Source organism: Rufibacter hautae, assembly GCF_008271695.1.
Classification (GTDB): Bacteria; Bacteroidota; Bacteroidia; order Cytophagales; family Hymenobacteraceae; genus Nibribacter; species Nibribacter hautae.
In genome coordinates this window covers 1,382,941-1,498,283 of sequence record NZ_VKKY01000003.1, presented here as the reverse complement: position 1 = coordinate 1,498,283, position 115,343 = coordinate 1,382,941, and the positions used below count along the sequence as shown (strand labels likewise).

Genomic DNA, 115,343 nt, shown 5'->3' with positions numbered 1-115,343 from the left:
CCGAAAGAATATTATGTTTCTATCTTATTAGATAGAGCCAAAGGCCAAAACGTGATCATGGCGTCTACTGAAGGCGGCATGGACATTGAAGAAGTGGCAGAGCACACGCCAGAGAAAATCTTCAAAGAGTGGATTGACCCAGCAGTTGGTCTTCGTCCATTCCAGGCCAACAAAATTGCGTTTGCCTTCGGTTTGCAAGGCGAGGCGTTCAAAGAATTCACCAAGTTCTTGACCAGCCTGTACAACGCCTATCTGGACACAGACGCTTCTATGTTTGAGATCAACCCGGTGTTGAAGACCTCAGACAACAAGATCCTGGCCGTTGACGGTAAAGTAGACCTGGACGATAACGCTTTGTTCCGTCACAAAGACCTGGCTGACCTGCGCGACTTAGCCGAGGAAGATCCATTGGAAGTAGAAGCAAGCAAGAGCAACCTGAACTATGTGAAGCTGGACGGTAACGTTGGCTGCATGGTGAACGGTGCTGGTCTGGCCATGGCAACGATGGACATCATCAAACTTTCTGGCGGTGAGCCGGCTAACTTCCTGGATGTAGGAGGCGGAGCCAACGCGCAAACCGTAGAAGCTGGTTTCCGTTTGATCTTGCAAGACCCTAACGTAAAAGCCATCCTTATCAACATCTTCGGTGGTATCGTACGTTGCGACCGCGTGGCGAATGGTGTAGTAGAAGCCTACAAAAACATCGGAACCATCAACGTTCCCATTATTGTGCGTCTGCAAGGAACCAACGCCGAGGAAGGCGCTCGTATCATTGACGAGTCTGGCCTGAAAGTGTACTCTGCCGTAGCCTTGAAAGAAGCTGCTCAGAAAGTAAAAGACGTGTTAGCTACTGTGTAAGTTAGCCTTTTAATCATAAACAAGAAAGCCTTTCTGGAAACAGGAAGGCTTTCTTGTTTTAGGGCTATTTAAAGGAAAACAGGTCTGAAACACAATGCGTTGGCCTACAACCCGGCTGGGTAAGTAGGCTAATCCTCCAACTACCGGCACGAAGTATAGAACCTGCACTAGAAATGGAAGAGAAATTTTACTATTTTACTCACGCGTTCCATTAAAATTAAACTTTCGTAAGCAGCGACTTCCAAGAAGATTTTCATGCCCCTCACTGAAGACCAGATTACCCAGTTGGCCCCAGACGCGGCTTCCGTGAAGGCGGGGCAACAGTTGGCTACCAACAGCAAGTGGGTTACCAAAGCCATTCATGAAAAAGCCATGTGGGGCGATTGCCAGGGCAGCGGCAAGAACCCGTATCGTACAGTTGTAGACTTGCAGAACATGGCCTTCAAGTGCTCCTGCCCCAGCCGAAAATTCCCCTGCAAACACGGCTTAGGACTTTTGTACCTGCATGCCCGCACGCCATCGGTGTTCGAAGCAACGCAAGACGTGGCAACAGATGTGCAGGAATGGCTTACCAAACGAGCCGGAAAAGCAGAGGCCAAGGAAGAGAAAGAAACGATGGCAGCTCCTAAAAAGCTTGATACTAAAGCCCAGGAGAGGCGGTCAGAAGAAAGGGAAAAGAAAGTAGCCGCCGGCCTGGAAGAGCTCCGCATGTGGCTCAAGGACTTAGTGCGGAATGGAATCCATCAAGTACCCTCCGTTTCCCAGTCCTTCCATCGTCCCATTACGGCCCGGATGGTGGATGCCCAGGCACCTGCTATCGCAAACTCCTTGAACAGATTATCTCAACTTCCCTTTCACCAGGAAGGCTGGCAGAAACCCTTTCTCCGGAAGTTATCTTCTCTGTACCTGCTCACCGAGGCTTTCAAAAACAGCGAAAACGTCTCTCCCTTGCTTCAAACAGAAATCAGAACTTTGATTGGCTGGAATACGGGTAAGGAACAGGTGCTTCAGCAGGAGGGTTTGCAAGACACTTGGCTGGTATTAAGCCGCGAACTGGAAGAAGAAGACCGGCTTACCACGGAGCGCATCTGGCTGTTTGGTTTGAAAAGTCAACGTTTTGCATTGCTGCTGAACTTCTATCCTTTGGGGCAAATGCCTCAGTTTTCAATAGTAGTAGGTTCTGCCATTTCCGCTGAAGTGGTCTTTTACTCGGCAGTTTTTTCGCTGCGGGCGCTTCTCAAAAACCAGCATGGTATGGGGGTGTCTGAAGTTCCAATAGCAGAACCCAATTTCAAAGTAGTCCTGCAGAAGGTAGCCGAGGCACTGTCCGTCCAACCGTTTATGGAACAAATCCCCTTTTTAGTGGAGCAAGTTCGGGTAGTGCATCAGAAAGGCGTCTGGTATTTGGTAGACAAAGAGAACCTTAGTTTGCGACTGCTCAATCCGGAGGTAGACGGCTGGCGTACTTTGGCCACCACCGGCTCCGCTCCGTTTACCGCTTTCCTGGTGTATGAGCCGCAAGGAGTCACCCTACATGCCTACTGGATTTCCCAACAATTTTACGCCCTGGCCTGATCATGCAAGACCTTTTAAAATCAGCCATGCTGGGAACAAACCAATACGTTCCCGCTGCCCTGCCCCCTTTGGCGCAGGAAATGGCACAGGCCATTGCCGCTACCGCCGAAGACAAAGAAGATGCTTTCCTGAAACTCTCTTTTGGGTACTTTTTGGCCGAAGAAGCCGGAAAACAGCTTCCTGAACTAACTCTTCAACATGACGCCCCACCCGCAGAAACGGTAGAAATGCTCTCCCCGGAGGCAAATGCGCTCTTGCGGCAATTCATTCTTCACAAAGAAGAACTTCTGCTGGACTACTTCCTTTTCAGATGCCAACGGGCACAGCGTATAGTACGTCCCGAGTTGTTGCCGGAAATCCTGTCTATGGCGGTGGAGAAAAAAGCCCGGAGAGAAGTGCTTCTGCAGATGAGCGGAAACCGCGGGCAATGGTTGGCCCAGATGAACCCAGCCTGGCAAATCCTACACACTCCGGAGGAAGAAAACCTTTGGGAAACCGGCACTTGGGAGCAGCGGAAAGCTTTCTTCCGTAAGCTTCGGGCCGATGCTCCGGCGGAAGCCTTGGCGCTCCTGCAAGCCAACCTACACGAAGAAGGCGCCAATGCCCGGGCCGAACTGCTGGCCTTGCTCCTACCCAACCTGTCTTTGGCGGATGAACCGTTCCTGGAAACCCAGCTCTCTGATAAAAGCCAGAAAGTACGACAGGAAGTATACAAGCTTCTGCTTCAATTGCCTGGCTCCAGGGTAAACCAGTTAGTACAAGCCTATCTGAAAGAAGCGGTGCAACTGAAAGAGGAACGAGTAATGCTGTTAGCGAAGAAGAAAGTCTTCGCTATTAATGCAGATGTCACCCCACCTGATGAGCTGTTTGCCGCCGGGTTTGAGAAAACCAGCAGCCAAAAAAACGTGGACGATGCTGATTATTGGGTTGCTCAGGCCTTGGAATTTGTTCCGCCAATCTTCTGGCAGCAAACCTACGGGCTTACTCTTCCAGAGGTCGTTCAACTTTGGGGCAACCACGCCGGCAAGCACCTGTTCCTTCCGGCTTTGGCTCAAAATGCTTTGCGGTTTCAAAACACAGAATTGGCGCATGCCTTATTAACCGGTAAAGAAGTAAGAGGCATAGACTTGCTTACAATCCTCTCTTTGCCCGAACGCTTTTCTTATGCATCCAAACTAGCCGAAGGACAATCTGGCTTTTACCTGCAGACCTTACTGGCAGAGGAGTACACCATCATTCCACCAGAAATAAACCAACAACTGCTCCGACACTTTGTCAAGAACCCTTACACCATCACGCAGCAGGTGTATCACCGGTGGGCCTTGCAGATGAACCCAGACATGTTACCTGTGCTACAGGAGTACATCAACCAAGAATCAGAAGAGTACCAGATGCGTTTTTTCCGGAACGTCTGTACAGAGATGACCCGCATGCTGCACACCAAAGAACAAATAAACGCCTTGCTTTAAACTATATGCAAAACGTCATACGCCAACACGCGGAACATCAGTTCGCGGAAGAACTGGAAGAACTTAAAAAACAAGACCGCCAGCAGGTACCAGCCAATTGGCAACTTTCGCCACAGGCCGTGGTCGCTTACCTGATGGGCGATACTCTTCCCAATGGTTTCCAAGTAACTCCCAAATACATCGGGAAACGCAGGCTGATGGAGATTGCCGTAGCCACCCTCACTACAGACCGGGCTTTGCTTTTGTACGGATTGCCCGGCACCGCCAAGTCGTGGGTTTCGGAACATCTGGCTGCTGCCATCTCGGGGAACTCTACCTTGCTGGTGCAAGGCACGGCCGGCACCGGAGAGGAAGCCATTAGGTACGGCTGGAACTACGCGCGCCTTCTTTCTACCGGTCCAACGCCCGAAGCCTTGGTGGAAACTCCTATGATGCGCGCCATGAAAACCGGGAAGATTGCCCGGGTAGAGGAGTTAACCCGCATTGGCTCAGACGTGCAGGATTCTTTGATCACCATCCTCTCAGAGAAATCATTGCCTGTTCCTGAACTGAACACAGAGGTGCAGGCCATTACCGGTTTTAACGTAATTGCCACCGCCAACAACCGTGACAAAGGGGTGAACGAGCTTTCCAGTGCTTTGAAACGCCGGTTCAATACCGTGATTCTGCCCGTGCCAGACTCCATGGAAGAAGAAGTGGAAATTGTGCAGCAACGCGTGAAATCCTTCAGTCAGCACATGGCGTTGCCCGTGGAGAAACCTATCACCGAGGAAATCCGCCGCATTGTCACCATTTTCAGGGAACTCAGGAGCGGGGTGTCTGTGGATGGAAAAACCAAACTGAAATCCCCTTCCGGAACCCTCAGCACCGCCGAGGCCATCTCGGTGATGAACAGCGGTCTTTCCCTTTCCCACCACTTTGGCGATGGCAGCCTGAAAGCCCACGATTTGGCTTCCGGGGTTTTAGGCGCAGTAGTAAAAGATCCGGTGCAGGATAAGATTGTGTGGCAGGAGTACCTGGAAGCCGTGGTGAAACAGCGCGAAGGCTGGAAAGACCTTTACCGTTCCTGCCGAGACATAATGTAAGCCGGGCTTCTCTGCCAACCAGCTTCTGACCTGTTTTTTTAAAACTGGCCTAAAACCAGCTTCGGCATTTAAGGTACCTTGGCGCCGTAGCAGTTTTATTTCAACTTCTTAACAATTACACTTCACACGCTCTCTTTATGGCGGTTCATGTTTTAGGGATCCGGCATCATGGTCCAGGTTCGGCGCGGCACGTGCGGCATGCGCTGGAACAACTTCGCCCCGACATTATCCTGATTGAAGGTCCTCCGGAAGGAGAAGAATTGGTCAGGTGGGCAACGCACGCGGAGATGGCCCCGCCCGTAGCCATGCTAGTGTACCGCCCCGATTCTCCGCAGCACGCCGTTTTTTATCCTTTCGCGGAGTTTTCCCCGGAATGGCAGGCTATTATGTACGGCTTGGAACACAGATTGCCCATTCGGTTTATTGACTTGCCGCTAACGCACAAATTTGCCCTTCAGCAGGAAGCAGAGGAAAAGGATACAGCAGACATTCAGCAAGAAATCCACCATAACCCGCTGCAGTACCTGGCGAACATAGCCGGGTACGAGGACGCCGAACTGTGGTGGGAGCATCAGGTGGAGCTAAGCCAGAACTCCGTTTCTACCTTTGAGGCCATTGCTGAGGCCATGCAGGTGCTACGCGAAACTCATCCTGATTTTAAGAACCAGCTGGAACCGCTGCGGGAAGCCTTTATGCGAAGAGGCATCAGGACGGCTCAGAAGGAAATGTACGCCCAGATTGCCGTGGTGTGCGGGGCTTGGCACGTACCCGCGTTGCAGCAAATGCCTTCGCAGAAAGCAGATGACGAGTTGCTGCGCAAACTACCCAAAACCAAAGTAGAAACCACCTGGATTCCTTGGACCTACAGCCGCCTTTCCTTTGAGAGTGGTTATGGGGCAGGCATCAACTCCCCGGGTTGGTACGAGCACCTGTGGCATCACCCTGAGGATGACGGAACGTTGTGGCTGATCCATGTGGCCCGGGTATTTCGGGAAAACCAGATAGAGATTTCATCCGCCCACGTGATTGAGACCCTGCGGCTAGCCCATTCCCTAGCAAGCCTTCGGGAACAGCACAAAGCGGGGCTGCTGGAATTCAACGAAGCGGTGCGCACCGTCATGTGCATGGGCGATGACATCCAATTGCAGCTCATCTGGAAAGAACTCATTGTAGGGCACCACATCGGGAACATTCCTGCGGAGTCACCCCAAGTGCCCTTGCAACGAGATCTGGAAACCTGGCAGAAAAGACTTCGGCTGAAGCCTCAGGAATTGCCCAAAGTACAAGCCCTTGATTTGCGGGATGAAACTGGCTTGCTCAGAAGCATCTTGTTACATCGCTTGCTGGTGCTGGAGATTCCGTGGGGCGAGAATCGCGATGTATCAGGCAAGGGCACGTTCAAAGAGGAATGGGAACTACGCTGGAAACCAGAACTTCATATTCAGTTGCTGGAGAAAGCCGCTTGGGGAAATACCGTAGAAGAAGCCGCGAACGCTTACCTGACTCATTTGTCAGCGCAGGCCAGTCAATTACCCCAGGTAACGGAGCTTCTGGAGCACGCTATCCCGGCGGAACTGACTGTGGGAGTAGCCGCCTTGATGAAACAGTTAGATGTACTGGCTGCTAATACTTCAGACGTACAGGAACTCATGCAGGCCTTCCTGCCCCTGGTACAGGTAAAGCGCTACGGCAACGTGCGCAACACAGACGCGGCTACGGTACAGTTGATCATGGATTCCCTCATGGCCCGAATCTGCGCCGGGCTCCCGGCTGCCTGTTCCAACATCAATGAAGACACCGGAACAGCGCTTGCCGGCTGGATACTCCGGCTAGACCAGGCGGTATTGCTGCTGGAAGAAGAAGCCTATCACGCCGAATGGTACGAAGCTTTGGAACAGGTCTTGACCACGCACCAGGTGAATGCACTGATTAGCGGTACCTGTTGCAAGTTGTTGCACAGCGCCGGCGTGTTTGACGCTGATATTACGGCAACGGCTTTCAGCAACGCTTTGTCACGCGGCAACGCTCCTACTTACGCTTCTTCCTGGATTGAAGGCTTCCTGAAAAACAGCGCCACTACCCTGCTGCTGGACGACAGAATCTGGAGCATTATTGACGATTGGCTAACAGACCTTTCCCCCGAGATATTTCAGGAGCTGGTCCCCATTCTCAGGAGAACCTTCGCTGATTATTCCGGGGCAGAAAAACGCAAACTGGCCAGTAAAGCCAAAACTGGAGGCAGCGTAACTATGGTTTCTTCTCAGGATCTTGAAATAGACCAAGAACGTGCCCGCAAAGTATTGCCGGTATTTTACAGCCTTATGGGCCTTACGCATGCATAATGGAACACACTGACGCAGAAAAGCTGAAACGCTGGCGATTGGTTTTAGGCAGCGAAACCAAAGAAGAATTGCCTATGCCGTTGAGCCAGTTAGAAACCGGTATTGACAAAACGCTGGAAGCCTTGTACCAGAACGGACCCAGAAAAGGCGGCTTGGGTGCTTCTTCGCCCAACGTAGCCCGCTGGCTCGGTGACATTCGGGAATATTTTCCGAATACGGTGGTGCAGGTATTACAGCAGGACGCCTTGAAACGGCTTAACCTGACCTCCATGCTGCTGGAGCCCGAGATGCTGGAGACCGTGGTACCAGATGTGCACCTGGTGGCCAACCTCATGAGCCTTAGCCGCGTAATTCCGGCTAAAACCAAAGACACGGCGCGCCAAGTGGTCAGAAAAGTAGTGGACGACCTTCTGAAGAAACTGGCGGCTCCTACGCAACAGGCAATCACGGGAAGCCTTAGTAGGTCTATTAGGAGCCGGCGTCCGCGTCATAATGAGATTGACTGGCCTGCCACTATCCAGAAAAACCTGAAGCATTACCAGCCCCAGTACCAGACCATCATCCCGGAAGTACGCATTGGGTACGGTCGCAAACGGCGGGCTCTAAAAGATGTGGTGCTCTGCATTGACCAAAGCGGCTCCATGGGATCTTCGGTGGTGTATTCTGGTATCTTCGGTGCCGTGATGGCATCTATCCCGGCGGTACAAACCAAGATGGTGGTGTTTGACACTGCCGTGGCTGATCTCACCGATGAATTGCAGGACCCGGTGGAACTGTTGTTTGGCGTGCAGTTAGGCGGCGGCACCGACATCCACGCGGCGCTCACCTATTGTCAGCGGATCATCACGCGGCCTACCGATACCGTTCTGGTACTCATCACAGATTTATATGAGGGTGGAAACCAGGCAGAGATGAAGAAAACCGCCGCCCGGCTGGTAGAAGCCGGCGTGCAGGTCATCACCCTGCTAGCCCTCAACGATGACGGCGCTCCCTCTTATGATCATCGCAACGCTGAGTTCTTTGCTTCCATTGGTATACCGGTATTTGCCTGCACCCCAGACCTGTTCCCAGACCTAATGGCCCACGCGCTGAGCAAACAGGATATTGGCCAGTGGGCAGCCACGCAGTCCATCAAAGTGACTTAAATCTTACCTTTTCAATAGTTTTTGTGCTTACCTCCCAAATAAGGCGAGTTACATTTAATAATTGTTTTGCCAGAAATGGCATATAATCAACGATTTAAATATGAGAAAAAGGCCTTTCTGAAAACAGAAAGGCCTTTTTTTGTGGCTTGGTGCAACCAATGACCTTCTTTGTAGCTCTTCTCCTAAACCTTATTTTACTAAACCGCTACTATGAAAAAACCCTTTAAATCTCCCACGCTATTGGCGTTGGTGGTTTCCCTCTCATTCACAGGTTCCTTCGTGGCTCAGGCCCAAACCCCAGAGGCCAAAATGCTGCAGTTTGCTACCTCACCCCAAGTGAAACCAACCTTTGTAAGAAGTGCCCCGCAAGACGCCTATCTCACCCAAATGCGCACCAGATACGAGTTGGAGAAGGTGGTTGCGGGCAAGAAGAATGATTTTGAGCGCGTAAAAGTTGTCTGCAATTGGGTGCGGCGGCAATGGGACCACAATGGCTCCAATACCCCGCTCAAAAACGATCCCCTATCTATTCTGGAGGAAGCCGCCACAGGCAAGAAATTCCGGTGCGTGGAGTACGGCATGGTCCTGAACGGCGCCCTTAACTCTTTGGGAATCCCGGCCCGCTCCCTGGCCTTGAAAATGGAGAACGCTGATACGGTGGAATTCGGGGCTGGTCATGTGGTGGCTGAGGCGTACCTACGCGACCAGAAAAAGTGGATCATGGTAGATGGGCAGTTTGATGTGATTCCAACCCTGAAAGGAACGCCCCTGAACGCGGTGGAATTGCAGCAGGCATTTGCGGCCGGCGCCCCAGACCTTCAAGTGGTTTCCTTCTCCGGCACTACTGCCGCTGAGTATTTCCCCTGGGTAGCCCCTTACCTATTCTACTTTGACACCCGCCTGGACAACCGCTTCACCGATGACCGTGTACCGGGCAGCCTCATGCTGGTGCCCCAGGGCGCCAAGAACCTCACCGTTTTCCAGCGCATCAAACCCCTCACCGACATGACCTACACCCACTCCATCTCTGACTTCTACCCGAAGGTGAAGTAAGTAACAGATGGAGATGATTGATTCTGAAGGATAGCTGTGAAACGTGCCAAAGCACCTTGCCGAGAGGTAAACTGCAACGGCAAATCACATGGACAGCCTCTGTACAACCCATCAACCTTTTTTAAAACGAAACGGGAGCAACCAAGATGGTAGCTCCCGTTTCTTATGTGATTTGGGTAGAATAAGCCTAAAACAAAGGGGCTTAGTTCAGCACGTTCAGTTTTACCTCAATGTTGCCTTTGGTGCCTACTGAGTACGGGCATACTTCATGCGCCTGGCTCACCAGCTCCTCAGCTTTGGCTTTGTCCACGCCATCTACTTTCACGTCTAGCTGCACCGCCAAACCATAGCGTCCGTCTTCAAACTGGTCTAACCCTACGTGGGCGGTAACGGTAGATTTCTCATCTAACCTGATGTGCTGCTTGCCGGCAACCAACTGCAGGGCGCTCTGGAAACAGGCCGAGTAGCCCGCTGCAAAAAGCTGCTCTGGGTTTGTAGCGCCGCCTTTGCCGCCTAATCCTTCAGGCACGCGCACGGGCATGTCAATGATTCCATCCGTTGACTTTACCTGGCCATTGCGGCCACCGGTGGCGGTAACCTCCGCCGTATACAATCTTTTCATAGGTTTAAGCTTTGGTAATTGAAATGGTCTTCTTGTGTAAACTGTTATAAGCTTAAAATGTTAGAGACCATCTCTGCCACGCTGCCGTTTTTTTAACCCTTTTTCCTGAATCCGGCAAAAAACGCCGGAAGGGCCTTTCTTTCTTGGTGGTCATTTCCTACATTTGCCATCGCAATTCCGGGCCACGTAGTACAACGGATAGTATTGGAGTTTCCGAAGCTCTCGATCCAGGTTCGATTCCTGGCGTGGCCACAGAAAAGCCCCTTAATTTAAAATTAAGGGGCTTTTTATTTTGCTTCGGAAATTATTCGGACACCTTAGCCATTTTTGCTTATCTACTTTCATTTGCTTCTCTTTTACTTACTTTTTGAATAATAGCGGTTAAAGAGCGGCGTTGTGCTAAACATTTATCTACTTTGTAGTTCCCTCGAGTGAAAGTTTTCTCTTGATGCATTCAGCATTTGAGTACTAAATACCATATTCGCTTTTTTCTTTTTTTACCCAAAGAAAGGAAGTATTCACGGTTTTTCTCACCCTTGCTCCTGGCCAGCCCAAAAGCAAATCCATCATGAACAAATAGTTTTCGTTTCCGCCTTTTTCTTCCTGTAGCCTTGGGGTTGCTTTTTGGGTAGGGTTTAAACTTTTATCACTCTCCTGAACTTTCCTTTCTTGTTTGTAAATGAAAGTAGACTTCAGGTTATTTTTCAGGGCTTTAATCTTCTGGATTATCATTGACAACTATCGTTGATAGATGCTGCAGCGAAAATAATGGCTGTTCCTACACAACCTCATTCCTTCCTATCTGGAACATCCCGAATATAGATTAGCATTCCCTGTCCACATGCAAGGGGTAATTTGTCCCTCAGAAGTAAGGATGGCGATAGCAGGTCTAGATAATTACATTTATATTTTGCCGAAGGATCAGGCAATTCAACACCTACCACTGCTTTCCTTACATTGTCCAGATTTGTTAATAGACAATGCCCAGATTGGGCCCTACCTCCTTGCACATGCCCAGCTGTTTCAAACGCACTGACAGGGCATGGCGGCGCCCTACCCAATCCAAGAGTACCTGCCTGGCACCTCCCAGAGGATTCTAGATATCGTTGCATTAAATTTAAAGTAGATTCGATTCCTGTTCTATGCGCCGGCGTAAGGGCATAGATGCATTCGGCGCAACATGCGCCTTCTATTGAAGGGAAACACTGTCCCGTTGGCGCGAGCTTATGATGTAGCTTTTAACAGTTTTTAGGTAATTGGACTGGATGGACTTCCTAGGCAGTGGCACTGTCGCTCTGAAAGACAAACCCGGAGGCGCCCCTTTCCCTTGCCCCTTTCAGGATCTCCTTCACCCGGCGCATCGACTCGACCCATTTCACTGTGATCTGGTACACTGGGTCAGACTGCAGATCACCGCCTTTGTCCATTATTTCTATGAGGTCGCGTTCAGCCATTTCCAGCGAACTGTTTATTCCCTGTTGCCCCATCTCCATCAGGAACGGGAAATCTTCCATTTTCTCGAATCTCTCATACCGTTTGAGCATGGCTGAGGGATTATGGCGCTCAGCCCACTTTTCAGTCTGGTCTGAGGTGATCAATTCGCTCTGTGTGCTCATCGGTACCTGCGTGCCTATTGATTGCTCTCTGACAAGGCGCCCTTTTGCCCCCACATCATATAACACATTCAACAAGCGGATCATCACTTCGGCACATTTCTCATTGAGATGGTAACCGTCAGGGTGCAAGGCCTTACCATTGCCAGCCGACACCAATGCCTCATTGTCATCCCTTACCATTTGAAGCACCATATAAGCCATTCTCCGTCCAGAGCTCACCACAAACTCAAACTCCGGAAGAGTTAAATCCTCCTCATACATTTTGAGCTTTTCCTCGAAAAAACGTTGAAACTCCTTGTCTTCATTTACGCTCTGTTTTTCTTTGCTCGATTTATGTTGGTTCTTTTTATGTTGGTTCTTTTTCATCTTGATTTTAATAAAAATTTACTTAATTGATTTCTCTGTGCCTTGCTTCCAGCCTCGGGGTGAGCACTGGCTATTACAAAATTCTCCCCCATACTTCACAAGGCCTTTCCGAAGCACCCTGATGGATACCTTGGCCGAAAGCTCATTTTCTCAGCACCCATAATGGATCCCTTGGAGGGGAAAGGCACCTTCTTCCCCGTGCGATTGCCTGATGGGGGACCTCTCACTGGGGTTCCGGCACCATAGGCTACGTTGCAGCGATTTGTCGGCATGGGACCAATGCTCTCATTGTTTATTGCTTCCATTTCCTAGTTGATCTCCTCCCTATTGAGGAATGGCACCCTGCCGTATCTCTTCATGAATATCCCCCCAAGCAGTCCCTCCACTATATCCGCTTTGTCTTCCGTAGTGAGGATGCAGTCGTGGATCGTGGCGAGGAAGAAGCCCTCGTCCCCCATCTCGGCCACCTGCCGGCACACCCCGTGTATGACGATCTCGCTCTCCTTCCTCATCAACTGAATCGGCAGGGTGCTCCTATCCCTCCCTTTCATCCCCTTGATGGCAGTATACACGCTTGGGAAGTGCTCTATGAAAGTCCTGCCTGCCAGGTTATCGGGGTGCTCGGCCTTCCAGTCGGAGCAGTAGAAGATCCCCCCGAAGATGGTCTTCTTGAAAGCGTCCCGTTCCCCCTCCGCGATCCCGCAGCGGTCCATGAGGAAGCGGTAGAAACTCCTGCTTTCCGTCAGATCGAGGAAATGGCTTACGTCCCCGGGCAGCCCCTCCGGCCACAGGGACCGGGCCTGCTCCAGGAGGAGCATCCCCAGCAGGAAGGGCTGGCACTCGCCGATGTCGATGCCCACGATCCTCTGCCCAGTGTCCAGCCGCAGGAACGGCCTGAGCTCCTTGTTCAGGTTGGTGAGGTTGGTGAACAGGCGCCCCGTCTTCCCGTCCACCTTGAAGTCCCACGGGACCTCCCCTATGCTGGCTTGGTGCATCCTGTCCAGGCGGAGCAGCCGTGCGGAAGTGTTGAAGTCTAAAAAGTGATAACATAGGGAGGAGGGAGGAGGGAGGAGATAGGGATAGGAATAAGGGGGAGAGAGAAAGGAAAAAGAAGAGGGAGCCTTGGGGGGAAGGCAGGAAAGGAGTTGGTGCTTGGCGGAAAGGACCGAAAATAAGGCGCCTGAATGGAGGGCGGTGCCCTTTGTGCCTGCGCGCGAAATGGACAGCTGGTTGTGCACCGGTGCAACCACGTGTCGCAAGGATGCAGCCATACGTTGAACAAAGGCACCTTTTCCCCTACCTGGTTGCAGCTGTGCAACCACCTTCCCTGCTTGTTGCACGGCTGCAACACCCCCATGCAATCCTGCACACCCCGTGCAGATCTGCAACACCCCCCCATGCAGATCTGCAACACCCCCGTGCAAATCTGCACGGCCCCTTGCTGCGCGCTGGCCCCATTCCGCTTGGCGGGAAGCGGGGCGAATCCTCGGGTAGGTGAAACAGACCTTGGGATTGGCCTTGATCCAGACCAGCATTCTGAGGTATGTCTCCCTCCTAGCGGGCCACAGCACAAAACCGTAGCCCTTCGGCAGGTCAACCCTAATCCTTCCGAGCTGCCGGTAGAGGAAACCCAACACCTCCCCAACAGAAGGCTTAAACTCTTCTATTCCCCTCATTGCCTTCTTCTTAAGGGGCTTGTTGTGGATGGCCACCTGCTTCGGCCCTTGGTTTGCGTACCGCGGGGTGAACCGGTAGCCCAGGCACTTCCCCGGCTCACCCTCTTTTCCTATTCGGAATTTACCGTCAACCTCTATCACCCCTGCACGGACCAGGTCCCCTATGACCGATCTGCACTCCTTCGTAGTCAACATTCTCTGCAGCAACCTGCTGTCCAACTGAACGAAGGGGTCATCCCCCTCCTCTTTCCGTCCCCATATCCTCCTCTCGTAGATGATATGGCAGAGGTAGGCATACAGGCGGAGCTTTCTCCCTCGGCGCCCCGGGAGCAATGTCTCCAGATCCAGGCTGCAGGGCAGTTTGAAGTAGAGCGGCGGCTCCGGTTTGGGCGGATTTTCCCCCTCTTGTGCGGCTTGGGCCGCCCCATGGATTCGTTTTGTCATGGTTCGTTTTGTTTGTCGTTTGGCAAAGCGGTGGCAGGACCCGCCTTGCGGGCCTGCTACCTTTGGTTGGAAATAGTTTGTTAATTCTGCCAGTTCAGGTTGACGGACTTGAGGGAGGCGAGCAGCTCGCTCCGCTTGAAGTACACCCGGCGGCCTTTCCGATGAAAGGGAATAATCCCATTCTTCTTCCATGCATGAATCGTGGTCTCCGTCACGTACAGCAGCGTTGCCGCCTCTTTTACGGTGAGCAGAAAGTCCTCCGGCTCCTTCGTTTCTTTGGCAGGGAAGTGGCTGGAGACGGCTTCTTTGACCATCTCCTCAAAAAAAGGTTTTAGTAGATCCATCAAAAAGCCGATTGAATTCCCTAATTCAACAGCAATTGATTCTGATAACAGAACGGATTTTCCGCCTGCTTCCGAGCTCGGTCTCCAGGCTCTAAGCACCTGTGTACCGTCCCCTGTTGTCACTCTTTCACCCTTTCTACTCACGCGGGTTTAAATAATCTTTCTTCATGTTTAATGGTTTGTAAAACGTTCAATTATGACCACAAAGGAACGACTTTTTTTTAACACCAATACACCCATTACACCCCTTATACAGGCAATCACAGCCTTCTTACAGCATATTTAGAAAACACTATACTGGGTAATCAATGGGAGAATTACAATTCACAAAGTCAATTTATCCGATAGCCTAAAATGATTTATTCGAGTTATAAATAATATATCACATCATAATTATAAATTATAATGTGATATATTATTTTAATCACATGCTAAGGTTAAAAAAATATTTTATGACAACATTTGACACCAGGGACAGTTTCCGTCGACATTAATAACATCATCGAGCCTATGTATATATTAGATTTAACACCCTCATATTGACTCTTATTTTATTGTTAAAAAATATAAAACAGAATTAATGATTTATGTCGAAATATATAATCAATAATTAAGCTTGCTTATCTCTAAGTTCACCTCCACCCCTACACATTAGAATAATTCAATTTTTATGACTTAATAAGCTTATGGTAAAAACAAGGCTTGAGGCTCATTTTTTTTCCATTTGCTAAATGTTTTTTTTCAAAACTCTTTGCCACATGAAAAATAACAAACAAAAGAAGGAAAAATTCAATTTAAATCCGTTCAAAAAACACCGGATTTCTTGTAACCTAAAGTCTGGCTCGAAAAAGTTTGAACAAAACCATTTGTTCAGCCTGAAACCGGTTAACATTGCAGAAAAGCCTATGAGGGGCTTGGTAGCCTTGTGGCGGTAGTTTATCCGAGTGGAGGGTTTTGTCTAAGGCCGTGGAGGTCTGTTTTGTGTTGCTAGGTATTTTCCTTAGTTTAAAATGTGCCTGACACAGACCCATAAACTACCCCATTACTGGTGCAAGGTCTAAAATAAGGGTAAGAAAGGATTGAATGGCCTTACCTTTGACTGGCATTTTTGCACCAATCATTATGCTCAGCCTAGTTCAAAAACTAAGAATAATCAGCTGTCCAGTAGTTCAACTACCCTACGGACTACAGAGTAAAAAATTAAAAGCCAGTAAGACAAGGACTTACTGGCTTTTAATTTTTAAATGCATACATATTTACGTACAAATCCTCAAACTCGATAATTTTAAAATCTAAAGTATGGAATGCCTTTGTGAGGTAAGATGCCCCTTAAATTTGGATTTGAAATGCTGTTGTTCTTAACCTCAAGCTCCTCATTTCAGCCATTCCAGTATTAAAGATAGAGAGCAGTGGTCAATGCCAGGGGATTCAAAATAATCCAATAGCTTAAGTAAACATGTTCTCGGAACCGGAAAGCAGGTTTACCATTTTTTTCTGATTCTGGATTAAGCTTCTACAAACTCGGTTTGATCTTCCAGCTTAAACAGCATCGCAAGTCCGTCTAACAAAGCGTCAGACTCCCCCCGTTGGCACGCTGCTTTCAGTTCTATCACCGGCAATTTCATGATCTTGTTTAGGAAGTTTTTAGTGACGCTTTCCAGCAGTTCCTTTTCCTGGCCACTTACTTTCTTCAGCGCACGAGCCACTTCTTGCTTCCTAATTTCTTCCAGTTTGTTTTTGAATTGCTGAATAACCGGGGAAAGCTCCATTTCCCTTTCCCAAGCATTGAACTCAGCTATAGCCTCAGAAATGATATTTTGGACGGCTGGCACCGAAGCCAGTCTTTTGGCAACGGCTTCAGTTGCGCGGTTCTTGATGGTATCTACATTGTACACCCTAACGCCTGGTAGTGTGGCCAAATCATCTTGAATACTGCGCGGCATTGAAAGATCCAGGAAGAACTTAGGGCTTTGAAGAGCCTGGAACTGGAAACTTTCTTTGCCCAAGGAGAAGCAGTCGCCGGGGACAGAGGAAATCACCACGTCTGCCAGCTGTAACTCTTGGTGGATGTCTTCCCAATAAACAGCCTGCGCATTGGCTCTTCTGGCCAAATCCGCTGCTTTTTGGTGCGTACGGTTCACCACCACTACGTTTTTGAGGCTGGTTTTCTGAAAGTTCAGGCAAACGGTACTGCCCATCTCCCCTACCCCAATCATCAATATCCTTGGGTTCTCAATCCCTTTTGTCACTTCCTCCACCAGTTCAACGGTGGCGTAGGCCACTGAGGCAGCCCCGTCTCTGAAAGCGGTTTCATTGCTGACCCGTTTGTTCGTGGCAAAAATGGTGTGCAGTAATCTATGCAGAAATGGCCCTACGGCCTGATCCTCGGCGGCCCAGGCGTAGGCTCTCTTTACCTGGTTCAGAATCTGGAAATCACCCACCACCTGCGACTCCAACCCAATGGCTACGTTAAACAAATGCCGCACCGCTTCTTGATGGTTCAAAATAGTCAGGAAATAAGGTGCAACAGTACTGGTAGCTAAAAAGCCTTTTTCTATGGCAATGAGTTTGATGATTGCTTTGGACAAGTCTTTTTCAGCGCTGTAGTACACCTCGGTACGGTTACAGGTAGAGAGTACCAACACTTCCTGCGCAGAAGTGAATTCTTTTACCTTGTCCAATAAGTTCTTACACCCAATCTCGTTCAGAGAAACCATCTCGCGGATGGCGATGGGTGCATTCTTATAAGATAAAGAAAGGGCTTTGAATTGTGGCTGCATGGGTTCCAGATTACCCTACAAATTTCGGGATACAGCTGGTGACAGAATATGATCTTTGTCATTCTTTCACAGGACTTTTCTCAAGGACCTGCTTTTTACTTAAAGAACTTTAGGTTTCAGTTTTGGTGCCGTATTTGGAAAACTAGGCCTGAAACATACTTTTCATAAAACCGGGAAGTTTATTAACATGCCAAAATCTGTGCTCGTCTTCCGTCTCGGTTTTAAGGCTTAAGATAATTACTCGTGCAGATCATGGCATTCCCGAAATGTAGGAGCAATCCCTTGTGGTTGCCCTTTCCCTGTAGCATGGGAAAACGGTTTTTGACTCGGCCTTGTCATCCCCCCTACCCCCTTCAAAGAGGGACGGAATATGTAGGGTTTGGCAAGCTTACTTAATTTATTTAGGGCTATACAGGGCCACCTCAATTGCGCATCTTGATAAGCTTTTCCAGGTTGAGGATGGTGATTTTACCGCCTTTGATGCTGATGAGCTTTTCGTCTTTAAAGTCGGAAAGGGTTCTGATCACTGTCTCTTTTGAAGCCCCCACAATGTTGGCGAGGTCCTCACGGGAAATATTCACCTGGGTGTTTTTGCCTTCGTTTTGCTGGTACTGTTTCTCCACTAGCAACAAGGCCTCGGCTACCCGCTTGCGCACGGAGTTGTAAGCCAGCTTCAGGAGCCGTTCTTCTCTGTCTGCCAGGTTGCCGGAGAGGATTTTGATGAATTTGTTGGCGACGTCGCGGTTCTGGTAAAGCAGCGAGTTGAAATCGTCTTTGTTGATGATACATACCTCGGAGTCTTCCAATGCCTCCGCCGATTCACGGTAGGTTTGGTCTTCCACTAGGTCCTGGTAGCCAATGAATTCGCCTTCTTTATACAAATTCGTGATGTATTCGCGGCCTTCCTCGTTGGTTTTGTATGTTTTAATTTTGCCTTTATTCAGGAAGAACAATGAATGCGGGTATTGGCCTTCGGCAAAGAGCTGCTGCTTTTTCTTGAATACCGATATCTTACGCTCATTGGAGATGAGATTGTTGAGTTCCTGCATCCCTTTGGCCTCTTGCAGGAAGTCGTTCAGCCCTTGGGCGTTCTTTTGAAAATCGGCCCGCAGGATCTCGTTTTTTTTCAGGCGCATCTCCACCGCATCCAGCAGTTCTAGGTCGTCAAAGGGCTTGATGAGGTAATCATCAGCGCCCAGGTTCATGCCCTTTCTGAAGTCTTCTTTCTCTGATTTAGCTGTCAGGAAAATGAAAGGAATGCCCGAGGTAGCCGGGTTCTTGCTCAACATATGCAAAACGCCATAGCCATCTAACTGGGGCATCATGATGTCACAGATGATCAAGTCTGGCTTTTCATTTTTTGCAACCTCTACGCCGGATTTGCCATGTTCCGCCTCCAGCACTTCGTAATTGGCTAATGACAATATTTCGGCTATGTTTTCCCGTATCTCGTGGTTGTCTTCTATGAGCAAAATCTTTTTCATACGCAGGGTTTTTTAAAGAATTGAACCGTAAAAGTGGTGCCTACATTTTGCTGGCTGGAGTAGCTGAGCGTTCCGTTCATGATGTCTACGTACCGCTTCACAATGTTGAGCCCTAAGCCTGTTCCCTCGTAATTGGTCGCATTTTGGGCTCTGAAAAAGGGCGTGAACAAGTGGTTCTGGTCTGCTTCCGGTATCCCGATTCCTTGGTCCTGGACCTGAATTTTCACATCCTCCGCTTCTACCACCGTTGTCAGGAGGATTTCTTTCCCCTCGGCGGAATACTTGCTGGCATTGGAGAGCAGATTAAGCACGATGTTTTTGACAAGTTGCTTGTCTAAGGTAACGGTGGCCGGTGTTCCCTGGTGGTGGTACCGGATGACCTGCCCCATTTTGATGTACCCCTGCATCTCATCTAGGATCTCCTCCATGAAGGCTCTGAGGTCAAAATCGGTGGGAACATTATAAATCTTGCCTTCCTCAATCCGGCTCAAAGACAGGAAGTCATTTAAGATACCCGTAAGGTTACTCACCGCCGATTTGATGCGGCTCACATGTTTCTGCCGTTTGTCATCGTCCTCGGTGAGTTTGTATTTCCCAATCAAAGACGCCGATGACAAGACGGTACTTAACGGGGTTCTGAACTCATGCGAGGCAATGGTCACAAACCTGGACTTCAGCTCATTCAAGTCTTTCTCCTTTTGCAGGGCTTTCTTTATTTCCTGCTGGGCCTCAAACAGGCTTTTGTTTGTTTCCTTCAGCTGATTGATTGTCTGAGCCAACTCCTGAGTCCGGACCGCTACCCGTTCTTCCAACTCGGCGTTGAGCGTCTGGATTTCCGCCAGGCTTTTGGCATGCTCCATGCTGTAGCGGATGGAACGCTCCAAATCAAAGGAAGTAAGCCGCCCTTTGATCAGGAAATCCGAAGCGCCCAAACGCATGGCTTTCTCGTCCGTTTCGCGGTCAGATTGCCCAGTCAATAGAATAAAGGGAGCGACGGCACCGTTTTGCAGGGCCTGGGTAATCAGTTCCAGCCCATCATGCGCGCCCAACCGGTAATCTACTAAATAGACGTCATGTTGTTTTAGGGCTATTTTCTTTAAAGCACCCTCAAAAGAAGGCTCCCATTCCAAGGAATACACCCGGGCCGGAATATCATGAATGATATCACTGGTGATAATAAAATCATCCTCGTCATCGTCTACCAGCAACACCTTAATAGGTTCAGTATCTGTCTCTGCCATGTGCATGGGTTAGATTAGAGCTTCGGGTTTTTAGGCAGTTCTACTAAATCAAACCAATAATCGGCTAGGGTTTTGATCATTTCTACCAGGGAGGCAAACGTCACTGGTTTGGTGATAAAGGAACTTACCCCTAAATCATAGGTCTTTAAGATGTCTTCCTCGGCCTTGGAGGTAGTGAGCACCACCACCGGTATATGCTTTAGGTTCACGTCTTCTTTGATTTCCTTTAGCGCCTCGCGCCCATCTTTCTTGGGCATGTTCAGGTCCAGGAGAATGAGGCCGGGTAAAGGGTAGCCTTCCTTGTCTGCATAGTTGCCTCGGTGGCACAGGAAATCCATCAACTCTTCGCCATTTTCTACAAAGAAGAGTTCGTTTGGTAAGTGATTTTCCTCCATGGCCTCCCTTAGGAGCATGCGGTCTTCGGCATCGTCGTCGGCAATGAGAATAGCTATGCTTTTACTTTGGGTCATAGTTCTTGGTCTTGAGGTTGTTTCAACGCCAATGTGATGAGGAAGGTGGTGCCTACCCCGGGCTGACTCTGGGCCGTGATATCGCCGCCGTGCCGCACGGCAATCTTGCGACAGATGGCCAGGCCAATACCAGAGCCTTCGTATTTTTGCCCCTCCAGACGCTGAAAAATATTGAAGATACGGTCCAGGTATTTCTCCTGAAAGCCAATCCCGTTGTCCTGAATGGAAATCTGTACTACTTCATCACCGGGGGTAGCGGTTAAGTGCGCCTTGTGCTGCACAATCTTGGCGGAGATAGAAATCACCGGCTTTTCGCCCTCTTTCCTGAACTTGATGGCGTTGCTGATGAGGTTCTGAAAAAGCTGCCGCATCTGGGTGGGCTCCGCCTCTATTGATGGTAGCGGCGACCGGATGATCTGCGTGCCCGTCTGCTCAATGGTCACCTCTAAATCTGACAACACCCCGCTTAGAATGGCGTCTAGGCTCACTTTCACAAACGGATTGGCTTTGCTGGTTACCCTGGAGAACGAAAGCAGATCATTGATAAGGTTCTGCATACGCGAAGCCGCGTTGAGCATACGGTCTACGTAGTCTTTTCCTTGGTCACTCAGGTTAGCGTACTCTTTGGTCTTGAGTCGGTCCCCGAAGGCCTGAATCTTACGCAACGGTTCCTGCAGGTCATGGGAAGAAACGTAGGCAAAGTCCTGCAACTCCAGGTTACTGCGCTCCAGTTCGGCGGCATAGCGCCTCAGCTTTTCCTCGTTCAGTTTCTGTTGGGTAATGTCATGAATAAAGCCGGTGTACACTTTACGGTCGGCAAGTTCTACCTCACTTATGCTGAGGTAGAAAGGAAAAGTAGATCCGTCTTTCCGCAGCCCGGTGACCTCCCGGCCAATACCGATAATTTTTCTGTGGCCGGTTTCATGGTAGTTGTGCATGTACCTGTCATGCTGGCTATGGTCAGGCTCCGGCATCAGTACGTTGATACTTCGGCCCAACAACTCCCCTGCCTCATACCCGAAAAGCTTCGCCGCCGAGGGGTTCACCATTTCAATGACGCCGCGGGTATCAATGGTGATGATGCCGTCTACCGCCGCCTGAATAATGGAGTTGATTTTATTCTCACTTTCCCGCAGGGCCGCTTCGGCTTTCTTCAGGTTGGTGATGTCATGGATAATACCCGTAAAAATCTTTTTACTTTGCAGATTTACCTCACTGATACTCAGCAGAAATGGAAAAACCGAGCCGTCTTTGCGCCTGCCCAACACCTCGCGGCCTTTGCCAATGATCTGGCCTATGCCGGTGCGGTGGTAATTATCAATGTACTGGTCATGCTGGCTGCGGTCTGGCTCCGGCATGAGCAACTTAATGTTCTGGCCAATGACTTCCTCGGGAAGGTACCCAAAAATACGGGCCGCCGCCGGGTTCACGCTCTCCACAACTCCCCGCTCATCAATGGTGATGATTCCATCAATGGCTGTATCTATAATGGCTTTCAGCCTATTTTTATCATCTATGCTTTGTTGCCATGAGGTGGCAAACCCATCAAGGTCTTCAGTCATGCACGTCTGGTTTTCGCTCCTCCGTTACTCTTTCCCAAACCCAAAGTTAGCCTTTCTGCCGATATGAAAATGATGACCAATGTCATCTTGGTGGCTGTACAAGGTCATTTCTTACCGAGGCGGTCTGGGATAACTTGCCTTATGTATCAATTGAGAACATCCATAAGCCAAGAAAGCCCATGAAAACGATTTTAGTCCCCACTGATTTTTCTGCCGTTGCGTGCAATGCCCTGGAATACGCCTTGGCAGTAGCCACTGTTACCCAATCCAGAATCTTGTTGGTTCATGTAGTAGATGTTGCCTCCACCTTCTCTCAATATCATACTTTTCTGGATTCTGTTACGTCACAGCTGTTGGCAGATGCTGAACATGAACTCAAAACCATAGCAGAAAAAAAGCGCATATCCGTACCAGTAAAATTACAGACCGTTTGTACCCTAGGCAACTTTGTGGCCGAAGTCAATAGCTTGGCTACGCAAAATGCCGTTGATTTTGTGGTCATGGGTACCCACGGCCAGGGCGGGATTCTGGATAAGATCTTTGGCACCAACGCACTGGCTTTTATGAATCAGGCTAAATGCCCGGTATTATTAGTTCCGCAAAATGCAACGTTCAAGGGAATCCATCAAATTGCTTTCGCGTACGACTTAGATAGTGAGGTGACCTCAGTTTTACGGCAACTCTTCCAATGGGCAACTCCTTTCAACGCACAGGTGTCTATCATCAATTGTTTGTCTGAGCGGCAATTGAATCTTGTTCCAGATTTTTCTTTGCTTCAATCTATCATCAAAACTTTTCCAGTAGAAAACTACAGTCTTATTCAACGCAAGGAAGATGACGTGGTAAAAGGGATCTTTGATTTTGTGCAGGAGAATCAAACGGAGGTATTGGCCATTGCTACACATGAGAAGGTTTTTTTGGAAGAATTGCTGCATAGAAGCGTTTCCAAAAGGCTGCTGTTCCAAACGCAAGTTCCCTTGCTGGCCTTTCAGGAAACCATAAGCTATCCAAAAAAGATACAGTTACATGAGCAATTAACCCAGGAATCCTATTCCTGAAAATTGCACCTCAATTTCAACTGCTCACTTTATTTACTACTGAAGCATGCGCATCACGGTTTATAGTGCTCATCCGTTTGAGCAAAATTTTCTGGCCAAGGCAAACAAACAGAAACACCAGCTAAAATTTGTAAACAAGACCTTAACCTTAGAGACAGCACAGAAAGCAGTCGGAAGCCAAGCCATTGCGCTTTTTACTTCTGATAATGCGTCCGCCGAAGTATTAGAGTACCTGCACAACCTGGGAGTGAGATATGTTGCACTGCGGTCGGCGGGGTTTGACTATGTAGATTTACAGAAAGCAAAAGAACTGGGCATGCTGGTTGCCCGGGTGCCTGCTTACTCGCCCTACGCCATTGCAGAACATACGGCAGCTCTCCTTCTGGCTCTTAACCGCCACCTGATCCTGGCCCACCAAAGAATTGAACAGAATAATTTCTGCCTAGACAATCTCATAGGATTTGACCTGAACGGAAAAACCGTTGGCATTATTGGGTTAGGAAAAATTGGGGCCGTGTTCGCCAGGATCATGCACGGGTTTGGCTGCCGGATTTTATTGTATGATGTCGTTGAGCCTGCGCCGCAAGGCTTTCCAATAGAATCTGTCTCCTTTGACACCCTGCTGCGTGAATCAGACATCATCTCCCTGCACGCTCCGCTTAACGCTGCTACCCATTATATGATCAATGCGGAAACCCTGGCTAAAACCAAAGAAGGAGTACTCCTTCTGAATACCAGCCGGGGTGGCTTAGTCAATACCGCTGACCTTATCCAAGCGCTGCAAAACGGACAAGTAAGCGCCGCCGGCCTGGACGTCTACGAAAATGAAAGGCATCTTTTCTTTCAGGATTTATCAGACCAGCCCTTAACAGACGAATTATTTGCCCAACTGAAAGCATTGCCTAACGTTCTGATAACCGGCCATCAGGCATTTTTAACCCAAACCGCACTGACCAATATCGCCGATACTACCCTCCACAATCTTACGTGTTTTGAAACCGGATCAGCATGTGAAAACCTGTTGTTTGCTGGATAGCTTCAAATCAGTCTGAACTATTTATAAACAAAAACCCCCTCTGCGATTTGGGCAAGTTTTAAGGAAAACGTGCCCAAATCGCAGAGGGGGTTTTAACGATCGTACTTTGGCTTACTTTAGATGGCCTTACTGAAAGTAGAGGAAAACTCCTGCTCCGTTTGTTTCACCTTCTGGTCAAATAACATACAGATGTTCCGAAGAAAAGCCTGACCCAATGCAGAAATGCGTATCACGCTTTCCTTCATAGAAAGCAATCCTTCTTTCTCCATCTGCCACAGGTTTGCTATGGTAGGGTCATCCAACATGAACAGGTTTTCTGAAGTAAGTTGCAGCTTTCCTTTACAGGCAAGATCTAAAATAGCTTCCTTCCGGATTAAGTCTTCTTGGGTAAGTAAATGACCTTTCAGAATAGCCAGGTTGCCGCTGGCAATGCCCGCTTTGTATTCTTCTACTTTCTTCAGGTTCTGCAGGTAGCCGTACTTGGCATCGCTGATAGACGAGACACCTAATCCAATGAGCAGATCGGTATGGCAGGTGGTGTAGCCCATGAAGTTACGATGTAAGGTGCCGTTCTGCTGCGCCAAGAATAAGGCATCCTGTGGTAAAGCGAAATGGTCCATGCCAATATCATGGTAGCCCAGGTCTCTGAACATCTGCAGCCCTAGTTCATACAAAGCTCTTTTGGAGGGTCCAGCAGGCAGGTCTTTTTCTGAATACCCTCTCTGGCTTGGTTTCACCCAGGGCACGTGGGCATAACTATAAAACGCGATCCGGTCTGGTCTAAGCAGGGCCACCTGGTTAATGGTGTCCTCCACGCTGGCCGGAGTCTGGTGCGGCAACCCGTAAATCAGGTCAAAGTTCACCGATTCATAGCCGATGCTGCGGGCTTCCTCGGTAGCCCGCTGCACCTTCTCGAAGGGCTGAATGCGGTTGATGGTCAACTGCACCAAGGGGTCAAAGTCCTGAATCCCATAGCTTACCCTTCTGAAGCCCAGGTCATACAGCGTCTGCAAATGCTCAGTCGTAGTGTTGTTGGGATGCCCCTCAAAGCTGAACTCCCGTTCCGGGTGAATTTCCGCTGAGGCATAGATCCCTTCCAGCAAAATCCTCAAGTTCTCAGGGCTAAAGAAGGTAGGAGTTCCCCCACCCAAATGTAGCTCCCGGATGATCGGCTTTTCAGAAAAACGGCTGACATACTGCTTCCACTCCGCCAGCAGGGTTTCTATGTAGCCCAGCTCTACCCCATGGTTTTTGGTGATTCGGGTATTGCAGCCACAGTAGGTACAAAGTGACTCGCAAAACGGGAGGTGCAGGTACAAACTGATGCCTTTGGTGGCGTTAGACTCAGTAAAGGCCTTTTCCACTACCTGGAACCATTGCTCGGTGGTAGGTGCCTGCTGGTCCCAGAACGGAACCGTGGGGTAGCTGGTATACCTGGGCGCGGAGACATTGTATTTCTGGATAAGCTTTTCTAAGGCTTGTTCCTGAAGGGGGTTCTCTAAAACGTTCATCTTGCCTTCTCAACTTTAAAGTACAAGACAAAGATAGGGAGGTGGCCTGCCAAGGGGAATGACAAGGGCAACCCGAAAAAATGAGATTCATCATCTTTTCGGGTTTCCATAAAGGTCTAAGGTACTAATCCGTTTTGGTAGTCTTTTCCTGAAAACAGCCTAAAAATGCTGGCGCTTCTATAGCTGAGGGCTTAAAGAAGCCTCTGATGGGGCATGATAAGCTTGGCAATGGGTGCAAGTTCTGGCGCAAGGGTTATTCTTGGCTTGGTACAGATTAAGCAGCGGAATACTGTTTTGGCAAGCATCCGTTTTACGGTACACCTGGTGTAGATACTGGTGCGTAACATGGGTATCGCGGGTAGAGATCAGGAACAAATCCACCGCGTACTTTTCTGTGTATTCTTCCAGGCCTTCAATGATATCTTCCTCCTCCAGCATATGGCAGGCTCCTTGATTACCCAGTACCCAATTCAATTCAGCCCCTTGCTTCTTGATCTCAGCCAGATTTTTTCTTTCTGCTGGAGAATAGAAGTGCACAGAAGAAACCTCCGCTTCAAAGGTCTGGGCATACCTCTTTACCAAGTCAATTACCTCGGGGTCCTGATCCAAATAATCGGTCACAAACACCAAATGCTTTAATGGCTGGTACAAGGCTTTCTCCGGAATCCAGAGCACAGGACTGCCGGCTATTTCCTGTAAGTTCAGTTGCTGACCTTTCCTCTCTATTACCGCCAACAAACCCGATCCGGCCACAATTAAATCTGGATGGTGCACAGAGGCCATTGTGGGAAGCAAACTAACCCAGGTATCTCCGCTGATCAGGCACTCCGTATTGTGTGGGTTTTGCTGCCGCCGCGAATCACAGGCATAGCGCTTGGCAAAGCTGTGCAACTGCTGGGAATACTGGAGCTGATTCGTGAGCGACAAGGGGGTTCCGTTAGTACTGAAGAGCAAAAGAATCTCGGCTTTGAGCTGGCAGGCCATCTTTACGGCGTAGCCATAGGCATTAATGCTGTTCTGAGAAAAATCAGTGAGGACGAGTATTTTTTTCATTTTGATAAGAGAAAATCTGAGTTAGGGATTTACAGTAGCAGGATGACAGGTAGCCATGGACGAATCGGCCAGGTTTGAATTAGGTGTAGCGGGACTCACGTATGGAATACCCAAGTTCAGGCCGCGCAGGATAAACAGAATAGCCAGGCAGGTGGCGGCGTACGGAATCACTTTGGTAAAAAATCGGCGCAGCCCCAGCTGAATGTATTTTCCTGAGAGGGAAAGCAAGAACATCAGCGGGAACGTCCCTGCCCCAAACAGTAGCATATACAGCATGGAATCTGCCACAGTAGGCATGCTCACGGCTCCTGCAAGAGCAAAATAAACAAATCCACAGGGCAGTAAGCCATTCAACAGGCCCACCGCACCCAAGGCCCAAACGCCTTTCTTCTGGAAGAAAAAGCCCATGGATACCTTCACCTGCTGAAGCATGCTCTCCAGTCCGGTCGCCTTCCTGAATTTGGCAGAAGTGGTGGCAGGTACCACTACCAGCAGCAGAATCAACACTCCGGATACAATAGAAAGCGTTTGTTGCAGACCAGCCAGTTGCAGGCTTTTGCCCAACAACCCCGCCCCTGCCCCTAAAAGGCTATAGGTGACTAACCGGCCAAGGTTGTACAGGAACCGCCCTGCTACAAAGGACCAGCCGCTGCCCTTACCCACCGGCAAAGACAAGGCAATGGCTCCGCACATGCCCACGCAATGGAAACTCCCTAGAATGCCCAGTATGAACCCTGTCCAGATCATGTTATTCTATGGTGAAATCTTTTTGCAGGTAATAGGCTTTGCCCGCCTGTTTCCAGTTCAGTTGTACGCGCCACAACCCCTTGGCCAGGGTTGCGGTCCTGATGTGTTGCTGCCCGTCTTCGTTCAGGTTCAGAGCCAAGGTAATGTCCTGTTTGGCATCTGATGGCCGGAAAAAGAGGATCTGACCGTCCACCTGTGCAGTCTTCACCCCTGCCGGAAACACAATACTGAGTTGTTCCGCAGCCTGCACGTGGGTGAGCAAAACCTGTGAATCCAGGGCCTGCGTGGCTTTTACCTGTTCCATGTGCTGCTGGAAAGCCAGTTCTTTCTGGTAGTAATCCTGGCTTACCAGGTTCACATCAGATTTCATCGCCTGCCGTACCATGTTCCCGATGAATAGGGCAAAGAAGACAAAGGCGGCTATGATCAGCTTAGGCCACCAGGAGGCTTTTTGGGGAAGTGCTTTTGTGTTCATAATGAAAAGTTCTGAGTCTTGAGTTCTGAGTCCTGAGTGGTGGTAGTTTAGAGGCCCGGCCCTAGGAATTTGGTTTTCTCGGTGGCAATGAGTTTGTCTCCGCTGAAGACGCCGATCTCAATTTGAGAAGAAGCCGATTCCAGCCTTTTTTTAGGAATCTCGGCGAAAAACACGCCTTCCACCAAGCCCTGTTTGGGTAGCACCAACTCGTTGCGCACCACTTTGATGGAACCTTCTGAGGAAAGCAATTTCAACGTGATGGGCAGTTCCTCATCGGTTTTGTTGATGAGCGTGATGTTGTAGAGGTTCGTGACGGTACCTTTATCGGTTTGCTGGTAGAGCATGCCCGGCGTGCGGAGAATGGTGGCGTCAATGTTGCTGCGGGTAATAAGCAAGGTGACGAATGCGCCTATCAACAACACCAGAACCGCAGTGTACGCTTTCATGCGGGCCGTGAACGCCCAGGGCTTCTTCTCTGAGATGCTTTCTTCTGAGGCCACCCGGATCAGCCCATGCGGCTTGTTCACCAGATCCATGATGGAGTTACAGATGTCAATGCAGGCCGTGCAGTTAATGCATTCCATCTGCTGAGCCCCGTTCCGGATGTCAATGCCCGTGGGGCATACCTGCACGCATTGGTGGCAGTCAATGCAATCCCCCTCGGTACGGACCTGGTTTTTGCGGAGTTTGCCCCTGGGCTCTCCGCGCTCGTAGTCATAGGCCACGGTCAGGGATTTCTTGTCCAGCATCACGCCTTGTAGCCTTCCGTAAGGGCATACAATGGTGCACACCTGCTCCCGGAACTTGGCAAACACGAAGTAGAACACCCCGGTGAACAGCACCAGCGAGAACAAACCACCCGCGTGGGCAGCCGGACCATCAGTGACAATTTTCTGCAGCTCCTCCACGCCAATAATATAGGCCAGAAAGGTGTGCGCAATGAAGAAAGACACCAGCACGAACAAGGTATGCTTGGTCGTTTTCTTCCAGATTTTCTCCGTGGTCCAGGGGGCTTTGTCTAGCGCCTTCTGCTTGGGTGCATCGCCTTCAATCCAGTACTCAATGCGGCGGAATACCATCTCCATGAAGATGGTCTGCGGGCACACCCAACCACACCACACCCGTCCGTACACCACCGTAAACAGGATGATGAACAGGATAAAGGCCATAAAGCCCACCAGCAGGATAAAGAAATCTTGCGGCCAGAAAATCATCCCGAACAAGATAAACTTGCGGGCCGGAATGTTGAACAGCAGCAAGGGCAATCCATTTACTTTCATAAACGGCCCCGTAAACAAGAGCGTTAAAAGCACATAGCTTACGTACTTGCGGTACTGGTAGAGTTTTCCGCTCGGCTTTTTAGGGTATAACCACACCCTTTTCCCGTCTTTGTCTACCGTGGAGATGGTGTCTCTATAGGTTTCTGGATCTGTTACAAGTGTGCTCATAGTCTCTTACCGGTTGAGCGCCCGGCAGCGAGAAGGGGGTTAACTTTCACAGTGCTCTTATAATGGGTTTTGACCCTTTGAAGCACATTGTAAAATTACCGGCATGGGCAGCCGTTTACCACCTCGTTCATCATTGGCGAAAATGATCTTTGTCATATTTTGCCTGACTAATGGTTTTTTGGAGGTGTTTTGAGGAAAAGAGCTTTGAAATGAGGTTTGCCCAAGGCAGGATATATTTCAGAAGGAGGACAAGCAGATTTTGGGATACGCGTAGTCTATTTATGCTGGCGGAGGACCGTTGTTACCTCAGTTTTTTATGTTTGGTTGTTTCATAGCTCATATACCCATGAAAGCAGCGGCCCTCCGCCAGCAAAAGCAAAAGACATCCAAAAATTTGGCTGTCCGAACACACTACCAGTCTGGCATCAACATACCACCCACACACAACAACCCAAAAAAACAAATCCTTTTTAAACCGCAAAAGCCTCTACCAAAATGGCAGAGGCTCCGCTGAAACTAAGCTAATAAAGGGTGTAATGTACTTTACTTCTTAGGCACGTATTTCTCACCTTGCGGGGCTTTAGCGTTGGCGGGTTTGCTGCCCTGGATGCTGAGGATGTAGCTGGACACTTCCAGGATTTGGTCATCGCTGAGCTTTTTCTGCCAGGCCACCATGCCTTTGCTGGTTACGCCGTATTTGATGGTTTTGTAGATGTCGTTCACGTCTCCGCCGTGGAGCCAGAACTCATCCGTTAGGTTAGGACCAACCACCCCTTGGCCTTCCTGACCGTGACAGGCGGCACAGTTCTGGATGAAGGCGGCTTTCCCGGCTTCCAGTTTAGGAGCTTCGGTGAGCGGTTTGAAGTTGGTGACTTCGTTCACGTTGCCTTCGCTGTTGCCGGCGGGGTTCAGGAGAGAAGCTTGTTGCACCTCGGCCTGGTACTCGGCGATTTGGAGGTTCCCGCTTTGGAACACGTGGTAGTGCAGCAGGTAAGCCACGCCAAACACGATGGTCGCGTAGAACATGTACTTCCACCAAGGCGGCAGGTCGTTGTCAAACTCAAAGATACCGTCATAGGTGTGGTCTTCCATGAGAATGTCTTTGTGTTTGCCCGTGATGGTAGAGGTGTCTCCGCGTAACAAGGCTACAAAGCGGGCCATTGGTGTGTTCCGCAGGGCAGGCTTGTCATACAGGTGGCTCAGCAAGGGCAGCGCCTGAATGAACGTAGCCACCAAGGCTCCAAATACCATAAGTACCAAGGCACCAATGAGTACTACCAACACCTGCGTGGTAGGCGGCAAAGCTTTAAATCGGAAACTGGTCTGGGGCGGGTCGGCGCCTTCTCCCTTGCCCGGGTCAGTGGGACCTACTTCCGGAGTTTTGGCTTCGGTGGGCTTGTCGCTTTCTTCTTTGACATAGGCAATCACGTCTTTGATGTCGCCGTCTGAGAGCGTGCCTTCAAAGCTGGTCATCTGCACTTTCCCGAACTTCTTAAACACTTCCACGGCTTGTTTATCGCCGGTGGCGATGACTTTGGTGGAGTTCTTCACGAAGTCAGCGATCCATTTCTCATCGCGGCGTTTGTGCACGTCTTTGAGGGCGGGGCCCACCACTTGCTCCTGCACGGCGTGGCAGGCAGCGCAGTTGGCGTCAAAAACGGCTTTGCCTTTCACGGCGTCCTGCGCGGCGGCAGGGTTGGCAATTCCGGCCAGTAACAGCGCGGATGCCAGGTAGGGTATCAATCGTTTCATGACCGTAGGTCTAGTGGGTGGTCAAATCCGTTTTCGTTTTGCAGCGGCATGGCTTTCATGCTCTGGATGTGCTCTTTCTTCACAACCACCACGTAGGCAATCAACCCCAGGAAGAAGGCGAAGAAAATGACGAAAGAGATAATGGGATAGATCTCGATGCCGTCTATGGATTGTAAAACGCTTTTATACATGGTCGTATCTTTTGTGCCTTCCTCCGGCCCTTCCCTATACCTGGAAAGGACCAGAAGCAGGACTTATTTTTCTTCTTTCACTTTAATGTCGGTGCCCAGGCGTTGCAGGTAGGCAATGAGGGCTACAATCTCTTTCTCAGGTTTCACCTCAATGTTCTCTTTCCTGAGTTCGGCGGTGATTTCGCGGGCCTGGCGCAGGAGGTCTTCGTTGGCTCTTTCGGCGTAGCCGGGGGCATACGGAGTTCCTAAGCTGGCCAAAGTCTCAATCTTCGCTTTGGTGTCTGAGGTGTCCAGGTCTTTCTCCAGCAACCAGGGGTACGCCGGCATGATAGAACCCGGAGACATGGAGGTGGGGTCCAGCATGTGGTGGTAGTGCCAGCTGTGCGGGTACTTCCCTCCTACCCGGTGCAAATCAGGACCGGTACGTTTAGAGCCCCACAGGAACGGACGGTCATACACAAACTCTCCTGCCTTTGAGTACTCGCCGTAGCGCTCGGTCTCAGAGCGGAACGGTCGCACCATCTGAGAGTGACAGTTCACGCAGCCTTCTTTGATGTAGACATCGCGGCCCTGCAACTCAAGGGAGGTGTATGGTTTCACGCTGGCAATGGTAGGCACGTTAGATTCTATCAGGAATGTTGGAATCATCTCAACCAAACCACCAATCAGGATGGCCACGGTAGCAAACACGGCCATTTGTACCGGACGGCGCTCAATCAATCTGTGCCAGTGCCCACCACTGTGCGGGGTCTCGCCTTTGATCACCACGGCAGGCATCAGGGGAGCGGCCTGGGCTTCTTCGTTGGCTAAAAGGTTTCCGGTTTTCACGGTTTTGATGACGTTGTAGATCATCAGGAACACGCCGCTCAGGTACAGCAATCCGCCAATACCGCGCAGGTAGTACATAGGTACAATTTGCAGCACGGTCTCCAGGAAGTTAGGGTACTGGAGCAAGCCTTCGTTGTTGAACTGTTTCCACATTAAGCCTTGGGTGAACCCGGCCCAGTACATAGGTACGGCGTAGAACAGGATGCCCAGCGTGCCTAACCAGAAGTGCCAGTTGGCCAGTTTATTGGAGTACAGTTTGGTTCTGAAGATGCGCGGCAACAACCAGTACAGGATACCGAAGGTCAGGAAGCCGTTCCAGCCCAGGGCGCCTACGTGTACGTGGGCCACTATCCAGTCTGTGTAGTGGGCAATAGCGTTCACGTTTTTCAGGGACATGAGTGGCCCTTCAAAGGTGGCCATGCCGTAAGCCGTGATCGCGACTACCATGAATTTCAACACTGGCTCTTCGCGCACTTTGTCCCAAGCACCGCGCAGGGTTAAAAGACCATTGATCATCCCGCCCCAGCTAGGTGCCAGCAGCATCACAGAGAACACAACGCCCAAAGACTGCGCCCAATCTGGCAAGGCAGTGTACAGCAAGTGGTGAGGTCCGGCCCAGATGTAGATGAAGATCAAAGACCAGAAGTGAATGATAGACAAGCGATAAGAGTACACGGGGCGGTTCGCAGCCTTGGGCAGGAAGTAGTACATCATGCCCAGGTACGGCGTGGTCAGGAAGAACGCGACTGCGTTGTGGCCATACCACCACTGCACCAGCGCATCCTGCACCCCGGCGTAACCAGAGTAGCTTTTCATAAACGTCACCGGAATCTCATAAGAGTTCACAATGTGCAGCACGGCTACGGTCAAAAATGTGGCGATGTAGAACCAGATACCCACATACATGTGGCGCTCGCGGCGTTTGATGATGGTCCCGAACATGTTCCAGCCGAACACCACCCACACCACCGTAATGGCGATGTCAAAAGGCCACTCCAGCTCGGCGTACTCTTTAGAAGTAGTGTAGCCCAACGGAAGCGTGATGACCGCAGAGACAATGATCAGTTGCCAGGCCCAGAAGTGAATCTTGCTGAGCTTGTCTGAGTACATGCGGGCCTTGCACAAACGCTGCAGAGAGTAGTACACGCCCATGAAAATACCGTTGCCCACAAACGCGAAGATCACGGCATTGGTGTGCAAAGGCCGTACCCGCCCGAAGGTGGTGTACTCGGTGCCCATGTTAAGCTCGGGGCGCGCCAACTGGAACGCGATGATCACCCCGATGAGCATTCCGGCTACGCCCCAGAACAGGGTAGCATAGGCGAAATCGCGGACAATCTTGTTGTCATAATAGAATGTTTCAACGGTCCGGACGCGTTCTTTGAGCGCTTCGCCCGGAGCTTTTAGAACCTCAGCTAACATGTGCGGTGTCCTCCATAGATTTAGTAGAAATAGAAGTAATAGGCTGCTTTTTAGTTAATTCATTGTCAAAGAGAATGCGCACAGAGGGCGTGTAGTCGTCCTCGTACTGACCGGACCGCACCGCCCACAGGAAAGCCCCCAGGAACAGGATGGCCACCAGTAGACTGATGCAGATTAAAAGGAAAATGATGTTCATGGTACTGCCGGTTTTCTCTCCTGAAACAGGCGGCAGCGGTAGAGAAGTGAGTTTGTCCGCTTCGGCGCTTACCTAGCCCTTTCAGTTGTTACAAAGGTCAGGTAAAGGTTGCGCTGAAAAGATGACGTGCGTCAGTTTAGGCGGTGATTGATGTCAGACGGGTGGTTGGATAGGTTAAATTTGAAAAGGCACGAAAGTTACTTCCGTGCCTTTTCAAATATATTTAAATACAAATAAGAGTAAATACAAGAACTAAATTATTATTTAAAACAAAAATTTATTCAACTACATAGTTAATTTCACTAATTTAACTTAAGGTTTCTCAATTTAAAATAATCTTCTTTAGTAGAATATGAGTCATATATTTTAACCTTAAAAACAGCATTATTCATAAAATATTCAAAATAATTTAGATTTACCGAAATAGAGTACCTAAGCAATGCAACTTCTTCATCAGGAAAGATTGGAGCAGTATTATAACCTGAAACTATTGCTTTACTATTTTCAGATATCCTGTAAGAAGTATTTGAGTTTTTATCAAGATGTATAACAATATTGGCATGATCAACATCAAACATCTCTACTTCAACTTTGCAATTCTTTTCAAGCGATTTACCTATATTTTTAACATGAATTGAGAATTCTCTCTTCATCATTGCTATTTGATTCTCATTTTCTATTCCTACATGCTTTATCCTAATAATGCTAAATTCCATTTCAGACAAAGATTCTCTCCTATATAATAGCCGAACTTCGTATTCTTCCATTGGAACAGATTTAAAATTATATCTTCTATAGTATTTATTATCTACACTCATGTGGGGTGCATCTGTACTAATTGGAATCTTAACTAGATACACTGTTTTAGATAAATCTCCATCTTGCCTTATAGGAAAAATCTTTATACCAGAAATCCTCTGGTGAATATTTCCATCTATTACATTTTCAAGCCATTCTTTCGTAATTATTTTTCCGTCTACAAAAGAAAAACTTACTGGTTTATGATTTTCTTCTTCGATACCATATATAATAATTCCTCCATTGGAATTAGCAAAAGCACTTATATCTTTGGCAATCTCGGTCTTCTTTTGATCTGTTTTATCTAAAGACCTAGATGATTTATAATCTAAATTTAAATTTTCTTCTACTTCGTTCTTTATTAATTCTTCCAAATCACTCCAAGAATAGCTTCCTTTATTGTAAAACACATCATCCATACTGATTCATTTAATTTGTATTCAATCTAATTGAAAGACAATTTAAAATATTTTTTAATTAAGTATACTCTATATAGCGAAAGTTACTTCCATGCTAGTGAGTATATTTTGAACACTTAGTTTTTGAGCCATTTTTTCACAAACCAGCATAAAACACTTCTATAAGATTAAGCCTCAACACCGTGTTCAACCCTTCATGCAATTCAGCTTTCCACTGATGTTCTGTTATCCTTTTTGGGGAATAGTTGATTTCGACCTATTTTCCTGAGATTAAGCCCAAAACGCCAACCGCCCATGTGGACCTGCCCCACCTGCACCCAATCTTTCCTAAGAAACAATCAGACCCACTCCTGCTTGGAGAAAACCGAGGCTGATTTCCTGAGCGGCAGATCTGAGAAGACCGTATCCTTGTACCATCATTTTCTGGAACAGTACCGTACCATTGGGGATTTCAGGATTCACCCATCCAAGTCTATGCTCTCATTGGCCAAGAACACCCGCTTCTGCATGATTTACAAACTGGGTAGAAACTTCATAGACATTTACATTCCGCTGAATAAGGTTTATACTGATACGCTGTGCTTCCATAAAATTGGCCATATTGGCGAAAAGCTAACCAACCATTGGTTAAGGCTTTATGAGCCTGAAGACATCAATGAGGAAGTGCTACACTACATGCGGCTGGCGTATGAGTTGGATGCGGAGAAGGGAAAGTAAGCCGCACCACCTTGTTTAAACAAAAAAAACATTTAGGGTCTGTTTTCCCAAAAACAGACCCTAAACGCTTCAAAACAAATCGCTTATTTCTCCCCTTTAGCCTGTAACAAACCCATCCGAAGAGCCACCCACCTCACGCCCAGCACAGAGCAGAGAATTACGCTCAGGGAGCTGATGGGCATGAGAATAGCCGATACCACGGGGGTGAACTGTCCGCTTACTGCCATAGAAAGCCCGATGATGTTGTAAAAGAAAGACACCATGAACGAGCCCAGAATGACGTTGAGGCTGCGGCGGGAGAACCGCAGGTACAGAGCCAGGTTGGTAAAGGAACCCGCATCCAGAATGGCATCGCAGCCGGGCGAGAAACCGTTCACCGAGTTGGTCACCGAGATACCCGCGTCACTCATCTGCAAGGCTCCGGCATCGTTCAGCCCATCGCCCACCATGATCACCTTGTGGCCTTCCTGCTTCAGTTGCTGAATGTAGGCCAGTTTATCGGCGGGCGATTGGTGGAACCGCAGGGTAGTCTCCGTCCCGAAAATGCGCTGCAGGTTTTCCCGCTCCGCATCGTTGTCGCCCGACAGCACAGCCAACTTCTTGCCCTGGCGTTGTAGTTCCTGTACCAGTTGCGGCAATCCCTCGCGGTAGTGATTGGAGAACGTGAAGACGCCGCTCCGCTCCTCCCCTAGCTGCACGTACACCCGGGTGGCCAACCCAACAGATTCGGTGGGTAACTGTTTGCCGCCCGCAAAACTGCGAGAACCTACTTTTACCAGCACTCCGGCCACCACGCCTTGCACGCCTTCGCCGGAAATCTCCTGGTACTGCGTTACGGGTTGCACCGGGGCCGTCAGGAACTGGTACAAGCCCTGGCTCAAAGGGTGCGTGGAATGCTGCAATACCGAGCGTAAAAGGCTTTCTTCCTCGGCGCTCAGGGGATCTCCCGCATAGGCGATATCGGTTTGGGTACTCTCGGTTAAGGTGCCGGTTTTATCAAAGACCAGGGTATCTGCTTTGGCTAGCGTTTCGGCTACATCGCCGTTTTTGAGGTAGAATTTCTGTTTGCCAAAAATGCGAAGGGCATTGGACAAAGTGAACGGCGCGCTCAAAGACAGGGCACACGGGCAGGCAATCACCAGCACCGAGGTAAAGGCTTTGATGGCCATATCGGTATCGCGCGGCACCCAGTACACCAAAGCGCCCAAAGCAATGCACAAGGTCACCGTTATGAAGTAACCACCCACCTTATCGGCGTAGGTGCCTACGCCAAAGTAACTTTTCTCTTTCTTGAACACATCGTTGTTCCAGAGCTGCGTGAGGTAACTCTGAGATACGTCTTTGATCACCTCCAGCTCAATGCTTTCGCCCACCTGGCGGCCACCCGCGTAAATGATCTCACCGGCTACTTTGGGCACCGGCGCCGATTCACCAGACACAAAGCTGTAGTCAATAAACGCCGAGCCGCGGAGCAGAATGGCATCGGCGGGCACCAGCTCCTGGTTCCGGATGCGGATGCGCTTGCCAGGGGTTAGTTCTTTTACCGCCATTACGTTTTCGGCCCCTTTTTCTAAAACTGTTACTGAAATAGGAAAATAGGCTTTGTAGTCGCGGTCGAAGGCCAGGGCGTCATAGGTTGTTTTCTGCACGTATTTACCAATCAGCATGAAAAATACCAGGCCGGTGAAAGAGTCCAAGTAGCCGGGCCCGCTTTGCAGGAAGATGTCGTACAAACTCACGCTAAACAACGAGGCCAATCCCAAACTGATGGGCGTATCCAGGTTGATGTGCCGCTGCTTCAAAGACTGCCATGCCGATTCAAAGAAGCCCCGCGCACTATACAGCAACACCGGCAACGACAGCACAATGCTGACCCACCCAAAGAAAGCCCCAAACTGATGCTTCACCTCCTCGCCAAACGCGAAGTACTCCGGGAAGCTCAACAGCATGGTATTCCCGAAACAGAAGCCCGCCAGCCCCAGCTTCAGATTCACCCCGATGTCTCGCTTCTGCTTCTTCCCAGACAAGCTGGACAGGTTCAGGGTGGGTCCGTAGCCAATCTTATACAGCAGCGTGACCAAGTTGCTGAGCTTAGTTTTCTGCGGATGATAGGAAATAGAGACTTCTTTGCGCGGGAAATTCACCCGTGACTCCACCACGCCCTGGTCCAGCTTGAACAGGTTCTCCAAAAGCCAGATGCAGGAACTGCAGTGCATGTTGGGGATATGGAACAGCACTTTGCTTAAGGTGTCGCTCTGGAAAGTGAGCAGTTGGTTTAAGGTGGCGGGTTCATCCAGGTACACGAACTGGTTTACCTGCACGTCCTCGGTGCTGACCGTTACGCCTGGTTTTTCGCCTTCTTCCAGGTTATAGTAGGTGCACAGGTTGTTGGCGTACAGCAGTTCATACACCGCCTGGCAACCCGAACAGCAGAAAGCCTTTTCATCGGTATAGATGGGTTCATTGGTGCACTCGTCACCGCAGTGGTAACAGTGTTCTTTTTCTTCAACAAGGATGGTGGCAGATTCCCTCATGGCCTTACAGTACTTTTCTCACTTACAAAAGTACTGGGGCGGTTTTGCGGGAAGGATGACGGTGGTCATACCAGAACATGATGCATCTCATTGAAGCTCCCGCCCGCGAAACAGACATTTGCATCATTCCTGCCGCATCTAAAGCGGTTTGTTTCCCTTAAAGATTCAGCTTATGCGATCTTCTTTTTTAACCCAGGTCATTCTTTTTTCTCTACTCTTATGGGCGGGTATGGTGTTGGGCATCTCCTTTCTGGAAGCCCCGGTAAAATTCACTGCCCCGCAGGTCACGCTCGCCATTGGGTTGGGAATTGGCCGGTTGGTCTTCGGGTTTCTGAACAAGTTTGAATTGGTGTTCTGCAGCGTGGTACTGATCGGGCTATTTTACAACCAGGCTTCTTTCAAGATTGTCTTCCCTGCGCTCCTGCTGGCTTTGGTGATGGCCTTGCAAACTTTGTGGCTCTTACCGGCCCTGGATGCCAGAGCGCTGCAGATCATTGCGGGCCAAGTGCCCACTCCCTCTAACCTGCACCATGTCTATGTGGGCCTGGAGGTCTTCAAACTTGGCATGTTACTGGGCACGGCCTCAGCGGTTTTCCGGCAGCGTACCGTTACTGATTCTTATCAAACCACCGCCGTTCACTCCTAAACCTTTAAACCCATGGCACACCCAACCCAAGCTCCTGAAGGAGTACAGTTAGAGAACTTGGCGAATAAACTGGAGTATCAGACTTCCAAATTCGCTCATCAGATTTTGCTAGACCAGGAACATCATAAAACGCATCTGTTCGCCTTCGCCAAAGGTCAGGAACTGAAGACCCACACCACACCAACTGCGGCCCTGCTCATCATGCTGGAGGGTACCTGCTCTTTCCACATCCACGGCACCTCCCAATTGCTCCAGCCTGGCGCTATCATCATGATTCCGGCTACTGTACCGCACTCACTCAACGCCGAAACTGATTTCAAGATGGTTTTGGTAAAGTAGCTTTTTGCTGCCAGAGAGAAGTTAGCCGGTTAGAATCTCATGATGGTCCATGTCTCTTTGGACAAAGGTTTAAAAGATAATCAGCCGTTAAAATCGGGCGTATCCAATCCACTAATATTGACCCTACGATGCTTACGATCTAACAATTTAAGTATTGAACATGAAACGGACTGTATCTATTCTAGTATCGCTTATCGCTGCCTTTTCACTAGTCAAAGCATGGGCTGCCTATCAATTAAAAAGCGAAGTAAAACGGCTGTTTGCTGGCTCAGAAACAACCACTGGAAAATACTTTTCCCATGCGCAGCTAGTGGGCTTACCTGCGCCTGTACAGCGGTATTTTAAACATGTACTAAAAGAAGGTCAGCCTTATATCAATCATGTACGATTACGGCACGTTGGGCAATTCAAAACCGATTTAAAGAAAGGTTGGGTTGACATTAAAGGGGAACAGTATTTTACCGCTCCTACCCCCGGGTTCATCTGGATAGGCACTACCGCTTTCTTCACCGCCCGAGACATGTTTCTGAATGGGCAGGGAAGCCTGAAAGTAAAACTGTTCTCGCTCCTTCAAGTTGCTGAGGGCACCGGTCCTACCTATGATGAGGGGGAATTACTACGGTGGTTAGGTGAAAGCGCCTGGTTTCCTACCAACTTGTTACCTACCAAAAACCTAAGTTGGTCGCATATCGATGAAAACACAGCACGCCTACGCTTTACCTATAACCAACTCACGGTTACCTATAATGTCAGCTTCAATGCTCTTGGTGAAATAACTGTAATGGAAACTAAGCGCTACATGGGAGAAAAATCCCTGGAAACGTGGGTTGGCAGATTCAGCGACTACCAAGAGATATATGGAGTGGTTGTTCCCACTAAAGCCGAAGGCATCTGGCGCCTGCCTTCCGGTGACCATAGCTATGCAAAATTTCAGGTGAAGGTAATGGAGTACAATAAGCCTGAATTATTTAGGTAATGAAAACAGTTACAAGCGAATACTTAGGTAGCTCCCTGATATTGGAGTTGCTACCTTTAACTGGAGGGTTCAAGCAGGGCAGTTTTGATTAAACTGTTAACTTGAGAGCATATGAACAAACGTGTATTCGATACATCCTTCATGCAGATGGCCGTGGAGCTCTCCTTTGCGAGGGGTTCTGTAAAGGAGGTGGCCGATGAGCTGGGGATAGACGCCAGCAGGCTCAGCAAGCGGCGCAACAGGGCCTACTCTCCTGCGCCCCCGACTGCAGAATTGACAGAGGACCAGTGAGAGAGCAAGCGGCTGCAAAAGGAACTAAGGGAGGCGCAGCCTGGAGCGCGATATCCTAACAAAAGGCCACCAGCATCTTCTTCAGGGGAGACTGGCGGTATACGGATTCATAAAGGAGCACCGGAACTGGTTCCCCGTCGAGAGGATGGTTCAGGTATTGAAGGTAAACGTGAGAGGGTTCTATATCTTGCACATCACCACAGGCTCGCAGGTGTTGGTGTACAAGGTTGTGAAAATAAATTAACTATACTGTCCTTGTTTGCTTTACATAAAAACGGTTATAAGCTTAATGTTTAGGTTTAAGCTTAACATAAGGGGCTTTATGTGCCGTAGGCCACATACATAAAGCCCCCAAGCAGAAGGGCCTTGATGGGGGAGGGGCGTAGAGAGGTTTCCCCGTGCTATGCAAGGGCCCTTACCCCGGCCTCCGCCACCGCATGGTCATTCTCCACCGTGCTTCCCGACACCCTGATAGCCCCGATGACCTCACCGTTACCCCCGATGATCGGGAGCCCGTCCATGCGGGCGAAGGACGTCAGGTTGGCCCCGGCGTCCACCACGGCGATGTTCATTCTCATGTTCGGCTCCTCGTTCCAATCCGGGAAACACACCCCCGCCCCTCGAAGACAAGCCCTCGGTTCCTCCCCCTGGATAAATCATTCTCGTTCCGGTGTTCAAACCTGCCCGGGGTACGTATAGGCTAGGGGATGTTCTGATCACTGGACTCTACCCCACCGGAGCGCACGGCGAACCCGTGGACGCCCACCTTCCAACCCCACCGTTGCGAGCGGCGACTTCAAAAGCATTGGCAGGGTGCCATTGTAGTGACTTAACGCTGATGCTGATGGAATCGACCAAGAAAGTGCTGCTCGTGGATGACGACGGGGTTTACCTCTTCCTTCTGAAGAGACTGTTGAAGAAACACGACTCCGTGGGCGAGGTCGTCTCCGCCGGGGACGGCGCGGAGGCGCTGGCGATGCTGCGGACGGACGCTGCCAGGGGCACGCTCCCCCAGGTGATCATCACCGACATCCAGATGCCCCGCATGGACGGGGTGGCCTTCGCCAAGGAGCTGGCCCGGCTCGGGCTGGTGGACTACCGCCGGACCAAGGTCATCCTGAACAGCGGGAAGGTCAGCTACGCAAGCACGGACTGGTCCGTTGAGGTCCCCTCAGTCTCCTTTTTCCCCAAGCCGCTCACCTATGAGGACCTGGCGGGTATCTTGGGTTGATTGCCCATGCGTCACCCGTCAGATTCCCAGTAGGTGTCGCCAACCCGCAGCGGGGTCTCCCGGGTGGAGTGGCTGTGCCGCCGGCCCCTGGCCCCCAGGTCCGGCCCGGGGATACAGTCCGCAAAAGGAAACCGCACACCTTTTGGGGCATGCGGCCATTCTAATTCCCTCAGAGCGCGAGCGGGTAAGGGGTTGACATACAATCATGAAAACGGGAATCTAGTACTTGGCCATACCCCTGGGCGCGCGCCAGGTTTCACGCGTGGCCGATATGCCGTGTTTTCACCTGAGAATTAGGTATTTATCGGGATGGTGCGGTTGTTTTGCCAAGTGTAGTTCCACGTCGTGAAACCCTCCGAGCAGAACCTGCTCAGGGCGTACATGGAGGCCTCGCAGAAAGAGCCGGAGCCTTCCGCCTTGCCATCACCCCACGTAACATAGTAATGGCCTGCCTTTCTTGGGACCTGCTTCTCTGGCCCAATCCCTAGGGCGTTCTAACGGGTATGGGGTGGGTACGGCAAGCATGAGGTATTCTTTGGTCCGAACGTACAGTACTCTGCCGACCAGGCTTCAGCCTGGGCCCGGGATTCCGTAGAACCCGCCCCGTTTTCAGTGCTTCCCTGCCAGCAGGCCAACCGGTCTCTTTCGGTGGGCGTGGGATTGCCCAGAGGAAACCCGACGCGCCGGTGAGGGTATCGGGCATGCCTTACCGGTGCCTGTCTCCCATGCTCTCCAGGAACGAATCCACCCCGGTTTGCGCCGTCTCCAGGGCTTCCCCGGGCCTGAGGTTGGTGGCGAGTATCGCCGCTTCCAGGAGGGTTACCTGGGCGGTGATCAGGCCCTCGTGGCTCCTCATGAAGTTCTCCAACTGGCCCAATTCACCCTGCGCTTCCTTGATAAGGCTTCCGATCTTCAGGCAGAGTTCTCTCCGCGGGTCGGGTAGCGCCTCTCTGAGCGCCAGCAAGGCCAGCCTGCGGCTCACGTCTCCTAGCCGTGCCAGGCGCATCTCGGTGCGGTCTCTTCGGTCCATATCCTTTTTACGGGTGAGGCGGCGGAAACGGAGGCTATGGGAGAAACTAAAGCGGGTAGGTGGAAGACCGGGGAATCTGGGAAGTTCCCTGGGCTGTGATCCCTTTTGCCGGGCAGGCATCCCCATGGTTTTGGCCCCGCCATAGCCAGCCGGAGCCACACGCAAGCTTCCGTGGGTTCCTGGTGTCCCACATTAGCCATGGCAACCCTTGTATTTTACGCTCAGTATTTATAACTTAGGGATAGTATTTGTACTCCCGCCTGCGGATCAACCAGATCCTCTGCCTGCCTGTACCAGCAGCAGCTGTCCCCACTCGGAAGCCTTACTCCACAGTAAAACCAGAAAAGGATGGAAGCAATGGAGCGCGCCGGCAGAAGGTCCGGCCTCCCTTTTGCGTTATTGGCGCTGGCCGCCATCGTAGGCATGGGGACCCTGGCCTGGCTGGCCCGCTCAGGCGCGGGCAGCTCCCGCTACGCGGTTCCCGCATTGGTTCTGCTGCTACTCCTGTACATGGCTATGAGCCTCCTGGAACTACTGCCCAAACCCGGGGGTAAGGGCCCCGAGCCCGCGCTGGCATCGTCTCGAATTGAGTCAGAGGAACGGGATGGGCACCCTGCCCTGGAAAACGCCTCTGGAAGGAGGTACTCCCTTGAACGCATCCAGGGCATGGGGCAAAAAAGAAGCCCTACCCAGGGAAGGGGTACGGCTGTGGGAGGGCTGATCCGTTTCCCCCAGAGCGCAAGCGGATAGGGGCACTCCCTGTGACCCGAAAAACGATGGGTGGCATATATCTCCGGGGACAGGGTACTTACCCCTTACTATTCGGTATAGGTTCCAACGTGAACCAAGGTGCCCGGGAGAGAAGGACCCTGCGGGCCGCCAGCTGACAAGGAAGGTGGCCCACAGGGTTCATGTATCGTGAGATACATACTGAAGCCGACGGTTGACAGACTTTTAAACCATCGGCTCCGCAAAATAAGGGATATATGGCAAAAGCCAGAATCATAGGACGAAAAAAAGAATGCGTCTCCTTGGCGTGACCGTAAATAACAGGGTGAGTGGCGCTTCCCCGGGCGCAGCTTATGACGGCGCAAGCACCGGGTCCTTTTTACGCGCACCGCTGGACTGCCCAATGGCGAAATCCATTTAGGAGGGAACGCTTAGCCGCCTAGGCAAACCAACGCATTCCCATAAGGCTAAACTCCATACCATCCCAATAAAAAAGACACCTAACGGGTGCCCTTTTTACTTAGGAAACCTACCTGCTGTATGGTAGGACATTCCACTTAAACAAAAATCTAATGGTAAATTAAGATAATTATTTCCAAGGAAGGTACAAGCTAAACATCGGATATTTTAGCACAGGTCGGGGAATACCTTGGTTGGATACCCAAGGTATCCCTGATGGAACAATATGTCAGGCACGGTATGGCCTGGGCAGTGGGGCAACCTTGACCATGGGAAGGATGGCTCCCGTACATAAACGGCGGGAGAGGTTTCCCTCAGGCCTCCGAGTTCGCAAAGGCAAGCCTATGGGCGGAGAAAGCAGGCCAAAGCATGATCGGACTCATGGGTTCCATGTGAAGGAAATAACATGTAGTTTATGTGTCAGTTGTGAATCGGAGATAGGGCTGGTTTATTTAACATAAAGTTTAATAGATTATTGTTGCTTTACCTATATTTTTTATTAAATTCATCCTACAATCCTGTACAGGTAAACATGGAGGTCTGTTGCCCACCAATAATCAGGGCGTGATTCGATCCGACCTTGCCGTTTGTCTGCTGCGACCTCCTGCTTCAGGTTCGCTCCTGTCCCGCTTTGCGCCCACCTATGAAGGAACCCACAGTTCTTTCTTTTCCCGCCTTAGGTCTTAACCGATAAGGCATCCTTCTTTTTCTCAGGCCCAAACTCTAGCAGGTGGTTCCCCGAAGGAACCATCCGGTGCATTCCTGTGCCTGAACAAAACGAGTCGCTGCCCTCCGGTTGAGTTAATTGGCTGCTATCACCTCAGTTCTATCCAACATTCATTCCGTTATCATCATGAAAAATCTGTTCTTTTCCGTCCCTTTGGTTTCCGCCGCCGCAGAGGATGGTGGCGCCAAATCGTCAATATCTCCGCTCAGGTTCTGGCGGGTCGCCTTCTTATTCGCGGTCCTCTTGCTCATGGCCGGCACATCCTTTGCCCAAGTGCAACTGCCTTCCGCCAGCAGGTGTACCTCCAAGGATCTGGAGCTGGTGAGGGCCCGGTTGCTGGTGGATGAATGCCAATCCTGCGAGCCGGGTGAGCTGATAACCGCCCCGCTGGAGCTCTCCATCTATAACAAGACGAGTTCCCTCCGCAGGGCCTTCTCCTTTTGGGGGAACCTCGTCATCAAGAACAGCTCCGGCCAGGTGACCTACAACGCCGAGGTGACCGGTTGCGACGGTCCCATTGCTAAAAACGATACTTCGAGCCTGCCTTTTGACGTGGTCCTGGTCAGGGAAATCGTAAATTCCCCCGCCTCCAACTCCGGTTTGACCGGTACGGAGATCACCTATGAGTGCGGCTCCACCATAGAGCTGACCAACCTGTTCCTGGCCTGGACGGATGCCTCTCCGAACAGTACCTGCGCCACCGTCAACTCCGCGCTCATCGCCCCTAAATGCGGTACCCTGCCCGCCATCGCCGTTGCCACCGGCCTGACCGCCAGCTCCGTGGCGACCAACGTGACGTGCTTCGGGGATGCCGACGGGGCGGTCAACGCCACCGTTGCCGGCGGCACGCCCCCTTATACGTTCTCCTGGGAAGCAACCGGCGGGGGCATGATCCCTGCGGGGCAGGGGGATAACGAAGACCTGACCGGCCTTGTCCCCGGGACCTACACCCTGACCGTCACCGACGCGGCCGGCTGCGAGTCCACGACCTCCGAGACGATCACCCAGCCGGACGAAGTCATCCGGCCTGCCGTGACGGTGGTGGAGCCGTCCCTCTGCGGGCCTTCCACCGGCACGGTGACGGTGACCGCCCCGGTAGGCTCCCAATACGAGTACAGCAAGAACGGGGGGGCGACCTGGCAACCCAGCCCCATCTTCCCTGGCCTAGCCGCCGGGGCGGGCTTCAGCATCACGGTAAGGAGGGTTGGCACCACCTGCGTGTCGGAGGCGACGGACTGCGATAACTATGATGAGGCAGTCACCGCTGCCCCAGCCATAAGGTCCGCCGCCGCACCGTCCACCTCCAACCTTGCCCTCACCAAGAAAGCCGTCGCCAGGGAAGCCGTCGCAAGGGATACCAAGTTGGCGGCCTACCCGATCCCCTTCAGCGACAGGGCCACCGTCCAGTTCAAGTCTACGAGGGGCGAGGACTACGCCATCAACCTCTACGACCTGAAGGGGAACCTGGTGCGGCAGCTCAAGGCTGGAAGGGCAAAGGCGAACGAGGTGATCCGGGTCGAGGTGGACGGCAGGGGCATGGCCGAGGGCATGTACCTGGCCCGCAAGGTCAGCAAAGCCGGGGTGAGTTCCGTGAAACTGCTCAAAAGGGAGTGAGCGGACTCAAAGCCAGTGAATACCCCGTAACCTGAGAACAGGGTGCCGTAAGCAAACAATGGGTTTGCCGGCACCCTGTTTCATTGATTAGGGTACGGTAGGGTGCTTAGCCCCCCCGTGCCAAACCGCTGCCCAAGGCGTATCTGGCATTTGGTAGGATTTAAAGGGAAGAGGGCTTACCATCGGGGCAGAGACTCCAACAGGGATACAACCGAACCAGGTGCACCAAACCGCAGTGGATGTTCTTTAAATTATAGATGGCAGGATATCACGGTAGGAAGTAAGGTATTCCATAGAGCAGGGTTGTGTTGACCGCAACGGTGCATCCTGCGTTGACTTATATGTTGGCTTCTGTCTCTGAGGGCTACCTACAATTGTAATCGAGTCTTGCGATATTCCGGGAAACGGCACCTTTAAGAAATGGCAGCCATCTGCCTTCTGAACATAAGAAGACATTATAGGAACAGCAATTAATTTAGTGAGGCAGTCTGTCTCTAAGTGCACCGTACAGATAGGTCCCTACTACGCCGCCGAAGATGGTGATGAAAATAGGCCAGTTCGCATAACCAAGGTTTACGAACAGCGGTCCTGGGCAGGCACCCACTAGAGCCCAGCCCAACCCGAAGATGATGCCCCCCAGCAGATAGCGTGGGATGGACTTCTCTTTGGGCGTGAAGGTGATAAGGTTGCCCTGGTAGTCACGCATTTTGAATTTCTTAATCAGATACACCGCAATGGCACCCAATACCACGGCCGTACCGATGATGCCGTACATGTGGAACGACTGGAACCGGAACATCTCCTGGATGCGGTACCAGGAGATGGCCTCGGACTTGCTCATCACAATCCCGAATAGAATCCCCATCAATATGAATTTCAATCCTTTCACGTTTCTTTGTCTTTAAATACTCGTGTGAATAACCCTATTTAGAAAATGAGCGGGTACAGGAGGAAAGTAATGATTAGGCCCCCTATGAAGAAGCCGATGACCGCCACCAGGGAGGGCCACTGCAGGTCTGACAGCCCGCTGATGGCGTGCCCGGACGTACAGCCTCCGGCGTACCTGGAACCGAATCCGATCAGCAAACCTCCGCCCAACAGAAGCGCAATGGTTTTTAAGCCGGACAGCGCCTCCATCCCGAACAGCTCCTCCGGCTGCATGCCCTGTGGCGCGGAGAAGCCCAATTGCTGTATGTCCCGGATGGTAGCCTGAGAGATCTGGACCGCCTCGCCGTTAGACAGAAAGGTGGAGGCAATCCACCCGCCCAAGATGGCACCTACCAGAAACAGGATGTTCCATATTTGGTTTTTCCAGTTGAAGTCAAAGAACGGGACCCGCTTCCCGGCCCCGCAGGCGGCGCAGATGATCCGGAGATTGGCCGAGAACCCGAACGATTTCCCGAAGAAGAGCATGACCACCATGATAAAGGCGATGACCGCACCGGACACGTGCCAAGGCCATGGTTGACTGAGTGTTTCTAACATATTTTGATTTTTTTAATGGAAGCCCTATCGATTCCCTTGGTTCCGTATATAGTCGATTACCTGGGCCAAGCGCCTATGCCGCCTTGCAGGTTGTATGCCTTCAAGCCTTTTTCGAACAATAGTTGACAAGCCGAACCGCTCCGGTTTCCGCTGCGGCAGAAGACAAAGTACTCTTTGCCCTTGTCCAGCTTGGCTATGGTCGTTTTGAAACTAGGGGATATCATATCCAGGTTCTTAGCCCCTGGTATGGACCCGGAGGCGAACTCGCCCGGGGTTCGCACGTCCAGCAGCTCGGCTTTTCCTGCTCGGGTGAAGGCAGCTTTGAAGTCATTGCCGTCCAGGTCCTGGAAGTAATTGGGGGTTGGATCAAGTTGATTAGACATAGCTCTTATTTTTAAAGTGTATTTGAACTCGCTTTTTGAAGGTGTATTTGAACTCGGATTGGGACTGACTTATTCTCTATCAACAATTCTGTTTTAGCCTGCTTAACAACTTAAAGCAGATCATCACTCTTCCTTCATTTCAGACGCCTTTCGCCTGGTCCCAAATCACTCTGCGAAAGTCGGGACATTGCCGGCCTGGTTCAGTGACTTATGTCACGCAGGTAGTTGATGCAATCCACTACCCGTAAATGATTGCTGTTGACGCTTAATTTGCCCCCTGCCTGAAGAAGGTAGACGGGCACACGAAGGCTGTCCTAGGTACGTCGGTCCCGGAGATGCCTCTGAAACCCTCCAGCACGTTCACCAAGTTGTCATACCCTCTGGCTTTCAGGATGGACGCCGCAATCATGGAGCGGTACCCCCCGGCGCAGTGCAGGAATACTTCCTGGTCCTTCGGTATTTCCGCCAGGTAGTCATTCAAGTTGTCGAGAGGCGCGTTGCTTGCGGTCTCCACGTGCTCCGACAGGTACTCACTTGGTTTGCGCACGTCCACCACTTTCAGGGTGCTGTCTTGCCGGTAGCGCTGCTCGAACTCAGTCGGGGAGATAGAGGTGATGGAGTCGGTCTCTTTGCCTGCGTTCTGCCAGGCGGCAAAACCGCCCTTCAGGTAACCTATGGAGTAGTCATAGCCCACGCGGGCCAGACGGGTCACCACCTCTTCTTCGCGGCCCTCTTCCGTCACCAGCAGGATCTGCTGCTTGATGTCCGGGATCAGCGTGCCCACCCACGGGGCAAAACCTCCGTCGATGCCGATGTTGATGGCGTTGGGGATGAAGCCCTGGGCAAAGTCCTCCGGTTTCCTGGTGTCCAGCACCAAAGCGCTAGTCTTGTTGGCGGCCGCTTCAAACGCCTCCGAGTCCAGGGCCTGCAAGCCTTTTTCCAGCACGTCGGCTATGTTGCCGTAGCCCTGTTTGTTCATCAGCACGTTCAGCGGGAAGTAGCTGGGCGGCGGGGTGAGGCCATGGGTCACTTCTTTGACGAACTCGTCCTTGGTCATGTCGGCGCGCAGGACGTAGTTCGTTTCTTTCTGGTGGCCCAAGGTGTCAACCGTTTCCTTGCTCATGTTCTTTCCGCAGGCCGATCCGGCGCCGTGCGCCGGGTACACCAGAACGTCATCCCCCAGCGGCATGATTTTATCCCGGAGCGATTCATACAGGTGACTGGCCAGTTGCTCCTGGGTCAGCTCCGACTTGGCGGCCAGGTCCGGGCGTCCCACGTCCCCGATGAAGAGCGTGTCCCCGGAGAAGAGGGCGTAGTCTTTTCCGTTCTCGTCTTGTAAGAGATAAGTGGTAGACTCCATGGTATGGCCGGGGGTGTGCAGTACCTTAATGGTCACCCCGCCCACCCTCAACTCCTCGCCGTCTTGGGCGATGTAGGCGTCATAGGTAGTCTCCGCGTTAGGGCCGAACACGATCCGGGCGCCAGATGCCTTTGCCAGGTCCACATGTCCGGACACAAAGTCGGCGTGGAAGTGCGTCTCCAGCACGTATTTGATCTTGGTGCCGCGGCTTTCTGCCTTGGCTAGGTAAGGCTGGATCTCGCGGAGCGGGTCAATGATGACCGCCTCGCCCTTGCTCTCCACGTAATAGGCGCCTTGGGCCAGGCAACCGGTATATATCTGTTCTACTAACATGGTGTTTATCTTTGGTTTATTAAGTTCTGCGATACAAAAATAGCGGGCGAAGAAAGCCCGGTCAGTGACTTAGGTCACACAAGGGCAGCACCCTGAGATCAAAGGAAAAGCTCTTTGGCGATGATGTACACGCCCATCACCAGCACAAACCAGCCAAAGGAAGTCTTCAGTTTGTCAGCGTGTATCTTGGCCGAGAAATAGGACCCGAGGAAGATGCCCATAATGGAAAGGGAGGAGAAGACGCCCAGGAAAGCCCAGTCGATCCCATAGTTAGCCACATCGCCCATGAACCCGAAGAGGGATTTGGCCGCGATGATGAGCAGGGAGGTACCCACCGCCATCTTCATGTCCAGTTTGGAGAAGAGCACCAGCGCCGGAATGATCAAAAAGCCGCCGCCTGCCCCCACCAAGCCTGTCAGGGTTCCCACCACTGCGCCCTCTGCCAGGATGCCGGCGTAGTTGAATTTCGGCTCCGGGTGGGTTTCCGGAGTGCCGTTTTCTTCCAGTATGCCATGGTCCAGGTTCTCGTCCGCCAATGCATCTGGTTTCCTGTTCTGCCTGATCATGCTGATGGAGGCGAACACCATCAACCCGGCAAACAGGAGCATGAGTAGGATGCCTTTGGTGACCTCGAACCCACCGATGGTAAAGATACTCAACGGGACAGCGGGCACGATGTAGCGCCTAGTGGCATACACCGCTACAATGGAAGGAAGCCCGAAGACTACAGCTGTCTTCAGACTCACCAACCCCTGCCTGTAAAAGCGGTAACTGCCCACCAGGCTGGTGAGGCCCACGATAAAGAGCGAGTAGGCGGTGGAGATTACCGGGTTCAGACCCAGCAGGTAAACCAGCGCCGGTACGGTCAGGATGGAGCCGCCTCCTCCGATCAACCCCAATGACACGCCGATGACCAACGCCGCGATGTAGCCTAGTATTTCCATCTTTTGTAGTGTTTCTATGAATGAACACTACAAAGGTAGGGTGGGGGTTAGAGGGCTACAGTGACTATTGTCACAGACCTAGAACAGGTCCAGGTTTTTGATTTCTATGTAGCTGCGCTGCAGGTTAACCGCCCCCGTCTGCTCCAGTTTCTTCAGGAGGCGGGAGATCACCTCCCGGGAGCTGTTGAGTTCCTCCGCAATCTGTTGGTGGGAGAGACGTACTTCCCGGCCCATCACTTTCTGATGGCGTTTCAGGTAGAACACCAGGCGCTCGTCTAGGCTTTTGAATACGATGCTGTCCAGGGTCTGGAGCAGTTCATCGAAGCGGGCACGGTAGGAGGCGATGATGAAGTTATGCCAACTGTGGTATTTGGCCAGCCATTGCTCGGAGACGTGTGCCGGGATCATGAGCACCTCGGAGGGGCTCACAGCCTTGGCCATCACCTGGCTCTGCTCGTTGCGGGCAGCGCACATCATGGACAGCGCGCAGGCGTTCCCGCCCTCCAGGTAATACATCAGGAACTCATCGCCCTCCTCGTCCTCGCGGTAGACTTTCACCAGGCCGTCCAGCACCAGCACATTGGATTTCAGGAACTGCCCGGTTCTCAGGGCCTCATCCTCGGGCTTCAGGTGTTTGACGGTGCCTGCTTGTGCGATTTCTTGCAACAGGGCGGGCTCCAGCTGCGGGAACCTCTCCTGGATGAGGCTTACTTTATCTTGGTCCATAGTTTTATGCTGTGGTAGGCTCACCTTTACAGTTTAGTGCCTTTGAGCTGTATTACGCAGAAGGGCCCCAAGTGGTACTTACCCTCCTGCGAGCTAATCTATTTTTTGTGTAACTCTTCCCTCTCTTTCATTGTTCTTCCGGCTTTCCTGTAGGGGCCTTTGTCACTGGAAGCCCCAATCGCCTTAAAAAGGGGGCACCACCTTGCAACGGCTAAAGTGCGCCTTTTTCGTAGAGAAACACGGTGATAGCCGCATGGGCAGCGTCCTCCGTGTAGTGCCCCAGGGCTTTCTCCCTGGCCTCCCTCAACCCCTTTTCGGCCCTGAGAAAGAGCGGGTGGTGGTGCCTGCCCGCCTCAGCCGCGGATATCTCCTCCAGGGCTCTGGAGATAAGCTCCTGCACCGTCGAGAGGGAGACCTGTCCCTGGTCGCGCACTTGCTCCAGGGTTCGCTGGACGCCCTGGAGCTGCTCAAGGTTTTTTCCCATGGGATACGATATGCCTAAGGGTTTGATACTTAATGATCTGGGCTTTGGGGAAGCGGTCAGCCAAGAGCCGCAAGGCAGGGGCAATGGCTGCCCCGTAAAGCGCTCTGCCCTCTCTACTCCCAAAGGGCTTCCCCGGTTCCACCCGTTTGTTGGGTTAAACTTGGTCTTGTACTTGACCTGCCTTTATGACTTCTATTCCGTCCCGAATAGCCATCTCAGAAATCAAAATGGTTTATTATTTTTTGAGACAGATTATGAGATAGGTTCATGAAGATAGGATACGCAAGGGGCTCCACCCAAGACCAAAGGCTGGAGCTGCAGACGGATGCGCTCGCCCGGCATGGGTGCGAACGCATCTTCCAAATCCTGGGCAAAGCATGGTCAGCGGCCGTTCTATTCCTTTGCCTGTAGCATCTCCAGCTTCTTTCTGGTTTCGGCCACTTCCTCCAGAGACAGCGCTTTTCTGAAGGCTTCCATGGCTTTCTCCTTATCCCCCCGCTCCAGATAGTAGTCGCCCATAGAGTCAAAGGCATTGGCGCTGGTGGGGTAGTTGTCAATGTTCATATTAAAGAACTCATAAGCCTTGCCGTACTGTTTATTGCCTAGTGCGGTATAGCCCAGAATGTTGACAGTACCTTCGGAAGGCGCAACAGGGTACTGCAGCATGGCGGATACCGCACGGTAATGGTCTCTGATGTACTCCACCGTGATGGTGGAATCACCCAATTCCTTACCCATCTCATACTTCTTGAAGAGCTGACGCAGCGCGTCATACTGGGAGGGCAGCGGCACCGAGGAGTGGTTGTCCTCCGGGTAGTATTTCCAAGCCCATGCCAGGTTCTTGCTTTTCCGGAGAACCTCCCTGAAATGGAAGTGGTTGCGTACGTTGCCGTTGGCATACGCTGTGTCTTTGATGACCCGGATCGTATCCATTCCCCTCTCCATGGTGTTGGAGACTGCATAGAAGAGGCTTTTCCCGGCGTAGTCTTTCTGGGTCAGGGTTTTCTGGGCCTGTTTGGCAATGAGATGATTGTCCCACCAAACGCTGGGATCTATGGCCACATAGGAGTTGAACAGGGATGGGTGGTTCACCAGCGCATGGAGGACCGCCAGGGCCCCGAGGGAGTGGCCCACCAGCATGCGGTAGGGCTCCGTATTGTAGCGGGACTCGATATAGGGCATCAGCTCCCCCTGGACAAAGGAGAGGAATTTCTCCCCCCGGCCCGAGTTCCTGAAATCAGGGTCTACCATCCCGTCCCGGCTGAACATGGAGCGGGTGGGGGTGAAGTCGCCTCCCCGGTCATTGTTGATGATGCCTACCACGATCATTTTGGGCATCCTTCCGACCGAGCCCAGTTCAGCTACTATCCCCGACATGGAATGGAAAAAGTCCCTCCCATCCAGGAGGTACATCACCGGGTAGCGCGTTTTGCCCCCGGCCCCCTTAGGCACATACACCCAAACCTCCCGGTCCTCTTCCAGGATGGTGGAATGAATGGTTTCGATCGTCCCGATGGAAACCTGGTTATTGGATGGCCTGGCCGATTGGCCAAGGCAAAGAGAGGGAAGAAGCAACAGAGCGAGAATAAGGGACCTCATGGGTACTGGCAGGGTCAACAAGGCCGCAAACTACAGGCTTTCAAATTTACAATATTCTAAGCGTTGAATATATATTTTCCAAAATGTTTCACTTCAAAATAACACATACTTCAAACGCTTTATTTTTTGCTTGCCTAGGCAGTTTAGTGCGTTTAGTTTTGCTTCAGTTCTAGCAAATGGCAGGATCAGAGCAGGGTGACCGCACAAAAAAATAGACCGCTCACCTCATAAGATGCGCGGTCTATTTTTTGGAGCAAGTCCAAAATGGGTTCAAACACTGTCTTCAGAGCGCATGCGGATAAAGACAGAAAGTACTCCAGGCATTGTTTCTTCAGAGCGCAAGCGGGTAAAGACGGACTGCCGGAAGCATTGATTATGGGTTTTATACGTCCTACTGCTTAGGTTGTTATAGGAACATCCGAGGTTTCTGATTGCACTGCCTACTCTCAACCAGCTATGGGCCCAATGGGCAGAAGCTGCGCACGAAAAGGCTCCAAGGTATTTCACTGATCCAGATGGCTTCCTTCCCCATAGTTTCGGTCCTGCACGTTCATGCGGGCGATGAACTCCTCGGGCCTGATTTCCAGCACAACGCTGACCTTGAAGAGGGTCACAATGGTGGGCACCCTGAGGCTCCGCTCCAGCAGGGAGATGTAGGTGCGGTCCAGACCGCAGCGGAAGGCCAGCTCCTCCTGGCTCAACCCCTTCCCCTTCCTGAGCTCCTGCATGACCGACCCGAACGCCCTCTCCTCCATCTGTGACTATAGTATGCACAAAGGAGCCTAAATAAGGGTCTCCGCTCCACGGACTATAGTCTGCATTTAGTATCTTTGGTGGGCTGCCTCCTGGGGCATGGTGCTTCCAGAGCGGCGGCGAGAACCCTTTCACCAAACCATAACGACATGCTGATCTACCTTCAGGATTTAGACAAAGAAGAGGAGCTGGCGGTGGACCTCACCGTGGAGTCCACCGTTCCCTGCCAGGACTTGTTCGTCCTTTTCTACACCCGCCACCAGGCGAGCGGGCTGGTCCCCACCCCCCACCAAGAGTACCAATGGCAGAAGGTGAGCCACCTGACGGTCGGCAGCCTCTCCCACGGTGGACAGCGGTATACCCTCACGCTGGGCTTCTACCTCCGTGACGGCCGGCTCGTCCCCTTCGTGCTGGACCAGGCCTGCGCCGACCAGGGCCGCTACGGGAACCGGTTCGGCACGGCCCAGGAATACTATGACCACTGCCATGGCGGGCAGGTCCTGTTCCACTACCCGGAAGTCCCTTCCCTGCTGCATGCCGGGGAGAAGCCGCTGTCCTTCGCGCAGGTGGTGGCCGAAGCCCTGCAGCGCGAGAGTGAGGGAAACAAGGCGTATGCCCTCGGCAGCACCAAGGGTTTCGCGGCAGAGAACTTGATCAGCGAGCAGGAGTTCCAAGCATTCATGAATAGTCAGGTTGGCGTACCTAAGGAATAGGACAGGCGCAAATCGCCCAGCAACCCGCTCATATATCAGCTGCGGACCAAGTGCAATTGCACCCGGTCCGCAGCGCGGGACGTGGGGTTGGGTGTGGTTTCACACCCGTTAAAATGCCTATTTTTACTGTTTTTATTGATTTACAGGTGCTTACCTGAAAATTATTGGTAAAACAGGTACTCAAAGTGGTGCAGTTCTGTACCACTTTCCCTTTTTGGTTGGATGATTGTCCCCCGAAACAGGTGCAATCCGAGCGGATTGCACCTGTTTCGGGTACAGTTTCGTACCATTTGGCCTTTTAGGAAAGGACCCCAAGTACAAAGAAGAGCTGGTGAGGCAACTTACTGGAATGAGCCCGAACTACAAACTTCCAAATGGTGCTTTGAAACACTTACCACTATCCGCTTTCGCCAGCTACGTCCCAAAGCAACCACAGGCCGCGGTACCCATCAGCTTTGTGGTTTCTTGGCAAATGATAGGCAAAATTCAATAAAGAGGAATATCCTGTCAGATGCGTTGTTTCACTGCCTCGTGAGCCGCTCTAAGACAAAGAAGACCACGATAAGAGAGAACACCAGGGCTACCATCATCACCGCATTGGCGGCATAATTCTCCCTGTGCATGTACACAACCCCCAGGGAAGCGGCACCCAAAACAATCACTAGTGTAAGGGTGTTGCGTCTGGTTCCTTTCCCCAATCGCGGCATAGGCTCTGTTGTTCTTGTCATATTCTATCAATAGACTGTATGTGGATAAAGGATATGGGTCTACCCAAACCATCTGACCCTCCCCTTTCACCGCCCCTCTGTGTATGGTCCCCTTAGGTATAAACCGCACTGCTTAACATATAAATACCCTATTTAACATATAAATACCTAATTATCAAGTTTAAACACCTGTATTTAGGCATCCCTGAAACTTGGTGAACACCCAGGGGTATGACTAAGTACTAGATTCCCGTTTTCATGATTGTCTGTCAACCCCTTACCCGCTCGCGCTCTGAGGGGAATTAAAGTCGATTACAGCCGCGCATCCCAAGAGGTGCGCGGCTGCTTTTTTTTGTACCTTTACTCTCCCCCCACTATTAGCGCCAACCGTATGGTTCGGCAACCCAGCGCACCCAAGCCCAGGCGGAAATGAAAAGATTCAAGAAGGTGTTGTTAGTGGACAGCGACCCCATCAGCGCGTATCTCAGCACCATACTCATGCAGCAGGCAGGGTTCACCGAGGAAATCAACGCCGCCGACAGCGGGGAGCAGGCCCACGAGATGCTGCTCAGGTGCTGCGCCACCCCAGAGGAAGCAGCCGCCTGCCCTGACCTCATCCTCCTCGACCCGTACTTGGTCGATATGGACGGATTCGAGTTCCTGGAAGCCTGCCGCCAACTACCGCTCACCCCGAAGATAGTCCTGCTCTCCAATGCCAAACCCCGCCAATACGCCGAACAGGCCAAAGGACTCGGACCATTCGATTACCTCCTCAAGCCCCTTACCGCAGAGGCCCTGGATCTAATCAGAAAGCTAGCGAAGAGCAAAGTATAACCCTGCAATAGGCTGACCGTAACCGCCTTAAGACAAACAACAGAAAAGACCACGATGACCCAAGCCACCCACCCCAAGAAGAACCTAGGCCCCTATGTCCCAAAGCCCTACTATGTCAAGAGAGGGGGCACCGTCTACACGGGATTCTCCAGCTTCCACGCAGCCTACAGCTACGCCCTGAACAGGTTCTGCTCGGAGGATTTCTTGGTATGGAGCGAGGGATGGTGAGCAACCCCCTGGCAATTAGCCCGTATCAGAGTCTACCATGATGCTTTGAGGCATTTACCGTCTATCCGCATGCGCTCTGGAAAGGTATCGTTTCAAGGCAACCATACAAGCCGCACATCCCCTAAAGGTGTGCGGCTTCTTTTTTGCCCCGTGGCCAGAGGCGTTTCGGGGAGTATCCCCGCTCAGGGGCGGCCTTCCGAGCAGGGTGCCCGGCCCTGTTCCCAGCGCCCAGCCGGTAGGATACCTGCATTCGGGTTGGGGCTTCCCCGCTCCCCACGGCCGGTGGGCCTGGGCATGCCGCGGGCGCAGGGTTCCCGCCCCCTGCCTTGGGGGCCGGGCCCAGGAGACCCAAGGCCAGGTACAGGAGCAGCAGGAGAACCAGTGCGGGGGCCGCGTAGCGGGAGCCGTCCCCGCCCGAGCAGGCCAGCCAGGCCAGGGTCCCCATGCCGCCGATGGCGGTAAGGGCCAAGGCCGCGAAAAGAAGGTCGGTTTTCCTGCCCCAGCGCTCCATATGTGTAGCTTCTGCCATGTGCCGGAAAAATCCATCCCTCAACAGCCCACCGGGTACCCGGAGGCTCCGGAGACAAGGGAAGGCGGCAGCCACCGAGAATGGCCGGTCAGGGATGGTCACCGCTGTGGGTAGGCGCTTTCTGCCTTTTTCGCTGCGGCCGGGCTTTCCCGGAGACCGTCGGCGGAGGGCTTCCGGGCCACGCACATCAGGGTGAGGGCGCTGGTTTTCGCGTCGGGGTTGCGGTAGGAGAGCAGGTTGCCCAGGCGGTACTTGAACTCGGCCGGGCCCGCCTGCCCCTGCAGTACCTCGGCCCCCAGACCGTGGTTGTGGGGGTAGACCCGCACCTCGAAGCCCAGCGGTTGGAGGATGCCCTGGAAGAACCCTTCCGTGACGCCGTGGCCCGGTCGGTGGTGCAGCTCGGAGGCCAGGGCCCGGGCCTGCTGGTCACCCGATTTGTGGAAGCTGTGCTTGGCGAGCTTGTAGATCACCAGGCGCGCGTCCCACAGCAGCTTGGCCAGCCCCCGGTAGTCCCAGGCGCTGCGCTGCGGGTCGTGGTCGGTGACCAGCAGCCCGCCGGGTTTCACCAGCCGGGCCGCCTCCCTTAGGATCGCCCCCATGTCCTGGCAGTGGTGGAGCGTGGCGTTGAGGGTGACCACGTCGGCGAAGCCCGAGGCGAAGGGCAGGTCCGAGGCGTCCGCCAGCACCGTGGCGTAGCCCAGCCCCTTGGCCAGGCGCAGGGAGGCCGGGGCCACGTCCACCCCGATCAGCAGGGCGGGCCCGCCCCCCAGCGAGGCGTAGACGTTGCCCGGGCCGCAGCCGATGTCCACCACCACCTTCCCCGCCCAGTCCCCGATGGCGGCTTTCCAGCGGCCGGTGAAGGCCTCGCTGCGGTGGCAGTAGGTCAGGTACTCCTCGGCCCACCCGGGGTGCCCGAAGTAGAAGGCGTTGGCCAGCAGGCCCTCGCCCGGGTCATTCAGCGGGAACTCCAGGTAATCGCCCGAGAGGGCGGGCGCCTTGCCGGGCTGAAGGTAGGGAGCCACCCGTCGGCTCATCTCCGTTGTTTCCATCCTTATATGGGTTTTGGTGGGGAAAGGCTATCGGGGGACAGCGGCGGCGGCGCACAGGCCGGCCGAGGTTCTGGCTGTATTCAGGTGGTAGTGCAAATGATTATTCTAATATGTATATATTATTTATTTAATACAAGCTTTTGCGCGAATAATATAAAAGTACATTGCTTTGTGGGAATGCCATAGGTGGGCAAGCGTCCGGGGCGGAGCGGAAGTCCGGTGGCATGCCTGAGGGCAGAAGGAGGGAGTCGGAATAGAGGGTTCTTTCGGGCTACCCCTCCACAGCCACAGTACAGGCGGGGAATCTCTCCCAGGGGTTCCGTTCTTACCCTGCCCTGCGTTGCATTTCTCCCGTCACGCACGCTTCCCGCATTCCAACGTAAAGGTAGATATGGACCCAAGAAACCCCACCGAGACACACCTGGCGCAGTTGGCGAATCTGTCCTGCGCCGGCTTGTCCCCGGGACCTGGGAACCTGAGACCCGGGAGGAACCCGTTTCCCCTACCCTTCGGCCAGCGCCTTCTTCACCTTGGAGATGGTGTAGGGCGCGGCCCCGGTAAGCTTGGTGATCTCCTGGTAGGACCGGCCCAGCCTCAGGTACCTGATCACCTCTTTGTGCTTGGCCAGGAACTTCTCCCGGCTTTCCTGGGAGCCGACCTTCCTACCTGTATGGAGCCCGTCGGCCTTGCGGCTGCGGATGCCGGACCTGATCCTGAGGCTCAGCTGCTCGCTCTCCATCCGGGCAAGGTCCGCCATGATGGTGATCACGAGCTTGGTGAAGACGTGGTTGGAGTCGTTCTCCGCCGAGAGGGTGAGGCCCAGGTTGTGGATGTAGACCGAGACACCCTTCCCCTCCAGCTCCTTCAAGAGGTTCAGCACCTCGGTGGTGTTGCGGCCCAGGCGGGAGATCTCGTGGATGAGCAGGCACTTGACCCCCTCCTTTTCCAGGTAGGCCAGGGCCTTCTGCAGCTCCTGCCGCTCCCCTATCGACTTGCTGAACCCGGACACCTTCTCGGAGAACACCTCCGCGACCTCGTAGCCGGTCTCCCGCAGGTCCCTCGCCTGCCGGTCGGTGGTCTGCCCTCCGGTGGACACGCGGGTGTAGATGATGGCCTTGGCAGGCGTCTCTTTTATCTCCATATCACTTCAATTTAGACATTTGCTAGAACTGAAGCGAAAGTAGGCAACAGAACATAGCCAAACAAGCAGCCAACTGAGTATTTGAGGCAGGGATTATTTTGAAGCGAAATACTCAGCTGATTTGACTAAGTGGTGCTAACTCTACTAGGCGAGTAGTCGGTTATCTTTTAAAGTAAGGCATCTCACAAATACCTTCTCATAAACATCATGCAGATTTGATTTGTGGGATGTCCATCTGGGACACTTCTATAATCAACACAGGCAGGCGTTAGAATAAACACCAATGTCCTAGTAAACGGCCGTTTTTCGGGATTTGGGAAGACCTGGGTTCCGTGTCTATTTGCTTGGTAACCTATAATTAATTCCTTTGAATTTCTGTAGATAAGCCTAGTTCATTTCACCGCCATTTTCCCCAGAGCAATAGGGTATTCGAAGAAGTAAATGCAAAAAAGCCGCATACCCGTTAAGGAAATGCGGCTGATGTTTGTTTTAATGAAATTGACACCTCTAGGTGTTCCTAGGATTACCAATCCAATGGTGCGGCATTAGTTCATTCTATTTAAGGATTTGGGGCATAAGCTCCCTTTACTATCCAAGTAGTCCAAGCCTTTTTAAACTCAGCATGGCTCATAGGCGGCAACGTGCGTCCTTCCCCGGGGTGCCAGCCTGCCAACACCAGCGTATCATCGGCGTGCTCCAGCAACTTCTCCAAAGATTTATCTCCGTTCTGCTTGCGGTTCACGAGCTGTTTGGCTAATTGGTGGGGTGTCCTGCCCTGGAAGATCATCTTCATGCGGGCCGGCGGCAGGTGCCACTCCGGGTTGCCGGGCGGGGTGTTCAGGCCAGGGGTGTTCTCAGGTTGGTGGCAGTTCCCGCATTTCATGGAATAAACGCCCTTGCCGTCCACGCCGCGCTGGGGCAGCATGGTGTGCAGGTGGCTGTCATCCCCCTGCAGCGGGACATCGCCAGCCGGGTGGCAGTTCATGCAGCGGGGGCTCATCAGCACCTTGTAGACTTTGCTAAAGGCCTGCACCGACGCCACGCTGTCCCGTTCCGCCTTTAAAGGTACGGGTACGCTGTCAGTTAACCTGGTTTCCGTACTCTTGGAAATTACATAATCGCCGCTGTACACCGTGGTAACCGCTGTAACAAGAAAGATAAAGACCGACAATGTGGTTATGATTTTCATCAATGCCGAAGTACGGGTTCCGTATTCAGGATGCTGTTTCATAGAAAGATTCTGTTTCGAAGCTGATGTGTGTTGACCTACTGCTAGGCCTATTTCCGCCTATGATGCTTGGCATAGGTTTCTGAAGGCTCTTGTATTGAGTCTTTATGGGCAGCCTATCCCGCCGGTGTTAGCCATTGCTGCCCTTGCGCTGCATCTCCGCCGCCAGATGGATGGCCTCGCGGATCCGCAGGTAGGTTCCGCACCGGCAGATGTTGCCTGCCATTGCCGCGTCGATGTCGGCGTCCGTCGGGTTCTTGTTCTCTTTCAGGAGCACCGCGGCTGCCATGATCTGCCCCGATTGGCAGTAACCGCACTGGGCCACGTCCAGCTCCAGCCAGGCCTTCTGCACGGGATGGTCGGCCTTTGCCGCAAGCCCCTCGATGGTGACCACCTTCTGCCCGGCAGCCCGGCTCACCTTCGTGACGCAGGAACGCACCGCCTCCCCGTTGAGGTGCACCACGCACGCCCCGCACTGGGCGACGCCGCAGCCGTATTTGGTCCCGACTAGGCCAAGCGCATCCCTGAGCACCCACAGCAACGGGGTATCCGGGTCTACTTCCACTTGATAAGGTTTCTTATTGATGGTAAGTTTGATCATGGCGAAGGTATAAACGGTGGAAATTCAATGGATCAAAGGATACTGGAATTATTCAGCTGCGGGCTGAAGGGCTGTTGGTAGAAGCGTTTGCCGACCGATTTGTACAGGGCGTTCGCCACGGCCCCGAAAACGGGCGGGAAGGGCGGCTCGCCCAAACCGGTGGGGTCAATGTCGTTCTGTACGAAATGGACCTCGACCTTCTTAGGGGCCTCGTGCATCCGGATGATCCGGTAATTATGGAAGTTGGTCTGTTCCGCGGCCCCGTTCTTATGCGTGAGCCCCCCGTAGAAAGCGTTCCCAATCCCATCCACCACGGCTCCCTGCACCATGTTCGTGGCCGCGTCGGGGTTGATCACGATCCCGCAGTCAATGGCGCTGAACACCCGCTCCACGTAGGGCTGACCGTCTTTCATGACCATATCCACCACATGGGCCGCATAGGAATTATGGCAGAAATAAGCGGCCACGCCCCGGCTGTATTTCTTGTTTTCGGCCTTGTTCCACCCCGATTTTTCCTGCACCAGTTTCAGAATCCCGGCGTAGCGGTCGGCGTCGTACTCGTTGTTCTTCCCCACGGGGTTCTCTTTGGCCCGTTTCAGCAGCTCCAGCCGAAGGTCGATCGGGTCCTTGCCCATCGCCTCGGCCAACTCATCCAAAAACGATTGCTCGGCGGCCGCGTTGAAGTTTGACCGAGGTGCCCGGAAAGCCCCAATCGTGATATTGGAGGGGATCTGCCATCCCTCGGCCAGGTAATTGTCGACCGCCCCGGCCGGGAACCGGTTGGCGTGGATGGGATGCTCGGGGATGCCGCCGCCTTTCACGTGGAAGGCAACCAGTTTTTTGTCTTTGTCCAGGGCGGCCCGGTAGGTGGCCGTGTACATGGGCCGGTAGATGCCGTAGGTCATATCGTCCTCGCGGGTGTAGACCAGCTTGACCGGCGCTTTCACCTTCCTGGAGATCAGGGCCGCCTCTGTCAGGTAATGTCCGTAGGCCCGGCGGCCGAAGCCCCCACCCATGCGGGTCATCCGGATCTCGATCTTGTCAGGGGGCAGGTTCAGGATCTTGGCAAGGGTGGGCTCTGTCCAACCCGGGGCCTGCAGCGGACCCACTAGCAAAGCTTTCTCTTCCGTGACATGGGCGAAGAAGTTCATCGGCTCCATGCAGTTGTGGGCCAGGAAAGGGGCGTTGTAGGTGCGCTCAATGACCTGGGCCGCATTCTTGAAGGCCGTCTCGGGGTCGCCGTCCTTCCTCAGCTGTTGGGCGGGTTTGGCGGCGTATTCCTGCATTTTCCGGAGCTGGGCGTCCGTGCTTTCCAGCTCCCCGGGAACGATGACTTCCCTTTTTTGGCCCCTTCCGCCCATGGTGTCCTTGGTGTCGCCGGCGGGTTCCCACAGGGCTTTCAGTTTCTTGCGGGCCTGCATCACCTCCCAAGTGGTCTTGCCCACCACCACCAGCAGGTCGTTGAAGGTCCGGGTGTCGAAACCGCCCTGCTCGAAGCCGTTCTCATACAGTTTTTGGGTGAAGACATCGGTGATGCCTGGCATTCTCAGGGCCTCGGATGCATCGAAGGATTTCAGCTTCATCCCGAAGGCGGGCGGATGCTCGATCATGGCGATCAGCATGCCCGGCTGCTGGTAGTCCAACCCGAAAAGGGGCCCGCCGGTGACGATTTTCCGACCCTCCACGTTTTTCTTTGAGCTTCCCACCACCTTGAAGTCCTTCGCCTCTTTCAGCTTCACTTCTTTGGGGAGGGGAATGCCGGAGGCCTTAGACGCAAAGCTGCCGTAGGCACCTGATTTGCCGCTTTTCACATGGTAAAGCACGCCGGACGTGGTAGTCACTTCCTCTAAAGGCACCCCCCAGGTCTGGGCTGCGGCCTCCCGCAGCATCTGGCGCGCCGCCGCCCCGGCCTCGCGCAGGGGTTTCCAGTACATCCGCACCGAGTTGCTTCCGCCGGTGAACTGCGGCCCCAGTTTCACGCTGTCGTGCGGTCCCATCTCCACCACTACCCTTTGCCAGTCCGCGTCCAGCTCCTCGGCTATGATCATGGGTAGGGAGGTCATCACGTTCTGCCCGAACTCCGGGTTGGGGTTCAGGATCTTGATGGTGCCGTCGGGGGTGATTTTGATGTACCCGTTGATCTCCACCCAGTTTCCCGGAAGGGCAGGATCGCTTTTCGCCTCGGCGGGGCTGAAGGCCGACAGCCAGGTGAAACTTATCATCAGTCCGCCTCCGGCGAGGGCCGAGGTTTTCAGGAATGTTCGCCTGCTCATGGAGGTTTTTTGATGTGTCATTTCTGAAGTTTATTTTTGGTAACCTATTGATTGTTTGCTGCCAAGCTGATGATGAAATCATGAAGGCACATGTTGGTCAATGTAAACTTTTATGATCAATTCCTCACTAAAGTTGAGGGTATATAACTGGACTCCATTAAAACAGTGATTTCAGACCTAGGGCAGCTTTCCAGTGCTAAAGACCTTATTTGAAGCTGTTGAATTGCTCATCGGAGACCCTTTCCAACCATACCGCCCCCCCTTTCTCTGCATTGGTGGAGATGGCAATATGGGTAAGCCCAGTATCAGGCGAGGCACCGTGCCAATGGTCTACCCCAGGGGGGCATTTCACCACATCACCCTTTTGTATCACCCTCGGCGGCTTACCCCTTTCCTGGTAGCGGCCCTTGCCTTCGGTAACCAGCAGCACCTGCCCACCTGGATGCCTGTGCCAATTCGTCCTCGCCCCAGCCTCAAACGTGACGCTCCCAATCCCGCTGTCCAGCTTGTCCTGGGAGGTCACCAGCATGTTCACCCAGACGGTACCGGTGAAGTTGGCGGCTGGGGCCCGTACACCCTTGGCGTAAAGGGCACCCGGGGCTTGGGTCGCTTCCTTTGCGTTTTGCGCTTCGGCCTCTAGGGCGTGCATGCCGAACACCGCGAACAGGATAGCCAGTCTTTTGACAGTATTTTTCATATCGGATAGATTTTGGTTTGTTGGGGATAAAAGAACTGTTGGGGAGTAACTCTCCTATCTTTCCCTTATTTCTTCCTTGAAGCCAGTAAGGCGGCAAGCACCTGCCTGCCGGACTCGGCCTCCTTTTTCCCGACGTTCGACTCCACGAGGGAAAGCAGGTGCCTCAGCTGGGATTCAGTGATGTCTAGGTTCAGCGCTATGGCCATATGGGACCGCATCATCGGCTCCACTCCCCCTAGGTTGATCAGGGCGGAGATGGTGGCGATCTCCCGGTCCTGGTAACTCAGGATGCCCCGGCCGAAAAGGTCAGCGAACAGATGCTCTTTCAGAAACACCTCTATCTCCGGGCTGAAGGCCGCGTACCCGGTTTTAGGCTCCTTCTCCGGTTGCCCGGTGAGCGCCTCCAGTACCTTTTTCCCTTTCTCGTATCTATTTTCCCCAATGACCGCTAGCGTGGCTTCCCTTCCCACCTTGTCTATTGTCCCTTCCGCCTTTCTCTTCTCCAGCACCGCCATGAGCGTGTTTATCCCCTGAAGGCTCCTGGGGAAGCCGCAGTAGGCATACAGGTGAATCAGTACCTCCTTGGTCTCGTTGATGGTCAGCCCGGCGTCCAGCCCGGCATTTAACGCTGTACCCAGGCGTGCCAAATCCCCTTTCGCCGTGAAGGAGGATATGGTAACGATATGCCGCTGCCTGGCATCCAAAGTCTCAGTTCCCTGGGGTCTGCTCTGCGCATACAGGCTAACTGGAAGGCAAAATACAAGGGCTGCGTAAAAAGGCAGGAAATAAAATCGCAGTTTCTTCATAGGGGTGCCATTCTAGGAAATATGGGTCATTCTCACTGATTGGGTACAGTTTCCAGATTAGTCCAGGCCCTTCTCTTCAAGGTACTTTGACAGGTGGTCAGCGATCTGAACGTTGTTCAGGTCCGACATGGGGAAGTGGGTGTTGCCTTTGATCCCTATCTCAGGCAGGTGCACCAGGGTCACGTCCCCGCCGTGGCGGTTCACCGCATCCCGGAACTGCTTTGCCATGGCAAGGAACGCCCGCCATTGCTCCTTGCCCGGGTTTTCGGAAGGCTGCTCCGGAATGTTGTCACCGTAGTAGATGATGATAGGGATTTTGGTGAGCTTCATGAAGTCCGCCATTGGGATGGCCGGCGGGGTGACTGTACGCCCGGCGAGCTTTATGCCTTCCGGGGTTTCGCCCTCGGGGAACGGAAAATCACCGCCCGGCTCGAAAGCGACGACTGCCTTTACCTTGTCGTTTTTCATGGCCGTGCGCCACCCCGGGCCGCCGCTCTGTGAGTGGGTGACCAAAATACCCGGTCCTACTTTGTCAAGCAGGGAAGAGACGGCATCAATGTTCACCTGGGCATCGTAGGGTCCTGCATTGGGCACCCCCTGGCGGAAGAATTGGTCCAGGGCCTCCGGGGCTTTGGGAAACTGCACCCCCGGGTAGAAGTCCGGGTAGGTGCCGAGGCGGAAGATACCGAACCAGAGCTGCTCATCGGCGGCAGCCGTGATGTTGACGGGCTTTGTGCTCCGCGCCGCCCTACCCCGTCGGGGCTGGTCCATCAGGTAAACCGGAAAGCGGCGGCGCAGGAAGATGTTCTGGTATCCCTCGCGCCCATCAGGGGTGGTCTCCCAGGTCTTCGCCGACTGCCCGTGGCCATGCCAGAACACCAGGGGTAGCCTGCGGGCCTTTACCGGTACCTGGTAAAAGACATAGGCATGGTCTCCGTGCAGCGTCTGCCCCTCGGAGGGTTGGTTTACCGGGTTGTAGGAACCGTGTTTGATAGGATCGAAAGTGCCGGGATTCGTGACCACGGTGCCACCGACCGCGAAACTGCCTTGTTCCTGGATCACTATCGCTCTGGGGCTTGTACCTTTAATTATGGCACAAGCCGAAAAAAGAGACGATGCTATAAACAAGAAGAAAACAGCCTTAAGATTTTCGGGTATTATGTTAAATCGATGCATTGCTTTTAGGGAAATGTATTATTTGCCAAATATCCGGGTATAGACCCTCCTATTTAGCCAGATTGATTTTCCTCAGCCACTTCGTTATTTCCTCCTGGGCCTGCTTTTCCTTTTCCCCCTCCATCACAAACAGAACACCGTCTCTTTCCACACCGCCTTTGGTCGTGAAGCCTTCCAGTATCTTGCTGTTGGGCGCCAAGGCTTTCACGGTCTCGAAAGTACTCCCTACCCCATAGCCCGCATTGGTGTTGAAAGGCACGATGGTTTTCCCGCTCAGGTCATATTGCCTCAGAAAACTTTTCATGGGCGGGGGCAGTTGCATGCCCCAGGTAGGGAAGCCGATAAACACCACGTCATAGTTTTGGATACCGGTGATCCTTGTTTTCAGGGGCGGCAGGAAACCCGTGGCATTTTCATTGGCCACCTGTTCCACAATCTGTCTATAGTCTTTGGGATAAGGGTTCTCCAACTCCAACGCGACCAAAGTCCCCCCGACCTTTTTGTGAATTATCTCCGCTATGGCCTTGGTGTTGTTTGTCCGGGACAGATACACAATCAATACTTTTTCTGGATTTAAGCCAGGGGCTGGTTTGACATCAGTATCCTCCGTTTGGGGGGAAGAGCAAGAGGAGAATAAGAAAAAGAACACTAAAAGTAGCTGTACCATAGAGGTAGTCGGTTTAATTGCTTTAGTTGGGGCCGAGATTCCCATTATACCGGCTGAATACCCTGTAGGATAGGGTTTCAATTACCCATCAGCCTGGTGAAAGAAAGAGAGCCTAAGGCCCATTTATTCCCTTCTTTCACATACACCTCCGTTACTATAAAAGGATTGGTGACCTCGTTGCCGCCTACCACGGCCAATAGCCGGATCTTACTCAGAAGGATGGCCGTGTTACCGATGAACTTCACCGACGTTTCCTGGATTTCGGCATGTTTGTAATGAATCCCGCCGCTTCTGATGATATTAACCTCCTGTTGCTTTCCCCAGCTTCCCCCCATATGGACGAACATGGCGTTTTCATGGAAGAGGGCGGCCAGGGTATCGGCTTTCTTGTCTGCCATCCATTCCCATTTCTGTTTGGAGAGGTTTATGATTTCCTGCTCCGAATGCGGGGCATCCGCAGCGGGGGAACCTGCTTTTTTCTGGGTGGTGCAGGACACAAACACCGTCAATCCTAATAGGCAAAGCCCGAGAATGGATACTTTCATGGAGGTATATCTTTTGAGTGAAGGGTCAGGAGTGGCGTTACCTTTCTAGGTGTCTAACAAGCTTCTAGTTCGTTTTGGAATATTCCGCATCCGATACCCGTTGCAACCAGATGGTTTTCCCGTCTAGCGCTGGACTGGTGGCCAGGTAGGTAACACCGGTGGTAGGGGTTGCGCCATGCCAATGCTCCACGCCCGGTTGGCATTTAACGACCTCGCCTTTCCGGACGGTTTGCTTCGGTTTGCCTCTTTCCTGATAATAGCCCGTTCCTTCGGTAATCAGCAGGATTTGGCCACCCGGATGCTTATGCCAATCCAACCTCGCGCCGCGCTCCATCGTGGCCACGGAAATGCCGAAAGCAAAGGTGCTATCGGCCGGGCTTATCTCGTTCAGCCAGACATTCCCCACATGATGCACATTGGCCGCCTTTTCGCCTTTCGGGAAAATAGGCGCATTTTGGGCCTCCGCTTGCGTGGTTAAACCGACAATCAATAATATTGCAGACCATACTAGTCTCATGGTTTTTCTTCTTTAGATTTCCTGATGTAACATCCTGTCAATAACGGCGGTAGTTTTGCCTCTTGCTACTTTCAGCAGTAACCCCTACCTGCCTGGCAACCTTTCGGTTTCTGGCCGGTCAGGTCAGGCAAAGCCCCCACCTTATTTCTTCGGCGCTGCCTCGACCCCGGAAAACTGGAGTACCATCTGCGGCAGGCGCTCTCCCTTGATTTCAACCTGGGCTAATTCGGCAGTGAATTGACGTACTTCCTCCGCGGAAAACCGCACGTGATCGGCTCCGTTGTTTTCCAGCATGTGCGCCATCTGGGTGGTCCCAGGAATAGGCACGATCCAGGGTTTCTGCGCCATCAGCCAAGCCAGTGATATTTGGGCAGGGGTGGCTTCTTTCTGGGCAGCCCACTTCTTCACCAAATCCACCAGCTTCAGGTTGTTCGGTAGATTCTCCGGAGAGAACCGGGACTCTACGGCTCGGATGTCGCCCGGGGCGAAACGGGTGTTGGCGTCAATCCAGCCGGTCAGGAACTGCACACCCAATGGGCTCCACGGCACGAAACCGATGCCCAGCTCCTCGCAGAGGGGAATGACCTCTTTTTCCGGCCCGCGCCAGATGAGCGAGTATTCGTTCTGGATAGCCGTGACGGGATGGACGGCGTGGGCCCGCCTCACGGTCTGTAGGCCCGGTTCGGAAAGACCGTAGTGCAGCACCTTTCCCTCTGTGATAAGGTCTTTCATCAAACCGGCAACATCCTCGATCGGAACCGCCGGGTCTACCCTGTGCTGGTACAGCAGGTCGATACGGTCGGTGCGAAGGCGTTTCAGCATCCCTTCCACCACTTTCCTGACATGGTCCGGACGGCTGTTCAAGCCGGGTCGCCGTGCTCCCGTCTCCTGGTCGATGTTCCAGCCGAACTTCGAGGTGATGACCACTTTATCCCGGAAGGGGGCGACGCCCTCGCCCAGGATCCGTTCCACCTCATGCGGCCCATAGGCCTCGGCGGCATCGTAAAAGGTGACCCCCTGGTCGAAAGCAGTCCGGATGATGTGGTGCATCTCGGTCCGGGAAGGAACCTCCGTGGTATACTTGCGGCTCATATTCTGCACCCCCAGTCCTACGCTGGACACTTCCAGTTTGCCCAGTTTCCGGCGGCCCTTGACAGTGGAGGCTTTCTGGTTGGAGGGCAATGCGTTGCCGCTGGTTGAACTTGCCGCCAGCGTGGTGCAAGCGCTGGGCAGCATAGCCGCTCCGGCCAGCAGCAAACCGGTCTTAAGTAGGTCGCGGCGTTTCATTCCGCTTTTCGAGTTGTTGCTTGTCGTATTCTCCATGGTTGAATTTGAGTGGTGAGAGAAGTTGGTTTTGCCCTGCTTCTTTCAGGGGTGGGTTATATTAAGGAGGTTAGCTTTCCTATCTAAGAACCCGGGTGAACGGTAAGTAGAACGATTTCCTCTTTACCAGCTCTTTTATACATTATTGCACTTGCTACGGCCTAACGATTCACCATCTTCTGGGACTGTTCTGAATACCTGCCACCCTGCACGTCAATCTTTGAGACAGCCAGATTGATTTCTATGAGATCGTCAGTACTAAGGGTGATCTCCGCTGATCCTATATTTTCCTCCAAACGGTGAAATTTGGTGGTGCCCGGAATAGGGACAATCCACCTCTTTTGTGCCAGTAGCCAGGCAAGGGCTATCTGGGCGGCGGTTGCATTTTTTTCTTGTGCCATCGTGCCCAGCAAACCAACTAAAGCCTGGTTAGCCTTGCGGTTTTCCTCCGAGAAACGCGGAACCGTGGTGCGGAAGTCGCCTTTGTCGAACGTGGTGTTCTCGTCGATTTTCCCGGTAAGGAAACCTTTCCCGAGCGGGCTGAAGGGTACAAAGCCTATTCCCAGTTCTTCCAGGGTCGGCAGGATCTCTTTTTCCGGCTCCCGCCACCAAAGCGAGTATTCGCTTTGCAGCGCCGTTACCGGTTGGACGGCGTGCGCTCTTCGAATTGTGCTGACTCCTGCCTCCGAAAGGCCGAAGTGCTTTACTTTCCCCTCTTGGATCAGGTCTCTGACCGTTCCTGCGACATCCTCGATGGGTACGTTGGGATCCACCCGGTGCTGATAAAGCAAGTCAATCGCATCGGTCCTCAGGCGTTTCAGCGCCGCCTCTGCCACTGCCCTTATATTCTCGGGGCGGCTATCCAGCCCTAAGGTAGTTTTACCCTCCTTGAAACCGAATTTGGTGGCGATTACCACCTGGCTGCGGAACGGCTCCAATGCTTCCCCGAGTAGTTCTTCGTTCTCAAATGGGCCATACGCCTCGGCCGTGTCAAAGAAAGTGACACCGCGCTCAAATGCTGACCGAATGAGTTGTATTGCCTCCTGCTTATCTGTTGCCGGGCCATAACCAAAACTTAAACCCATACAGCCAAGACCCAGGGTAGATACTTCCAAGCCGCTTTCACCTAATATTCTCTTTTGCATGTTTTCGTCTCTGGAGGGTTTTAGATGTCGAGTTTTCTTTCCCCGAGCCATTTAACCATAGCCGGATCGCGGTGGTCGAAGAAGCTGCTTGTTTTGGTGTCCAACGCTTTAATGGCTTCCAGATCCTCTGCACTTAGGGTAAAATCGAGGCTATTGAAGTTCTCCTCCATCCGTTCCCTGCGTACTGATTTTGGGATGGCGACCACGCCCCTCTGGGTAAGCCAGCGTAGGATCACCTGGGCGATCGTTTTATCATACTTACCGGCTATGGAAGCCAAAAGCCCGTTTGAGAAGATGTCGTGTTTTCCCTCGGCAAACGGCCCCCACGATTGTATCTGCACCTTGTTCTCCTCCAGGAACTGCTGCGACTCTATCTGCTGATGGAAGGGGTGCGTCTCAATCTGGTTGACCGCCGGAGTAATCTCGTTATGGACAATCAAGTCAATCAGCCTGTCCGGTTGGAAGTTACTTACGCCGATGGCCCTTACTTTCCCCTCTTTGTACAGGTCCTGCATGGCCCTCCATTCACCATATACATCACCATAGGGCTGATGGATGAGATACAGGTCCAGGTAATCCAACTGTAGTTTCCTGAGGGAATCCTCAAAGGCCTTTTTCGTCCCTTCATACCCGTTGGACTGGATCCATAGCTTGGTGGTGACAAACAGGTCTTCCCTTGCCACCCCGCCTCTTTTTATCGCTTTCCCGACGGCTTCCTCATTCATATAGGAAGCTGCAGTGTCAATCAGGCGGTAGCCGGTCTGGATAGCTTCGTACACACTTCTCTCGCACTCCTCTGCGTCAGGGATCTGGAACACCCCGAACCCCAACATGGGCATTTCCACCCCGTTATTCAATTTGACGGTTTCCATAGTCTTCAATCTATTTGTACTTTGACATTATTACTACGGCAAAGGTATGGGGCCGTATATACCTTGGTGTTATACAGATTACGGGTATCCATACCATTATTACTGATCGGGGCAGGGCCTTCAGGTTAGAGGCGGGTAAAACGTTATTTTTGAATGGCTTAAACCAAATGAGATTATGGATAACCTGAGAAGATTCGAGACGGTAGGCGATTACAACGCCTTTAACAACCACGGGACACTGCACCCGCTGGTGAGTGTGGTGGATTTATCCAAGGCAAGCCCCAGGGCAGCCTCCAACATGTTCTTCGGTTTCTACACCATCTTCCTGAAAGAGGTGGTATGCGGGGATTTGCGGTATGGCCGGGCTACCTACGACTACCAGGAAGGGACGCTGGTGTTCATAGGTCCTGGACAGGTGGTCACGGTTGACAGCAGCGGGGAGGTCTACCAGCCGAAAGGGTATGCCCTTGTTTTTCACCCTGACCTGATACACGGTACCGACCTGGGACGCCACATACAGGATTACTCCTTCTTCGGCTACCAGTCCAATGAGGCGCTTCACCTCTCGGAGCGGGAGCGGAAAATCGTTTTGGACTGTTTTTCGAAAATCGAGTATGAATTGGAGCATGCCGTTGACAAGCACAGCAAACGGCTCATCGCCTCCAACATCGAGCTCCTGCTGAACTACTGCGTCCGCTTCTACGACCGCCAGTTCATCACCCGCGACAATGTCCACAAGGGAGCTCTGGAGAGGTTCGAGAACCTTCTGAACGAATATTTTCAGACAGACAAACCACAGACGATCGGCCTGCCATCCGTAGCCTACTGTGCGGGTGAGTTGAACCTATCGGCCAACTATTTCGGGGACTTGATTAAAAAAGAAACTGGGAAAACCGCGCAGGACTACATCCAAGCTAAGGTGATTGACGTGGCCAAGGAAAGGGTATTTGACCAAAGCAAGTCCGTTGCCCAGATTGCCTATGAGCTGGGCTTCAAGTACCCCCAACATTTCACCCGCTTGTTCAAGCAGCGAGTGGGGTATTCACCGAATGACTACCGGATGCTCAATTAATAGGTAGTTCACCTATCCGATAACCCTTTTTATTTTAAACCGAGGATTATTCGCCTACCCTATAATGCCTCATATGTTAAATGAGGACCAAATAACCATAAACCGAAATGAGAGGATTAGATGTCTGTGGCTTGTACTTCAAGGGTGGGCATATGCTCGCTTGATTGAAACCCTTTGGGTATGACCGGGTAGGTCAGATTTTGGAAGGTCTGTTTGTTTTCTTGCGGAGAGAGGGCGCTTCTTTGATGAAAAGGCGCTTGACAGTAAACCAATTCCTCATCAAACCAGGTTCTCAGCCACAAATAAGGTTATAATTGCTTTGGTTATAGTCGAGAGGGAAGGGACCTTCATGGATATGAAGGCCCCATTTCCATACCAACCTTAATTAAGGAGAATCCTCCTGTGTATCGTCCCCTTATCGGTTTGAAGCTGAAGGATAAGCACTCCTTTTCCTAGGTGCCTTACATCCATGTCAATCCTTTTTCCCCCCTTCCCCTCCAGCACCAAGAGTACTTTCCCCTGCAAGGAGAAAAGCGTGAGCTTTCTCAGTTCCGCCCTTCCTTCCGTGTCCACCCGAAGTCTCCCTGTGGTGGGGTTGGGGTAGACCCGAATGGCGTTTGCGAGTTCCTCCTCGATACCGGTCACGTTGAAGGTGACGCCGGCAGACATCTCGCTCAACCCGCAGCTGCCATTGACCTGAACGGAATACACCCCAGACTTTGTAGCGGTATAGGACTGATTGGTTGCCCCATTGATTATCTTTCCATCCAGGTACCACTGGTTTTCCGTGGCACTGCTGGAGGTTAGCAGGGAACCCGAGGCTGAGATGCTGGGTTTGGGGGTGAAGCAGTTCTGCTGGGTGAAGATGGAGGCACCGTGCTGGAAAACGATGGTCCTCGGGAAAGCGTCCACCCCTTCGAAAGAAACGATAAGCGACGGGTTGATGGAAAGGTCATCCCCTGCGGAAACCTGTAGCGTGATTGTCCGTTCCTCCCCCGGTCCCAACGCGGGTACATCAATCCCGGTTCTGCTGGCCGATAGATCATCGGACGGCTTGAGGGATACCCTGAACGCTTCGCTCGGGGAGCCTCCATGGTTTTTGTAGCTTATGGCCAAGGGAAACGTCGAGTTTAGCAGGATGGAATCAGGGTGCAGCACCTGGTTCACCATAACGAAAGCCTCCGATTCAACCGAGGAGGTTTTCTCCACCATTTCCCTTAGGGCCTCAACCAAGAGCCCGTTGTTCAGCACCAAGGAGTCTATCTCACCGGAAAGTGCCTCTCGGTATTCCTCCGAACCGGGCTCGATCAGGTAACTGGTCAGGTGGTTACTTACCAGAAGCTTGCTCATATCATGGTCACCGAAGGCCTGGAGAGTCCGGTTATAGACATCTTCGAAGCCAACTGAGGCCTTGATGGCATTAGGGGTCACGGCATACACGTATCCCCTTGCGTCGGTCAGATCTTTGCCAAGCTGGTCTACCAGCCTGCCCAATCCCTCCATATGGCCTGCAACTGCCTCGCTTCTGTTGGCATCCAAGTCAACTTTAAGCACCTGCAGCGAGTCATTCACCTGTTTAAGGGTTTTCTCCAAAGCCTCGCTACCGTATCTGGCCTTTCCGACATGCCCCCTTCCTTTCCTTTCCAGGCTTTTGTCGATCCCCACCTTCAGTTCGTCCGGCACCTGGGTGTACCTGTACAGATAGGTGCCGAATGCAGCTCCCGTGCTAAGGATGGAGATCGCCTTCATGGCTTTCGATGTCGCATATAGGCCTGAGGCGAATGGGGTTAAGAGACCTCCACTGGCTAAAACCAACAAAGGGGAAATTGTCTCGCCGAGGTCTGCTGCGGTGGAGGAGACGTTCGAGGTCAACTCTAGCAGATCGCCCCTGGAAATAGTGGAGCCAATGGTTTCCTTTGTCTTCTCAAGCTGCGTATTGGCGGCGGCGGCGGCAAGGAAGGTTTTGCCGCTTTCTTTTTGCAACTCGGCGTGCTCCACTATGTCCTGCACATAAGGCTTGGTCTGTGGGATATAGTACCTCTCGTTCAGTTGCCTCGCCCCATGATACACGATGATGTCTTTGACTTTGGCCTCTATGAAGTTCCAGGCAGAGTCTGAGGGATCCAAAGGGTTGTAGTTGTCGATTACCTGATATAAAAGGGAGAAAACCTCGTTCAATACATTTTTGGCGGTTTTTGAGTCACCGAATTTCTGCAGAGCCATATTGGTGATATCCTCCTTGTGAATGTCGATGGTTGCTTTAAGGGCAATCCTTCCGCTAATGATTGCTCCCTTGTATAAGGCAAGTTGTTTAACGGCTTTTTCCTTCTCGATAAAGCTTGGGAATTCATTGTTTTCGATCTTTTTCTGTAATTCCTCCGCACTTTCCTTTAGCTCAACATTCGTCTTCTTTGAGAAAGAGGCGAGGTCCAGCAGAGATTTGGAGAACTCGAGGGCGAAGGACAGAAGCTTGCCGGTTAACTCATTGCTTTGGTCGAAGTATTCCTTGGTTATATATTGCCCCAGCAGAACCCTTTCCATCCCTTCCAAGGACTGGTCCCTTTCCAAGCCCTTTTCCTTCAGATTTCTCCAATCCTTATCGATAAGGGAGGAAATGTTGTTTGCCTCATCCACATAGCCTTCTACCTTGATGGGAACCGAGAGGGGATCGGTGAATGCCCCAGGCTTGATTTCGAATTCTGATATGGATTCCTCGTTTTCCCTGACCTGTTCCCGTACCCTCTGGGGGAACCTGATCTGGCCTATCTTCCCGACATCGACATTGTCTATACTCATTACCATTTTATCTGCACCAGTTCCAGTGGATACCTCCAACCGGTAGGCTTTCTTGGGATCGGTGCTTTTGGAGAAGGAGAACTCCCCCTCTTTCCCGGTGGCGGTTTTGTCAATCAAGGTGGTACCGTCGAACAGGCTTACCTCTGCCTTTTCTATTGGGCTGAGTATTCTCCTTCCCTCAGGAAGGTCCGCTGATACATTCACGACGCTCATCTCGGACCTAAGGACCGCCTTTGCAATCCCGGCCGAGGTCGCCAACCAGACACTCTCATCCTTGTCGACTGCGACCCCATTGATAAAATTGGCAGGCAATCCGTCTTCGGTGGTGTACAAAGTCCAGTTTCTGGGACTGGCGTAACCATCCCCATTGAACCGCAGCAGCCCGTTTGAGGTCCCTATCCAGATATTCCCCTTGCTATCCGCTTTGATCGAGCCGAAACTGACGGCCGTGTTTTCCGGCAGCTTTGTGACCTCGCTCCCCAATACGGCCCAAGAGCCTTTTGCATGGTCATATACCGCCACACCCGTCCCTGAGCTTAACCCCACCCAGGTGAGGTTCCTTGGGGCGTCATGGAATATCACCCTCGGCAGCCCGGCATCATTCAAAGATGAGAGCCCCCCGGAAACGACACGCTGCTTTGTCCCCCCTAATTCTGAATAGTCCTCGAACTCTACTATGACAGGTGCTGAGCAGGCGCCGGGGGTCTGGCAAGACCTGTCTACCCCCACCCACATATTTTTGCCGACCCTTGCCACCGAAAGCACCCTGACATCCTTCCCCGGCAGGGTCGACCCCTGGAGCTTCCTCCAGGATGTGCCGTTGAACACGCCTACCCCGCCCTCTTTGGTGATCCCGCCGGCAACCGTCTGGCCATGGGCGGCCCAGAGCGTCCCGTTCGGTCCCTCGGCCAATCCGTTGACATACCGGGAAACGATCTCTGCCTCGGAGTTCCAGGTGCTGGCCGGGGTCATGCTTCCCTGTGTGAACCTGCGTATCCCACCGCCCGTCGCCTGTATCCCCCCGGCCCCGGACCCCACGAGGATATCACCCTTCCCGTCCCGCTCGATGGCCCTGACCTGGTGGGTGGGAAAGGCGATGAAAGTGATGCTGTCCGCCGCCTTGGTTATCGGGTTGAGTTTCACCAACCCCAGCCCGTTCGTGCCGGCCCACACATGCCCCTTGCCGTCAACCCCTATCCGCTGGAAAACGTTTGTCGGCAACCCTGGGGTGTTCGCCCTATCATAGACCTGGACCTGGACCTGGAGCTTGCCTTGGCCCGAGGCCCGCGGGCCCAAAAGGGATAGGAAAGCAAGTAGGGAAAGCAGGTAGGGTGGGTAGAGGTTTCGTTCCATATCTTTTATAAATGAAAGATTCAACAATGGCATGGGGATAATAAGGACTCTGTAGGCAAGTAGAACTTCTGGGTTTTTAGAAGCGGCTAGTTCCCTGGGAACTATAATCAATAATAAATTAACTGTTATGGGACTCGCCTGAGAAGCTTAATATTTGTAAAATGCAATACTTTATCAAATTTGATATATTTTATCCGCTTTACAATTACCTACTTCTAGGTATAATCGTCCATGGGGATGGCCTATTCAATATCAGGAATAGTATTAAATGAGAAGGTGTTGAATATATCAAGGGTAGCTCCCGCGGCTATTGGTAGCCGGGAAGCCTGACAAGCGCAAAGAAAGCCCTGCTACTTTGGAGGTGACAAAATTTGGATTCTCTGATCCTACAACGAGTAACTGCCTCGGGTGAAGAAGGCCTTGATCGTGGGCCACCAGCTTTGCAGGGAAAGACAGTTAAGCCTATAGCCTTCTACTATGGCTTACCAGCGGGGGATATGGCATGACTATTAAAGCAGATGGCTCAGGCTGGCAAAATTGAATAGAAGTATATGATTCTTGGTGACTTGTATTCATTGGGTGGGGGTGTGTTCGCGGGATTGAAACGCTTTGGGCCTGACCGGGTGGGTCTGGTTATGCCATGCTGAATCTTTTTCCGATTATGGCAAGACAGCCCCTGTTGAAGGTCGTTGCCTGGAAACGTAAACCCAACCTTTACTTAGATCTCTCCAGTTTTCGTTGATAATGGCGGGGATGGTTAGGCAGAAATCGCCTGCGGGAGGGTTGCACTTTCTGCACTAAGTGCCCGCTTGGCCTTCACCACGGTGTTTGGCGAGACGCCGCACAGAGTGGCGATCTCCCGGACGGAGCAGCGGCCTTCCCTCAGGTACTCCACGACTCTCTTGTTCTCCTCCAGGAACCGCTCCGTGCTCTTCACAGACCCCTTCGGCCGGGCGATGTGCTTGCCCTGCCGCTTGGCCTCCTGCTGGCCTGAGACGATCCGCTCCACGGTGGTTTCCCGCTCCATCTCGGCCAGATCCGCCAGGATGCCCAGCACCATCATCGTGACGTGGTCCTTCCTCCTCCTTTTGTCCAACGAGCGCAGGCTCCGGTTCACCACGTGGGTGCAGACCCCGTGCTCCGCCAGCTCCAGGATGAGGCTCCGCACGTCCATGGCGTCCCTGCCCAGCCTCGACAGCTCTAGGCAGATGACTTCCGTGATCTCGCCCTTACTGGCCATCTCCAGCACCCTCTCCATGCCGGGGCGCTGATACCTGTGCCTCGTGCCGGAGACCGTCTCACAGGCCGTGTAGGCCACCTCAAAGCCATGCTTACTAGCGTAGTCCTGGAGTTCGCTCAGCTGGCGGTCGGTGTTCTGCTTGGAGGTGGAGACACGGAGGTAGAGGGCTGCTTTCATGAGGCTTTAGGGTATGGCTAGAGAACCACAATATAGACATTTGTATCAAAAAAAGCATTAGCTTATCCTGATACAGGTCAAGTTTAAATATGGCTGCCCCTCCAATGCGGGAGAGGCATCTGTTTCGGCAGTACTTTTTTTGATACAGCAGGTGCCGCTGACAGCCTATGGGAGATGAGCAGCGGAATTGGAACAGAAAAGGCAAAGGAGGAAATGGCTGGTCCTTATTTATTGCCTGCGACCAATTTCGCCTGCTTCGCGTCGGCCCGCTGGTAGGTCACGCCCCACTCATAGACCTTCCCGTCCACCGCGGTGGTGGTGGTGCCCTTCAGCACGAGCTTGTCCCCCTCCACCTTGGCTGTGATGTCATACCGGTCCTTCTCGTTCATCATTGCGGGGGTAAGGATAAACTTGGGTTTGAATTTGCCGCCGGAGAGGGTGTAGGAGCCCAGGGCTACGGTCCTCTGCTTCTCCCCGCCCCTTTCCACCGACATGAAGTGCGTGGGGGTGATGAGCTGGAACTCCTTCTTGGCCGTGTCGGTCACCTTCTTCCCGTCGGCCATGATGTATGACGATAGGAAGTTCCAGGCCCCTACCAGTGACTTGTCGGGGTTGGGGGTTCCGCTCACCTTCAGGTACACCTCGTGGAGTTCCACCTTCCTGCCGTCGGCCATTAGGATGTGGCCGTCCTGGTAGAGTCTGTCCCCCTCCACTTTCATGGTGAAGGCGGTAGTGGCGGAATCGCTCAGTTTCTCGACGTACTTATTACCCTGCAGGGTGTAGGTCCCGTGGTCCCCCTCCATCCTGAGGGTGTCCCGCACCACCCCCTTCACGATGTACATCCAGTGCGTGGGCGTGAAGACCTTGTACTGTTTGACGGCGCTCACGTCCCGGGTTATCGGCGCGCCGGTTCCGTCTTTTCCGGTCATGGAGACCATCTCCCAGGTGCCCACGATGGGAGGGGATGTTTGGGCCTGCAGGTGTGATACGATGCCACACAGCAGCGCCACTGCGAAAATGGTTGCTTTTCTCATGGTATGGTTTTTAAAATGAAAACAAATCCTAATCTTTATTCTATAATTTACATAATAGTTTGACAATTTTAAAGAGAATCTCAAGGTGTTTTGACTGGCATCCAATAAGTTATACAAACCTGCGGTCTGCGCGGGGATAGGGTTTCAATGTGATTAAACGAGGCGCGGCACTGGAGGTCACTGTGCTTGGACGGTGGGGAAAGCCCTTGGTGTTTAAACATGACAAGGGAGGCCACATTCCTCTGGGAAACCAGATGCCAGTCCTTGGTTTGGGCAATGTTTTCAGTGGGAACTCCCTTGCGCAGAGTGGCTATCCCCCGGAAATGTGGCCTTTATTTCGTAAATTCAGGTATGGTCTGCACAGTTTGGGCTCGAGGGTTTGTAAATCCTAAGAGCCATACATATGTCCGCTCCAGCCACCCTCTGATCCCACCCTTTTACATCCCCTGTAACGCATGAACATCCCGCTATCCGATATCTCCGGCATTCTGGCCGTGCAGCACCGGGTCCTCAAGGACCTCAAGAAAAAGACCGGTCTGCGGCAGCGGGACTGGGAGGTGCTCTGCGCCTGCCAGCGGCTCTCCCTGGCCAAGTACCCCTTCACAACTGCTAAGGTTGACGCCTATCTCTCTGGGGCTTATTTCTTGCACTGCTTGTATGACTCTGTCAATGCACTCCTGGAGAAAGGCTACATCAAGGTAGTGGTACCCGGCAAGCCGTTCCGGCCGGAGTCGTATCAGATGACCTACAAGGGAAGCTCCCTGGTGAGCAGATGCTCTGGTGAGATGTGGCGCCTTTGGGAGGAACAGGACGGGGAACTGACGGGTATACCACGCCATAAGGTGTGGTAAGCTCTCCACTTAACTCTTCCAATTCCGGATGAGAACGGATATCCATTTATAATCCAAACTGCAAAGGGATCGACATCTGGACCGGTTCTTTGATCTTGTCCTTTTTTATGATGTTCTCCCTCCACCAAAGGGGCTGCAGGTTCATGAAATGGAAGCAAACCTTTTGCTGCTCAGGGTCGGTGAGGTCAAAGGAGGCGCAGGGAATGATGTGGTCAATGTGCCACTCCCCCCTGTTCTCCCAGGACATCCCCGGTTTGAAAAGCTTTTCCAGGTGGCTCCTGAACTCCCCGATGGAGCAGCCTAGGAGCTCCATCGTTTTGGCTGCCTTCCTGGCCCCTGTTGTTTTTAGTGCGCTGATTATACGGGACCTGAGCCGGCACTCTACCGCGAAACTGGGGTCAGTCTTCATTTTATTCCGCATGTACTCCCTGCTGTATTTCCTGTATTTCTCCGGGTTCTTATGGAAACACCTCTTGCCTATCTCCTTTACCTTCTCCCGGTTGTTCCTGGCGTATTTGTTCGATATCCTCTTCTTCAGTTCAGGGCGCTGGAGGATGTACTCTTTCCGCTGCTGCCTGCTTTTCTCGGTTTTGGCGTATTCCCTTTTCTTCTCCTTTAAAGTTTCCTTGTTCTTCTCCCGGTACTCTCTCCCTTTATAGAAAAGATGTGTTTTGTTGTCCTCCACCCATTTCCTGTAGCAGGCCTTGCACCAGGCAGTTAATCCCCCGATGCCCGACTTGGCTTTGTTGAACTCACTCTTTGGCTTCTCCTCTAGGCAGCCGGTGCATCTCTTGACTGGGCTGGCAAGGGCCTCTAGCCGTACCCTTTCTTTGGCTTCCCGCTTGGCCTGAAGCTTAGGGGCTCTTTTCATTCTTAAGTATTCCGCTTCGCAGATCTTGCAGACGCTCCTCTTGAGGTTGTTTTTTGAGGAGCGGTTGGTGAACTCGGTCTCCTCTACTTTGGCGATGCCGCATTTGGTGCAGGTCCTGTACATACCATTCATTAGATTTGTGGAATTGATCACTTTCCTCCTTGCTTAGTAACCTTGAAGTTAGAATTGGCTTACTGGATTGGTATCAATTTTGTTACCAACAGGAAAGATGAGCCATGCCACCTTTGGGGGTGAAATACCCAAAAAAGATAGAGTTGTTCGGAGATCACCTCAGGAGGCTGAGGGAAAGGAAGGGGTTCTCGCAGCAGGCCTTGGCCGATACGGCTGATATCACCAAGATAACCGTTTTGCGGATTGAGAACGGAAGGAACGCGCCAACCTTGGATATTCTCCTGTCTCTGAGCGAGGCGTTAGAGATACCCTTGAGTGAGTTGATGAAATTTGACGAGGACGGCCATTAAAATGCTCTGCTCCCAGTTAATCTTCTCTGCTCCCAGTTAATCTTCACTGAGGTTCATGATGGCAATTGGCTATGGCAGTAGGTTGTGCCTACAGGTTTTATAGGCAACTAGGACAACTACCTGGCCATGCACCCTCAAGCACTCTCCTTTAGCCACGAGGGGAGCACGCACAACCGGATGAGCTGGCACATATGTCCGGGCTGCCATCCTATTTATAATAGATTCAGCCCAGTGGTGAGGCCTCCAGGATGTGGATTTCTTTAAAGCCTATTTCGCAGTAGACTCCCTTGGTTTTCTAAAGAATAGCTATATCAAGAATGCCTTGATAGCAATCAATATCAACTTACCACCTTCATTTGGGCTGGCAGCCGCCAGATGTCGTTCATCTCGTTCTCGGTCACTTTCTCGCTGATCTTGATGTACTTCTTGAAAGTGGCGTAGTTGGTGTGGCCCGAGATCCGCATCGCCACCTCCGGCCGCATGCCTTTCTCCAGTGACAGGGTGATGAAGGTACGCCGGGCCGTGTGGGTACTGAGGAAGGTGTACTTCGGCTGTGTCTCCGCTACCCTCGCATTACCTAGTTTCCGGGTGATGGTAACTGGGTCATCGATCCCCAGCAACACGCCCAGTTCCTTCAGATAATCGTTTGTCTTCTGGTTGCTCATCACCGGCAGGGGCCGCTCCTCCCCATCGTACTTGCTGAGAATGGCCAAAGCGAACCCGTTGAGAGGCACGTTATGGGTGGTATCCGTCTTGACCGACCTAAGCACCCATCGGTCGCCCCTGATATCACTGCGCCTAAGATTCGCTATATCGGAATAGCGCTGGCCGGTGAAGCAGCCGAAGCAGAACACGTCCCGCACCCTGTCCAGCTTGCCGCCCACCGGGAGCTCAGCGTGGTAGAGCTTCATCAGCTCAGGCTCGGTGAGGTAAATCATCTCCGCCTCGCGCTGCAGGGTCTTGAACTTCTTGAAGGCGAGGTTCTGGTGCAGCCCCCGCTCCTGGGCCCACCCCATGAATGTCTTGAGGGTGGCGAAGTCCTTCCAGAGGGTATTGTCGGTGTGTCTCTTCTCCTGGATCAGGTAGGTGCGGAAAAGGTCGAAGAAGCGCATATCGATGGCCTCGAAGGAGAGCCTGTACCGCTGGTGCCTGCTGAACCCGTCCAGGTGGTTGTAGAGGATTCTGTATTTCGCCAGCGTGGCCTTACCCAGCTCGGTGGACCTTACCGCTATGAAGTCCATCAGATGCTCTAGGAAGCCCACCACCCGCTCCGGTTCCTTCTCCCCATGATGGGAAAGCAAGGCCTCTTTCAATTCCTCGAAGGATATGTTCCCGGAGGCGGTAAGCCGGTTGTAGAGCTTGAGCATCTCGCTTCGGCGGTTGTCCAGCCAAGCGTTGAACTCCACACAGCCGGTAAAGTTCCGCTTCACGTGATTTCCGCTCTTGTCGGGTTTGGTGTTCCAGTACCTGGGGTTGATGTACTGGCCGGTCTTTATCTTGATGGTCTGTTTGCCGATCCTCAGGAAAAGGTAGATGGCGGTATCCCCTTCCGCCTTGGGTTTGTCCAGGTAATAGTTCAGTGTCATAGCGAGTGCTATTGGTATAACCCAAAGGTATATACGTTTCCGAATTTCGGAAACATTTCGGACACCAATTCTTATTCTACTTTAACTTCACTTAATCTCTTTTATGTATCAAACCCTACTGAACGCCTAAAAACATAGGTTTTTAATTTGATATAGCAAACTTATAGTAAGCAAAAGCAACAAGTTCGATTCCTGGCGTGGCCACCAAACAAAAAAGCCCTCCCAGTTCTTAGCTGGGAGGGCTTTTTTGTTTGCAGGTTTTACGTACCATAGAGGCCATTCAACACCGTTTCTACTAATCCTCTTGCATATTTTTGTTACAATTAACAGGCTACCCTTTACACCCAGTAGAAATTCTTGTATTTTGGAGAGGAATAAATCTTGTAGGGCTATCAAGGGGGTTAACTTATCCTATATTTATAAAGGATAGTAAGTAAATAACAACCAACTTAGCCGGCACAAGGGTTCTATTCTTTTTAATCACAGCCTACTATCAACAAACCCCTACTTAGTAAATGAACAAATACGGCCTCCACGGAAAGTTAACTGCAACCCAAGGGAACAGTGACAAACTCGCCTCCATCCTTCTGGAAGCAGCACAACTGGTTTCCACCGCGAAGGGCTGCCGATTGTACCTGGTCAGCAAAGACAGAACCCAGGAAGACGCTGTTTTGGTGACTGAGGTTTGGGATAGCCAGGAAGACCATGACCAATCGCTGCATGTGCCTGGCGTTAGGGAATTGATTTCTCAGGCGATGCCCTTGCTGGCGGGCAAACCAGAAAAAGGACAAGTGCTGGAGATTTTGGGAGGTGCCGGGATATAGTCAAAGGCCTGCCAAATTCCTTTCCCGCAGCCTTCCCTTTACAGGTTGTTTCGTAGAAAAGAAGCCCTAAACTCGCCGCTCATTGCCAATTCAGCGAATCAATTATTACCCCCTCCATGGATAAGCTTACCCTCTCCACCCAGTTAAGTGAGCAGGACTTCATAAAAGCCAATTTCTACCTCTATTTCAAGAAATGGAATAGCAGGTTTATTTTCGGGATTGGCATCCTTGCGCTGTTAAGCGTGCTATTCCTGTACGTAACCGGTGCGCTTAACGAGATTCCCTGGATAGGCTTGGCCTTCGGCTTGTATTTTACGGTAGGAATTCCTGGTCATATTTACTATGCCGCCAAGAAGGGCTACAAAACAAATAAGCGGGTGAGCGAGCCTTTGCTGTACCAATTTGATCAGGATAACTTCCAGATAACGGGAGAATCTTTTGAATCGAGACTCAGTTGGGACAAGGTTTACAGCGTCACCGAAACCAAGAGTTGGGTTCTGATATGGTTGACCCCACAGGTCGCCAACATAGTCCCCAAAAGGGATTTTTCTCCAGAGCAGTTGCGCTTGTTCAAAGCCCTGGTGAAAGAACAGAAAGGCCCGAAAAACAAACTAAAACCCGTGTAATCTAGAAAGACCAAAAGTATCAAAGCGTTTAATCACAAATCATATCCACTATCCCACATGAAAAAAGTAGTACTATCCATGGGCATGGTGCTTGCCCTCTCCTTTGCAAGCCATGCGCAACAAGCACCAGACAATTCCTCTAATCCACAAGATTCTACCCGCATCTATACCGTGGAGGAAGTAGACCAGGCCCCACTTTTCAGCGCTCCTAAATATGCAAAGTATGGAGAGGGAGCCATTCACAGGTTCTTGGCCAATAGTTTCAGGATTCCGCCGGTGGCTCAGAGACATGGGGTGAATGGCGAAGGTGTCTATAGTTTTGTGATTGACGCCCAAGGTAACTTATCTGATTTTAAAATCATTAAATCACTTGACCCTTCGGTTGATGCGGAGGCGCTCCGAGTGCTTAAGCTCACAAAGGGCCATTGGAAACCAGCCATGAAAGGCGGATCCGCTGTACCTGTTGCCTATACATACCCTTACAGAATAAGAACGATGTAGTTTTCAAAGGGCTTACTGGTTTTCAAGTAGCGACCTTATAGTAACTTCGCTTCTTGCCCTTACCTAAAAGTACACCTCCCCTAAGGTTAGCCCTGAGAACCTCTCCCTTAAACCAAGAGAGCCAGAGCTGAGTAGAATCAACTCGGGCTCTCTTGGTTTTTGTTGTAATTGAAGGAGATGCTGGACCATTATTCTAAAAATACATAGTTGCCTCTCAACTTCTCCACTAGTATCTTAGGAGTAGGTAGTATAAACCTTTGAGCTACGAAAAAGAGTTAAAGCCTCGCTCCTTTGTGGGAGTTCCTTCCAAAGCCAAGTTGCTAATATATTCAGCCAGTCTATATACAAAAAGACCAATGTTGACAACAATGTTAGCAATTGCTACTTATCCACGTTCCAAAACTTCCTCCTAGGACACCTCGCCACTAATCAACTTAGCACTTGCTTATTTTACATTGGATGATTTCCATTCTCCTCCAACCCTAAGACTCCAGTCTATGGCAGAAGGATCACCTATCCATTTTAGGCTTGTTTTCAGAAAAGAGCTCTAAAACCTGCCTTCGTAAGATTCGATTCACTTAGCCCAAGTATCAACCTTCACAAGCAACTACCATGAGCAACGTGTTACAGGAATATTTCCAGGCATAATCAGTAGGATGACATTCAACTCCTTGTCGCAGAGATCGTAAATACCTTATTTATTTAATTATTTCTACTTATTACTTTTAATAGTGCCTAATATTAATTTAATTGTACAAAAAGAAAAAGACGCGCTTGTTTTCATAGGGTAAGCAGCTTACAAAAGCTTACTTGAAGGAAGAAAGAGGCGTTTTTACGATAGATTACTTAAATAAGGCTAAAAAGAAGGATATACATATTATGGAAATAAGGGAAGAGATTGCTCAGCAGCTGCAAGACATTTTAGAGGACCTGGAAACCTATACGAGCGAATCAGAGGAGGCTATTCCTAGCATCCTGGAATCACTGCGGGAAACAGGTCGCATCATTGAGGATCTGTCTAAAACTACCGCAGAAGGCCAGCAGTCGCACCAACGGATAGAATTTCTTTCCCGGATGCTGGAAAATGCGAAGGAAGAAATCCAGGCGGGCGGCGTGCAGGACGGGCTTTGGTTTGGCAAGTCGGTCATCACCTTCCTGTTGAATGGCACCTCAGCCGGGGCAGTCCCCGTGGAGACTGAAGACTATGATTAAGCCAAAAACAGGTTAGTAGAAATCAGGTATCCAGGAAGTCTCCATAAAGGCAGATGGGACCCTTTAGTCCCAAAAGTAATCGGACCTTATCTACAACTAAATTATTAAATCTTGGCTGATCTGCCCTGATGGCCAGTTGACGCGATCCTTTGCGGGTTTGTATCAACTGGCCTTTTCTATGGGCGTCTACGAAAGCATGGGAACCTCCGCCGGGAACGGGAAGTTATCTGTACCTTTGGCTTCGCTTTCTGTTCTGGGCCTCAAGAATGAGCTAGATAAAAGCGTTGCGTCAAATGACTACCTCATGAAAATAAAGCTGCTTGCCTTCGTCTCGGTTCTGTTCCTGCTTGGTTGCTCCGGAGGCATAGATTCTTCCATCCAAATGACATCGTTCAAAGTTGTAAACCAGAAATCATTTGAGATGTGTTTCACCCGCGAAGTAGAGGGCATTTATTCCATGGTTATCAAAACCAAACAAGGGAAGGAAATAAAGAAGGCAGGCCGATTGGTTGGCGGTGGCCGCAAGTGCTTTACAGAACTGAAGATGCAACACGCCGCGTCGGCCTACAACACCGCACAAACCAGCTTCTACACAGACACTCTGGTGACGGAGAACATTGCTTCTATCAAATGGAACATCTCTAGACGGTACTATGAAGAGCCATTCGCGGAGGGGGAATTTCTGAACAAATAAGCTCCACCTAGAAGCCAGGAATTTCCCTTTATCTCTTTCTTGCCTGAGCCAATGTTTGCTACAAATTAGCATCATACAAGGCAGAAAGCACAAAACTCAATTTAGGTCTGTTTGAAGAAATAGGGGCCAGAAACGGCAAATACCATCCCACCAAAGTCAACCAGAGACAAAAGCGTTTTTCTCTTGAAAGCTGCGCACGTTGGCTGTAATAAAATCATGGCAAAGTAGACTAATGCAGGTGTCAGTAATTCCTTCCTTCTGGGAAAGGCATTACAAAAAATCTCTACCTGTACTTAAAATCCGATAACCATGAACGTGCTCACCCTTAACCTGTCCGACGCGGTAAGAATAGAAGTAGACAACTCCTATACCGGCAAGGAGACCATCAAATACAACGGCGAAATTGTCTCAGAGAAGAAGTCGCTGTTGGGCGAGAACCACCGGTTTGAACGGGAAGAACAGGGGGAAATGGCCCAGTACGAGGTCCGGATCAGCATCAAGCACCTCACCCGCGTGGGTATAGATATCTACCGCAACGATAAAGTGATTCTGCTGAGTTAATCGCTCCCACTAGCTTTTAGGCTGTGGTGGATTTTTCTTCCACAACTAACCACTATTTCAAGCCACTTTTTAGGAAATCGGGCTTAAAACTGGGGCGTGTTCATCAGGCTTTGGGGACTTCCACGAAGAACGTAGACCCTTGTCCTTCGTGGCTTTCAAACCAGATGTTGCCCTTGTGCAGTTCTACAATGTTCTTGATGATGGACATGCCCAGGCCTACACTTTTCTCGCCGTGCAAGCCCTCACGGCGCGCTTTGGTGAACTTATCAAACAAGACCGGCTGCAGGTGCTCGGGAATGCCAATGCCGTCGTCGGAGATTTTGATGATCACGGAATTGTCCAGGTTCTCCAGAGAAGTGGTGATGGTGCCGGTGTCGTTCGTGAATTTAATGGCGTTGGATACCAAGTTGTTCAGGGCCTGCATGAACTTCATCACATCCAGGTAAACGTACACGGGTTCAGAGGGCAATTGGGCTACAAAGTTTTTCTCCAGCAAGGCGCCGCCCAGGTGCTGGTAGTTGTCCATCATGATGGTGAGCTTTTGGATAATATTCACCCGCTCTTTGTGCAGCACCACTTGCGACGACTCCAAAAACTCATTGTCCACGAAATCACGGATCATGTCTGATCCTTTCTTCGCGTTTTCCTTTATGTAGTCCATGAGTTCCACCGTGGCTGGGCTAGCAGACTCAATCTCGGTCTCCAGCATGCCCATCATTCCCTGGATGTTCTGGAAAGGAGCTGCCAGGTCATGCGACAGAATCTCTAAGGTGGAGTTCTTTTTTGAGTTAAATTTAAGGATATTGTTTTGGTACTCTTTCCGGAGGGTTACATCCTCGGCGAAGCCGCACAGGTAGCGCTCCCCGGCTTCTTCCAGCACCGTGACCGACAGGCAAACCCATTTAAGATTCTGGCCGGGCAACACCAGCCTTACCTCTATTCCCTTCTGGGTGCCTTTGCCCTGTAGTTTTTGGTACTGCTCCATCAAAAAAGAATGGTCGTCTGGATGCACCTGCTGCAACAAACGGGAGGCATCTGCCAGGGCTTCTTCCCTGGAAAGGCCAACTACCTCCCTAAAAGCCTGGTTGAGGTACTGCATCTGGTGTTTTCCGCAGTGGTAAATAAAATAAGCCTGGTGAAAGGTCTCGGCGGTCCGCTCAAGCAGGGCTGCATGCGAGACAGGTAATGTATTTTCCATTTCAGGTGAGCTGACTAGTCAAAGATTTCTCAAGCACAAAAATGCACTTTAATTGTATTAATGAAGCTATATATAGTTATGTTACAGAAATATGTTCTGGACAAAGCCGGAAATAAATAGTACCTTTAATAAATACCCACCTAAAAGCTTTCCCCCATAGCTATGTCAGAGGCCCAACAACTTTTCACTGCTTACCAAGACACCGGGGAAATCCTGGTGATTGACGATGACACGTCCAGCCTTTTCCTCATCAAGGATCTGCTCACGTCCATGGGCATGGGCACCAAGGTCACCACGGCTTCCACGGCGCAAGACGCGCTGGATATTTTGGCGAGCCGCCGCGGCACCAACCGTTTCCCAGAACTGCTGCTGCTGGACATCAAGATGCCCGACATGGACGGTTTCGGGTTTCTGGAGAGGCTGCACCAACTAAACCTTCCGCGCCACACAGAACCCAAAATAGTGGTGCTGAGCTACTACGGCAACAGAATGTACCAGGAACGCGCCCAGGAACTCGGCGTTTCGGCTTATTTACGGAAACCACTCACCCGGGAAAAAGTTTTAGACATTATCGGCTTGCGCAGCTACAGCAACTGATATTCCTGCTACACCGCCCAGTGCTTGCATCTCTTTTCCAACAGCCGCGGTAGCTTGGCCTGTTTTTACCCCGATTTTCCAAAAGAAGGCCAGAAAAGCCTATCAACCCTAACACCCTTTAAGCAAACCTCAGGGGACCAAGCTTCCGTATTTACCTACCATAAGGAGGCAGACCGCGTTCTTGTTCAGAGACACAAGGTGTAATGCATTGTATTTCTGCATAATTCTTTATCTTTAATCACGTACTCCACACTTAAACTGTACCACTATGGCCAAAGGAAAGTCACCCTCCAAAGAGAAAGGCAAAAAAGAACCTACCAAAAGCCTGAAAGAAAAAAGGGCGGAGAAGCAGCAGAAGCGAGACTCTAAACGCGATTAGGTTCTCGCTTCCAGAGGATGTAGCCTCTGGTATGGCACCTTACGGAAAACCCTTTCCCAGGCGGCCATACCAGAGGCCTTTTGCTACCTTTTTCTAGTAAACCTTTGCTTCAATGGAAAATCAGGTTTTATCGGTTAGGGAATTGGAGGAGCAGGACCTTGATGCCCTCATGCACTACTGGTTTGGCGCAGACAAAGCCTTTTTAGAAGGCATGGGCGTTGACCTGACCAAGATGCCAGACCAGGCCGAATGGCGCGAAACGCTTCGCCGGCACGTGCAGACCCCGCTGGAGGAAAAACCCTCTTACTGCCTTATCTGGCAAGCCGATGGCCAGGCCGTAGGTCACTCCAACGTAAACAAAATAGTACCCGGCCAGGAAGCCTCCATGCACCTGCACCTCTGGAATTCGGGCCTCCGGCAAAAAGGCCTGGGCACCGCCTTCGTGAAAATGACCCTCCCCTATTTCTTCCACAACCTTAAGCTGAAGAGCGTTTACGCAGAGCCGTATGCCCTCAACCCGGCGCCCCACCAAACCTTGGAGAAAGCGGGCTTCCAACTTGTGAAGGAATACACCACCACCCCAGGCTGGATCAATTTTGAGCAACCCGTGAAGCGGTGGGAAATGACGCAGGAACGTTTCAACTCGCTTGTTTAAGCCTATTTTCTGATTTTCGGCCTTAAAACACCCGCATGAACACAAGAGAAGCCTACAACACCTGGGCCGCCCAGTATGACACCAACCAGAACCGCACCCGCGACCTGGAGGGCCTGGCCCTGCGCACTACCCTGCACCCGCTTTCCTTTCAGCGGTGCCTGGAGGTTGGCTGCGGCACCGGCAAGAACACGCTCTTCCTGGCCCAGAAAGCCCGTGAGGTAACCGCCATCGACCTATCGGAGGAGATGCTCCAGAAGGCCCGGGAAAAAGTGCAGGCAGAACACGTGCATTTCACCCAAGCCAATATCCTGGGCGATTGGAACTTCCGAAGCGGCCACTATGACCTAGTCACTTTCAGCCTGGTGCTGGAGCACATCCAGTACCTGGACCACGCCTTTGAGCAGGCGGCCCACAGCCTTCTGCGGGGCGGGTACGTGTATGTGGGCGAGTTGCACCCTTTCAAGCAGTACATGGGCACCAAAGCCCGCTTTGACACGCCAGACGGTAGGCAGGAAGTGGAGTGCTTTGTGCACCCGGTCTCTGAGTTCACCCAAACCGCCAAGCGGCACGGCCTGGCCCTGGCCGATCTTAATGAGTACTTTGACAACAACGACACCTCCAACATCCCCAGAATCCTAACCATGCTTTTCCAGAAAAGATAAGATATACCCGTGTTTCTGGAGAAAAGCGCACCGTTTAGGACCCTTTTTTCAGAAAAGCAGCCTCTTTTTGCCGCTCTACTGCCGCTAAAACCCCTCTTGTCCTGATTTCTGCAAATTTTTCATCCTAAGAATCAGAGAGAACGAATGAAGAAGTCCTAAAACATAGTCATTCCTGAATGTATTACGTATGGACAAAAGTGAGTGCACTTCAATCAAAGCCATAACATGAACTTTACATCGACAAGAATTGAGGATATCCTGTTTGACGCGGCCCGCAAAGGAGATGTGGTGACCATTCAGGAGTTGATTGCCGAAGGGGTAGACATTAATATACAGAACGGAAGAGGCTTCACGCCCTTGATTCTGGCTTCTTATGAGGGAAACTATGAGGCCACCAAAGCATTGCTAGATGCGGGGGCAGACGTAAACATGCAGGACATGAGCGGCAACACCGCCTTGATGGGTCTTTGCTTCAAAGGCTACGCCGATATCGCCGAACTGCTGATTGCCCGGGGCGCCGACCTGAACATCCAAAACTACAGCGGCGGCACCGCCCTGATGTTTGCCGTGATGTTCGGTCGCCACGAACTCATGCGCATGGTCACGGAATACGGAGCCGACCAGACCATCAGAGACAGCCGCGGCCTTACCGCCTTGGAAATGGCCGAAAAAATCGGTAACGACGAGGCATTGAAAGCGCTTCACCACGGCGTTTAATCCTCACCAGAAAAGCCTAGACCGAAGCTTCTGGCCTATTCTTCCCACTTAAATTATACAAGAGCCCTCTTTAGGTAAGAAACCTGAGAGGGCTCTTTTTTGTGTGATGATTGCCTCCCTCTTCTTTAGCTTGCTTTACCCGCTTCCAAAATTAGAAAGCCTGTTTTAGAGCCGTTTCTTTCAAAACGGCTCTAAAACAGGCTTTCTGTACTAATTCAATCTTCTATAATTTTTGAGTTACCAGTAATCACATATGTCAAGTCTCACTTCGCAGGTCTCAAGGCCGATTTTCCTTCTCCACCAAAGGTAGTTTTACCTGTTGCCTCTGGAAGGCAGGTAGATCTGGAATCCTAGCCCTAAAGAAAGTCCGGTGGTACCAGAGCCCACATCAATGTTGGCATTGCTCCGCACTAGGTTAAGGGTCCCTTCTAAAGAAACGTTGGTAGCCACAAAATGCGCGTAGCCGGCCCGTACGCCGTACACGGTTGAAAAGAAAGCATCTCCTTCATTGTCTTTGAGGTTGCTCCCGGCAAAACCCACCAGGGCCTCGCCAAACCAGCGGTGCGTAGGCGCGGCTCCTTCCGGGAAGTAGTACCGCACAAAAGGCGTTAAGCCATAGCTGAAGGTTTCTCCCCCGTCGTATAGTTGCAGGCCCAACTGCACCTGCGCCCCAATGGCGGCGTTGTCGCTGATGAAAAATCCGGCCCGAGGTTCCACATCCAGGGTAAAGGTCTCAGATTTGAAATTATGCCCGATGGAGGCCAGGTCTGCTCCAATCATCCAGTTCCCTTGCCTTATAGCCGTGGCTTGCACGGGAGCAGTGGTTTGCGGCGCGGTAACGGTCTGGGCCATAGTACTACCTACTACAGCCATCACCAGAAAAAGAGTGAGTACATAGTTTTTCATAATATAAAGGATAATTTGTATTCTATTTGCAACGAGTTCATTTTCATTAAGTTGACGATTTGGACCAATACTTCTCAATGATCATGAATTTTGTCAGTTTAAAGCTATTTACAGAGAATACCCGCCAAGGTAGTTGCACAGATTTTAGTATAAGCTCGGAAGAACTGATCCTTAAAAGTTGATTAAAGAAAGAATCAGGCTACTAGAAGGGAGGATATCAGGGCTTGGGGAGTTAGTGCCTTTTGAAAGTGGAGGGCGACAAGGCGCCATCTGGATGGGGAATTTTTAGCGCAGCATAGAGACTTTAATTATGCGCCACACAGAAGGGCAACCACAAGGGATTGCCCCTACTTTGATCCTCTGGAAAGATTCGGTTACCTCTTCTATGGCGTGCAAGTTAAAAACTTGAACCAGATCTTTTGGGGAATGAGTTAGCCCTTGCTTCATCCATAATAGGCGGATTGCCGATAAGGCTGGTTATGAATTAGTTGCTTCGTCAAGCGTTAGGTGTCCGTTTGCCACACACCATTAAGTCAACTACTTTTCTTAAATAACTGCTTTGTGGGAGATGGTCTCGGTGATAGGAATGTTTTCTTGTTTTTTGCCCACAATAAGCCGGTTGCCGGAGTTGTAGGTGAAGTAGTTCCAGCACCAGTTGGTCATGACCGCTAAACGGTTCCGGAAACCGATGATGGACACCAGGTGGATGAACATCCAGATGAGCCAAGCGAAAAAGCCCTGCGATTTGAGTTCCTTCTTGAACAGCTTGAGATCAGCCACAGCCTTGTTCCGCCCGATGGTGGCCATGGAGCCTTGGTCTTTGTACACGAACGGCTGCAAGGTCTCGCCTTTGAAGAGTCGTACCAGGTTCTTGCCCAGTAACTCGCCCTGCTGCATGGCCGGCTGAGCCAGCATGGGGTGGCCTTGCTGATTCTCGGGAGTCACCATGGCCGCGATATCGCCGATGGCGAAGACGTTTTCATAGCCCACCACCCGGTTATAAGCATCTACCTGCAGGCGGTTTCCTTTCAGGAGGGATTCTGGCTTTAAACCCTGCACCGGGTTGCCCGTCACACCGGCCGCCCAGATAAGGGTACGCGAAATGAGCGTTTCGCCATTGTCCAGGGTTACGGTATAGCCATCGTAGGACTTCACGCGCCGGTTAAGCCAGATCTGCACGCCCATCTCCTCCAGAAACTGCTGCGATTTAAGGGATGCTTCCTTAGACATGCCTTTGAGCAATTCGCCGCCGCTCTGGATCAGGTGAATGTCCATGGATTTGAAGTCCAGCTCGGGGTAATCTTTGGGGAACACGTGCTTGCGCAGTTCGCTTAAAGCTCCCGCCAACTCTACACCGGTAGGGCCTCCGCCCACTATCACATAGTCCATGAGGCTGTTGAGTTGCTCATGGTCATCTAGCTGCAAAGAGTTCTCAAAGTTGCCCAGGATGGTGTTGCGTAAGCAATTGGCATCTTCCACGCTCTTCATGGACAGGGCATTCTGTTCCATTTGCTTATCCCCGAAGTAATTGGTGGTAGCACCCGTGGCGATCACCAGGTAATCGTACCGGATAAGGCCAATGTTGGTTTCTACCAGCTGCTCTTGGGTGTTCACGCACTCAACCTCGGCTAACCGGAAAAAGAAGTTCTGCTGGTCCTCAAATACTTTCCGGAACGGATGCATGATGGACTCGGCGTCAATGGCGGCGGTGGCCACCTGGTACATGAGCGGCTGAAACGTGTGGTAGTTCTGCTTGTCAATGAGGATGACTTGCACATCGGCGTGTCCCAGGGATTTTACCAGTTCCAATCCGGCAAAACCGCCGCCTATGATGACCACCTTCGGTTTACCGGTATTCTTGATTCGTGCGTATCTTGCCATGGTCCTCTGTCAAGGGATAAACTCCCTACTAATTGAGAATGGGAGCCGTTCTCTGCCAAAGTACGACAGATTTCTGTTTCTTCTCCGGGTTCGGGTAAAGTTTACGTGTTGCCCGCGCCGCAGTTCAGATTTATAGCCCCAGCAGATAGCCTGAGCAAAAAAAGCCCTGCCGCCTCCTTTACCCAAAGAAACAGCAGGGATTGTCTTTATCAGAAAAGATGCTTGGGACTTGGTAAACCTAGAACAGCATAGCAGCTTTTGACCAACAGCTGCCTCCTGTTCTTTACCAAGGGAGACCTTAGCTAGCTCTTCTTTTGGCTTCGGTTTGCATGACCTTCAATTCATCCTGGGCGGCCTTGAGGCGGCTCTTAGCGGCTTTTTCCCTTTGTTTGGCGTCATTGGTATCCTGCTCGGCCCGGTCTAACTCGGCTTTGAGGCTCTCAATCTGGCGCTGCTGCTCTGCCACAATAGGGTCGTTAGAGTAACCGCCACCCGGCAGAATAGCGCAACCAGACACCAAAGGGAAAACCAGGATCAGAATGGCTGATGCCAGCTTAGTATAAGTACATGATTTCATAGGCTTTAATATTAGTATTTATCCGCTTACGGTACTAGCAATGGGTTGTTTAGCGATTTGTTACGAGCTTTGCATTCTCATCCCCATTCACCTTAAAGTTTTTTACATGCTCAGCCACCAGTGAACGGGTTGTAAGTTTCTTTCCAAACACAAGTGATGGGGAAACAAAACAATATGAAAAGCTCCTGTTTAAGCCCCGGTTTCAGAAAACAGGCCCTAAACAGGAGCGGAAGTCAGGTTCTACGTAATGCCAGTTCTACAAATCTGGATGAGAGCCGGCTCTTCTTTTAAGGGTTCTAACCCGGGCAGGGTCCATTTCCTCTGGTCTGGAGAGCGTGCCTACTACCAGGCCCACCAAGCCCATGGTTAGAAAGGTATTGCGCGCTTTCACGTTTTCAGAGAATCCGAAGATCCAGGGAGCGGCCAGGGAAAACACACTGGTGGCAAAGTCAATGGCCAGGTGTGCTTTGTAAGGCATTACCTGTACGGCGCCCCACTCTGCTTTGGTTACCAACGCAGACACCAGGGTTGCGCCCCCAATGGCACGACAAAGCGTGGTTGCTGCTTGTTCTTCGGTAAAGCCCACAGATTCTGGGGCCGAGGCCACTGCGGGGATATAGGCCACTTCAGCGATGCCGTGCATGGGCCGGGTGATGGGTTGCCACATAATATTAAAGATTTTATAGATGAAACATGGAAGCTGCTAAACAACAGCCTTTTTTCGTTCCAATTTTGTACGAGACCAAGTTCGGTTTGTTTTTGCCGACTCTCCTTTTCCCTGTTTATAGTTTATGTTGCCTTTTCAGAAAACGGGCTCTAAACCCCAAAACCGGAATCAAACCACCCTTAAGAAGGCTATCGAAAAGTGGCAACCAGCGGCATTCTCAAACCATAGTACTCCAACCACCATTTTCTGAGCTTCGGCGGTAGTTACGGTCTTTCTATTCCACAGGACATGGAAATTATCTAAAAGGCAAGGTGAACTTCACGAAATTTTTGGGAGAATAACCGTGAGTTCGAGGTGGGTTTATATGCAAACCCGGACACGTAGAGGGTGATTTGCTCTTTTGGTTGCGAACGACAGCAACTAACGGCTCATTATTTTATCCCCACAAACAAATTCTAAAGACTTCTACCGCTTCTACGCTCATGCCGGCGAAGCCTGTTTAGCCGAATACAGCAACATGCGCCTGAAAATCGGCTTTACACCCGTGAATATGAATTCTCTAAATTCACCAGTCATTATGCCGACCTCAACTTCAGAACCACCTAGGTGAACAGAATTGTAGGGCATAAGAACCTAGACACGTTGAATCTAAGCGATGGTTCTTACAACCGCAGCAATAGCTTGGTTTCCACCGCTGTTCTCTAGCCGCTTCTCTTATATAGTACAAGTACGCAGCATATTCACGGCCCTACCTATGGCGGTTAGGCAGAAGGTCACCTTATACATTCCTTCCCTCTCGCCTTGGTGCAGATTCTAAAAAACGGCTTTAAAACGTCACAAAGCCCTAAACTTAATAGCCGTGGCTGGTAGATCTTAGCTCCAACCGGATCAGCAGGGTGATGCGCTCGCTTAAAGTATCACTGATGACTTTCAGTTCGTCTTGCGAGTACAGGTAAAAATCTAAACTATTGATGAATTCTACAGCGTCTGAGCAGGCCACTAAATCAGCTTTGCTTATGATGTGAAGCACCGTCTCCAAGGGTATCTTTTTCTCCATACAGTTTGCTCTTTTTGCTTACACGTTCAAACCAATTTAGGAGATTTTAATTCCAAATCAAAAGGAAAAATGCTACTAATCAACCATTTACAGTATTAACCACATGGCAAATAGGGCAAACCGTAGGTAAATTTTATACTATTTTAAAACCAAAATATTATTTATTTTATACAATTACCTATGATCAACCAAAGCAATATTGGTTTAAACAATTTAGCGCATGTTTTCTTAATACACCCGTAAAACTTATTTTAGTTTAATTATAATAATTTTAATAAGAAGCTAATTGCCAAATAAGCATGTTTTTGTATTATTTTTTCACTTTCTCCCGATTCAATTAAAGCCATTTTCTTCAAAGCAAGACCTAAAGTGATGCATACATACTCCAACATCTAATTCACCGGCACGTAAACTTCACTGTCCACTGCTGAATCCGTAGTTTGAAAACCTAAACCGCAACAGCACTTTACTTAACAAGTGCGGCAAGCAGGAGGAATCTTGATTTCTGGTCAGAAAGGATGAACAGAATTCTCAACCGTAAAATTTAATTGCCCAAAAATTATGGAAAGAAGAGACTCATCTGCCGCAAGCTATCACCTGAAAGAGTTAGGCGACAGCCGGTTTACGGTAGCCAAAGGCGATTCAGATATCAGGGGCTGGAAGGTAAGCGATTCTTCAGGCAACAACTTGGGCAAGGTAAAGGACCTACTCTGCGATCCCGAGGCACTTAAAGTACGGTACCTTATTGTGGATTTGGGAGGAAATGTGCTGGACCTGGAGCCTCGTGATATCCTCATTCCTATTGGCTTGGCAGAACTGCACGAGGCCGAGGATGTAGTCATGGTTCCGTCTATTACCACGGTCCAGTTGCAGGCCTTGCCCGTATATGACAAGCACCACCTCACCCCAGACATAGAACGGGCTGTACAGCGTATTTTCGTAGGCGAACATGTGCACGGCACGGCTCCTGCCCGGCAACCGGAAAACGCGGACTATTACAACAACGAGCATTTCAACCAGAACAACCTTTACCGCAACCGAAAACCAAAAAATATCATCGGGCTCTTCTCTGATGCCGGTCGCGCAGAACGGGCAAGGCAAGAATTGCTGCACAGCGGCTTCCCGGAAGACGCCATTGAGGTGACTTACCGGCAAGAAGCAGCGCAGGGAAGTAATGCATCTTCGCAATTTGAGCAATTCTTCTACTCTCTTTTCACCAATCCTGAAGAAGCGAGCACCTATGAGGCCAAGATGCAGAACAGCAATGCCTTGATAGTAGTGCATGCATATTCCCAGGACGAGGCCAATCGGGCCGCCCACCTGCTTGACAATCGCCGCCCTCCTGAACTGGACATTCAGGTAGAAAAAGCCGATTCGGATGCCTCAGTGACCGAGCACACTACACCGCATACATATAATTCAAATACTACTTCTATTCCGGTGATAGAGGAAAGGACTTTGGGCGGCAACCAGGAAATAGACACCATTCAAACACATGCGCAAAGGCAGACTGTAGATAACTACCTGAAGGAGGACACCCAACCCCGTGAGGAGCAACCACTGTTGGAGCGCATTCCCGTGGACCATCCGACCAATGAAGCAGATTTCAAAAGTTTCCAGGAGGGCTACCTTGAATTGAAAGAGTACGCCGAGGTGCCCATCATCACAAAAGAAGCCTTCGTGGTGGAAGAGATTACCATTGGCAAAGACGTAGAGGTGCGGGAGGAACTTATCCAGGAGACCGCCAGGAAAACGGAAATCCAGATAGAGGAACTAAGAAGTGACAGCGCGCACGAAAGACCGCATCCGAACTCAAATCTATAAATCAAATTTCTTCAACTCAGCCCTAAGGTAAACCTGTGCCAGATAAGCCAGCGCTGCCTTGGGGCTGAACTCCTTTATTATATAAGAGAGATTAAAGTTTAGCTTCATTTGGCTTTGCTTTTTCACCAGTTCACTGTTGATAGAGTTCTGCCAACAGTGGTGATTGCATGCCTGCAAATTAGTTTAGGGCGAAAGCAAACAATTGATGTACCATCTTCGGACTTTCCTGGCCAGTCTTCTAAATAGAGTAGAACTACTTAAGATAGAAACAAGAATAGACATTTCCTGAAAGTCACAGAAGCAACGGCAGTTAGAAAAGGCTTCTTGCAGTTCCTTGGGCTAAGTATAAAAACATCCTATAGTCTGCGTTTAAGGGCATTTTTAAGAATAAACACCTAAAACCACCCAAAAGAGGCCGTTTTCGCCAACAAACCCAATCTTACTATATTATAATTATTACATATCACTATATTCCCACACAATGCTCCTTTCCATTTTAAACTATTTTGATTTTCAGGAATTTACTTAACATTTTTGATGATTTTCTGTTTAACAGCCGTCACTTACATCTGAAGACTTAACACAAAGAATACAATTTTTTAATTCATTTTCAGAAACTTCGCTCCTCCATGCCCGTTTACTATAGTCCCAACTGCGGTTACTTAACCAAACAGAAAACCCATGGATCAGACGAGAGACTTAAATACCGGTTCATACGACCCCAGTAACCCTTCGCCACAAGGCACTGCCCAACGCCAGAGAGGAGAATCCATGACCATTCCGGTCATAGAGGAACGCGTGCACTTAGACAAACAAGTGGTAGAAAAAGGCAGCGTGCGCATCATCAAGGTGGTAAATGAGCAGGAAGTCCCCGTGAACATCCCCCTGATCCAGGAGGAACATGACATTCAGCGGGTACCCGTAAACCAGTATGTAGACACCCCGCCGCCGCCCATCCGGTACGAAGGCGACACCATGATCATCCCCATTGTACAGGAGGTGATGGTGGTGGAGAAACGGCTGATGGTGGTGGAGGAACTGCACATCACCAAAAACCGGGTACAGACGAATGACGTGCAGCACGTAAGCCTCCGCCGTGAGGAAATACGCGTGGAGCGCCTTTCAGCTGACCAACCAGACCAACAGGGCAACGCCCAAGTCTGACACTCAACAAGCTTATCCATTATCTATAACCTATAACATTCAATCATTCACTAAAACACACGTAAAACTATGGCACAAACAGTAATTGGAATATTCGACAACAGAACAGAAGCTGACCGCGCGGTATCAGAGTTGAAATCATTAGGCATCAGCGATGACCGGATAGATATTTCCAAAGGCAACAGCAGCAGCAGCACAACCGGCTCTTCATACGGAAGCGGTACCACCACTTCTGATTCTACATACAGCAGTGACACCACCTCCAGAGACCGTGACGACAACGACGGCATTGGCGGTTTCTTCCGGTCTTTGTTCTCAGACGATGATGACAATGCCAGCACCTACTCCAATGTGGCCCGCCACAGTGATTGCATTGTGACCGTGCACGCCCAATCAACCGAGGAAGCCCAACGTGCAGCCCGAATTCTGGACCAATACGGTTCTGTAGACGTAGACCAGCGCGCCACTGAGTACGGCTATCGCTCCGGTGGTACTTTTGGCGGCGGTGCCGATACTACGTATTCAGGCTCCACTACCAACACGGCGCTGTCAGATACCGGCACCGGGTATTCAGGTTCCAACAATGCAATGTCAGACACCACCGGGTATGCCGGCACCAGCGGTACTACTTCTGGATACTCCGATAGCACTACCGGGTATACAGATACCACCCGCAATGACTTCACTGACAATACCCGCGATGACCTCAACTCAGGCACCTCTATTCCAATTATTGAGGAAAACCTGGAGGTAGGCAAACGCGAAATAGAAACCGGCGGCGCCCGTTTGCGCAGCAGAATTGTGGAACGCCCCGTAGAAGAAAGCCTGCGTTTGCGTTCTGAGCACGTGCGCGTAGAACGCCGCCCGGTAGACAGACCCGCCTCAGACTCAGATTTCAGCAGCTTCAGAGAAGGAGAAATTGAACTGACGGAACATGCCGAAGTGCCTGTAGTAAACAAGGAAGCCCGTGTGGTGGAAGAAGTTTCTTTAGGCAAGGAGGTAGAGGAACGCGATGAAGTGATCAGAGAAACCCTACGCTCTACCGAAGTAGACGTGGATGACCTGCACACGGACCGCAACCGTACCGGCGGCACCACTACGGATTCCACCACAGGAACAACCAACACGGGAAGCCAGAGCCAAAGCCAAGGCTATGGCACCACTGGAAGCGGTTTCACTAATACTGACCGTGACAGTGACAGCTTAACCAAAGACCCAACCCTTATCTAAGGGAAAGGTTCATAAAACACAAAAAGGCGGCTACCCCTGGGTAGCCGCCTTTTTGTGTTTTATGGGCAGGTCATGTTTACCCCCAAGAGAATAGAAGGTCAACACCGCAAAAGTTCATAAATTGGAGCGGCCAGTTGAAAGTTCTAGAAAGTGTCTTCCAAAAAGCACCACTTTCTTTTCCGTTTTAGGCCTTATTTTCTAAAAACACGACCAAAACCTATGAGAGTAGCCCTGCTCCTGCTTGCCTTCCTTTTCACCGGAATGGTTTCCTCCGCCAACGCCCAGAAATTCACCACCCTCACCTATTACCAAGATGATACCCTGAAACTGGAACTGGACCTTTTCCTGCCTAAAAAGGCTGGCAAGCAGAAACTCCCTTTGGTTCTTTTTGAGCACGGCGGCGGCTTCTCGGGTGGCGAACGCAGCAACGGGCATAGTTTCAGTGCTTTCCTGGCAGAAAGAGGCTATGCCGCGGCCACCCTCACCTACACGCTGTACATGAAAAACAAAAATTATGGTTGTGACGGCAAACTACCCGATAAAATCAAAGCTTTCCAGTACGCGGCCAATCACTTCTGGCTCGCCACTGCTTTCTTCCTCCAGAACGCCGACAAATACAACGTAGACGTCTCCAAAATCTTCCTGGCCGGAAGCAGCGCCGGCGCTGAGGCAGCCCTCCACGCCGCCTTTTGGGATTATAAAACCATGAACCTGTACCCCAAGACCACTTTGCCCGCTAACTTCAAATACAAAGGCCTCATCTCGGGATCTGGGGCGCTCATGGACCTGAACCTAATCACGCCCAAGAACATTCTGCCGGTACTTTTCTTCCACGGCAACGCCGATCCCGTGGTACCTTACGGCACCGCTGCCCACCATTACTGCCCCACCAATGCCTCTAACTGGTTCCTGCTGCATGGGTCCTATTCTATTTACCAGCATCTGGTGAAACTGAACGGCAACACGCGCCTGGTTACCTATTGTGGCGGCGGCCATGAGTTTAGCGGCGAGTTGTTCCATAAAAACCAGCAGGTATTGGTGGATTTCCTGGAAAGCGTCCTGGCCGGCCAGAAAACCCAGGAACACTTGATTATAGCCACCGGCAAAACCGATGAACGCGCCAAAGCCTATCCGTTCTGTGATTAGCTAGATACTGTCTTCCCCAAACTGCTTCTCTAACAAAGCAAAAACAATAAACCCGTTTCAGGGCCAATTTCTGCAAAATGGCCCTGAAACGGGTTTACTTGATTAGACTAACCTTGGCTAAAAGACGCCCAGGAATTTTCTTCGCTTGTAGATGTTCTTCAGGTCTTTCTCAAACAAGGTGTAAGGATCCTGGTAGAACTTGAGGAAATTCTGCTCGCTCGCCTGTCCGGGGAACGGAGCGTAGTAGTGGGTGGGGCTGCGGGTATCGTTGCGCCAGACCAGCACATAGGATAACCGCATGGGGTACTTCTTCATGGTGGCCAGCAAGGTATTCGTCCACCAAGTTTTGTTGGGGATGGACTCCAATCCGGTCTCGGTGAAAGCGGCCAGTTTATTTGCTTTGCGGGCGTAGTCAGACAGGATCTTGAGTTTGTAGGCAGCGGTATCTATAGCGTAGCGGTCACGGCCCATGTCTCCGTAGTTGTCCATGCCCACCATGTCCACGTATTTGTCGCCAGGGTACCGCTCCAGGAACTCGGCCTCAGAGTGGAACCTGTTATCAGGGGAGAAGGCATAGATGAAGTTGTGCACGCCCAGGCTGTCGCGGAGGTAAGACACGGTGAACTGCCACACCGAGATGAATTCCTCGCGGCTGGTGTGCGGCTTGCCCCACCAGAACCATCCGCCGTCAAACTCATGGAACGGCCGGAATATAATAGGCACCAGTTTGCCATCGGCGCCTTTGATGCTGTTTGCCCAGTCGCCTATGCCGCGCAGAATCTCCTTGTACTGCTCATGCGCCTCGCCCCCGGGAATGATGTACTTCACGGCCGGTAAAGACAGCGAGTCAACCCAATAGAATCCGCCTTTAGACACAGGGTTGGAGAAATGCCAGGCCGCCGTGGTCACGCCGCCCCGGTTATAGGTATCTATCACGTTCTGCCGCACCTCTTCCTTCGCGGCCTGGATGGCCTCAGGCGAACGCCCCGAGAAACCGCTGAAGTCCACCCCAATGACCGCCGGATGCGATCCTGTCACCGACTTCACATCGGAGCGGTCTTTTCCGTTGAACCAGCCGTGGCCGTACTCCGTGGCGTGCTGGTGCCCGAACAAGGTATGTTTCTTGGCCAATTTGCCCAAATTTTGATAAAGGGCCCGCGTTTCGGGGGTGGCTTGCCGGTCAATGGGCCGGCCGCCCACGCAACCCACCAGGAACAAAACCCCGGCCACTAAAATATTGGTGATTCTATGCATAGGTAAGAATTTGGAATACAATAACCTGCAAGATAGCATGCGGCCACAGCTTATTCAATCTGCCAGTGGATTTTAGCGGCACCCAGTCTTATTGCAATGCAAACCCGCCTTGTGAATATAAAAAGCCCCATTTAGACAAAAATAATAGGTAAGGGTTTTCCTGAGCATAATTGCGCCACAAGCATGCTATAATTCTTATTTTTACATAACTTGCCTCAACAGACGGCGACAATGTCATTTTGGCTTTCATTTATTCACTCCCAAAAAGAGGCATAAGTTACCATGCATATTGACCTACAACCAGAGCTTGTTTACCAGGACGATTACCTGAAGGTGGAAGTGGACGAGCGTGCCAAGTACATCTATGTAGAATGGCTGCAGTCGCCGGGCAACGAGGAGTTCAGAAATTCCTTTAGGGTGGCGGGCATGATTTCCCTGGAGAAAAAGTGCGAGTACTGGCTTAGTGACGCCCGCCCTATCCCGTTCCTGGACTTCGGGGACCAGAACTGGATTCTGAGGGAAATGAAACCCCTGCTGCGCACCTCCAGTCTGAAGAAATACGCCCGTTTGTCTTCCATGGAAAGCATCAACCTACTGGATGTGGACCGTATCTACAGCTCTCTCACCGAAGATGCCAAAGGCGACCTGAAAACCCAGTTTGAGTCTTTCACGAACAAACAGGCTGCGCTTAGCTGGCTCTTCGCGGATTTTGACCAATAGCATTTCCCAAGTGCGCTTTAGTTGAACAATATCCTGAAGTCATTTAGGCAAGCTATTCTTTCTATTCTCTAGCCCACAGGATTATTTTATTGCCTTCATCACCTATGGAGCGGCTGCTCATGTTGTCGGTACCATAATGGAAAACCGCAGGAACGTTACCTGGTGAACCCCACCAAGTCATACTATTCCCTTCAAGTTCAGCCGAGTTGTTATAAAGCCAATTTTGTGAAAACAGGGCTGAAACAACTCCGTTGAGTCTTCGCTACTTCGCCAAACCTGCCTTAGCCATACTGCTGCTTTTAGGTCCTGGGTTAGCCTTCTGCTTTGATGGTTTTTTCCGAAAATCAAATCAAAAACCTTCCCTAAAAAGCCCGCTTTTCACCTCTTGAAACTTCGCCTTCAGAGCATAAAATATTTTACTTTTTCTATGTATTCGGTATTAAACTATTTGTAAGTTTAGAGAAGAAAGACACGTCATTTCTTCTTCCTTATGCAACCCCCAAAAACCGCTTCTGCCTGGTTTAAACCAACCTTTTTCCTAATGTTGGTCCTTCTGTTTCAACTCTTTGGCTGCGGCGTGAAAAGCGATGAGCTGCGGCTGGAGAAAAAGAACTTTGAGGCGGAGATTGCCCAGGAACAGAACCTGGTGTTCACCTTTGACAAGAAGCTGGTCTCAGACTCTCTCCTGAACCAATGGGATACCATCCCCTATCTCACCTTCACGCCCAAGGTGGAAGGCAAATTCAAGTGGACGGCGCCCGATGAACTGGTTTTCTCGCCCGCCAAAGCCTTCGCGCCCAGCACTGATTACGCCGCTGAGCTCAACCCGCAGCTCCTGAAGCACTCCCCCACCAAGTTCAAAATCCCGGCAGGCCAGGAAGTGAAATTCCATACGCCTTACCTCAAGCTGAACACCACCAAAGCGTACTGGACCCAGAACGAAAACAACCCCTCGCAACTGGAGGCCAACCTGCTGTTCGATTTCAACTACCCTATTCCATTCCAGCGCCTTCGGGAGAAACTCAAAGTTTTCCGGGGCTCTACCGAGTTGCCCATTGAACTGGTGAGCAGCAGTCCGGAGAATGTCTCGGTGAAGGTGAAAGGCCTGGACCAAACCGGCGAAAGCCAAATCCCGGTGCGGGTGCAGGTAGACAAAGGCCTTTCCACGCCCGGCAGTTCTTATGCTACGCCGGCACCGGTGCAGCAAACGGTGGTGGTGCCGGGCCGCGGCCAGATGCAGATCATGGAGGTAGTGACGGTGCAGGAAGAAGGCGTAGACAAGATCTTCGTGCTCACCTCCCAGCCCATCGTGAACCCAGACGTGAACACCCTGGTGTCTTTGACGCCCAGAAGAGACTACACAGTGGAGCGGCTGGAGAACGGCTTTGTGCTGAGCGGTAATCTGGCCTCGGAGCAAACGTATAGGCTAGCGGTGTCTGGGGAACTGGCCGGGGTCATGGGCAAACCGCTGGGCAAATCCTATGAACACCCCGTCTCCTTCGCCTCTAACCAGCCTACTGTTTCCTTTGTGAACAGGAAAAGCATTTACCTCAGCAGCCAGGGCGCCCGCAACATCGCCGTGAACCTCACGCAGGTGCCGCGCGTGAAAGTGACCATCAGCAAGGTGTTTGAGAACAACATCCTGCGCTACCTGCAGGATGGCCAAACCTATGACGGCCATTACGACGAGGAAACCGAGGAATACATTGAGAGTTCTTACTATGACGTAAACGAGACGAATGGCAAAACCATTTTTGAGCGCGAGTACGAGACCAGCAGCCTGCGCAAGCAAGGCAAAAACCACCTGCTCAACCTGGGCTTGGAGGACTTGGATTTCGACAGCCATTTCAAGGGCCTCTACGTCATCACCGTGTCTAGCACCGAGAAGAATTGGCTCAAGGATTCCAAGATCATCTCAATATCCGATATCGGGCTCATTGCCAAACAGGGACTGAACGAGGTGCTGGTTTTCACTAATTCCATCCGCTCCGCCGAGGTCCTGCCTGAGGTGGAGGTCCGCTTCATCAGCACCAACAACCAGGTGGTGCACCAGGCCAAGACCGACAAAGACGGCGTGGCCCGGTTCCCAGATATGGGGAAAGCGGCCTCGGGCTTCAAACTGGGCCTGATCACGGCCCGGCAGGGCGATGACTTCAATTACCTGCCGTACAGCCAGACCCAGGTGAACACCTCCCGCTTCGATGTGGGCGGAAAACGCATGGCTGAGCTCAACTACGATGCCTTCATTTACGGCGACCGCGACCTGTACCGCCCCGGTGATACCGTGCACGTGAATACCGTGGTGCGCACGCCTACCTGGAAAACCGTAAGTGGCCTGCCGCTTAAAGTAAAACTGCTGCTGCCCAACGGCAAAGAGTACCGCAGCCAGAAAGGCACCCTGAACCCCGAAGGCGCTTTTGAAACAGCTTTTGTGCTCAGCACCTCGGTGGTGACGGGCACCTACACGCTGGAGGTTTACTCAGGGAACGATGTGCTGCTGAACTCCCGCAAAATCGGGGTAGAGGAATTCATGCCCGACCGCCTGAAGCTCACCACCATCCTGAACAAAACCGATTTCAACGCGGGCGAGAACGTGAGCGTAAACCTCACGGCGCAGAACCTCTTCGGGCCACCAGCAACCGGGCGGAACTATGAAGTGCAGCTCAGCCTCAAGAAGAAAACCTTTGACGCTCCCCGGTACCCGGACTATACTTTTGAGCTGAACAACGCCCGGGACAACAACCTGCAGAACAGCGTGCGCCAGGGCGCGACCGATGCGCAGGGCAAGGGCCAGGAGACGTTTGAACTGAACCATTTTCAGGATGTGGGGCTGCTGGAAGGCTCTTTGTTCACCACCGTTTTTGACGAGACTGGCCGGCCCGTGAACCGCCTGAACAAATTCACGGTGAGCACCCAATACGCCTTCTTCGGGCTCAGAAAATTCGATTCCTACGTGAGTACCCGCCAGCAGATGCAGGTGCCTATCATCGCACTGAATGCGCAGGGCCAACCCATCTCCACCAAAGTGCAGGTGCAACTGGTGCGCTACACCTACGAGACCGTGATGGAGCGTTCCACAGAGAACTACAACTACAAATCGCAGCGCCGCGAAAGCGTGTTGCTGAACACCGTCATGGCCGTGGACAAAGGCGGCACGGCAGTCAGGTTCACCCCTGCCACCTCCGGCGAGTATGAACTGCGCATCATGCGGCCCGGTGCCTACAATTACGTGGCCCAGGAATTCTACGCCTACGGGTGGGGCGACACCCAAAGCACCTCCTTTGAAGTGAACACTGAAGGCGAAGTAGACATCGCGCTGGACAAGGAAAGCTACGAAGTGGGCGATGACGCCAAGATCCTGTTCAAGTCTCCGTTCCCGGGCAAGATCCTGGTGACATTAGAACAGAACAAAGTCCTGAGCTACCATTACCTCAAAACCGATAAAAAGGCGGCTTCCCTGAAACTGCCTATCAAAGATGAACATCTGCCCACGGCCTACATCTCGGCGGTGGCGTTGCGCGAGGTGAAAGACAACCAGATGCCGCTCACTATCGCCCGAGGCTTTAAACCCCTGTCCGTCACCAAAAAACAGACGAAACTAGACGTGGTGGTCACCGCCCCGGAGACTTCCCGCTCGAACCGTTTACAGCCTGTTTCTATCAAAACGGCCCCGAACGCCGAGGTCACGCTGGCGGTGGTAGACGAAGGCATTCTGCAACTCAAAGACTACCAGACCCCAGATCCGCACGCGTTCTTCTACCAGAAACGGGCGCTGGAAGTACAAGCCTTTGACCTGTACCCCTTCCTGTTCCCTGAGCTCAGTGGCTCTCGCTCCAGCGTGGGCGGCGACGGCTATGACTTGGAAAAACGCATCAATCCGCTGACCTCTAAACGCGTAAAATTGGTGTCTCTCTGGAGCGGCCGCCTGAAAACCAACGGCAATGGGGAGGCCACGGTAAAGGTGAAAATCCCGGAGTTCTCCGGGGCGGTGCGCGTGATGGCGGTGGCCTACAAAGAAAACGCTTTCGGCTCTGCCGAGAAAATCATGCGCGTAGCCGATCCTATTGTGATCAGCACGGCCCTGCCTAGGTTCTTAAGCCCGAAGGATACGTTGCTGGTTCCGGTCACTATAAGCAATACCACCGCTAAAACAGCTCCGTTCAGTTCAGCCATTTCCGTGACCGGACCCTTGAAAGTAGTAGGCACCGCCACGGCCTCTTCTACTTCAGGAGCCAACGCCGAGAAGCAGATGCTCTACAAACTGGTGGCCACCCCGGCCATCGGGAACGCTACCGTGAAAGTGACCGTGAAAGCGCTGGGCGAGCAGTTCAGCAACACCACCGAACTCTCCGTCAGGCCAACTGCTACCCTCACGCAGATCACCAGCGCCGGTGCCCTCCGGAACGCCGCTACCGCCCAGATCAAGCCAATTGGTGATTTCATTCCTTCCTCGGCAACCTCTAAACTGGTGGTGAGTTCGTCACCGCTGGCTCAGTTCACCGATGACATCACCTATCTGCTGCAGTATCCGCATGGCTGCCTGGAACAGATCACGTCCACCGCTTTTCCGCTGTTGTATTACGCAGACTTGGCCCGGTCTCTGAACCAAGGGAAGAAAGGCCGCAGCCACAATCCCAATTACCTGGTGCAGGAAGCCATCACCAAGATTGAAGGCATGCAGCAGTATGACGGTGGTTTCACGTACTGGCCCGGCGCCCAGGACACCGACTGGTGGAGCAGCGCCTACGCCCTGCACTTTCTGCTGGAAGCCCGCAAGGCTGGATACCCCGTGAACCAACAAGTGCTGAACCGCGCCCAGACGTACCTTCAGCGCATGGTGAAAGCCAAAGGCACCGAGGAATACCGGTTTTACGATGTTTCAAGAAAACTAAGGCAAAAAGTCATTGCGGCCCATGAAACGGCTTACTCGCTCTACGTGCTCTCACTGGCGGGCAAACCCGATTGGCCTACCATGAACTTCTACAAAGCCAAATCCGAGTTGCTGTCCATAGACGCCCGTTACGTCTTGGCCAGCACCTACGCCATCAACGGGGGTCAGCAGAGTTTCCGGCAGCTTCTGCCCCGCGCCTTCGCGGGAGAAACCTCGGTGCGGGCGCTGGACGGCTCTTTCTATTCCCCGCTCCGCGATATGGCGCTTTCCCTGAACAGCCTGTTGGAAGCCAATCCAGACCATCCGCAGGTGCCCATCTTGGTGCGGCATCTGTCGCAAGAGCTTCGGTCCAGCCGCTGGTACAACACCCAGGAGCGTGCCTTTGCGTTGCTGGCCTTGGGCAAGCAAGCCAAGAGAAGCGGTGGAAACGTATCGGCGCAGGTGTTGCAAAACGGCAAGGTGCTGGGCAGCTATAACGGCAAAGACCTCACGCTTACGAACAAGCTAAGCGCCGCTCCTATCACGCTGCAAAGCAAAGGCCAGGGCACCTTGTACTACTTCTGGGAAGCGGAAGGCATTTCCCAAAGCGGAACAGTTAAACTGGAAGACAATTTCCTGCAGGTGCGCAAAACCTTCTTTGACCGCGAGGGCAAGGAAATCACGGGCCGTACCTTCAAGCAGAATGACCTGGTGGTGGTGCGCCTCATGCTGCAGTCTTTGGACGGCCGAACCATTCCCAATGTAGCCATCACCGATCTGCTGCCCGCTGGTTTCGAGATCGAGAACCCGCGCTTGCTGGCTTCCCGGGAGTTCAACTGGCTTCAGGCCCAACAGCCCGCCACCCCAGATTACCAGGACATCCGCGATGATCGCATTAACCTCTACGCCACCGCCCGACCCAAACCGCAGTACTTCTTCTACCAGGTAAGGGCCGTCTCAAAAGGTGATTTCCAACTCGGCCCCGTTGGCGCCGATGCCATGTACAACGCAGAATACCACTCCTACCACGGCGCCGGTGTTGTGAGGGTGCGGTAGTTTAGAGGCTGATTTTTAAAAATGAGGCTTAAATCGAAGATGATGATTTCAAGCATTCCGTCCCCTTTGAAGGGGCCGGGGGATGACAATGCAGGTTGAAGAACCTAGTACCTTATCCTGAAGCAATAGCGTTTCTCACTTAAGGGAAACCACAAGGGATTGCCCCTACCTTTAGAAATGTAGTAATCAGCACGAGTATTTCATCCCCCTACCCCCTTCAAAGGGGGACGGAGAAGTTGTAAATTAGATCAGCCTATCAAAACCGAAAGATTTAAGGCTCTACATACCATGACGCTTACCAGCAAAGTCCGCAGCTTCCAATTCACCAGCCCTCCTGAAAAAGCAAGGCGTTGGCTACGCTTTGCAAGTGGGGGATTGGTTCTTTTGGTGGGCTTGTTTGTGCTGTTGAATTTAGCATTTCCTTTAAAGGTGCAGGTCTCCTATTCGCCGGTTATCACAGCCTCCGATGGAAGTATCCTGCACTCGTTCCTGAGCAAGGACGATAAGTGGCGGATGCAGCTGGAGCCGGATGAAATAAGCGAAGTGCTCAAGATAGCGGTGCTCCTCAAGGAAGACAAATACTTCAACTTTCATCCCGGCGTAAATCCGGTGGCCATGGGGCGGGCTTTAGTCGGGAATTTGGTGGCGGGGAGAAAGACTTCAGGAGCATCCACGATTACTATGCAGGTGGCGCGGCTGCTGTACCCCAACGAGCGGACCTACTGGCACAAACTCACCGAGGTGTTCCGGGCGTTGCAGTTGGAGGTCCGGTATAGCAAAGACGAGATCCTGCAGTTGTACCTGAACCTGGTGCCGTATGGTGGCAATATTGAAGGGGTGAAAGCGGCCTCGGTGTTGTACTTCCACCAATCGCCTAAGCAGTTGAGTTTGGCGCAGGCCGTGGCCTTGACGGTGATCCCCAACAAACCCTCCTCCCTACGGATCGGCGTGCAGAACGGGAAAATCGTGGGCTTCCGGAATAAGTGGCTGCGGTACTTTGCTAGGGAAAAAGCCTTTCCCCAGAATACCATTGAAGACGCGCTGCTGGAGCCCCTGAATGCCCAACGCCTGGAGGCGCCGCGGCTGGCTCCGCACTTTGCTTACCGCATGTTCCGGCAGCACCAGAACCAGGCCCTCATCAAAACTACCCTGAATCCCGGTGTGCAGGAAAAAGTGGAGCAGTTGGCGTACAATTACCTGCAACAGTTAAAGTACCGCAACATCCACAACGCGGCGGTGCTGGTCATCAACAACAAAACCAACGCCGTGGAAGCCTACCTCGGCTCCGCCGATTTCTCCGATGCCCTGCACGGTGGACAGGTAGACGGTGTGCGGGCCATCCGGTCGCCGGGCAGCACCCTGAAGCCCTTCCTGTACGCCACCGCCTTTGAACGCGGCCTAATCACGCCCAAATCCATGATCTCCGATGTGCCCATTGACTATGCCGGGTACCGCCCCGAGAACTACTTCGGAACGTACAGCGGTAACATCAGCGTGGAGCAAGCCTTGGCAACGTCCTTGAACATCCCGGCGGTGAAACTGCTGGACCAGGTGGGCGTGGGTTCCTTCGTGCAGAAGCTGAAACAGGCCGAGTTCTCGCAGATAAAAAAAGCGGGTGACCATTTAGGCTTGTCGCTCATTCTGGGGGGCTGCGGCGTGAACTTAGAAGAACTTACCGCCTTGTACGCCTCCTTCGCCCGTCAAGGCACCTATGCTCCGGCCCACTGGCTGCAGGCAGATACCACCACGGCAAAGAAACAACTTTTATCACCGGGCGCCGCGTTCATGGTGAACCAGATCCTGACCCAACTTCAGCGCCCTGATCTGCCGCACAATGCTCTGAATAGCGCCCATTTACCTAAAATCGCCTGGAAAACGGGAACCTCTTACGGGCGCAAAGACGCCTGGAGCATCGGCTACAACCAGAAATATACGGTGGGCGTCTGGGTGGGCAATTTCTCCGGGGAAGGCGTGCCGGAACTTAACGGAACCGATACGGCCACCCCGCTCCTGTTTTCCATCTTCAACACCATTGACTACAACAGCAAAGACCAGTGGTTCCTCGGGCCCAAAAGCATAGGCACCCGTAGTGTATGCGTGGAGAGCGGTTTGCCCGGCAACACCTTCTGCCAGGACCTGGTAGTAGACACCTATTTGCCGGGCATTTCAACTGCCCAGAAATGCGCGCACCTGAAACAAGTACCGGTCTCTGTGGACGGCAAATTTGCGTACTGCACCAGTTGCCTGCCCCCCGGTGAGTATACGCAGAAATGGTATCCCAACCACGCGCCGGAGATCCTCACGTATTTTGTGACCCAGCACCTGCCGTACGTGGCCTTGCCGCCGCACAACCCGGCCTGCAGCCGCATCTTCCAGGAATTCGCGCCCATTATCTCCTCGCCTACTGCCGGCATGGAGTACCTGCTGGAGCAGTCCGATCACCAGAAACTCATGCTCCAGTGTAACACGTACAACGAGGTTAAAAAGGTCTATTGGTACATCAACGACAAATTCCTGCAAGCTGCCGCCAGTGACGAGCGCGTATTTTTTGAGCCAGACCAAGCCGGCAAACTCAAAATTTCCTGCTTGGATGACCAGGGAAGGAATACCAACAGCTACGTGACCGTGAAGTTTCTGGAGTAATGAAGTTCTTGGAGTACAACAGACTGCCTGTTTTGGGCTTGTTATCTGGAAAAGGTCCTCAAAACGAAATGGACAATTGGCGTTTGGGTTTCATTGCTTGGCCCTTCTGCCGTCGTAAGTTTTCTGGCCGTTGTTGTTTTCACCAACAAGCTTTATTAGGATGGCCAGCGCAAGGGCAACCACAAGGGATTGCCCCTACTTTTCGCTGCATGGTAATTTAAATTGAAAGCCTCCGGTTACTAATTCCATTTCTATATTGGATGCACATTTCAAGTAGATCAGACAATCTGTTTAGAAGCTATTTTCCGGAAAAAGAGCCCAAAAGGAAAAACAGCTTTTACAATTCGCCACCAGGGCACGACCAGTTGGTTAGCCGGGGTTGGTAACTCCCGTGCAAACTTCTATCTTCCGGTTTCCAACAATCTACCCCGTATGTTTCAAAAGAAGTATTTCGCGTTGGCAGCGTTAGCGGTGTCCTTTTCTCTCCAGAGTTTTGGGCAGGGCAACCCGGCGTGGCCCGCGGTTTTCCAGAAAATCAACACCGAGGTGCAAACCAATTCCAAGGCCTATAGTTCTTTGAAGACCGCTTCGGAAACCATCGGGCACCGCATGACGGGCTCCCCTAACGGCAAGAAAGCCGAGGAATTCGCCTATAACCTGTTCAAGTCCTACGGTTTCACCGATGTGCGCTACCAGCCGTTTGAGGTGGAAAGCTGGAGCCGCGGCTCTTTGACCTTGCAGGTGGGTGCCAATGCAAACCAGTTACAGAACATCAAAGCGGTCTCCTTGGCGCACTCGCCGGTGAAAGCCAACTTCACCGGTCCAGTGGTGGACATGGGCAACGGCCTGGAGGCCGATTACCAGTCCCGGCCTGAGGCGGTGAAAGGCAAGATTGCGCTGGTGTATTTGGGCGTGCTATCCGGCTCACCGGAAGGTACCCGCAGTCTGCACCGCTCCGAGAAAACGGCCTTAGCCACCAAATACGGAGCCACGGGTGTCATCATCATCAACACCGTGGCGGGCGGCACTTTGCTGACCGGAACGGCCTCGGTGACGGGTAAACTGATTCCAATCCCAGCGGTGTGCATCGGTCTGGAAGACGGCCAGAACCTGAAAGCCCAACTGCAGAAAGCCCCTTTGACCGCGAAGATTGACATGACCAACAACTCCGGAAAGATCAAGGCGCGTAACGTCATCGCTACGCTCAAAGGTACTTCGCTGCCCAACGAGAAAGTGGTGGTGGGCGGACACCTGGACAGCTGGGACCTGGCCTCCGGCGCCATCGACAACGGCATCGGTTCCTTCTCGGTCATCGACATGGCCCGCACTTTCCAAAAACTGAAGCTGAAACCCAAGCGCACCATTGAGTTCGTCATGTTCATGGGCGAGGAGGAAGGTTTGCTGGGTTCTGAGGCGTATTTAGAGGAAGCCTTCAAAAACAAGAGCCTCCAACAGCTGGCCTTCATGCTCAACTATGACATGACCAACGACCCCAAAGGCTACAACGCGAGTCAGGAGTCTTGCCGAGAGCTGTTCCAGAGCATCGGGGCCATGGCCGCCAAGATTGACACCACCTTCAAGAATAGCTTCAGTTCCCGGGCCGGGTTGCACTCAGACCACCAGCCGTTCATGCTGCATGGCATTCCAACCGGGGGTTCCTCGGGCGGCAAACTGCCCAAAGGTGCCGGAGACTGCTACCACGCCGATTGCGACTCTTTCCAATTGGTAGATGAGCAAGGGCTGAAAAACACCGTGCGGTTCAGCAGCATGCTCCTCTACGGCATCGCCGATGCCAACACCATTCCGGCCCGGCGCCTGAATGACGAGGAAACCAAAGCCTTCCTACTGCAGAACAACCTCAAGGAGCCCCTCAAGATTGCCGGCGAGTGGCGCTGGAACGACTAGCTTTTACAGAAGAACTTAACTAGTTAGGAATCCCGCTTCGGGCCTGTTTTTCAGAAAACAGACCCGAAGCGGGATTCTTGTTTCAAAGGTTTTCTTGTTTCCATCCTACTTTCCCTTTCCCCACTGTTGGGGCATGATGCCGAATGAAAAGGAATCCCGGGAGTGCCTCTTTGAATAGTATGGTATCTAATCCCTTGGCTTTCTTGCCTTTCTAAAATATACGTTTTTTGGTTAGAAGGCCTTTTCAAGAAGCAACTGCTTGTTATTAAGCGCCTCTTTGCCCTCTTTAAACCGCCTCATACCTCGTTTGAGCGAATAAACAATCTCACTAAGTAGCATTTAATCAACTTTCAATATGATTTACATCATCTAAAAGGAACCATTTTATACAGAAATTTATTTAACATTAAACAACAAGAAAATATGGGAAGATTTATATGCGCAACGGATTTTTCAGGAGCTTCTGAAAATGCAATTCAATATGCAGGTGAGATTGGGCAGCGCATAAACTCTGATATTGTTCTGTTCCATAATATTGATGAAACCAAAGAGCCTGCCCTGGTAGCGGCTTCAGGAGAAAGCATCTGCCCAATTACAAGGGAGAAGGAGCAGAAAAAAGAGGCAAGAACCCAAATGAAGCGGCTGCAGACGTACCTGGAAAACGGGGACGAGGACCTGTCTCTGGGTTATAAATCAAAGATCAGCTCTGGCGACACCTCCCAAACACTTGCTACTCTGGCCCAGGAAGAACATGCCGACTTGGTGGTGCTGGCCTCAGACCCATCGCACGGGTTGCAGGAAATGGTAGACCAATCCTTAACAGCCCGTATCATACAACAGGTGCCTTGCCCGGTGTTGGTGGTTCCAGGCAATGTGAC

103 protein-coding genes and 1 tRNA gene (2 of these 104 only partly in view) are annotated in these 115,343 nt (G+C 51.8%); 44 read left to right on the top strand and 60 right to left on the bottom strand.

Annotation, left to right across the window (positions count from 1 at the left end):
* From sucC to FOA19_RS22540, 7 genes are all read left to right on the top strand, one after another.
* Positions 1–858 carry the 3' portion of an ADP-forming succinate--CoA ligase subunit beta gene (gene sucC / locus FOA19_RS22570; protein WP_149093091.1) on the top strand. The gene continues 339 nt to the left of window position 1, outside the view, so only the last 858 of its 1,197 coding nucleotides appear in the window; its start codon lies beyond the left edge, outside the window; its stop codon occupies positions 856–858.
* 255 nt (positions 859–1,113) lie between these two features.
* Positions 1,114–2,433, top strand: coding sequence for an SWIM zinc finger family protein (locus tag FOA19_RS22565; RefSeq protein ID WP_149093090.1), 1,320 nt, complete (start codon positions 1,114–1,116; stop codon positions 2,431–2,433).
* Positions 2,434–2,435: 2 nt separating this feature from the next.
* Complete coding sequence (locus tag FOA19_RS22560) at positions 2,436–3,902, top strand: DUF5691 domain-containing protein (RefSeq protein WP_149093089.1); 1,467 nt, start codon at positions 2,436–2,438, stop codon at positions 3,900–3,902.
* A gap of 5 nt (positions 3,903–3,907) precedes the next feature.
* Positions 3,908–4,987 (top strand): ATP-binding protein, encoded by a 1,080-nt coding sequence (locus FOA19_RS22555; RefSeq protein WP_149093088.1) that lies wholly within the window; start codon positions 3,908–3,910, stop codon positions 4,985–4,987.
* Between the two features lie 137 nt (positions 4,988–5,124).
* On the top strand, positions 5,125–7,329 hold the full coding sequence (locus FOA19_RS22550; RefSeq protein ID WP_149093087.1) for a DUF5682 family protein: 2,205 nt from the start codon (positions 5,125–5,127) through the stop codon (positions 7,327–7,329).
* Complete coding sequence (locus FOA19_RS22545; RefSeq protein WP_149093086.1) at positions 7,329–8,474, top strand: VWA domain-containing protein; 1,146 nt, start codon at positions 7,329–7,331, stop codon at positions 8,472–8,474. Before FOA19_RS22550 ends, FOA19_RS22545 begins: the two co-directional genes overlap by 1 nt.
* 210 nt (positions 8,475–8,684) lie before the next feature.
* Positions 8,685–9,527 carry a transglutaminase-like domain-containing protein gene (locus FOA19_RS22540; protein WP_149093085.1) on the top strand — a complete coding sequence of 281 codons (843 nt, stop codon included), beginning with the start codon at positions 8,685–8,687 and terminating at the stop codon, positions 9,525–9,527.
* Between the two features lie 202 nt (positions 9,528–9,729).
* On the opposite strand, the gene FOA19_RS22535 is transcribed toward FOA19_RS22540, so the two are convergent.
* Positions 9,730–10,149 carry an organic hydroperoxide resistance protein gene (locus tag FOA19_RS22535; protein WP_149093084.1) on the bottom strand — a complete coding sequence of 140 codons (420 nt, stop codon included), beginning with the start codon at positions 10,147–10,149 and terminating at the stop codon, positions 9,730–9,732.
* A 180-nt stretch (positions 10,150–10,329) separates the two neighbouring features.
* On the opposite strand from FOA19_RS22535, the gene FOA19_RS22530 reads away from it, so the two are divergent.
* A tRNA-Arg gene (locus FOA19_RS22530) sits at positions 10,330–10,401 on the top strand.
* A gap of 216 nt (positions 10,402–10,617) precedes the next feature.
* Here FOA19_RS22530 and FOA19_RS22525 read toward each other — a convergent pair.
* The 9 genes from FOA19_RS22525 to FOA19_RS22485 form a co-directional block, all read right to left on the bottom strand.
* A complete protein-coding gene (locus FOA19_RS22525) occupies positions 10,618–10,881 on the bottom strand; it encodes a hypothetical protein (protein WP_149093083.1) in 264 nt (87 codons plus the stop codon).
* Between the two features lie 542 nt (positions 10,882–11,423).
* Positions 11,424–12,131: a hypothetical protein gene (locus FOA19_RS22520; RefSeq protein WP_149093082.1), complete on the bottom strand. Its 708-nt coding sequence runs from the start codon at positions 12,129–12,131 to the stop codon at positions 11,424–11,426.
* A 308-nt stretch (positions 12,132–12,439) separates the two neighbouring features.
* The gene (locus FOA19_RS22515) at positions 12,440–14,251 is read right to left on the bottom strand and encodes a hypothetical protein (protein ID WP_149093081.1); all 1,812 of its coding nucleotides are present in this window, start codon (positions 14,249–14,251) and stop codon (positions 12,440–12,442) included.
* Between the two features lie 80 nt (positions 14,252–14,331).
* Positions 14,332–14,595, bottom strand: a complete 264-nt coding sequence (locus FOA19_RS22510; protein ID WP_149093080.1) for a helix-turn-helix domain-containing protein — start codon at positions 14,593–14,595, stop codon at positions 14,332–14,334.
* 1,505 nt (positions 14,596–16,100) lie between these two features.
* Positions 16,101–17,375: a glutamyl-tRNA reductase gene (gene hemA / locus FOA19_RS22505; RefSeq protein ID WP_149093079.1), complete on the bottom strand. Its 1,275-nt coding sequence runs from the start codon at positions 17,373–17,375 to the stop codon at positions 16,101–16,103.
* 422 nt (positions 17,376–17,797) lie between these two features.
* The gene (locus tag FOA19_RS22500; RefSeq protein WP_149093078.1) at positions 17,798–18,859 is read right to left on the bottom strand and encodes a response regulator; all 1,062 of its coding nucleotides are present in this window, start codon (positions 18,857–18,859) and stop codon (positions 17,798–17,800) included.
* Positions 18,856–20,100, bottom strand: a complete 1,245-nt coding sequence (locus FOA19_RS22495; protein ID WP_149093077.1) for a hybrid sensor histidine kinase/response regulator — start codon at positions 20,098–20,100, stop codon at positions 18,856–18,858. Before FOA19_RS22495 ends, FOA19_RS22500 begins: the two co-directional genes overlap by 4 nt.
* Before the next feature lie 14 nt (positions 20,101–20,114).
* A complete protein-coding gene (locus FOA19_RS22490; RefSeq protein ID WP_149093076.1) occupies positions 20,115–20,570 on the bottom strand; it encodes a response regulator in 456 nt (151 codons plus the stop codon).
* The gene (locus FOA19_RS22485; protein ID WP_149093075.1) at positions 20,567–22,132 is read right to left on the bottom strand and encodes a sensor histidine kinase; all 1,566 of its coding nucleotides are present in this window, start codon (positions 22,130–22,132) and stop codon (positions 20,567–20,569) included. The genes FOA19_RS22490 and FOA19_RS22485 overlap by 4 nt, the downstream gene beginning before the upstream one ends.
* A 179-nt stretch (positions 22,133–22,311) precedes the next feature.
* Between FOA19_RS22485 and FOA19_RS22480 the strand changes: the two genes are divergently transcribed.
* Entirely contained in the window at positions 22,312–23,190 is an 879-nt protein-coding gene (locus tag FOA19_RS22480) for a universal stress protein (protein ID WP_149093074.1), read from the top strand.
* Between the two features lie 46 nt (positions 23,191–23,236).
* Positions 23,237–24,226 (top strand): 2-hydroxyacid dehydrogenase, encoded by a 990-nt coding sequence (locus FOA19_RS22475; RefSeq protein WP_149093073.1) that lies wholly within the window; start codon positions 23,237–23,239, stop codon positions 24,224–24,226.
* A gap of 116 nt (positions 24,227–24,342) precedes the next feature.
* Here the strand turns inward: FOA19_RS22475 and hemN are convergent, their stop codons facing one another.
* From hemN to FOA19_RS22425, 10 genes are all read right to left on the bottom strand, one after another.
* Positions 24,343–25,737 carry an oxygen-independent coproporphyrinogen III oxidase gene (gene hemN / locus FOA19_RS22470; protein WP_149093072.1) on the bottom strand — a complete coding sequence of 465 codons (1,395 nt, stop codon included), beginning with the start codon at positions 25,735–25,737 and terminating at the stop codon, positions 24,343–24,345.
* 177 nt (positions 25,738–25,914) lie between these two features.
* Positions 25,915–26,790, bottom strand: coding sequence for a universal stress protein (locus FOA19_RS22465; protein WP_149093071.1), 876 nt, complete (start codon positions 26,788–26,790; stop codon positions 25,915–25,917).
* A 21-nt stretch (positions 26,791–26,811) separates the two neighbouring features.
* On the bottom strand, positions 26,812–27,537 hold the full coding sequence (locus FOA19_RS22460) for a sulfite exporter TauE/SafE family protein (protein ID WP_149093070.1): 726 nt from the start codon (positions 27,535–27,537) through the stop codon (positions 26,812–26,814).
* 1 nt (position 27,538) lies between these two features.
* Positions 27,539–28,012, bottom strand: coding sequence for a FixH family protein (locus FOA19_RS22455; RefSeq protein WP_149093069.1), 474 nt, complete (start codon positions 28,010–28,012; stop codon positions 27,539–27,541).
* Between the two features lie 47 nt (positions 28,013–28,059).
* Positions 28,060–29,460, bottom strand: a complete 1,401-nt coding sequence (gene ccoG, locus FOA19_RS22450; protein WP_149093068.1) for a cytochrome c oxidase accessory protein CcoG — start codon at positions 29,458–29,460, stop codon at positions 28,060–28,062.
* Between the two features lie 543 nt (positions 29,461–30,003).
* Positions 30,004–31,212: a c-type cytochrome gene (locus tag FOA19_RS22445; protein ID WP_149093067.1), complete on the bottom strand. Its 1,209-nt coding sequence runs from the start codon at positions 31,210–31,212 to the stop codon at positions 30,004–30,006.
* Positions 31,209–31,403 (bottom strand): hypothetical protein, encoded by a 195-nt coding sequence (locus FOA19_RS22440; RefSeq protein ID WP_149093066.1) that lies wholly within the window; start codon positions 31,401–31,403, stop codon positions 31,209–31,211. Before FOA19_RS22440 ends, FOA19_RS22445 begins: the two co-directional genes overlap by 4 nt.
* Before the next feature lie 63 nt (positions 31,404–31,466).
* The gene (ccoN, locus tag FOA19_RS22435; RefSeq protein WP_149093065.1) at positions 31,467–33,653 is read right to left on the bottom strand and encodes a cytochrome-c oxidase, cbb3-type subunit I; all 2,187 of its coding nucleotides are present in this window, start codon (positions 33,651–33,653) and stop codon (positions 31,467–31,469) included.
* Entirely contained in the window at positions 33,643–33,849 is a 207-nt protein-coding gene (ccoS, locus tag FOA19_RS22430) for a cbb3-type cytochrome oxidase assembly protein CcoS (protein ID WP_149093064.1), read from the bottom strand. The genes ccoN and ccoS overlap by 11 nt, the downstream gene beginning before the upstream one ends.
* Before the next feature lie 302 nt (positions 33,850–34,151).
* Positions 34,152–35,066, bottom strand: a complete 915-nt coding sequence (locus FOA19_RS22425; protein ID WP_149093063.1) for an AlbA family DNA-binding domain-containing protein — start codon at positions 35,064–35,066, stop codon at positions 34,152–34,154.
* Between the two features lie 294 nt (positions 35,067–35,360).
* Here FOA19_RS22425 and FOA19_RS22420 point away from each other — a divergent pair, with 294 nt between their 5' ends.
* The gene (locus FOA19_RS22420; RefSeq protein WP_149093062.1) at positions 35,361–35,783 is read left to right on the top strand and encodes a DUF5655 domain-containing protein; all 423 of its coding nucleotides are present in this window, start codon (positions 35,361–35,363) and stop codon (positions 35,781–35,783) included.
* An 83-nt stretch (positions 35,784–35,866) separates the two neighbouring features.
* Here FOA19_RS22420 and FOA19_RS22415 read toward each other — a convergent pair whose 3' ends face one another.
* Positions 35,867–38,317 carry a heavy metal translocating P-type ATPase gene (locus tag FOA19_RS22415; protein ID WP_149093061.1) on the bottom strand — a complete coding sequence of 817 codons (2,451 nt, stop codon included), beginning with the start codon at positions 38,315–38,317 and terminating at the stop codon, positions 35,867–35,869.
* A gap of 172 nt (positions 38,318–38,489) precedes the next feature.
* Here FOA19_RS22415 and FOA19_RS22410 point away from each other — a divergent pair, with 172 nt between their 5' ends.
* The 4 genes from FOA19_RS22410 (at position 38,490) to FOA19_RS22395 (ending at position 40,569) form a co-directional block, all read left to right on the top strand.
* Complete coding sequence (locus tag FOA19_RS22410; RefSeq protein ID WP_190300518.1) at positions 38,490–38,963, top strand: hypothetical protein; 474 nt, start codon at positions 38,490–38,492, stop codon at positions 38,961–38,963.
* Between the two features lie 12 nt (positions 38,964–38,975).
* Positions 38,976–39,302, top strand: coding sequence for a cupin domain-containing protein (locus tag FOA19_RS22405; protein ID WP_149093060.1), 327 nt, complete (start codon positions 38,976–38,978; stop codon positions 39,300–39,302).
* 160 nt (positions 39,303–39,462) lie between these two features.
* A complete protein-coding gene (locus FOA19_RS22400) occupies positions 39,463–40,278 on the top strand; it encodes a DUF6544 family protein (RefSeq protein ID WP_149093059.1) in 816 nt (271 codons plus the stop codon).
* Positions 40,279–40,389: 111 nt separating this feature from the next.
* On the top strand, positions 40,390–40,569 hold the full coding sequence (locus FOA19_RS22395) for a hypothetical protein (protein WP_149093058.1): 180 nt from the start codon (positions 40,390–40,392) through the stop codon (positions 40,567–40,569).
* Between the two features lie 401 nt (positions 40,570–40,970).
* Here FOA19_RS22395 and FOA19_RS22390 read toward each other — a convergent pair whose 3' ends face one another.
* The gene (locus FOA19_RS22390) at positions 40,971–41,180 is read right to left on the bottom strand and encodes a heme-binding protein (protein WP_223809021.1); all 210 of its coding nucleotides are present in this window, start codon (positions 41,178–41,180) and stop codon (positions 40,971–40,973) included.
* Positions 41,181–41,413: 233 nt separating this feature from the next.
* Here FOA19_RS22390 and FOA19_RS22385 point away from each other — a divergent pair, with 233 nt between their 5' ends.
* Positions 41,414–41,800 (top strand): response regulator, encoded by a 387-nt coding sequence (locus FOA19_RS22385; RefSeq protein WP_190300517.1) that lies wholly within the window; start codon positions 41,414–41,416, stop codon positions 41,798–41,800.
* 706 nt (positions 41,801–42,506) lie between these two features.
* Here FOA19_RS22385 and FOA19_RS22380 read toward each other — a convergent pair.
* On the bottom strand, positions 42,507–42,830 hold the full coding sequence (locus FOA19_RS22380; protein WP_149093055.1) for a hypothetical protein: 324 nt from the start codon (positions 42,828–42,830) through the stop codon (positions 42,507–42,509).
* Between the two features lie 348 nt (positions 42,831–43,178).
* Here FOA19_RS22380 and FOA19_RS22375 point away from each other — a divergent pair, with 348 nt between their 5' ends.
* Positions 43,179–43,580, top strand: coding sequence for a hypothetical protein (locus FOA19_RS22375; protein ID WP_149093054.1), 402 nt, complete (start codon positions 43,179–43,181; stop codon positions 43,578–43,580).
* 1,291 nt (positions 43,581–44,871) lie between these two features.
* Positions 44,872–46,359: a T9SS type A sorting domain-containing protein gene (locus tag FOA19_RS22370; RefSeq protein WP_149093053.1), complete on the top strand. Its 1,488-nt coding sequence runs from the start codon at positions 44,872–44,874 to the stop codon at positions 46,357–46,359.
* A 475-nt stretch (positions 46,360–46,834) separates the two neighbouring features.
* Here FOA19_RS22370 and FOA19_RS22365 read toward each other — a convergent pair whose 3' ends face one another.
* The 7 genes from FOA19_RS22365 to FOA19_RS22335 all read right to left on the bottom strand — a co-directional run bounded on the left by FOA19_RS22365 (position 46,835) and on the right by FOA19_RS22335 (position 52,074).
* A complete protein-coding gene (locus FOA19_RS22365; RefSeq protein ID WP_149093052.1) occupies positions 46,835–47,248 on the bottom strand; it encodes a YeeE/YedE family protein in 414 nt (137 codons plus the stop codon).
* 38 nt (positions 47,249–47,286) lie between these two features.
* Positions 47,287–47,844: a YeeE/YedE family protein gene (locus FOA19_RS22360; RefSeq protein WP_223809020.1), complete on the bottom strand. Its 558-nt coding sequence runs from the start codon at positions 47,842–47,844 to the stop codon at positions 47,287–47,289.
* A gap of 56 nt (positions 47,845–47,900) precedes the next feature.
* A complete protein-coding gene (locus FOA19_RS22355) occupies positions 47,901–48,227 on the bottom strand; it encodes a rhodanese-like domain-containing protein (RefSeq protein ID WP_149093051.1) in 327 nt (108 codons plus the stop codon).
* 265 nt (positions 48,228–48,492) lie between these two features.
* Positions 48,493–49,920, bottom strand: a complete 1,428-nt coding sequence (locus tag FOA19_RS22350; protein ID WP_149093050.1) for an MBL fold metallo-hydrolase — start codon at positions 49,918–49,920, stop codon at positions 48,493–48,495.
* A gap of 98 nt (positions 49,921–50,018) precedes the next feature.
* Positions 50,019–50,864, bottom strand: coding sequence for a sulfite exporter TauE/SafE family protein (locus FOA19_RS22345; protein WP_149093049.1), 846 nt, complete (start codon positions 50,862–50,864; stop codon positions 50,019–50,021).
* 78 nt (positions 50,865–50,942) lie between these two features.
* Entirely contained in the window at positions 50,943–51,590 is a 648-nt protein-coding gene (locus FOA19_RS22340; RefSeq protein ID WP_149093048.1) for a Crp/Fnr family transcriptional regulator, read from the bottom strand.
* A gap of 211 nt (positions 51,591–51,801) precedes the next feature.
* Positions 51,802–52,074 (bottom strand): hypothetical protein, encoded by a 273-nt coding sequence (locus FOA19_RS22335; RefSeq protein ID WP_149093047.1) that lies wholly within the window; start codon positions 52,072–52,074, stop codon positions 51,802–51,804.
* 267 nt (positions 52,075–52,341) lie between these two features.
* Here FOA19_RS22335 and FOA19_RS23770 point away from each other — a divergent pair, with 267 nt between their 5' ends.
* Complete coding sequence (locus FOA19_RS23770) at positions 52,342–52,485, top strand: recombinase family protein (RefSeq protein ID WP_149093046.1); 144 nt, start codon at positions 52,342–52,344, stop codon at positions 52,483–52,485.
* On the opposite strand, the gene FOA19_RS22325 is transcribed toward FOA19_RS23770, so the two are convergent.
* Positions 52,468–53,673: an alpha/beta hydrolase-fold protein gene (locus tag FOA19_RS22325; RefSeq protein WP_149093045.1), complete on the bottom strand. Its 1,206-nt coding sequence runs from the start codon at positions 53,671–53,673 to the stop codon at positions 52,468–52,470. The genes FOA19_RS23770 and FOA19_RS22325 overlap by 18 nt on opposite strands.
* Positions 53,674–54,176: 503 nt before the next feature.
* Positions 54,177–54,428: a helix-turn-helix domain-containing protein gene (locus tag FOA19_RS22320; RefSeq protein ID WP_149093044.1), complete on the bottom strand. Its 252-nt coding sequence runs from the start codon at positions 54,426–54,428 to the stop codon at positions 54,177–54,179.
* 147 nt (positions 54,429–54,575) lie between these two features.
* Between FOA19_RS22320 and FOA19_RS22315 the strand changes: the two genes are divergently transcribed.
* On the top strand, positions 54,576–55,139 hold the full coding sequence (locus FOA19_RS22315; RefSeq protein WP_149093043.1) for a hypothetical protein: 564 nt from the start codon (positions 54,576–54,578) through the stop codon (positions 55,137–55,139).
* Between the two features lie 521 nt (positions 55,140–55,660).
* On the opposite strand, the gene FOA19_RS22310 is transcribed toward FOA19_RS22315, so the two are convergent.
* A complete protein-coding gene (locus FOA19_RS22310) occupies positions 55,661–55,867 on the bottom strand; it encodes a hypothetical protein (protein ID WP_149093042.1) in 207 nt (68 codons plus the stop codon).
* A 408-nt stretch (positions 55,868–56,275) separates the two neighbouring features.
* Between FOA19_RS22310 and FOA19_RS22305 the strand changes: the two genes are divergently transcribed.
* Entirely contained in the window at positions 56,276–56,680 is a 405-nt protein-coding gene (locus FOA19_RS22305) for a response regulator (RefSeq protein ID WP_149093041.1), read from the top strand.
* A 349-nt stretch (positions 56,681–57,029) separates the two neighbouring features.
* On the opposite strand, the gene FOA19_RS23485 is transcribed toward FOA19_RS22305, so the two are convergent.
* The 13 genes from FOA19_RS23485 to FOA19_RS22240 all read right to left on the bottom strand — a co-directional run bounded on the left by FOA19_RS23485 (position 57,030) and on the right by FOA19_RS22240 (position 69,229).
* Complete coding sequence (locus FOA19_RS23485) at positions 57,030–57,437, bottom strand: hypothetical protein (protein ID WP_190300516.1); 408 nt, start codon at positions 57,435–57,437, stop codon at positions 57,030–57,032.
* A 98-nt stretch (positions 57,438–57,535) separates the two neighbouring features.
* Entirely contained in the window at positions 57,536–58,486 is a 951-nt protein-coding gene (locus tag FOA19_RS22295) for a class I SAM-dependent methyltransferase (RefSeq protein ID WP_223809019.1), read from the bottom strand.
* Positions 58,487–58,988: 502 nt separating this feature from the next.
* Positions 58,989–59,627 (bottom strand): recombinase family protein, encoded by a 639-nt coding sequence (locus FOA19_RS22290; protein WP_149093040.1) that lies wholly within the window; start codon positions 59,625–59,627, stop codon positions 58,989–58,991.
* 559 nt (positions 59,628–60,186) lie between these two features.
* Entirely contained in the window at positions 60,187–60,858 is a 672-nt protein-coding gene (locus FOA19_RS22285) for a hypothetical protein (RefSeq protein ID WP_223809018.1), read from the bottom strand.
* 127 nt (positions 60,859–60,985) lie between these two features.
* Complete coding sequence (locus FOA19_RS22280; protein WP_123128132.1) at positions 60,986–61,456, bottom strand: (2Fe-2S)-binding protein; 471 nt, start codon at positions 61,454–61,456, stop codon at positions 60,986–60,988.
* A gap of 32 nt (positions 61,457–61,488) precedes the next feature.
* Positions 61,489–63,729 carry a xanthine dehydrogenase family protein molybdopterin-binding subunit gene (locus FOA19_RS22275; RefSeq protein ID WP_394344110.1) on the bottom strand — a complete coding sequence of 747 codons (2,241 nt, stop codon included), beginning with the start codon at positions 63,727–63,729 and terminating at the stop codon, positions 61,489–61,491.
* Between the two features lie 205 nt (positions 63,730–63,934).
* Entirely contained in the window at positions 63,935–64,426 is a 492-nt protein-coding gene (locus FOA19_RS22270; protein ID WP_149093038.1) for a (R)-mandelonitrile lyase, read from the bottom strand.
* A 65-nt stretch (positions 64,427–64,491) separates the two neighbouring features.
* The gene (locus FOA19_RS22265) at positions 64,492–65,232 is read right to left on the bottom strand and encodes a carboxymuconolactone decarboxylase family protein (protein WP_149093037.1); all 741 of its coding nucleotides are present in this window, start codon (positions 65,230–65,232) and stop codon (positions 64,492–64,494) included.
* Positions 65,233–65,289: 57 nt separating this feature from the next.
* Positions 65,290–66,294: an alpha/beta hydrolase gene (locus FOA19_RS22260; protein WP_190300515.1), complete on the bottom strand. Its 1,005-nt coding sequence runs from the start codon at positions 66,292–66,294 to the stop codon at positions 65,290–65,292.
* A 163-nt stretch (positions 66,295–66,457) separates the two neighbouring features.
* Positions 66,458–67,075 carry a flavodoxin gene (locus FOA19_RS22255; RefSeq protein WP_149093036.1) on the bottom strand — a complete coding sequence of 206 codons (618 nt, stop codon included), beginning with the start codon at positions 67,073–67,075 and terminating at the stop codon, positions 66,458–66,460.
* A 77-nt stretch (positions 67,076–67,152) separates the two neighbouring features.
* Positions 67,153–67,620 carry a nuclear transport factor 2 family protein gene (locus FOA19_RS22250; protein ID WP_149093035.1) on the bottom strand — a complete coding sequence of 156 codons (468 nt, stop codon included), beginning with the start codon at positions 67,618–67,620 and terminating at the stop codon, positions 67,153–67,155.
* Between the two features lie 64 nt (positions 67,621–67,684).
* Positions 67,685–68,137 carry a cupin domain-containing protein gene (locus FOA19_RS22245; protein WP_149093034.1) on the bottom strand — a complete coding sequence of 151 codons (453 nt, stop codon included), beginning with the start codon at positions 68,135–68,137 and terminating at the stop codon, positions 67,685–67,687.
* 141 nt (positions 68,138–68,278) lie between these two features.
* On the bottom strand, positions 68,279–69,229 hold the full coding sequence (locus FOA19_RS22240; RefSeq protein ID WP_239025670.1) for an aldo/keto reductase: 951 nt from the start codon (positions 69,227–69,229) through the stop codon (positions 68,279–68,281).
* On the opposite strand from FOA19_RS22240, the gene FOA19_RS23615 reads away from it, so the two are divergent.
* Complete coding sequence (locus FOA19_RS23615) at positions 69,147–69,479, top strand: hypothetical protein (protein ID WP_223809027.1); 333 nt, start codon at positions 69,147–69,149, stop codon at positions 69,477–69,479. The two genes, FOA19_RS22240 and FOA19_RS23615, sit on opposite strands and share 83 nt — an antisense overlap.
* A 142-nt stretch (positions 69,480–69,621) precedes the next feature.
* Here FOA19_RS23615 and FOA19_RS22235 read toward each other — a convergent pair whose 3' ends face one another.
* Positions 69,622–70,605, bottom strand: a complete 984-nt coding sequence (locus FOA19_RS22235; RefSeq protein WP_149093033.1) for an aldo/keto reductase — start codon at positions 70,603–70,605, stop codon at positions 69,622–69,624.
* Between the two features lie 20 nt (positions 70,606–70,625).
* Positions 70,626–71,477 carry an aldo/keto reductase gene (locus FOA19_RS22230; RefSeq protein ID WP_149093032.1) on the bottom strand — a complete coding sequence of 284 codons (852 nt, stop codon included), beginning with the start codon at positions 71,475–71,477 and terminating at the stop codon, positions 70,626–70,628.
* A 175-nt stretch (positions 71,478–71,652) separates the two neighbouring features.
* On the opposite strand from FOA19_RS22230, the gene FOA19_RS22225 reads away from it, so the two are divergent.
* Positions 71,653–72,549 (top strand): helix-turn-helix domain-containing protein, encoded by an 897-nt coding sequence (locus FOA19_RS22225; RefSeq protein WP_149093031.1) that lies wholly within the window; start codon positions 71,653–71,655, stop codon positions 72,547–72,549.
* Positions 72,550–72,930: 381 nt separating this feature from the next.
* Here the strand turns inward: FOA19_RS22225 and FOA19_RS22220 are convergent, their stop codons facing one another.
* The 3 genes from FOA19_RS22220 to FOA19_RS22210 all read right to left on the bottom strand — a co-directional run bounded on the left by FOA19_RS22220 (position 72,931) and on the right by FOA19_RS22210 (position 79,233).
* On the bottom strand, positions 72,931–76,698 hold the full coding sequence (locus tag FOA19_RS22220; protein ID WP_190300514.1) for a two-component regulator propeller domain-containing protein: 3,768 nt from the start codon (positions 76,696–76,698) through the stop codon (positions 72,931–72,933).
* Positions 76,699–77,455: 757 nt separating this feature from the next.
* On the bottom strand, positions 77,456–78,115 hold the full coding sequence (locus FOA19_RS22215; protein ID WP_149093029.1) for a recombinase family protein: 660 nt from the start codon (positions 78,113–78,115) through the stop codon (positions 77,456–77,458).
* 224 nt (positions 78,116–78,339) lie between these two features.
* A complete protein-coding gene (locus FOA19_RS22210) occupies positions 78,340–79,233 on the bottom strand; it encodes a hypothetical protein (protein ID WP_149093028.1) in 894 nt (297 codons plus the stop codon).
* 371 nt (positions 79,234–79,604) lie between these two features.
* Between FOA19_RS22210 and FOA19_RS22205 the strand changes: the two genes are divergently transcribed.
* A complete protein-coding gene (locus FOA19_RS22205) occupies positions 79,605–80,000 on the top strand; it encodes a hypothetical protein (RefSeq protein WP_149093027.1) in 396 nt (131 codons plus the stop codon).
* A gap of 46 nt (positions 80,001–80,046) precedes the next feature.
* Here FOA19_RS22205 and FOA19_RS22200 read toward each other — a convergent pair whose 3' ends face one another.
* Complete coding sequence (locus FOA19_RS22200) at positions 80,047–81,003, bottom strand: hypothetical protein (protein WP_149093026.1); 957 nt, start codon at positions 81,001–81,003, stop codon at positions 80,047–80,049.
* Between the two features lie 104 nt (positions 81,004–81,107).
* Here FOA19_RS22200 and FOA19_RS22195 point away from each other — a divergent pair, with 104 nt between their 5' ends.
* Complete coding sequence (locus FOA19_RS22195; protein ID WP_149093025.1) at positions 81,108–81,353, top strand: helix-turn-helix domain-containing protein; 246 nt, start codon at positions 81,108–81,110, stop codon at positions 81,351–81,353.
* 338 nt (positions 81,354–81,691) lie between these two features.
* Here the strand turns inward: FOA19_RS22195 and FOA19_RS22190 are convergent, their stop codons facing one another.
* Positions 81,692–82,939: a site-specific integrase gene (locus FOA19_RS22190; RefSeq protein ID WP_149093024.1), complete on the bottom strand. Its 1,248-nt coding sequence runs from the start codon at positions 82,937–82,939 to the stop codon at positions 81,692–81,694.
* Between the two features lie 515 nt (positions 82,940–83,454).
* Here FOA19_RS22190 and FOA19_RS22185 point away from each other — a divergent pair.
* The 6 genes from FOA19_RS22185 to FOA19_RS22160 all read left to right on the top strand — a co-directional run bounded on the left by FOA19_RS22185 (position 83,455) and on the right by FOA19_RS22160 (position 87,357).
* The gene (locus FOA19_RS22185) at positions 83,455–83,763 is read left to right on the top strand and encodes a putative quinol monooxygenase (protein ID WP_149093023.1); all 309 of its coding nucleotides are present in this window, start codon (positions 83,455–83,457) and stop codon (positions 83,761–83,763) included.
* 116 nt (positions 83,764–83,879) lie between these two features.
* Positions 83,880–84,389 (top strand): YcxB family protein, encoded by a 510-nt coding sequence (locus FOA19_RS22180; protein WP_149093022.1) that lies wholly within the window; start codon positions 83,880–83,882, stop codon positions 84,387–84,389.
* 57 nt (positions 84,390–84,446) lie between these two features.
* Positions 84,447–84,890 carry an energy transducer TonB gene (locus FOA19_RS22175; protein ID WP_149093021.1) on the top strand — a complete coding sequence of 148 codons (444 nt, stop codon included), beginning with the start codon at positions 84,447–84,449 and terminating at the stop codon, positions 84,888–84,890.
* A gap of 879 nt (positions 84,891–85,769) precedes the next feature.
* Positions 85,770–86,102, top strand: coding sequence for a hypothetical protein (locus FOA19_RS22170; protein WP_149093020.1), 333 nt, complete (start codon positions 85,770–85,772; stop codon positions 86,100–86,102).
* Between the two features lie 196 nt (positions 86,103–86,298).
* Entirely contained in the window at positions 86,299–86,796 is a 498-nt protein-coding gene (locus FOA19_RS22165) for a hypothetical protein (RefSeq protein WP_190300513.1), read from the top strand.
* 309 nt (positions 86,797–87,105) lie between these two features.
* Positions 87,106–87,357: a hypothetical protein gene (locus FOA19_RS22160; RefSeq protein WP_149093018.1), complete on the top strand. Its 252-nt coding sequence runs from the start codon at positions 87,106–87,108 to the stop codon at positions 87,355–87,357.
* 103 nt (positions 87,358–87,460) lie between these two features.
* Here FOA19_RS22160 and FOA19_RS22155 read toward each other — a convergent pair whose 3' ends face one another.
* A complete protein-coding gene (locus tag FOA19_RS22155; protein WP_149093017.1) occupies positions 87,461–88,555 on the bottom strand; it encodes a sensor histidine kinase in 1,095 nt (364 codons plus the stop codon).
* A 162-nt stretch (positions 88,556–88,717) separates the two neighbouring features.
* Here FOA19_RS22155 and FOA19_RS22150 point away from each other — a divergent pair, with 162 nt between their 5' ends.
* From FOA19_RS22150 to FOA19_RS22135, 4 genes are all read left to right on the top strand, one after another.
* On the top strand, positions 88,718–89,152 hold the full coding sequence (locus tag FOA19_RS22150; protein ID WP_149093016.1) for a response regulator: 435 nt from the start codon (positions 88,718–88,720) through the stop codon (positions 89,150–89,152).
* A gap of 491 nt (positions 89,153–89,643) precedes the next feature.
* Positions 89,644–90,186: a GNAT family N-acetyltransferase gene (locus tag FOA19_RS22145; RefSeq protein ID WP_149093015.1), complete on the top strand. Its 543-nt coding sequence runs from the start codon at positions 89,644–89,646 to the stop codon at positions 90,184–90,186.
* Positions 90,187–90,221: 35 nt separating this feature from the next.
* Positions 90,222–90,848, top strand: coding sequence for a class I SAM-dependent methyltransferase (locus FOA19_RS22140; protein WP_149093014.1), 627 nt, complete (start codon positions 90,222–90,224; stop codon positions 90,846–90,848).
* A gap of 225 nt (positions 90,849–91,073) precedes the next feature.
* A complete protein-coding gene (locus FOA19_RS22135; protein ID WP_149093013.1) occupies positions 91,074–91,565 on the top strand; it encodes an ankyrin repeat domain-containing protein in 492 nt (163 codons plus the stop codon).
* A gap of 312 nt (positions 91,566–91,877) precedes the next feature.
* Here the strand turns inward: FOA19_RS22135 and FOA19_RS22130 are convergent, their stop codons facing one another.
* The 5 genes from FOA19_RS22130 to FOA19_RS22110 all read right to left on the bottom strand — a co-directional run bounded on the left by FOA19_RS22130 (position 91,878) and on the right by FOA19_RS22110 (position 96,653).
* On the bottom strand, positions 91,878–92,471 hold the full coding sequence (locus FOA19_RS22130) for a hypothetical protein (protein ID WP_149093012.1): 594 nt from the start codon (positions 92,469–92,471) through the stop codon (positions 91,878–91,880).
* Between the two features lie 546 nt (positions 92,472–93,017).
* Positions 93,018–94,352 (bottom strand): NAD(P)/FAD-dependent oxidoreductase, encoded by a 1,335-nt coding sequence (locus FOA19_RS22125; protein ID WP_149093011.1) that lies wholly within the window; start codon positions 94,350–94,352, stop codon positions 93,018–93,020.
* 298 nt (positions 94,353–94,650) lie between these two features.
* Complete coding sequence (locus FOA19_RS22120; protein WP_149093010.1) at positions 94,651–94,929, bottom strand: hypothetical protein; 279 nt, start codon at positions 94,927–94,929, stop codon at positions 94,651–94,653.
* Between the two features lie 256 nt (positions 94,930–95,185).
* Positions 95,186–95,596, bottom strand: a complete 411-nt coding sequence (locus FOA19_RS22115) for an SPW repeat domain-containing protein (protein WP_149093009.1) — start codon at positions 95,594–95,596, stop codon at positions 95,186–95,188.
* An 850-nt stretch (positions 95,597–96,446) separates the two neighbouring features.
* Entirely contained in the window at positions 96,447–96,653 is a 207-nt protein-coding gene (locus tag FOA19_RS22110) for a hypothetical protein (RefSeq protein WP_149093008.1), read from the bottom strand.
* A 561-nt stretch (positions 96,654–97,214) separates the two neighbouring features.
* Here FOA19_RS22110 and FOA19_RS22105 point away from each other — a divergent pair.
* The 4 genes from FOA19_RS22105 to FOA19_RS22090 all read left to right on the top strand — a co-directional run bounded on the left by FOA19_RS22105 (position 97,215) and on the right by FOA19_RS22090 (position 102,017).
* The gene (locus FOA19_RS22105; protein WP_149093007.1) at positions 97,215–98,477 is read left to right on the top strand and encodes a PRC-barrel domain-containing protein; all 1,263 of its coding nucleotides are present in this window, start codon (positions 97,215–97,217) and stop codon (positions 98,475–98,477) included.
* 681 nt (positions 98,478–99,158) lie between these two features.
* Positions 99,159–99,641, top strand: a complete 483-nt coding sequence (locus FOA19_RS22100; RefSeq protein WP_223809017.1) for a YsnF/AvaK domain-containing protein — start codon at positions 99,159–99,161, stop codon at positions 99,639–99,641.
* A 69-nt stretch (positions 99,642–99,710) separates the two neighbouring features.
* Positions 99,711–100,871: a YsnF/AvaK domain-containing protein gene (locus FOA19_RS22095; protein WP_149093006.1), complete on the top strand. Its 1,161-nt coding sequence runs from the start codon at positions 99,711–99,713 to the stop codon at positions 100,869–100,871.
* 219 nt (positions 100,872–101,090) lie between these two features.
* A complete protein-coding gene (locus tag FOA19_RS22090) occupies positions 101,091–102,017 on the top strand; it encodes an alpha/beta hydrolase family protein (RefSeq protein ID WP_149093005.1) in 927 nt (308 codons plus the stop codon).
* Positions 102,018–102,134: 117 nt separating this feature from the next.
* Here the strand turns inward: FOA19_RS22090 and FOA19_RS22085 are convergent, their stop codons facing one another.
* The gene (locus FOA19_RS22085) at positions 102,135–103,271 is read right to left on the bottom strand and encodes a glycoside hydrolase family 26 protein (RefSeq protein WP_149093004.1); all 1,137 of its coding nucleotides are present in this window, start codon (positions 103,269–103,271) and stop codon (positions 102,135–102,137) included.
* Between the two features lie 282 nt (positions 103,272–103,553).
* Between FOA19_RS22085 and FOA19_RS22080 the strand changes: the two genes are divergently transcribed.
* The 5 genes from FOA19_RS22080 to FOA19_RS22060 all read left to right on the top strand — a co-directional run.
* Positions 103,554–103,991 (top strand): hypothetical protein, encoded by a 438-nt coding sequence (locus tag FOA19_RS22080; RefSeq protein ID WP_149093003.1) that lies wholly within the window; start codon positions 103,554–103,556, stop codon positions 103,989–103,991.
* 541 nt (positions 103,992–104,532) lie between these two features.
* Complete coding sequence (locus tag FOA19_RS22075) at positions 104,533–109,917, top strand: alpha-2-macroglobulin family protein (RefSeq protein WP_190300512.1); 5,385 nt, start codon at positions 104,533–104,535, stop codon at positions 109,915–109,917.
* A gap of 288 nt (positions 109,918–110,205) precedes the next feature.
* Positions 110,206–112,560: a penicillin-binding protein 1C gene (pbpC, locus tag FOA19_RS22070; RefSeq protein WP_149093001.1), complete on the top strand. Its 2,355-nt coding sequence runs from the start codon at positions 110,206–110,208 to the stop codon at positions 112,558–112,560.
* Positions 112,561–112,992: 432 nt separating this feature from the next.
* Positions 112,993–114,465 (top strand): M28 family peptidase, encoded by a 1,473-nt coding sequence (locus FOA19_RS22065; protein WP_149093000.1) that lies wholly within the window; start codon positions 112,993–112,995, stop codon positions 114,463–114,465.
* A 423-nt stretch (positions 114,466–114,888) separates the two neighbouring features.
* Positions 114,889–115,343: the 5' portion of a universal stress protein gene (locus FOA19_RS22060; protein ID WP_149092999.1), read on the top strand. It continues 406 nt past the right edge of the window; the window shows 455 of its 861 coding nt (coding positions 1–455); its start codon is at positions 114,889–114,891; its stop codon lies off the right edge, out of view.

Coding starts and splice junctions, on each gene's coding strand:
- FOA19_RS22565 (WP_149093090.1), top strand. CDS start 1,114: ATGCCCCTCACTGAAGACCAGATTACCCAGTTGGCCCCAGACGCGGCT.
- FOA19_RS22560 (WP_149093089.1), top strand. CDS start 2,436: ATGCAAGACCTTTTAAAATCAGCCATGCTGGGAACAAACCAATACGTT.
- FOA19_RS22555 (WP_149093088.1), top strand. CDS start 3,908: ATGCAAAACGTCATACGCCAACACGCGGAACATCAGTTCGCGGAAGAA.
- FOA19_RS22550 (WP_149093087.1), top strand. CDS start 5,125: ATGGCGGTTCATGTTTTAGGGATCCGGCATCATGGTCCAGGTTCGGCG.
- FOA19_RS22545 (WP_149093086.1), top strand. CDS start 7,329: ATGGAACACACTGACGCAGAAAAGCTGAAACGCTGGCGATTGGTTTTA.
- FOA19_RS22540 (WP_149093085.1), top strand. CDS start 8,685: ATGAAAAAACCCTTTAAATCTCCCACGCTATTGGCGTTGGTGGTTTCC.
- FOA19_RS22535 (WP_149093084.1), bottom strand. CDS start 10,149: ATGAAAAGATTGTATACGGCGGAGGTTACCGCCACCGGTGGCCGCAAT.
- FOA19_RS22525 (WP_149093083.1), bottom strand. CDS start 10,881: ATGATAATCCAGAAGATTAAAGCCCTGAAAAATAACCTGAAGTCTACT.
- FOA19_RS22520 (WP_149093082.1), bottom strand. CDS start 12,131: ATGAAAAAGAACCAACATAAAAAGAACCAACATAAATCGAGCAAAGAA.
- FOA19_RS22515 (WP_149093081.1), bottom strand. CDS start 14,251: ATGACAAAACGAATCCATGGGGCGGCCCAAGCCGCACAAGAGGGGGAA.
- FOA19_RS22510 (WP_149093080.1), bottom strand. CDS start 14,595: ATGGATCTACTAAAACCTTTTTTTGAGGAGATGGTCAAAGAAGCCGTC.
- hemA (WP_149093079.1), bottom strand. CDS start 17,375: ATGCAGCCACAATTCAAAGCCCTTTCTTTATCTTATAAGAATGCACCC.
- FOA19_RS22500 (WP_149093078.1), bottom strand. CDS start 18,859: ATGAAAAAGATTTTGCTCATAGAAGACAACCACGAGATACGGGAAAAC.
- FOA19_RS22495 (WP_149093077.1), bottom strand. CDS start 20,100: ATGGCAGAGACAGATACTGAACCTATTAAGGTGTTGCTGGTAGACGAT.
- FOA19_RS22490 (WP_149093076.1), bottom strand. CDS start 20,570: ATGACCCAAAGTAAAAGCATAGCTATTCTCATTGCCGACGACGATGCC.
- FOA19_RS22485 (WP_149093075.1), bottom strand. CDS start 22,132: ATGACTGAAGACCTTGATGGGTTTGCCACCTCATGGCAACAAAGCATA.
- FOA19_RS22480 (WP_149093074.1), top strand. CDS start 22,312: ATGAAAACGATTTTAGTCCCCACTGATTTTTCTGCCGTTGCGTGCAAT.
- FOA19_RS22475 (WP_149093073.1), top strand. CDS start 23,237: ATGCGCATCACGGTTTATAGTGCTCATCCGTTTGAGCAAAATTTTCTG.
- hemN (WP_149093072.1), bottom strand. CDS start 25,737: ATGAACGTTTTAGAGAACCCCCTTCAGGAACAAGCCTTAGAAAAGCTT.
- FOA19_RS22465 (WP_149093071.1), bottom strand. CDS start 26,790: ATGAAAAAAATACTCGTCCTCACTGATTTTTCTCAGAACAGCATTAAT.
- FOA19_RS22460 (WP_149093070.1), bottom strand. CDS start 27,537: ATGATCTGGACAGGGTTCATACTGGGCATTCTAGGGAGTTTCCATTGC.
- FOA19_RS22455 (WP_149093069.1), bottom strand. CDS start 28,012: ATGAACACAAAAGCACTTCCCCAAAAAGCCTCCTGGTGGCCTAAGCTG.
- ccoG (WP_149093068.1), bottom strand. CDS start 29,460: ATGAGCACACTTGTAACAGATCCAGAAACCTATAGAGACACCATCTCC.
- FOA19_RS22445 (WP_149093067.1), bottom strand. CDS start 31,212: ATGAAACGATTGATACCCTACCTGGCATCCGCGCTGTTACTGGCCGGA.
- FOA19_RS22440 (WP_149093066.1), bottom strand. CDS start 31,403: ATGTATAAAAGCGTTTTACAATCCATAGACGGCATCGAGATCTATCCC.
- ccoN (WP_149093065.1), bottom strand. CDS start 33,653: ATGTTAGCTGAGGTTCTAAAAGCTCCGGGCGAAGCGCTCAAAGAACGC.
- ccoS (WP_149093064.1), bottom strand. CDS start 33,849: ATGAACATCATTTTCCTTTTAATCTGCATCAGTCTACTGGTGGCCATC.
- FOA19_RS22425 (WP_149093063.1), bottom strand. CDS start 35,066: ATGGATGATGTGTTTTACAATAAAGGAAGCTATTCTTGGAGTGATTTG.
- FOA19_RS22420 (WP_149093062.1), top strand. CDS start 35,361: ATGTGGACCTGCCCCACCTGCACCCAATCTTTCCTAAGAAACAATCAG.
- FOA19_RS22415 (WP_149093061.1), bottom strand. CDS start 38,317: ATGAGGGAATCTGCCACCATCCTTGTTGAAGAAAAAGAACACTGTTAC.
- FOA19_RS22410 (WP_190300518.1), top strand. CDS start 38,490: ATGCGATCTTCTTTTTTAACCCAGGTCATTCTTTTTTCTCTACTCTTA.
- FOA19_RS22405 (WP_149093060.1), top strand. CDS start 38,976: ATGGCACACCCAACCCAAGCTCCTGAAGGAGTACAGTTAGAGAACTTG.
- FOA19_RS22400 (WP_149093059.1), top strand. CDS start 39,463: ATGAAACGGACTGTATCTATTCTAGTATCGCTTATCGCTGCCTTTTCA.
- FOA19_RS22395 (WP_149093058.1), top strand. CDS start 40,390: ATGAACAAACGTGTATTCGATACATCCTTCATGCAGATGGCCGTGGAG.
- FOA19_RS22385 (WP_190300517.1), top strand. CDS start 41,414: ATGGAATCGACCAAGAAAGTGCTGCTCGTGGATGACGACGGGGTTTAC.
- FOA19_RS22380 (WP_149093055.1), bottom strand. CDS start 42,830: ATGGACCGAAGAGACCGCACCGAGATGCGCCTGGCACGGCTAGGAGAC.
- FOA19_RS22375 (WP_149093054.1), top strand. CDS start 43,179: ATGGAAGCAATGGAGCGCGCCGGCAGAAGGTCCGGCCTCCCTTTTGCG.
- FOA19_RS22370 (WP_149093053.1), top strand. CDS start 44,872: ATGAAAAATCTGTTCTTTTCCGTCCCTTTGGTTTCCGCCGCCGCAGAG.
- FOA19_RS22360 (WP_223809020.1), bottom strand. CDS start 47,844: ATGTTAGAAACACTCAGTCAACCATGGCCTTGGCACGTGTCCGGTGCG.
- FOA19_RS22355 (WP_149093051.1), bottom strand. CDS start 48,227: ATGTCTAATCAACTTGATCCAACCCCCAATTACTTCCAGGACCTGGAC.
- FOA19_RS22350 (WP_149093050.1), bottom strand. CDS start 49,920: ATGTTAGTAGAACAGATATATACCGGTTGCCTGGCCCAAGGCGCCTAT.
- FOA19_RS22345 (WP_149093049.1), bottom strand. CDS start 50,864: ATGGAAATACTAGGCTACATCGCGGCGTTGGTCATCGGCGTGTCATTG.
- FOA19_RS22340 (WP_149093048.1), bottom strand. CDS start 51,590: ATGGACCAAGATAAAGTAAGCCTCATCCAGGAGAGGTTCCCGCAGCTG.
- FOA19_RS22335 (WP_149093047.1), bottom strand. CDS start 52,074: ATGGGAAAAAACCTTGAGCAGCTCCAGGGCGTCCAGCGAACCCTGGAG.
- FOA19_RS23770 (WP_149093046.1), top strand. CDS start 52,342: ATGAAGATAGGATACGCAAGGGGCTCCACCCAAGACCAAAGGCTGGAG.
- FOA19_RS22325 (WP_149093045.1), bottom strand. CDS start 53,673: ATGAGGTCCCTTATTCTCGCTCTGTTGCTTCTTCCCTCTCTTTGCCTT.
- FOA19_RS22320 (WP_149093044.1), bottom strand. CDS start 54,428: ATGGAGGAGAGGGCGTTCGGGTCGGTCATGCAGGAGCTCAGGAAGGGG.
- FOA19_RS22315 (WP_149093043.1), top strand. CDS start 54,576: ATGCTGATCTACCTTCAGGATTTAGACAAAGAAGAGGAGCTGGCGGTG.
- FOA19_RS22310 (WP_149093042.1), bottom strand. CDS start 55,867: ATGACAAGAACAACAGAGCCTATGCCGCGATTGGGGAAAGGAACCAGA.
- FOA19_RS22305 (WP_149093041.1), top strand. CDS start 56,276: ATGAAAAGATTCAAGAAGGTGTTGTTAGTGGACAGCGACCCCATCAGC.
- FOA19_RS23485 (WP_190300516.1), bottom strand. CDS start 57,437: ATGGCAGAAGCTACACATATGGAGCGCTGGGGCAGGAAAACCGACCTT.
- FOA19_RS22295 (WP_223809019.1), bottom strand. CDS start 58,486: ATGGAAACAACGGAGATGAGCCGACGGGTGGCTCCCTACCTTCAGCCC.
- FOA19_RS22290 (WP_149093040.1), bottom strand. CDS start 59,627: ATGGAGATAAAAGAGACGCCTGCCAAGGCCATCATCTACACCCGCGTG.
- FOA19_RS22285 (WP_223809018.1), bottom strand. CDS start 60,858: ATGAAACAGCATCCTGAATACGGAACCCGTACTTCGGCATTGATGAAA.
- FOA19_RS22280 (WP_123128132.1), bottom strand. CDS start 61,456: ATGATCAAACTTACCATCAATAAGAAACCTTATCAAGTGGAAGTAGAC.
- FOA19_RS22275 (WP_394344110.1), bottom strand. CDS start 63,729: ATGAGCAGGCGAACATTCCTGAAAACCTCGGCCCTCGCCGGAGGCGGA.
- FOA19_RS22270 (WP_149093038.1), bottom strand. CDS start 64,426: ATGAAAAATACTGTCAAAAGACTGGCTATCCTGTTCGCGGTGTTCGGC.
- FOA19_RS22265 (WP_149093037.1), bottom strand. CDS start 65,232: ATGAAGAAACTGCGATTTTATTTCCTGCCTTTTTACGCAGCCCTTGTA.
- FOA19_RS22255 (WP_149093036.1), bottom strand. CDS start 67,075: ATGGTACAGCTACTTTTAGTGTTCTTTTTCTTATTCTCCTCTTGCTCT.
- FOA19_RS22250 (WP_149093035.1), bottom strand. CDS start 67,620: ATGAAAGTATCCATTCTCGGGCTTTGCCTATTAGGATTGACGGTGTTT.
- FOA19_RS22245 (WP_149093034.1), bottom strand. CDS start 68,137: ATGAGACTAGTATGGTCTGCAATATTATTGATTGTCGGTTTAACCACG.
- FOA19_RS22240 (WP_239025670.1), bottom strand. CDS start 69,229: ATGAGCCGCAAGTATACCACGGAGGTTCCTTCCCGGACCGAGATGCAC.
- FOA19_RS22235 (WP_149093033.1), bottom strand. CDS start 70,605: ATGCAAAAGAGAATATTAGGTGAAAGCGGCTTGGAAGTATCTACCCTG.
- FOA19_RS22230 (WP_149093032.1), bottom strand. CDS start 71,477: ATGGAAACCGTCAAATTGAATAACGGGGTGGAAATGCCCATGTTGGGG.
- FOA19_RS22225 (WP_149093031.1), top strand. CDS start 71,653: ATGGATAACCTGAGAAGATTCGAGACGGTAGGCGATTACAACGCCTTT.
- FOA19_RS22220 (WP_190300514.1), bottom strand. CDS start 76,698: ATGGAACGAAACCTCTACCCACCCTACCTGCTTTCCCTACTTGCTTTC.
- FOA19_RS22215 (WP_149093029.1), bottom strand. CDS start 78,115: ATGAAAGCAGCCCTCTACCTCCGTGTCTCCACCTCCAAGCAGAACACC.
- FOA19_RS22205 (WP_149093027.1), top strand. CDS start 79,605: ATGAACATCCCGCTATCCGATATCTCCGGCATTCTGGCCGTGCAGCAC.
- FOA19_RS22200 (WP_149093026.1), bottom strand. CDS start 81,003: ATGAATGGTATGTACAGGACCTGCACCAAATGCGGCATCGCCAAAGTA.
- FOA19_RS22195 (WP_149093025.1), top strand. CDS start 81,108: ATGCCACCTTTGGGGGTGAAATACCCAAAAAAGATAGAGTTGTTCGGA.
- FOA19_RS22190 (WP_149093024.1), bottom strand. CDS start 82,939: ATGACACTGAACTATTACCTGGACAAACCCAAGGCGGAAGGGGATACC.
- FOA19_RS22185 (WP_149093023.1), top strand. CDS start 83,455: ATGAACAAATACGGCCTCCACGGAAAGTTAACTGCAACCCAAGGGAAC.
- FOA19_RS22180 (WP_149093022.1), top strand. CDS start 83,880: ATGGATAAGCTTACCCTCTCCACCCAGTTAAGTGAGCAGGACTTCATA.
- FOA19_RS22175 (WP_149093021.1), top strand. CDS start 84,447: ATGAAAAAAGTAGTACTATCCATGGGCATGGTGCTTGCCCTCTCCTTT.
- FOA19_RS22170 (WP_149093020.1), top strand. CDS start 85,770: ATGGAAATAAGGGAAGAGATTGCTCAGCAGCTGCAAGACATTTTAGAG.
- FOA19_RS22165 (WP_190300513.1), top strand. CDS start 86,299: ATGGGAACCTCCGCCGGGAACGGGAAGTTATCTGTACCTTTGGCTTCG.
- FOA19_RS22160 (WP_149093018.1), top strand. CDS start 87,106: ATGAACGTGCTCACCCTTAACCTGTCCGACGCGGTAAGAATAGAAGTA.
- FOA19_RS22155 (WP_149093017.1), bottom strand. CDS start 88,555: ATGGAAAATACATTACCTGTCTCGCATGCAGCCCTGCTTGAGCGGACC.
- FOA19_RS22150 (WP_149093016.1), top strand. CDS start 88,718: ATGTCAGAGGCCCAACAACTTTTCACTGCTTACCAAGACACCGGGGAA.
- FOA19_RS22145 (WP_149093015.1), top strand. CDS start 89,644: ATGGAAAATCAGGTTTTATCGGTTAGGGAATTGGAGGAGCAGGACCTT.
- FOA19_RS22140 (WP_149093014.1), top strand. CDS start 90,222: ATGAACACAAGAGAAGCCTACAACACCTGGGCCGCCCAGTATGACACC.
- FOA19_RS22135 (WP_149093013.1), top strand. CDS start 91,074: ATGAACTTTACATCGACAAGAATTGAGGATATCCTGTTTGACGCGGCC.
- FOA19_RS22130 (WP_149093012.1), bottom strand. CDS start 92,471: ATGAAAAACTATGTACTCACTCTTTTTCTGGTGATGGCTGTAGTAGGT.
- FOA19_RS22125 (WP_149093011.1), bottom strand. CDS start 94,352: ATGGCAAGATACGCACGAATCAAGAATACCGGTAAACCGAAGGTGGTC.
- FOA19_RS22120 (WP_149093010.1), bottom strand. CDS start 94,929: ATGAAATCATGTACTTATACTAAGCTGGCATCAGCCATTCTGATCCTG.
- FOA19_RS22115 (WP_149093009.1), bottom strand. CDS start 95,596: ATGTGGCAACCCATCACCCGGCCCATGCACGGCATCGCTGAAGTGGCC.
- FOA19_RS22110 (WP_149093008.1), bottom strand. CDS start 96,653: ATGGAGAAAAAGATACCCTTGGAGACGGTGCTTCACATCATAAGCAAA.
- FOA19_RS22105 (WP_149093007.1), top strand. CDS start 97,215: ATGGAAAGAAGAGACTCATCTGCCGCAAGCTATCACCTGAAAGAGTTA.
- FOA19_RS22100 (WP_223809017.1), top strand. CDS start 99,159: ATGGATCAGACGAGAGACTTAAATACCGGTTCATACGACCCCAGTAAC.
- FOA19_RS22095 (WP_149093006.1), top strand. CDS start 99,711: ATGGCACAAACAGTAATTGGAATATTCGACAACAGAACAGAAGCTGAC.
- FOA19_RS22090 (WP_149093005.1), top strand. CDS start 101,091: ATGAGAGTAGCCCTGCTCCTGCTTGCCTTCCTTTTCACCGGAATGGTT.
- FOA19_RS22085 (WP_149093004.1), bottom strand. CDS start 103,271: ATGCATAGAATCACCAATATTTTAGTGGCCGGGGTTTTGTTCCTGGTG.
- FOA19_RS22080 (WP_149093003.1), top strand. CDS start 103,554: ATGCATATTGACCTACAACCAGAGCTTGTTTACCAGGACGATTACCTG.
- FOA19_RS22075 (WP_190300512.1), top strand. CDS start 104,533: ATGTTGGTCCTTCTGTTTCAACTCTTTGGCTGCGGCGTGAAAAGCGAT.
- pbpC (WP_149093001.1), top strand. CDS start 110,206: ATGACGCTTACCAGCAAAGTCCGCAGCTTCCAATTCACCAGCCCTCCT.
- FOA19_RS22065 (WP_149093000.1), top strand. CDS start 112,993: ATGTTTCAAAAGAAGTATTTCGCGTTGGCAGCGTTAGCGGTGTCCTTT.